This is a genomic window from uncultured Mailhella sp. (assembly GCF_944324995.1).
Lineage (GTDB): Bacteria > Desulfobacterota > Desulfovibrionia > Desulfovibrionales > Desulfovibrionaceae > Mailhella.
Window position 1 is genome coordinate 229463 of record NZ_CALUYL010000001.1, and the last position, 115057, is coordinate 344519.

The window sequence follows — 115057 nt, forward strand, 5'->3', positions numbered from 1 at the left end:
TGGACAAGGCCGCCCGCGACTGGCGCGGTCTCGGCATGATGAGCGGCGGCGACATGATCGTCATGCAGCCGGAATTCAAGGTGGAAGACCTGCTCGACGAAATGGTCTATTACTACGACGGCCTCTGCGATCAGCCGCTCGTGCGCAAGATTCTCGAACATTCCTACGACCGCTTCTGCGATCTCGAACGCTGGGGTCACATCTTCGCCCGCGACGAAAAGGGGAATCTGCGCGCCGTGGTACAGCGCGGCCTCAAGTACATGCGCTATTACCTGTATCACCCCTACGGCAAGGGCGGGCCCCACACCTGCAACACGCTGTACGATCAGCTCGCCCTGCGCGGCGTACGCCGCATCTCCAACATTCAGATAGTGAAGCTCATCAAGCGTTCCGGCCGCGTGGTCGGCGCGGCCGGATTCCACACCCGCAGCGGTCTGCCCTGCGTCATCAAGGCCGGAGCCGTCATTCTCTGCACCAACACGGGCGGCTTCAAGATGTCGTATCTCAGCAACACCTCCGCCGGCGAAGGCGCGCTGCTCGGCTATGAGGCCGGAGCCACGTTCCAGAACATGGAATTTCTCCAGAACTGGACCTGCCCCATGGCCTTCGCCTGGGAAGGACAGACCGGCATGCTGCCCTACGGCGCCCGCTTCGTGAACAGCAAGGGCGAAGACTTCATGAAGAAGTATTCCCCGCTGCGCGGCGCCAAGTCCGACCCGCACTACAACATTCGCGGCATGGTGCTCGAAACCCGCGCGGGCAACGGCCCCACCTACTTCGACACCAGCACCATGTCGGCGGAAGGCGTGGAAGTCATGACTCCCACCGGCGGCTGGATGCTGCTCAACGCCGAAAAGCTCAAGAAGCTCGGCATTGACTTCTTCCACCAGAAAACGGAATGGATGCCTCAGTTTCAGTACATCTTCGGCGGCATGAAGACCGACCTCGACTGCCGCACCGGCGTGCCCGGCCTGTTTGCCGCCGGACGCGCAAGCAGCCTGCACACGGGCGTGTACATGGGCGGCTGGGACACCTGCATGACCAGCACCACCGGCTGCTTTGCCGGCGAAGCTGCCGCCGCCGAAGCCATGAGTGTGGCGCACGACGACTTCGACGCCGCCGAAGCGCTGGAGGAAATCGCGCCCGTCACCTCGCTCGTCGGTCGTCCGGGCATTCCTCCCAAGGACGTGGTGCGCTCCATTCAGGAGCTCATGGTTCCCGCCGACGTGTCCGTGCTCAAGACCGGGCAGGGACTCAACCGCGCGCTGCATCAGCTGGCGCACATCCAGAACGACTACATTCCCGACATGACGGCCCAGGATCCCCATTACCTCATGAAGCTCATGGAAGCCCGCGGCATGGCGCTCGTGGCCGAAATGTACCTGCGCGCCTCGCTCGCCCGCAAGGAATCGCGCTGCGGCCACTTCCGCGAAGACTATCCGCTGCGCGCCGGAGCGCCGGAATGGATTCGTCTGAGCCGCGGAGAAAACGGCATGAACATTGAATTCGTTCCCGTGCCCTGCGGCAGGGAAGGCTATCCCGTAAAGCCCTACCGCTACTACATGGACGACTTCGACTACCCCGATCAGCCTCACAGCGCGGAACAAAACGCCGCGGAGGCCTAGGCGTCCGTTACGGAACCTGCCGGCGGGGCGGATGCCGACGCCGCCCCGCCGTCCACTTCATCCATCATTGCCACTCGGAGGTGCATGATGACGCTTCCTTCCTTCAGCGATCCCGTCTTCCGCCGTCAGGCGACCGGATGCCTCATTTCTCTGCTTGCGTACTGCGTGATTCTTCTGCTGCCCACGCCGGACGGCCTCAGTCCTGCGGGAAAGAAATCCCTGGCTCTCATGATTTCGGCCATCATCGTATGGGTGTTCGACGCCCTTCCGCTGGCCATGTCTTGTACTCTTTTTCTCTTTTTGCAGGCAGTGCTCGGCACGGTGTCGCTGGACGACGCGCTTCATCGCTTTGCCATTCCGCCGGTGTTCTTCTGCTTCGCCATGTTCTGCATCGTGGTGGCGTTTCAGAATTCCGGGCTCACCAGACGCATCGTGCTCTGGACGAGCATGAAGTCGAAGGGCAAGCCGGGACGGCTCCTTTTTCTGCTCATGATGATGAGCGGCATGCTCTCCACCATTCTGGCCGACGTGCCCGTGGTGGCCATGATGTTCCCCGTGGCGCTGTTCCTGCTCGAAAAGAACGAATGCGTGCCCGGAAAGAGTTCCTTCGGCAAGGCCGTCATGCTCGGCCTGCCCCTTGCCTGCCTCATCGGCGGCGTAGGCACCCCGGCCGGAAGCGGCACCAACATTCTTACCATGAACATGCTCGCCTCCACCGCCGGCGTGCAGATATCGTTCTTCGAATGGTCGGCCATCGGCATGCCCATGGCGCTTTTGCTCATTCCCGTGGCGTGGTGGGCCGTCATGAAGATTTATCCGCCGGAACTGACCTCCCTCGCGGGCATGGAACAGCTCTGCGAAGACTATGAATGCCTCGGCCCGCTCGGACGCAGGGAAAAGCTGTACATCGTGCTTCTGGCCTTCAACCTTCTGCTCTGGTGCACCACGGGCATTCACGGGCTCTCCCTGCCCGCAGCCGCCGTGCTCGGCAGCATGCTCTTCGCCCTGCCCGGCGTCTCCCTCATAAGCTGGGAGCAGGACAAGCACAAAATAGGCTGGGACATTCTCTTCCTCGTGGGCGCGGCGAACTCCCTCGGCGTAGCCCTGTGGCAGAACGGCGCGGCCACCTGGATTGCCGACACCTTCCTCAGCGGCATGAGCGCCCTGCCTCTCGTGGCGGTCATCGCCCTCGTGTCGCTGTTCACCATCCTCATTCATCTGGTCATTCCGGTGAACACCCCCATCGTGGGCGTCATTCTTCCGCCGGTGGCGGCCATTGCCGCAGCCATGGGCATCAACCCCGCCCTGCTGGCCCTGCCCCTCGGCTTCAGCGTTTCCGCAGCCGTGCTGCTGCCCCTCGACTCCGTCTCCCTCGTCACCTATCAGGCCGGATACTACAAGATGACCGACATGTTCAAACCGGGCATCATCATCTCGGCGGCCTGGGTTGTCATCACCGTGGCCGTCATGTACCTTATCGCCAGACCTCTCGGTCTGATGTAGCCCTTCGGCCGTTCCCGGCAGCGGGAACGGCCTTGCCATATTCCGGCATGTTCCCGTGCCGCGCATCGGAGAACTTATGCCTTCCGTTCCCGAATCCGCCATTCTCACCGCTACGATTCCGGGCATCAATCAAATGTGGGCGCAGCTGCTTTTTCTCGCCGCAAAGCAGGAACACGCCAGAGGAACCTATCTGTACCTGTACGACGACCCGGAACACAGCTTCTACTTTCTGGAAAAAGGCCGCGTCACCATACTGCACGGCGCAACCAACGGACAGGTGCAGAACATGCTCTACATGCAGCCGGGAACCCTGCTCAACGTGGCTCACGCGCTCGGCAGCTCCATGACCCGTTTTCTCGACTCCGGCTGTCAGTTCTTCTGCCTCACGGACGTCGTGCTCTGGAAGTTTCCGGGCTCTCTGCTGCACGATCAGGACTTCATCCGCAGCCATCCGGCCTTCATCGAGAACCTCATGTCCTCCATCGGCCTCAAGCTGCTGCTCATGCACAACACCCTCTCCAACTCCGGCACCGGAAACACACTCTCAAAGCTCTGCCGCTTCTGCCTCAACATGTCGCAGGCCAGCGGCAACGCCCGGGAACTTTCGCCCGGCATCTCCCAGACGGAACTGGCCAACCTGCTCGGCGTTCACCGCATTTCCCTGCTGCGCGTCATCCAGAAGCTCAAGCACGACGGCGTGCTTCAGGAACTCACCAGAGACCGGCTCATCATAAAAGATCCGGAGAAGCTGCGCGCTCTCGCCATGCAGTAGCTCCCGGACGCGGCAAAAGCGCACAAAAAAAGCGGGGATCGCTCCCCGCTTTTTTCATCCGTTTCAAACGCGGAACTACATGTCTATGCCCATCCAGGTTTTGGCGGCCCAGCCGATGAAGAAGGAAATGGCCGCCACGCCGAAGCTGATGGAAAGCATTTCCACGAACTGCGGACGGAAGGCTTCGCGACGCACCACCGCCACGAAGAAGGTGAACAGGCAGATGATGCAGCCTGCGTTGAACAGGCAGAACAGCAGCGCCAGGTACGGCGAGGAAAACACCCCGTACGGCAGAAGCAGCAGCGCCACGGTAATCATGTAGGCAATGCCGGTATAGACGGCAGCCTTGAGCGGATGCTTTTCCCCGGGCTCGGCCTTCTTGGAAAGGTATTCCGAGGCGGCCATGGACAGCGTGGCCGACACGCCGGTGATGAAGCCCGCAAGGCCCACCGTGTCGTTGCTGCCGAGAGCGAGCGTAAAGCCCGCCAGCGCGCCGGTCAGTTCCACCAGCGCGTCGTTGAGGCCGAGCACCATGCTGCCGATGTACTTGAGGCGCTCTTCATCCACCATTTCGGCCAGACGGCGTTCGTGAATCTCTTCCTCTTCCATGATGCCTTTGGCTTCCGGCACGTCCTCAATGAGTCCGGCATAGCGCTTTCCCGCGCCGTCTTCGCCCGACTCCAGCAAGTTGATGACGAAGGTCAATCCGAAAATCCAGCCCAGCACGCCGTAGAAAAACACCTTGAGACGTTTGGCTTCCGCCTTCTTGCCCGTGTAGCGGCTCCACACCTCGCAGTGACGCGCCTCGTCCGCGGCCATGCGGCGAAGCACTTCGCCGTTTTCTCCGCCCACGCGTCGCGCAAGTCTGGTGTAGATTTCACTGTCGGTCTTTTCATTGATCTGCATCTCTTCCAAAAGCTGAAGCGTACTTTCCCTCATGTGTCCCCCTTATGGCGTTTCGCCGTCATGTTGTGCCTCTCCGTGATACGCCAGGCCCGGCACGCTGGCAACCGACCCCGGCTCCCTGCGGCCGACCGCTCGCCCTTCCGCATGACTCCCGCCTCTGCGGAAGGAAAAAGCGCTTGTGATAAACGAGGGCACGCCGTATAAATACGGACGAACCCCCAACACAAGGAGAACGGACAATGGCTCTGGATCCCAAGCAGCACGCGGACTGGGAAATCGCCCAGGACGCGGAATCCCGCATGAAAGACATTTACCAGATCGGCAGAGAGCTGGGCCTTGAAGACAAGGAACTGCTCCCCTATGGCCACGTCATGGGCAAGGTGGACTATCAGTCCGTGCTCTCCCGCCTGGCCGACCGTCCCAACGGTAAGTATGTCGATGTGACGGCCATCACCCCGACTCCTTTCGGGGAAGGCAAGTCCACCACCACCATCGGCCTCGTGCAGGGCCTCGCCAAACGCGGCCGCAAGGTTTCCGCGGCCATCCGTCAGCCTTCCGGCGGCCCCACCATGGGCACCAAGGGCTCCGCGGCGGGCGGCGGTCTTTCGCAGTGCATTCCCCTCACCCAGTATTCCCTGGGCTTCACCGGCGACATCAACGCCGTCACCAACGCCCACAACCTGGCCATGGTGGCGCTCACTGCCCGCATGCAGCACGAACGCAACTACGACGACGAAAAGCTGCTCCGTCTGTCCGGTCAGCCCCGTCTGAACATCGATCCCACCAACGTGCGCATGAACTGGGTCATCGACTTCTGCTGTCAGGCCCTGCGCAACGTGGTCATCGGCATGGGCGGCAAGTCCGACGGCTTCATGATGTCCTCCCACTTCGACATTTCCGTGTCTTCCGAAGTCATGGCCATTCTTTCCGTGGCCCGCGACCTCAAGGACATGCGCGAACGCCTCGGCCGCATCATCGTGGCCTACGACCGGGCGGGCAAGCCCGTGACCACCGAAGATCTGCAGGTGGCGGGCGCCATGGCCGCCTGGATGATCGACGCCATCAAGCCCAACCTCATCCAGACCATCGAAGGCCAGCCCGTGTTCGTTCACGCGGGCCCCTTTGCCAACATCGCCCTCGGCCAGAGCTCCGTCATCGCCGACCGCCTGGGCCTCAAGCTCTCCGAATACCACGTCACGGAATCCGGCTTCGGCGCGGACATCGGCTACGAAAAGTTCTGGAACCTCAAGTGCCACTACAGCGGCCTCGCTCCGGACGCGGCCGTGCTCGTGGCCACCGTGCGCGCGCTCAAGAGCCACGGCGGCGCTCCCCTGCCCAGACCCGGACGCGCCCTTCCCGAAGAATATCGTCAGGAAAACGTGGGCTTCGTGGAAAAGGGCTGCTGCAACCTGCTGCATCATATCCGCACCATCAAGAAGTCCGGCACCTCTCCGGTGGTGTGCATCAACGCCTTCGTCACCGACACGCCCGCGGAAATCGCCCGCATCCGTGAAATCTGCGAAGCCGAAGGCGCGCGAGTGGCCGTTTCCACGCACTGGGAGCACGGCGGAGAAGGCGCGCTCGAACTTGCCGACGCCGTCATGGACGCCTGCAACGAAAAAACCGACTTCCGTCCGCTCTACGACTGGAACGCTCCCTTCAAGGAACGCATTGAAAAGATCGCCCGCGACGTGTACGGCGCCGACGGCGTGGACTACAGCCCCGAAGCCGAAAGCCGCCTCGCCGAAATGCAGGCCCGTTCCGACGCCGCAGAGCTCGGCGTGTGCATGGTGAAGACGCAGTACTCCCTCTCCGACAACCCCGACCTCAAGGGCGAACCTTCCGGCTGGCGTCTCAAGATCCGCGACGTGCTGCTCTACGGCGGCGCGGGCCTCGTGGTTCCCGTTTCCGGCAAGATTTCGCTCATGCCCGGCACCGGTTCCAATCCCGCCTTCCGCCGCGTGGACGTGGACACCGAAACCGGTCAGGTTCACGGCATCTTCTGATAATTTCCGCAGAGCGGGGGCGGGCGTTTCGCCGTCCCCGCGCAACGCAAAGGCGTCCGGATCAGGCATCCGGACGCCTTTGTCGTTAAAAGCAGGAGCAGCCTGTGGTCAGGCCTGAAAGGCGCGCACAAAAAGCATGACGGCGGAAACCGCAAGCATGGCCAGCACCAGACGGCGGAAAATGCCGGGATTGATGCGGCGGATCACGGGAATGCTCGCCAGCACGCCCGCCACGGTGCAGGGCACGGCCCACACGGCGTAGTGCATGATCTGCGGCGTGTAAAGACCGCTGCGCCACTGCACGAGCACAAGACACACCATGCTCAGGGCGGCCATGGAGTTCAGCACGGAAAGCGTGGTTTCCTTGCTCCAGCCGCGCATCACGGCGTACATGGCCAGCACGGGCCCGCCCATGCTGGTGGAGCTCAGCAGAATGCCGGAGACCACGCCTATCGGCACAATGCTCCACACCGGAATACGGAACGCGCCGCGCATGCGGCCGGACACGGCCTGCCAGAGAAGAAACAGCACCAGAATGACGCCGCAGGCCAGCAGAATGACCTTCACCGGAGCCACCCTGAGCACGGCCATGCCGATGGGAATGCCCGCAAGGCCGCTCACAAAGGCCAGCGCGAATTCCAGCTTCGGCAGATCGCGATGATAAAAAAGCGCGATGGTCACGGTGATGGCCGTGCCCACAAGACAACCGAACACGATGGCGTCCTTGGCATCCATGGCCAGGGTCATGAGCGGCACGGCGAAGAGATTGCCCCCGAACGAGGTCACGCCGTTGACGAATCCCGCCAGAAACCAGACGACATTGATATAGAGATCAGTAAGCATGAATCCGCCCCCTCGGACTGCGGTATTCTTCTGGTCTTAGAGCACAACGGCCTTTTCTGTAAAGGGAGGAAGCTCCGGGCCCGACTGCGGAGAAAAAAAACGACGCCCCCTCTCCCGGGACATCGGACGAGTCCCGGATCTTTTTTCTTTATTGACAAATTTGTTCATTTTCAGCGCTTCCCGACACACGCAGAAGAACGCGCAAATAGCCTTGCTGTGCAATAAATTGCAATATTTTTCACACAGTAGTCATTCTTCTATATTTTGCTTGCTATATTTGATTTCCCGATGATATCAACATAAATGTAAATCAGAGCATCGTCACGTTCACCATAACCCTTTTTGCGTCCGCAGCCGGCGTTCTGGTGCGGCCTTCCTTCAGGAGGAAAAGGTCAAGCATGCTCTAACAACCTGAAATGGCGAGGAGTTGTCACCATGGAAGAGTTCTCCCAATTCATCAAGGTTCTGGACGGCTACGTCTGGGGTCCGGTCATGATGGCCCTGATTCTCGGTACAGGCCTGTATCTCACCTTCGGGCTGCGTTTCCTGCCCTGGACGCGCCTCGGCGAAGGGTTCCGCCTCACCTGGAAAGGACGCGCCAAGAACAACGACGTACATGGAGAACTTTCCCCGTTTCAGGCTCTCATGACGGCCCTTGCCGCCACCGTGGGCGTGGGCAACATTGCCGGCGTGGCCACGGCCATCTTCACCGGCGGCCCGGGCGCCCTCTTCTGGATGTGGTGCACCGCCATGGTGGGCATGGCCACCAAGTACGCGGAAACCGTGCTCGCCCAGAAATACCGCGAAGTCACCCCCGCCGGACACGTCGTGGGCGGCCCCATGTACTACATTAAAAACGGCCTCGGCAAAAAATGGGCCTGGCTCGGCACGCTCTTTGCGCTGTTCGGCGGCATCTGCGGCTTCGGTATCGGCAACATGACGCAGTCCCACTCCATCGCCGACGCCCTGCACGCCTCCTTCGGCGTTCCGCCGGTCGTGTCCGCCGTGGTCATGTTCGTGCTCATCGCCATCGTCATCATCGGCGGCGTGTCCCGCATCGGTTCGGTGTCGAGCAAGCTCGTGCCGTTCATGTCCATCGTTTACATCATCTGCTCCCTTATCGTCATCGCCACAAACATCGACAAGGTCCCCGGCGTGTTCGCCATGATCTTCCACGACGCCTTCACCGGCACCGCGGCCGCCGGCGGCTTTGCCGGCTCCACCGTCATGCTGGCCCTGCAGATGGGCGTGGCGCGCGGCATCTTCTCCAATGAAGCCGGTCTCGGCTCCGCGGCCATGGCCCACGCCACCGCCACCACGGACGATCACGTGGCCATGGGCTACGTCGGCATGCTCGGCCCGTTCATCGACACCATCATCGTCTGCACCATGACCGGCCTCACCATTCTCTGCTCCGGTCTCTGGAACGTGGAAGGCGCGCTTTCCGGCGCTCCCCTCACGGCCGCGGCCTTCGAGTCCGCCCTGCCCGGCATCGGCTCCATCATGGTGTCCGTGTGCCTCGCCATGTTCGCCTTCTCCACCATCCTCGGCTGGTGCGTGTATTCCGAACGCTGCTGGATCTACCTGCTGGGCGACAAGGCCCTCAAACCCTTCCGCATCATCTTCGTCTGCGTGGTGCCCGTAGGCGCGCTCATGACCCTCGACCTCGTGTGGGACATCGCCGACGTGCTCAACGCCCTCATGGCCGTGCCCAACCTCATCGGTCTGCTGCTGCTCAGCCCCGTGCTGTTCAAGGTCTCCCGCGAATACGACCGCTGATGTCTTCCTGAACGCTGAAAAAAGCCCCGGAGAAATCATTCCCCGGGGCTTTTTTCAGCAGGGTCCGCACGGGCCGCCCCGCGCTATCCGGCAGGCCGGACTGTTCATCCGGCACTGCCGCGCACGCCCAAAATTTCCTCCGCGCCGCGGCGAGCCTATCCGCCATCTGGCGTCGTCCGCCGCTTCGCGCTACAACTGCGGCTGTCCCTTTCCCTGAACCCGACCCAAGGCCCGACCATGCCCCGAATTCTGCTTCACGTCTGCTGCGGCCCCTGTTCCCTCATGCCCATCGCGCATCTGCGCGAGGAAGGCTGGGAACCCACGGCCTTTTTCTTCAATCCGAACATCCACCCCGCAGACGAATGGAAAAAAAGGCGCGACGCCATGCGCACCGTCGCCGAACGCATGAACGTGCCACTTCTGGAAGAAGGAGAGCCCGTCAATCCCGGACTCTGGGTCAAAAAACTGGAAGGAACCATGCGGCAGGGCGAACGCTGCCGCCTCTGCTACCGCCCGCGCATGGAGAGAACCGCTCATCTCGCCCGCGAGCTCGGCTTCGACTCCTTTACCACCAGCCTGCTCTATTCCCGCTATCAACGCCACGAATGCATTGCCGAAGAAGCCGAACGCGCGGCCGCCGCGGCCGGTTCATCGTTCCTCTACCGGGATTTCCGCCCCAGGTGGTGGGACGGCATCAACCTGTCCAGAGAGCTCGGCATCTACCGGCAGAAATGGTGCGGCTGCATTCTGAGCATGAAGGAAGCGCTGGATGAGCAGAAAACAGCCGCCGCGCACAAGGCGGCGGAAAAGGCGGAACGCGCGGCAAGACTGGCGAAGGAAGCCGAAGAGCGACGCCTGAAAAAGGAAGCGCAGGCCGCGCACCCCAACAAAAGAGCCCGAAAGGCCATGGCCCGGGCCGCGGCCAGGCAGGCCTCGGACGACGCGGCTCTCCGTGAGCGCGAAGCGGCGTCCGCACGCGACGAAGAGGCAAAATAACGTTCGTCAGACACGCCATCCGCCGGCCGCAGGATAAGTGCAACCTTGTCCGTCGCGCGAGAAGGCGCTCTTCTGCCAGCGCCGTCCTTCCCGCTGACACCCGTTTCTCCCGCGCCTTTGAAGCGACGGATACGAAAAAGCCCCGATCCTGAGATCGGGGCCTGACATTCCTGGGACAAATCAAAACATCTGTTCAGTCGGCAATGTCTTTCGGGCCGAGCACGCGGAAACCGCGGCCTTCCAGCACGTTCACGGCTTCTTCCGTGCGGTCGAAGCGGAAAATGATGGTGGCTCGCGTGGATTCCCGCTGCGTGTAGGCGTACAGGTATTCCACATTGATGCCGTGCTCGGAAAGCACGCTCAGCACGCGACCGAGCCCGCCGGGCTCGTCGGCCACGTCCACGGCCACCACGGGCGTGGTGCCCACGGTAAATCCCGCTGCGGCCAGCGCGTCCCTGGCCTTTTCCGTATCGTCGGCCATGAGGCGCAGCACGCCGAAATCCGTCGTGTCCGAAAGGGACAGCGCCCGGATGTTGATCCCGGCCTTTTCCAGAACGCGGGTCACGTCGCCGAGCTGACCGGACCTGTTTTCCACAAACACAGAAATCTGTTCAACCGTCATGGTCATTCCCGGCAGGAACCTACGCCTTCTTGTCTTCGTCGTCGGTCTTGATCTTTTCCTTGTCCTTGGGGGTGATGTCTATTTCATCGGGTTCCGAGGCGGCCTGACGGAAGTTGCGGATGGCGCGGCCGAGGCCGCCGCCGATTTCCGGCAGACGCTTCGCGCCGAATATCACCAGCACGAGCACAAGGATGACGAGAAGTTCCTGCATTCCTATACCAAACATGGCAAACCTCCGGGGTCTTTCTCTCCAAGTTCGTTTATTTTCTATACGGGAGTGACCGGGGAAAGGTCAAGCATAAGACGCCCTTTCCGTGCCGGATTGATCCCTCTTTTCCCGATTGCCTGAACGCTCATCTCGATTTATAGTGGAAAAAGGAGCAAATATCATGGACACCCCTCTTTATCTTGCACTGCCCGGCCTTCACGCCGAGTTTCTTCCGCCTCTGGAGGGCTGCCGCAGCCTGTGGCCCGGCCTGCCCGGCAAACCCGACTCGGCCTGGTCGCCCGACCTGCCGTGGTCTCCCGCGACGGCGGCCGCCTGCCTTGCCGACTACGAGCGCGCCTGCCGCGACGGCGCAAGCGGCTCGCCCGTGCTGACTCTGGGCGCGGAACCCGCCCCGGCCGATCTTTCCGACGCGGAACGCCGGGCCCTGCGCGAAATGGCGGGGCTCCCGGTGGAAGAGCCGCAGGCTCCGCTGCGCCAGAACGCCCAGCAGGTGCTTCTGCTGGCGTGGCTTCAGGAAAAGCAGGCGCTCGAAATGGCCGCGCTGGAACAGAAAATAAGCGATTCCCGCCGCGCCCTCGCCGGACTCATTTCCGGCACAACCCGCGGCAGAAGCGCAACCGCAGCGCCCGCCGAGCGCGATCTGCCCGACTGGAAACGGACCCTCGCCGCCGCGCTGGCCTTTGCGCCCGACATGCCGGAAGGCACAACACTCGTCGTCGCCTCGTCCGCCATGGCCGACGCCGTTTCGGAACTGCACGCCCCGGACGTCCCGGACGCCCCCGCAGGCTATCGCGCCGTGCGCGCAAGCGTGGATCAGCTTGCCGCGCTCTGCGGCCGCGCCCCGCACGACAAGCTCGCGCGTTCTCTGAGCGCCGAGCAGCGTGAACGCAATCTCACCCTCTTTCTTCCGGAATCCTCCCGCTGACACGACATGTCCCATCTCTCCGCATCCGAACTCGCACACTGGTTTTCCGACGCCTTCCACGGGCTGCCTCTCGGCATCATTTTCGACTGCGACGGCGTGGTCATCGACTCGCGCGAAGCGAACATCACCTACTACAACTACCTGCGGGAATACCTCGGCCTGCCGAAACTCACCCGTGAACAGGAAGACTTTGCGCAGTCGGCCACGGTGTATCAGGCCATGGACGCCATCTTCCCCAAGCCGCTTCAGCCGCTTCTGCGCGACGCGTCCAGAAAAATATCCTACGTGCGCGACATCATGCCGCACATCGGCTGCTATCCCGGTCTGCACGACGTGCTCGACTTCTGCCGCCGCTCCGGCGTGCGCCTCGCCATGAACACCAACCGCACCGACGGCATGGACATGCTCCTGCACAACTGCCGTCTGGAAGGCTATTTCGATCCCATCGTGCTGGCGAGCGACGTTTCCCGCCCGAAACCGGCCCCCGAAGGCGCGCTGCGCATTCTCAAACAGTGGAATGTAAAACCCGCTCAGACGCTCTTCATCGGCGACAGCGCCTCTGACAAAGGGGCCGCGGAAGGGGCGTCCATTCCTTTTCTAAGCTTCCAGACAGACGGCCTCGCCCCCCGCAGCGTCTCCGATTTCGGCACGCTGCTCAGCGCCATGCAGGCGTGCAAACTGTAACATCTCCCCGCTTTACAACGGAAAGGTTATAGTTTACACAACGGGAATTCAATCGGCACGGCACAGCCTGCCAGGAGGAACCTTGACCCCTGAAGATCTGGAATACTTCCGCAATCTTCTTAACCAGATGCTCGTCGAGGCTCAGCGCAACGGCGATTCCACTCTGGAAGAAATGACGGACAACCATTCATCCTATGCCGATCCTTCCGACCGCGCCACCGCCGAGTCGGATCGCTCCTTCACTCTGCGCATCCGCGACCGCGAGCGCAAGCTCATCACCAAGATCCAGGACGCCCTCAAGCGCATGGACGACGGCGAATACGGCATCTGCGAAGAATGCGGCGAAGACATCAGCCTTGCCCGACTCAAGGCCCGTCCCGTGACCACGCTCTGCGTCTCCTGCAAGGCGCGTCAGGAAGAAGGCGAAAAGATTCAGGGCAGCTGACCCGGGCCCGCAACATGGACGCCCATCTTTTCCGCCGTTTCTGCGACGCGCTCGTTCCCCGCATCATGGGGGCGCGCATGGAAAAAATTCATGCGCCGGGCCCCGGCGTCACGGTGTTCTCCATGTACGGCGGCGACGGCCGGGACGGCAAACGACATCTCGTGCTCAAGGCCGACCGCAAGTCGCCCCTGCTCTTTTCCGCCGACCACCGCATACCGGTCAACGCGCAGCCGCCGGCCTTCGTCATGCGCCTGCGCAAACATGTTTCCGGCAAACGCATCACGCGGGCCGTCTGCCGCTGGACGGAGCGCCGACTCTGGCTCGGCCTCTCCGGCGACGTGCAGACCTGGCTCTGCCTCGATCTGCGCGAAGGCCCCTCCCTCTCTCTGGAAGCCCCCCTGCCGGAAGACGATCCCGCCTGGCCGGACGGCGACCTTTCCGCCCTGCCCCCCGAAAGCTGGAAGGAATGGCAGGTGCTCACGCCCGCCCTTCGCCGCACGCTCGCCTTTCTCGACCCTCTGGACGCCGGAGCGCTGCTCATGGATCTGCAATCCGGGGGCGGCGACGTGTTTCTCTACGAAAACGAGCGCGGCCGCTGCGAAATTTCGGCCTGGCCGCTGCCTGCAAAGCAGCTCAAGGTCATGGGCGGAACCTGGACGGAAACGGTGATGGAAGACCCCGTGGCCGCGCTGGCCAAGGCCGGGGAAACGCTGGTGTACGGCGAAGTGGCCGAACACGCCCGTCAGGCGGCGGCGCGCCCCTTTTCCGCCGAAGCATCAAGACTCGGCAAGCTGCTCTCCAAGCTCGACAACGAGGAAAAACGCCTTTCCGCCATGCGCGACCGGCAGAAGGACGCGCTCCTGCTGCAAAGTCAGCTCTATCTTTTCGGCCCCGCGGACAAGCTTGATTCCGTCACTCTGAACGGCCCGGAAGGCCCGGTCACGCTCAAGCTCGACAAGAAGCGCACCGTGCGCGAAAACATGGCCGACATGTTTCATCAGGCGGGCCGCGGCAGACGAGGGCTGGAACATCTGGCCCGGCGACGCGCCGAAGTGCAGGCGCAGAAGGAAGAAGCCGAAGCCGCAAGACTGCGCATGCTCGCCTCCGTTTCCGGCGCGGGAGCCGCGCCGAAAGCCGGAGAAAAGAAGACCGGCGGCAAAAACGCCGCCCTTCCGCAGGGCCTGCCCAAGCAGGTGCAGGCCTTCCGCAGCAGCGACGGCTTTCTCATGCTCCGCGGCCGCGACACCCGCGGCAACGCTCTCGCGCTCAAGCTGGCCGCCGCCCACGACTACTGGCTGCACACGGCCGACGGCCCCAGCGCCCACGTCATCGTCCGGCGCGATCACGCCGGGCAGGAAGTGCCGGAACGCACCCTCCACGAGGCAGGCGTGCTCGCCGCGCTCAAAAGCTGGCAGAAGGACGCGGAAACGGCGTCCATTCAATATTCCCTCGCAAAATACATCCATCCCATGAAGAACGCCGCTCCCGGCATGGTGCGCATCGACCGCAGCGAAGGCGCGTTCCGCGTCCGCATCGAACCCGATCTGGAAGAGCGGCTGGAGAAGAACTGACGGCCCCGCGGGCGAAGGAGCTTTTCATGTACGACAACAGGCAGCGTTTCGAGTCGCGGGCGTTTCTCCTTCTTCTCGCGGCTTCGTCCGTGCTGTTCGGATGGCTGCTTCTGCCCTTCTTCGACGTGCTGTTCTGGTCCGTGGTCATCGCCGTGCTGTTCACGCCCGTCAACGTCCGTCTGCGGGACAGGCTCGGCCTTTCCCCTAACCTCGCCTCGCTCCTCACCGTTCTTTTCTGCCTCGTCATCATCATTCTGCCGCTCTCGTGGCTGTTCTATTCCTGCCTCTCCGAAGGGCTGTCGCTCTACGAACGCTTATCGGCGGGCAGCACGTCCCTCACCGACGCCGTGGACAGGCTGCGCGAACATTTCCCCGAAGCGCAGAACTGGCTCGCAAGCTACGGCTACACCCCGGAGCAGATCAAGGAAACGCTCAGCAAGACCGCTCTTTCCCTGGGCAGCCTCATCGCCAGGAACACCGTGGCCATCGGCGGCGGCGCGGCGCATCTCGTCACCAATCTTGCGCTGGTGCTGTACATTTCCTTCTTCCTCGTGCGCGACGGAGGCCGCATCCGCGCCGTGATGATCCGCGCCCTGCCCTTCGGCGATCACCGGGAAGAGCGGCTGTTCCACAAATTTGCCGGCGTCATGCGCGCCACGGTGAAGGGCAGTCTTCTCGTGGCCATGGCGCAGGGCGCGCTCGGCGGCCTCATCTTCTGGATTCTCGACATCCGCGCCGCCGTGTTCTGGGGCGTGGTCATGACCGTGCTGTCCCTCATTCCCGTGGTGGGCTCGGCCCTCGTCTGGCTGCCCACGGCGCTGTACCTCATCGCCACCGGCCAGTACTGGCAGGGCGCGCTGCTCATGGCCTACGGCGCCTGCGTCATCGGCCTTGCGGACAACATTCTCCGCCCCGTGCTCGTGGGGCGCGACACCAAGCTTCCCGACTTTCTCGTGCTGCTCTCCACCCTCGGCGGCTTCATCATGTTCGGCATGGACGGCTTTGTGTCCGGCCCCATGCTGGCCGTGTTCTTCGTGACCGTGTGGCAGATCTTCACCGAAGAGTGCGAAGAGGGCTTCTGCCCGAGCTCGACGCCGGGCGACGACGAAAAGAACGCCGCCTCCCGCGACTGACGAAAGACGGCCTCTTCGGACGCGCCAAAGCGCCTGTGCAAAGCCCGTCACGCCCGACCCTTTCCCGGCAGACAACGCGTGCTTGAAAAGCGGAGATTCCGCGGCCCTTTCCCGCGCACAGGCGTGGCGCAGACATCGCCGCCACGGGAACCCTTGCGGCCCTGACTCTTGCCCGCGCAGAGACGAGCGCAGGGCGCGGCACGAAGCGCCGCGCATCATCGCAGCTCAAGCCGCGGATCCGAGCCGAAGTCCTCCGAGTCTCAGTTCCCCGATTCCTCAAGCCACGCGACAAGCCCCCGCACGGCCTCTCGTGCCGCCTGCACGCGCACGGCGTCGCGATCTCCTGCAAAATGGAACACCTTGGCCCGGCTCTCGCCGTTCAGGGCCCAGCCCATCCACACCGTGCCCACGGGCTTTTCCGCAGAACCGCCGCCGGGCCCGGCCACGCCGCTCGTGGACATGGCCGCCTGCGCACCCGTGGCCGCGCAGGCTCCGAGCGCCATGGAACGCACCACCGGCTCGCTCACCGCGCCCACGCGCTCCAGATCTTCCCGGCGCACGCCGAGCAGTCCCTGCTTCACCTCGTTGGCGTAGGAAATCACGCCGCCCACGTACCAGTCCGAAGAGCCGGGCACTGCGGTGAGCATGGCTCCCACCAGTCCGCCCGTGCAGGATTCCGCCGTGGCGCAGGTCAGACCTCTGTTCCGCAGCTCCCGGGCCAGCGCCTCAACCAGCGCATCGTGTTCATCAAACATCATCGTTCTCCCTTTGAAAAACGCGGTCGCCCGACCGCGACAAATCGGCGACAATGTACGATGAAAGAAGCCGCTCTTCAATCCGGGAACGCCGCGTCTCCAAGGCTCGCTCTGTCTCCCGCGCCGAGACTCCCGGACGCCCTTCCGAGCGTCTGCATGCCCCTCCGCGCAAAACGAGCGCCGCTCCCTTCTCACGAACGGCCGATGCCCATCTTCTCCGCAAAGGCCGCGCCCGCCCGCGCCGCGCCCCAGAGTCCCGCCTGCGGGTGCGCGTTCAGCCACACCGGCACGCCTTCCAGAAACGTCTTCTGACCGCCCCGGGCCCGAAGAAATTCTCCTGCAAACGCCTCATGGCGCACCAGCGCCGGTGTTTTTCCCGCCACGCCGCCGGTAAGCACCACGCACTCAGGCAGAAGAGCCAGCGCCGCCATGCGGCAAAAACGGCCGTAAAATCGGGCAAAGCACCGGCAGCACTCGGACGAGGCGAAACCGGGCGTTCGCGTGAACACGGCGGGCTTTTCGGGCGCGCCCCCGAGGTACTCATGCAGCAGCGCAAGGCCCGAGCCGGAAAGCACATGCTCCGCCGACACCTCCGCGCCCCCGCGCCGCGCGCTCATAAAGTCCGCAAAGTCCCGCTCCTGCTTTCCTTCAAAGGGAAAAGGCACGTGCCCCGCCTCGGAAGGCAGCACGAAGGGACGCCCCTCTCCCGGAATCAGCCACGCCGCCCCGAGCCCCGTGCCCGCGCCGATCACGGCCGCGGGAGCCCTGCCCCGCAGCAGCGCCGACACCCCGAAACTCCGCCCCGCCCGGCCTCCCGGCAGCAGGTTCTCCGCCTGTTCCATGACGGGCGTGCAGCAGGCCCATGCCTGCGCCTCGAAATCGTTCATCACCAGGCATTCCGCCCAGGGAAAACGCGCCTTCGCCACGGCCGCGTCCACCGCGAACGAGGCGTTGGTCATGACCACGCGCCCCTCCCGCACCGGCCCGGCCGCCGCAAAAATCAGCACGGACACGCCCTTCAACGTTTTTCCGCCGTCGGGCCACTTTGAGAAAAGTTCCTCAAGCAACGCGTCGAACGTAGACGCACGAGACGAGAGCACCATCCCTTCTTTTATAGATATCTCTCTGTCTTCACAAGAAAACCTGAAAAAACGACTTTGAGTTCCCCCGATATCGGCGGAAAGCATATCCATATGCAACCTCCCTGCACGTCCATGCCGATGGCACAGCAACACCAACGTTGCCATGCATGCATAAACGGGGTATCATTCTCACGGCGAAAGGGCTTTTCCCGGCCGTAAAACAGGAGTAAGCTCTTTTCTTCACCAGTTTATACACAAACGTTTGCCATCCCGGCGACCATCGTCCGAAACCCGGACATCATACCGTTCCCTGCGCCCCGCAGGAATGCAGGAGTTTCAAAGCTTCCCATGGAATATCATATTCGTCCAGACGCATCTTACCCCATCGGCGGCCTGCACAAGGAGTGGCTTCTCACCAACAGCCTGGGGGATTACGCCTCCGGCACCGTGTCGGGGTGCAACGCCCGCCGGTATCACGGTCTCCTGGCCGTGCAGACGGCTTCGGGAAAATTCATGCTTCTGTCCGCGATTGAAGATTCCGTTGCCGTTCAGGGGCAGGACATCCCGCTTTCCAGCCGCCTGCATCCCGGCGTCGTCCATCCCGAAGGATGGCGGCATCTGAAGGAAGTTTCCTGCTCCCACGACCGCGTGACCTTCGCCTTCCGCCTGAGCGGCGAGGGCGAAGAGGAAGTCGTGCTTCTGCGCTCGCTCGTGCTCGACCGCGCCTCCAGTCGTCTGCTCATCCGCTACGCCCTGGCCGACACCCCCGCCGCCCGCGAACTCGGCTCCGTGCGCCTGACTCTGCGCCCTCTCGTCAACGGACGCAACATCAATCATCTTTTCCACGCCGAGCCCTCCCGCGCGGCCTTCGTCCACGCTCTCGGCATTGAAAACGGAAGCTATCCGGGCTTTTCCTTCCAGCCGGACGAAAACATTCCGCCGCTTTTCATGCAGATTTCCCATGCGAAGCTGGAGCGCTCCTCCTTCGCCGCCGCGCCGGACTGGTATTTCAAGGTGCTCTATCCCGTGGAAAAGGAGAGGGGCTACGACTACGAAGAAGACCTGCTCATGCCGGGCGAATTCGTCACCAGCCTGAGCGCGGACTGCCCCATCTGGGTGACCGCGGGCGTCGAGCCGCTGTACGAAGCGCCGGAAACCCTCTGGGAACGCCACGCCGCCACCGCGCCGAAACCGGTGTTCAAGGAGGCGATTCTCGAACATCTGCGCCGCGAAAACGACCGCTTCCTCATCAGCGCGGGCGGCGAACCCGTAGTGCCCGCAGGCTATCACTGGTTCGGTCCGTGGGGACGCGACACCCTCATCGCCCTGCCCGGCCTCACCTTTGCATCCTGCAGACTCAAGGAAGGCAAAGCCGTGCTCCGTCAGATCAAGGGCACGGTGAAAAACGGTCTCGTGCCCAACCTCATCGGCGCGGGCAACGGCGAGGCGGCCTTCAACTCCGCCGACGCCTCCCTCTGGTACATGCTCGCCGTGCATCGCCTCGCTCTGGCCTGCCCCAGGGAAAAGCCCTTCATCAAACGCGTGTGCTGGCCCGTGATGAAAAACATCATCCGCCACTTCGCCGCCGGAACCATGCCCGACGAGAACGGCGACATGCTCGTGTACGCCGACGAGGAAGGACTGCTGCACACCGGCAGCGAAAAGACGCAGCTCACCTGGATGGACGCCTCCATAAACGGCGAGCCCGTCACTGCGCGCGACGGCTGCGCCGTGGAGCTCAACGCCCTGTGGTTCGACGCGCTCTCCTTTGCCGCGGAACTCGCCGCCGAATTCGGCGAAACGCCGCCTGCGGAAACCGCGCTTCTGCCGCGCCTCAAAAAGGCCTTCAACCGCGTGTTCCGGCCCTCCGACGAAGACGCCGCGCTCATGGGCGGCGGCCTCTACGACACCTGGCATCCGGTGAAGGGGCCGGGACGCAGCATCCGCCCCAATCAGATTTTCGCCGTGGCCGTGCCTTTTTCGCCGCTTCCGCAGAAAGTGCAGGCCTCCGTGGTCAGATGCGTGCGCGACAACCTGCTCACGCCCTTCGGACTGCGCACGCTGGCGCCTTCCGATCCCGACTACCGCCCCGTGTGTCAGGGCCCGCAGGACGCGCGCGACAGAGCCTATCATCAGGGCACGGTCTGGCCCTGGCCGGCCGGCGCGTACATGGACGCCGTGGTGAAGACGGCCCGTTCGGGCAAGGCCGTGCGCGAGGCGCTCGACGCGCTCACGCCGCTCTTCAGCGTCCACCTCGGACAGGCCGGACTGGGAAGCATTTCCGAAATTTTCGACGGGCAGGAGCCCCACGCGCCGGGAGGCTGCATAGCGCAGGCCTGGAGCTCGGCGGAAGCGCTCCGGCTGCTGCTGCTCGTCAGACAGTCAAACCCGGGAGAATGGAAACGCTGGCTGGACGCCTTCCAGAAAAACGGTCCCGAACTCCGTTGATTCAGTTTTTCCTTACCCGACAAAACGGGGGATAATCATATGCGCGTTCTGATGCTTGGATGGGAATTTCCGCCACATATCAGCGGCGGACTGGGAACGGCCTGCTACGGCATAACGCAGGGGCTCACGGAAAAGGGCGTGGACATCGCCTTCATTCTGCCCAGCATGCGGGCGGAAAAACAGACCTCGGGAACGTTCCTGCGCTCCGCTTCCGGCGTGCCCATTTCCCGCGCGCTGAAAAAGGCCGTGGAAAAAATACGCCGGCAGCAGGGCTCCGACGAATTCTCCCACCTTTTCATGCGTCCGATAAGCGCGAACCTCAATCCCTACGGCAACTGCGACTTCGGTCAGCTCGGCATCGACCCCGACGTGTTCAATGAAAACGAACAGTACGTCGAGGAAATAAGCCACTTCCGCGGCGGCTACCACGACGATCTCATGGATGAAGTGTACCGCTTCACCACCGCCGCCTCCGCCGTGGTGCTGGAAGAGCACATGAAGAAAAAGGCGGACGTCATCCACGCCCACGACTGGATGACCTATCCCGCCGCCATGACCGCCAGCCGTCTGAGCGGCCTGCCCTTCGTCGCCCACCTGCACGCCACGGAATTTGACCGCTGCGGCGATCACGGCTATGACAAGATCTACAACATCGAGCGCGACGGCCTCCATGCCGCCGACCACGTCATTGCGGTGAGCGAACGCACCAAGCAGGTGGCCGTGGAACGCTACGGCGTGCCCCCGGAAAAGATTTCCGTGGTGTACAACGGCGCGTTCCTGCACGAAAAAATCCCCACGTTCAGCGTGCCGGAACTTGTGCGCAACGAGAAGCGCGTGCTGTTCATGGGGCGCGTCACCTTCCAGAAGGGCCCGGAATACTTCGTGGAAGCCGCCCGTCTGGTGCTCAACGAAATGCCCGACGTGCGCTTCATCATGGCCGGCAACGGCGATCTGCTTCCGCGCATGATACGGCGCGTGGCCGAACTTCGCATGGGCAGCCGCTTCCACTTCCCCGGCTTCATGCGCGGCAAGGACGTGCAGCACATGTACTCGCTGGCCAGCCTGTACGTCATGCCCAGCGTGTCCGAACCCTTCGGCATCGCCCCGCTCGAAGCGCTGCAGTGCGGCGCGCCCATTCTGCTTTCCAAGCAGTCCGGCTGCGCCGAAGTGCTGCCCGGAGCCCTCACCGTGGACTTCTGGGACGTGCGCCAGATGGCCGACAGAATCCTCGACGTGCTGAACCATCCCGACATGGCCGCGGAAAGCCTGCGCCGCTGTCAGGAAGCACTGCAGAGCCTCACCTGGGAACGCGCCGCCGACGGCATCCTCGACGCCTACGCTCATGTCTGCCCCAATGCCCGGAGTTAAGCCATGCCTTCCGTATGCTTTTACTTTGAAGTTCATCAGCCCTACCGTCTCCGCCCCTACAGCTTTTTCGACATCGGCGCCAAAAACGACTATGAAGACGCCCGGCAGAACCGCGACGTCCTGCGCAAGGTGGCCGAAAAATGCTATCTGCCCATGAACTCCCTGCTGCTTGAACTCATCGAGCGTCATCAAGGCCGGTTCCGCGTGTCCTTCTCCCTCACCGGCATCGTGCTCGACCAGTTCATGGAATACGCGCCCGAAGTGCTCGACAGCTTCCGCGCGCTCGCCCGCACCGGCTGCGTCGAATTTCTCGACGAAACCGACAATCACAGCCTCGCCTGCCTCTTCTCCGAAGACGAATTCCGCTCGCAGATAAGCCGGCATCGGGAAAAGATGCAGGAACTCTTCGGGCAGAGCCCGCGCGCGTTCCGCAACACCGAACTCGTGTACAGCAACGACGTGGCGCGCATCGCCCGCGACATGGGCTACTCCGTCATTCTCGCCGAGGGCGTCGATCGCGTGCTCGGCTGGCGCAGCCCGAACTTCGTCTATCAGCCCGCAGGCTGCCCGGACATGAAGCTGCTGCTCAGAAACTATTCCCTTTCCGACGACATCGCCTTCCGCTTCTCCAACCGCGACTGGCCCGCCTACCCGCTCATGGCCGACACCTTTGCCGAGTGGCTGCACAGAATCAAGGGCAACGGCGACGTCGTCAACCTGTTCATGGACTACGAAACCTTCGGCGAACATCAGTGGGCCGACACCGGCATCTTCGAGTTCATGCGCGCCCTGCCCGACGCCGTGCTGCGCGATCCCGACTTCGACTTCCTCACCGTGTCCGAAGCGGCGGACCGCTACCCCGTCCGCGCCGAGCTCGACGTGCCGAACCACATCTCCTGGGCCGACGCCGAACGCGACCTCTCCGCCTGGCTCGGCAACGACATGCAGAAGGACGCCTTCCGCGCCCTGTACGAATGCCTCGGCCTCGTGAAGTACGTCAACGATCCGGAACTTGACGAAGCCTGGAGAAGATTGCAGAGTTCCGATCACCTCTACTACATGGGCACGCCCCGCTCCTCCGACGGCGACGTTCACAAGTACTTCTCCCCCTACCGCTCCGCCATGGAGGCCTACACCAACTTTATGAACATTCTGGCAGACTTCCGCATTCGCCTCTTTGCGAAGGCCAACCAGTAACATGACAAGAAACTGACAGAAAGACCCCGCTTTTCCCCGTTTTTCGGGGAAGCGAGGGTCTTCCTGTCAGAATTCATTTTAATGGAGATTTCATGAATCAACCTTCACGCACTCATCTTTTCGAGGTCAGCTGGGAAGTGTGCAACAAGGTCGGCGGCATCTATGAGGTCGTCGCCAGCAAGGCGCAGCAGGCCATGCGCGCCTTTGATGGTGAATACATCCTCCTGGGCCCCGACACCAAGCACAACACCGAGTTCACCGAGACGGACGAGCCTTTCTGGGACGCTCTGCGCTATCCCCTCAAGGACAAGGATCTGCACTGCCGCTTCGGCCGCTGGGAAATCCCCGGCCGTCCGCGCGTCATTCTTGTCGATTTCAACGGCCGGCACGACTCCAATCAGATTCTGCGCCAGCTCTGGGAGCGTTTCGGCGTCGATTCTCTGTCCGGCGGCTGGGACTATGTCGAGCCCGTGCTGTTCAGCTATACCTGCGGCGAAGTCATCGCCACCATTCATCAGGTGCTCTCCACCCGCAACAAGAGCCACGGCATAGCCCACTTCCATGAATGGATGTGCGGCGCGGGCATTCTCGCGCTCAAGCAGCTCGCCCCCTCCATGGGCACGGTGTTCACCACCCACGCCACCGTGCTCGGCCGCGCCATGGCCGGCAGCGGCGTGGACATCTACGCCCGCATGTCGGAAATCTCCCCCTCGCAGGAAGCCTACCGCTACAACGTGACCGCCAAGTGCTCCATGGAAACCGTGAGCGCCCGCGAAGCCGACGTGTTCACCACCGTGAGCGGCATCACCGCCGAGGAGGCCCGCGTGTTCCTCGGCCGCACGCCCGACGTCATTACCGACAACGGCCTCGACCTTTCCGCCATCCGCGACTACAGCGCCGACCGCGACGCCGCCCTCGCCAACCGCGCTCGTCTGCTCGAACCCGTGAGCCGCCTGCTGCGCAGAAAAATCACGCCCGACACCCGCATTCTGGTGATCTCCGGCCGCTACGAGTACCACAACAAGGGCGTGGATCTCTTCCTCGACGCGCTCGCCAAGGCCAAGCAGTCCATGCAGAACACCTCGAGCAAGGTGCTCGCCCTCATGCTCATGATGGGCGGTCACACCGGCGTGGACGAAAACGCCGTCAGCGGCGACCCCGCCGCCGTGGCCGATCCTTCCCTGCCCGGCGCGGGCTTTCTCACGAGCCATCAGGTCTATGACGCGCCCAACGATCCCATTCTCACCGCCTGCCGCCGCCTCGGCCTGAACAACACCGCCGACGACAACGTGCAGGTCGTGTTCGTGCCCGCCCTGCTCGACGGCCACGACGGCTTCCTCAACATGCCCTACTTCGACGTGCTCTCCGGCTGCGATCTCGGCGTGTTCCCGTCCTGGTACGAGCCCTGGGGCTACACGCCTCACGAAAGCGCCGCCTACAGCGTGCCCACCGTCACCACCGATCTTTCCGGCTTCGGCCTCTGGATCCGCCAGATGGAAAACAAGATCGGCACGCAGCCGGGCATCGGCGTCATCGCGCGCCGCAACAACGACTACGCCAAAACCGTGGACGCCCTCGCCGAGGTCATCGTCCACTACGCCACCTGCTCCGACGAAGAGCTCGACCAGCGCCGCCGCACCGTGCGCGCCGCCGCCTCCCACGCCGACTGGAGCGAGTTCTTCAAGCTCTACATGAGCGCCTACTCCATGGCCAACGAAAAGGCGCACTTCCGCCGCCACGCCTCCAATCACACTCAGTCTTCCACGTTCTCCAAGGAACTCGCCATGCGTCCTTCTTCCATTCCCTTCCTGCGCACGCTGAACGCCGTGTCGGAACTGCCCGAACAACTCAGCCGCCTGCACGACATCGCCTGCAACGTCTGGTGGAGCTGGCAGCCCGAGGCGCTGGCGCTGTTCCGCGGCATGTCGCCCGAACTGTGGGAGAAGTGCGACCACAACCCCATCTACATGGTGGAAAACACGCCGCCCGAACGTCTGCGCGACCTTGCCGCCGACATGACCTTCGTGACCCGTCTGAACAAGCTCGCCGAAAAGTTCGACGCCTACATGGCTCAGCCCGTCGTGTCCGAAACCATGGAAGACGGCACGCCCGTCATTTCCTCCGACCGCCCCGTGGCCTACTTCTCCACCGAATACGGCCTGCATGAAAGCCTCCAGCTCTATTCCGGCGGCCTCGGCGTGCTCTCCGGCGACCATCTCAAGTCCTCGAGCGACGAACGCCTGCCCCTCGTGGGCGTGGGCCTGTTCTACCTCAACGGCTACTTCCAGCAGACCGTGGACAAGAACGGCCATCAGAACCCGCAGTATCCCGAGAATCAGCCCGGCAGCCTGCCCCTCGAAGCCATGCTCGACGACAAGGGCGAACCGCTCATGATCTCCCTGCCGCTCGGTTCCCGCACCCTGTACGCCCGCATCTGGAAGCTGCAGGTCGGCCTCATCTCCCTGTACCTCATGGACACCAACGTGCCCCAGAACAACGACGACGATCGCCGCGTCACCGCCCGCCTCTACGAAGCCGACCGCGACGTGCGCATGCGTCAGGAAATTCTGCTCGGCATCGGCGGCGTGCGCATGCTGGCCGCCCTCGGCATCACGCCTTCCGTGTGGCACATGAACGAAGGGCATTCCGCCTTCCTCGTGCTGGAGCGCCTGCGTCAGCACATGAAGGGCGACGATCTCACCCTCGACGAAGCCAAGATTCTCGTGCGCAGCTCCTGCGTGTTCACCACCCACACCCCCGTGGACGCCGGCAACGAACGCTTCTCCGTGGATCTCATGGCGCGCTACTTCCAGCCCTACGCGGAAATGCTCGGCCTTGAATGGGCCGACTTCCTGAACCTCGGACGCCAGGACGGCGGCGATCCCAACAACTTCGACATGACCGTGCTCGCCCTGCGCATGTCCTCTCAGGCCAACGGCGTGAGCGCCATGCACGGCATGGTTTCCCGCCGCATGTGGCGCAACATCTGGAAGGGCTTCACCGAAGCGGAACTGCCCATCGGTCACGTGACCAACGGCGTGCACACCGCCTCCTACGTGGGCCCCGCCTTCCGCCTGCTGCTGAACCACTACCTCGGACCCAAATGGCTGGACATGAAGCCTGAAGACCCCGCGTGGAAAAAGGTGCAGTCCATTCCGGACGACGAATACTGGGCCGCCCGCCGCGCCCAGAAGCAGGCCCTCATCGATGCGCTGCGCGAACGCCTGCCGCACTGTGCCGCCTACTCCGACATTTCCGGAGAAGAGCGCACGAAGTGGCTTTCCGCCCTCACGCAGAACACGCTCATCATCGGCTTCGCCCGCCGCTTCGCGCCCTACAAGCGCGCCACCATGCTCTTTGCCGATCCCGACCGTCTGGCCCGTCTGCTCAACGATCCCGACCGTCCCACCGTGCTGGTCATGGCCGGCAAGGCCCATCCCGCGGACAGCAAGGGCATAGAGCTCATCGAGGAAGTAGTGCGCTGGTCGCGCGATCCGCGCTTCTACGGCAAGATCTTCTTCCTGGAAAACTACAACCTCGAAGTCTCCCGCCTGCTCTCCCGCGGCTGCGACGTGTGGCTCAACACGCCCCGCCGTCCGCATGAAGCCAGCGGCACCAGCGGCGAAAAAGTGCCGGTCAACGGCGGCATCAACCTCAGCATCTCCGACGGCTGGTGGGTCGAAGGCGACAACGGCAAAAACGGCTGGACCATCGGTCCCAAGGCCACCTATGCCACCCTCTCCGCCGAACAGAACGACTACGACGACGCCGAAAGCCTGTATCAGATTCTGGAAAACGACGTCGTGCCGCTGTTCTTCCAGCGCGATTCCGACGCTCTGCCCCACGGCTGGATTGCCGTGTCCAAGAACTCCCTGCAGAGCCTGACCGCCATGTACGGCTGCCGCCGCATGGTGCGCGACTACATGGAAAAGATCTATCTGCCCGCCGCCCGCCGCGGCGTGGCCATGGACGCCGACCGTCAGGCCAAGGCCCGCTCCGTCGCCGCGTGGCTGCAAAGCATTCCCGGCCGCTTCAACACCACGGCCATTCAGTCCATCGAACTCAACGGCCTCGACGGCGACACCGTGTACTGCGGCAAGCCCTTCACCGTGAAGCTCACCCTGGACCCCGGCGACATGAAGAAGGAAGAACTGCTCGCCCAGTTCGTCTTCGGCGTGACCGACGGCATGAACTTCATCGAAGAGCCGCAGATCGTGAACCTCTCCCTCACCGGAGAGGCGGACGGCAAGCTCGTGTATGAAGCCGCCTGCGAGGCGAAGAGCAACGGTCTGCACGCCTACGGCGTGCGCGTGGTGCCCTTCGTGGATCCGCTGGACAACGTCATGCTCTCCGGCCTCGTCCACTGGGCGTAGCGCCTGACGCCTGATCCGAAACACCGGCAACGCCCGGAATCGCAACGCGGTTCCGGGCGTTTTTGCGTCCGGCCGCCCGTGGTACAGGATTGGATCACGGGCGCCGCAGACCGGAAAACGCAAGGCCCCGCGGCCCTCCGCAGCTCTCTTTTGCCGGACGCTCAGACCGATGACGCGCCCGACGTTTCCCGCCCTGGCGCGGTTCGCTTTCCACATCCGAGCACACGCCCTTCTCCGGCGACACATGTGCCCGCTTCCGTGCTCCGCCGGAACCCCTCGTCGGACCGCTTTTTCATCGAAACAATTTGGTATCGTTCCGGGCGAAAATTTCAACCCTGCCATATTCTTTATCTTTTTTTCACATATCTTGCCGCGTCGAACGCCGGGGAAAAATTTTCTTCGATACAAAAAAATGCCTGAAAAATACGGTCACCATAGCGAAATTTTGATATCCATTTGAAATATCAACATTAAAAAATTCTGGCACGATTTCTGCACAAAGGAAGCCATCCAGGTACTCCCAGGAGGTTTTCCATGATTTACAGTACAGATTTCTCCCCTCGAACCACCCGCGTGCTGCGACTTTCCGCAGCGGCTCTGGCGCTCGGCGCTCTGCTCGCTCCCGATACGGCTCTGGCCGAAGACGCCCCTTCCTTTCTGAGTCAGCAGGACGGCAACATCATCTGGACCATGCTCGGCGCCATGCTCGTCATGTTCATGCAGCCGGGCTTCGCCCTCGTGGAATGCGGCCTCACCCGCGCCAAGAACGCCGGCAACATTCTCATGAAGAACTTTGTGGACTTCAGCGTGGGCACGCCCCTGTTCTTCCTGCTCGGCTTCGGACTCATGTTCGGCGCGTCCAACGGGTTCATCGGTTCGCCGTCCTTCGGCATGAACTTCATTGATCCCACCACCCCCGAGGGCGGCTGGGCCTGGACCTTCTTCTTCTTCCAGGCCATGTTCGCGGCCACTTCGGCCACCATCGTGTCCGGCTGCATCGCCGAACGCACCGACTTCAAGGCCTACATTCTGGTTTCCATTCTGGTTTCCGCCTTCATCTATCCCATCAGCGGCGGCTGGGCCTGGAACAGCCTCTTCGCCGATACCAAGGGCTGGCTTGAAAATCTCGGCTTCATCGACTTCGCCGGTTCCACGGTCGTGCATTCCGTGGGCGGCTGGATAGGCCTCGCCGGCGCCATCTGCGTGGGTCCGCGCATCGGCAAGTACTCCCCCGACGGCAAGTCCCTCGCCATTCCCGGCCACAACATTCCTCTGGTCGCGCTCGGCGTGTTCATCCTGTGGTTCGCGTGGTTCGGCTTCAACTGCGGCTCCACCACCACTCCCGACGGCACCGTGGGCTACATTGCCGTGAACACCTGCCTCTCCGCCTGCACCGGCTTTGCCGCCGCCATGGTCACCATCTGGATCATCACCGGCAAGCCCGACCCCTCCATGGCCATGAACGGCGTGCTCGCCGGCCTCGTGGGCGTGACCGCCGGCTGCTATGAAGTCTCCCCCGTCGGCTCCATCTTCATCGGCATCATCTGCGGCATCGTGGTTGTGTTCTCCATCCTGTTCGTCGATCAGAAGCTCCACATCGACGACCCCGTCGGCGCGGTTTCCGTCCACGGCGTGTGCGGCTTCCTCGGCACGGTTCTCGTCGGCCTGTTCGCCGCTCCCGGCTACGGCTCCAACGTCGGTCTGCTCTACGGCGGCGGCGTCCATCTGCTCCTCATCCAGCTGCTCGGCGCGGTCAGCGTGGGCGCGTGGGCCTTCATCACCGGCATGTGCGCCTTCAAGATCGCCGACAAGGTCGTCGGCCTGCGAGTGAGCCGCGAAGTCGAACTCAAAGGCCTCGACATCACCGAACACGGCGCCGACGTGTACAGCGGCTTCCAGATCTTCTCCAACGAATAAGCCGACCGATCAAACATAACAGGAGCTGAAAAATGAAGCTTGTAGTTGCCTATATCCGTCCGGAATGTCTCGGACCCGTCAAGCAGGAACTGTACGCCAAGGGACTCTACAGCATGTCCGTCACCAACATCCTCGGCTCGGGCCGCCAGAAGGGCTACGTGGAAATGTACCGCGGCGTAGCCACCGAAGTGACCCTGCTCAAGAAGGTCCGCATAGAACTCTGCCTGCACGACGAAGACGTGCAGACCGCCATGACCGCCATTTCCGAAGGCGCGTCCACCGGTCATGAAGGCGACGGCATCATCTACGTCGTGGACATCGTGGCCAGCCAGCGCATCCGCACCGGCGACAGTCTGTAAGCCCTATCTGCAACAAAGGGCGCTCCGTGCGCCCTCACCATTTTTTCTTTGAGGTTCCCATGAAGATTCTTCCCGCCATCGCCGGTCTCCTTCTGCTGGGACTGTGCGCCACAACCGCGCCCGTGCAGGCTCCCGCCGCGGGCATTCCCAAGGACACGCTGCTGTTCATACGCGAAAGCGGCGGCAACTCCTTCGACATTCAGGGCACCGGCACCAACCGCTCCGCCTACGGCCTTTCCTGGAACGTCTATGACCGCCTGGTGACCTACGGCATCAAGAAGCATCCTTCCGGCACGCTGATGTACGACTACACCAAGATCGAACCCGCCCTCGCCGAAAGCTGGGACATTTCCCCCGACGGCCGCGTGATCACCTTCCATCTGCGGAAGGACGCCGTGTTCCACGACGGCACGCCCGTCACCGCCGACGACGTGAAGTGGTCCTTCGACAGAGCGGTGTCCGTGGGCGGCTTCCCCACCTTCCAGATGAGCGCCGGCTCCATGACGAAGCCCGAGCAGTTCACGGTGGTGGACAAGTACACCTTCCGCGTGACCCTCGACAAGGCCGACAAGCTCGCGCTGCCCAACATCGGCACGCCCGTGCCCGCCATCTACAACTCCACGCTGGCCAAGAAGCACGCCACCGACAAGGATCCCTGGGCCATGGAATGGCTCAAGCTGCACGACGCCGGCAGCGGCGCCTACAAGGTGAAGAGCTTCAAGCCCGGCGTGCAGACCGTGTACGAACGCTTCGACGACTGGAAGTGCGGCCCCCTGCCCGCCATGAAGACCGTCATCGAACGCGTGGTTCCTTCCGCCTCCACCCGACGTGCCATGCTTGAAAAGGGCGACGTGGACCTCTCCCTCGACCTGCCTCCCAAGGACTTCGCCGAACTGCACGACGAGGGCAAGCTGAAGGTCGAAGGCATTCCGGTGGAAAACTGCATGTGGTTCGTAGACATGAACGTGACCATTCCTCCGTTCGACAATCCGCTGGTGCGCAAGGCCATAAGCTACGCCGTTCCCTATGAAGCCATCTACAAGGCTTCCACCTACGGCCGCGCCGCCCCGCTCTACGGCGCCGCGAGCGACACCCCGGCCACGGCCGAATGGCCTCAGCCCTTCCCCTATCATACCGACGTGGAGAAGGCCAAGAAGCTGCTCGCCGAAGCCGGCTACCCCAACGGCTTCAAGACCACCCTTTCCTACAGCCTCGGCAAGGCCTCGCTGGGTGAACCCGCCGCGCTTCTGCTGCAGAAGGCCCTCAAGGACATAGGCGTGGAAACCACCATGGAAAAGGTGCCCGGAGCCAACTGGCGCACGGCCATGACCCGCAAGGACATGCCCCTGCTCGTGGACGACATGGGCGGCTGGCTGAACTACGCCGACTACTTCTTCTACTGGAACTACCACAGCCAGAACGGCGTGTTCAACACCATGTCCTATCAGAACAAGGAAATGGACGGCTACATCGAAGCGGCCCGCTTCGCTCCCGACAAGGCCTCCTATGACGAAGCCATCAAGAAGTGCCTGAAGAAGGCCTTCGACGACGCGCCCCGCCTGCCCCTGTTCCAGCCCAACCTCGACGTGGCCATGCAGCCCTACGTTCACAACTACCAGTACTGGTTCCACCGTCAGCTCGACTTCCGAACCATTACCAAGGAATAAGCTCCCCCCCCCGCCGGGTCTCCCCCACGGGAGCCCGGCACCCTTTTCTCATCAGGGTTCAGGGCCTTCGGGCCCTGCCTTGTTACCGGATCCCCGCAGGCTCCGGAAAAACAGGATCCTCTATGCTTCGCTTCATCCTGCGCCGTATTCTCGCGGCCATACCCAACCTTGCGGGCGTGCTCATCATCACATTTCTGCTGGCCCGCGCGCTTCCCGGCGATCCGGCCACGTACCTGGCCGGGCCTTCGGCCAGTCTCGACGCCATCGAGCAGATCCGGCAGAATCTCGGTCTCGACAAGCCCCTCATCGAACAGTTCATTCTGTACGTTTCCGACATGTGCCGCGGAGACTGGGGCACGTCCTGGGCCACCGGCCTGCCCGTGACGGAAGAAATCTTCACCCGTCTGCCCGCCTCGCTGGAGCTCACCTTCGCCGGTCTGTTCTTCGCCGTGGCCGTGGCCCTGCCCATGGGCATTCTTTCCGCCACGCGCCCCGGCTCCATCATCGACCACATCTGCCGCATCATCAGCACGCTCGGCGTTTCGCTGCCCACCTTCTTCACCGGGCTTCTGCTCGTGTTCATCTTCTACTACCTGCTGGGATGGGCTCCGGCCCCCATGGGACGACTGCCGCTCACGGCCATCGAACCCGACGCCGTGACGGGATTCTTCCTCATCGACACCCTCCTCGCCGGAGACTTTGAAACCTTCCGCGCGGCCGTGATGCAGATCACCCTTCCGGCGCTCACCCTCGGCATTTTCGCCCTCGCGCCGCTCGCCCGCATGACCCGCGCCGCCATGCTCCAGGTGCTCTCCGCGGACTTCATCCGCACGGCCCGTGCCTCCAATCTGCCCCGCTGGAAAATCATCTTCGTGTACGCGCTGCGCAATGCGGCCAATCCGCTGTTCACCACGCTCGGCATGGTGTTCTCCTTCACGCTCGGCGCCAACGTGCTGGTGGAAAAGGTCTTTTCCTGGCCCGGCATCGGCTCCTTCGCCCTTGAGGCGCTGCTCACCTCCGACTACGCCGCCGTGCAGGGCTTCGTGCTGACCATGGGCATTCTCTACGTGTTCGTGAACCTGATCACCGACCTGCTCCAGGTGCTGAACGATCCCCGCATAAGGATGAACATATGAGCTCCTTCACCCGTCATGTCTTCTTCTGCCTGAGAAGCAACGTGTTCTCCTGCCTGGCCGTGGGCGGACTCATAGTGCTCGCGGCGCTCACGGTGGCCGGGCCTTCCCTCGCCCCCTACGACGCCTTCCAGTGCGTGGACGACGCCATCATGCTTCCGCCCTCCCTGGCGCATCTTTGCGGCACCGATCAGGTGGGACGCGACGTGTTCAGCCGCATTCTCACGGCCTGCCGTCTCGACATGTCCATAGCCCTGAGCGCCGTCGGTCTCTCCCTTGTGGCAGGCACGCTCATCGGCGCCTTCGCCGGCTACTACGGCAGGCTCTTCGACAGCCTCGTGAGCCGTCTCGTGGACACCATCATGGCCTTCCCGCTCTTCGTGCTGGCCATGGCCATCGTGGCCTCGCTGGGCAACTCCGTGGCCAACATCGTCTATGCCACGGCCATCATCAACCTGCCCTTCTACATCCGCGTGGCCAGAGCCGAAGTGAGCGTGCGCCGCAACAGCCAGTTCGTGGAAGCCGCCCTCATCAGCGGCAACAGCGGCCCGCGCATCATTTTCCGCCACCTGCTGCCCAACATCATTCCCACCATCATGGTGCAGGCCTCGCTGAACCTCGGCTGGGCCATCCTGAACGCCGCCGGTCTGTCCTTCATCGGCCTCGGCGTCCGTCCGCCGGACGCCGAATGGGGCATCATGGTCGCCGAAGGCGCGCAGTACATCGTGTCCGGCGAATGGTGGATCGCCCTCTTTCCCGGCATCGCCCTCATGCTCACCGTACTCTGCTTCAACTTTCTCGGCGACGCGCTCCGAGACATCTTCGATCCGAGGAGGCGTGCGTAATGACCACCTCATCTTCTCCGCTGCTTGAAGTGCAGCACCTCAGCGTAGGCTTCACCTCGGAAGGAAGCACGCTCACCGCCGTGCGCGACGTGACCCTCGAAGTCCGCCCCCACGAGTTCTTCTCCCTCGTGGGGGAATCGGGCTCCGGCAAGTCCGTGACCGTAATGACCGCCATGGGCCTGCTCGACGCCAACGGCTACGTGGAACAGGGCTGCATACGCTACGACGGTCAGCTGCTGCTCGACAACAAGACGCCGCGCCGCCGCTGGCGTCGCCCCGGCGACATGGCCATGATCTTCCAGTACCCCATCGTGTCCCTGAACCCCGTGCGCACCATCGGCCTGCAGCTTCGCGACGTGCTGGAAACGCTGCCCGAACGCCCCGCCTCCGCCAAGGAAGCCCGCGACGCCGCCCGGGAACTGCTGGAAAAGGTGCGCATCCGCGACCCGGAACGCTGCCTCGACGCCTATCCCTTCGAGCTTTCCGGCGGCATGTGTCAGCGCGTGCTCATCGCCATGTCACTGGCGCGGCGTCCGCGCCTGCTCTTTGCCGACGAGCCCACCACCGGCCTCGACGCCCTCACGCAGGACACCATTCTCAAGCTCCTGCGCGACATGATGGACGAAACCGGCATGTCCATACTGTTCATCACCCACGATCTCGGCCTGGCCGTGCAGTACAGCGACCGCATAGGCGTCATACGGCACGGCGAACTGCTGGAAACGGGACTGCCCGGCGATCTGCTGAGCCACCCCTCCCATCCCTACACGAAACGGCTCTTCGCCTCCACGCCGAGCCTCATGACCAGCCTCGACGACATCCGCCGTCTGGGCCCGGTCGAAGCCGATTCCTGAGGTGCGTCATGATTCCGCTTCTTCAAGTCAGTCATCTCTACAAGTCCTTCACGCCCGGCGTGTACGCCGTGCAGGACGTGTCCTTTGAACTGAAACGCAGCACCTGCCTCGGCATTGCCGGGGAATCGGGTTCCGGCAAGTCCACGCTCATCCGCATGCTCGCGCGCCTCATCGACGTCAGTCCCGGCCCGGGCGGCGGCGATGAAGGCTCCATCCGCCTGTTCCGGGACGACATCAGTCTGCTGCCGCCGCGCTTCTTTGCGCATCATCCCCTGCGCTCGCAGATTCAGATGGTGTTTCAGGATCCCACAAGCAGCCTGAATCCCTGCTGGACCGCCGCCCGCTGCATTGCCGACCCTCTGCGCGTTCTTCTCGGCATCCGCGACAGGGACGTTCTTGCCAAGCACGTGCGCCGTCTGGCGCAGCTCGTCCATCTGCCGGAAGAGCTGCTCGACAGGCTGCCGCATCAGCTTTCCGGCGGACAGAAGGCCCGCGTGGGCATCGCCCGCGCCCTCGGCCCCCGGCCGAGCATACTGCTGCTGGACGAACCCACCACCGCGCTCGACGTGTCCGTGCAGGGGCAGATTCTCTGCCTGCTCGACGACCTCAAGCGTCAGCTGGATCTCAGTCTCATTTTCGTGTCCCACGACCTCAACGTGCTGCGCCTGCTGTGCGACCGCCTCATCGTCATGCAGCAGGGCCGCGTGGTGGAACAGGGAACCACGGCGGAAGTGTTCGCGCATCCCACGCACGAGTACACCCGTTCGCTTCTCTCTTCCATGCCTGTTCTGAACAAAACGGCCTGACCGGTCGAAAAAAATACGGAGACATCATGACCCCCTTTCCTTCCAGCCCCACTCTTTCCGCCGTCCGCGCCTGGTACGCCCAGGGCGGCGACCCTGAACAGGGCCTCTGCGATCTGGCCCGACGCATCCGCCGCGACAGCGCAAACGGCGTATGGATCACCCTCATCGACGAAAACGAAGTGTGCGAACGCGTGCGCGAACTGAAGGCCGCCTGCGCAACGCTCTCAGAAGAAGAGCGCCGGAGCCGGTATCCGCTTCTCGGCATTCCCTTTGCCGTGAAGGACAACATGGACGTCGCGGGCAAGGAAACCACCGCCGCCTGCCCGGCCTACGCCTACACCGCCGAGTCCACGGCCTTTGTGGTGCAGCGCCTGCTCGACGCCGGAGCCGTGCTCATGGGCAAGACCAACATGGATCAGTTCGCCACCGGTCTCGTGGGCGTGCGTTCCCCCTACGGGGCCTGCCCCAACAGCTTTGATCCCGCATACATCAGCGGCGGCTCAAGCTCCGGTTCGGCGCACGTGGCGGCCAAGGGCTATGTGAGCTTCAGCCTCGGCACGGACACCGCCGGTTCCGGACGCGTGCCCGCGGCGCTGAACAACCTTGTGGGCCTCAAGCCCAGCCACGGCCTGCTTTCCACGTGCGGCGTGGTTCCGGCCTGCCCCTCGCTGGACTGCGTATCCATCTTCGCCCTCACCTGCGAGGACGCCGCCGAAGTGTTCGCCGCGGCGCAGGGGCCCGACGAGAAGGACGTGTGGAGCCGGGAAGCCGCCTCTTCTCCCGCGCCCCTCGGTCAGACCTTCACCTTCGGCGTGCCCGAAAATCCTGAATTCTGCGGAAACGACGTCTGGGCGCAGGCCTTCCGCGAGGCCATCGCCCGCCTGGAATCGCTGGGCGGCACGGCCGTGGCCCTCGACTACGCGCCCTACCGCGAAGCCGCCGACATGCTGTATTTCGGCCCGTACCTTGCGGAACGCATGGCCGTGGTGGGCGACTTCGTGGAAAAGAATCCCGAATGCTGCGACGCCACCGTTCACAAGATCATCTGCGGCGCGTCGCACTGGACGGCCGTGGACACCTTCCGCACCATCTACCGCACGCGGGAGCTTCGGCAGATCGTGGCGCAGGACTTCAAGCGCGTGGACGTGCTTCTGCTGCCCACCGCCCCCACCACCTACACCATCGATGCCGTGCGCCGCGATCCCGTGAGCACCAACGTGAACATGGGCACCTACACTAACTTCGTGAACATCCTCGACATGTGCGCCGTGGCCGTGCCCTCCTCGGTACCGCACATGCCCGGAACGGACGTGGCCATGCCCTTCGGCGTCACGCTCATGGGTCCGGCCTTTTCGGAAGCCCGTCTGCTCGATCTCGCCTCGCGCTTCCACGCCGCAGCCCTGAAGGAAGGCATCGGACTCGGCGCGACGGAAGTGAAGCCCGCCGCCGACAAGGGCTCGCTGCTGCTGGCCGTGGGCGGAGCGCACATGAGCGGCATGGCCCTGTGCCATGAGCTCGAAGCCACGGGCGCCGTGTTCGAGTGCGCCACTGCCACGGCTCCTCATTACCGCATGAAGCTTCTGCCCGGCGGCGCGCCCCTGCGTCCGGCCATCGTACGCGTGGAGGACGGCGGCGTTCCCGTTCAGGTGGAAGTCTGGTCCATACCCCGCAGCGCCGTGGGCGCGTTTCTGGAACGCATTCCCGCGCCGCTCGGCCTCGGTTCCGTGGAACTTGCCGACGGCTCGTGGGTAAGAGGCTTCATCTGCGGAGCCGACCTCTCCGAAAGCGCCAGAGACATCAGTGCCTTCGGCTCGTTCCGCACCTTCATGGAACAGGAGGGCAACGCCGCCTCGAAATAGCGGCCTTCCCCCTCAAGACCTTTCCCCTGCCGTTCGACGCGTCGCCGCCCTTCCCCTCCTTCATCAGGCCGCGTCGGACGACAGGGGACTTTTTTTGCCGTCAGTCGGCCTTTGCCGGATAGCCCACGGGCTGAATCATGTACACCTTCCAGCCCTCCGGCAGCGGCAGCTTTCCGTCCAGCCGGTTCGTCTCCTGCGCCTTCATCACGTTGGCGAGCCCCGCCGAGGCGCAGTAGAGCGCCACGTTCTCGTACATGGAGCCGACGTGAAACGGCGAGTAGCGGTCGCTCTCCTTGGCCGCATGCAGCAGCACCAGCGGCGCGCCGTTGGCGTAGAGCTTCAGGTAGTCGCCTGCAAGCACCTGCTCCAGCGCGTTCTTCGCGGCGTTGTAGCGGTACACGCCGTCGGGCAGAACGGCGTACACGGCAATGAGCTGACGGTTCATGGCCGTGGGCACGGTGAGTCTGCCGTCCTCGCGGTTCACGCCGCAGGCCGCCCAGAGAATGTTCGACACTTCCTGCATCGGCAGCGGACGACTGTCGAACTTCCGCTCCACATGCCTCTTTGCCAACGATTCCAGCAGGGAAAGCCCGCCCTGCTTCTGCGGCGCGGGCAGTTCCACCATCTGCGCAAGCGCAGGCGCAGGCGCTGCCAGAGCCGCGCAGCACAACGCGCCGAGCACAAGTTTCTTCATGTTCATCGCTCACTCCTTTGTCGCCGTCTTTCGCCCGGCCGCGAGAACCCGGCCGCGCACGGGACTGTTTCAAGACCTGCCGAAAGTCTAGCAGAAACGCCTGCGCCCGTCCCGCCCTTTTCCGCCCCGGGGCTTCCGGGCTCCGCCCGGCCTGCGCGACGGCCCCTTCCCTTCATTGACGGGCGACGGAAGGGAATGATACTCTGAAAAAAATTTCGCGTTTTCTCCTCATGCTCCGGGAAAACGCGCGGAGAGCATACATGCAGCATAAAGAACTTGTGGAATTCATCGCCAAGTCGCTGGTGGACAACCCCGATCAGGTGACCGTGCGCGAAACCGAAGGCGAACAGGCCTCCACGCTGGAACTTTCCGTGGCCAGAGACGACCTCGGCAAGATCATCGGCAAGCAGGGCCGCACGGCCCGCGCCATCCGCACCCTTCTGGGCGCGGTTTCCGCCAAAACCAAAAAGCGCGTCGTTTTGGAAATTCTCGAATAATGCCTGCTTCTTCTCTCGTAGTTCTGGGGCGACTCGCCAAGCCCCACGGCGTCAAGGGCGACATCCGCGTGGACTACTACGCCGATTCCGCGGACCTTCTGGACAAGCCTCTCATGCTGCGCGCCGGACGCTTCGCCCCGCGCCCCATCCGCGTGCGCGACTGGCATCTGTGGAAGGATCAGCTCATTCTCGGCATCGAGGGCTGCAACGACCGCTCCGCCGCCGAACAGCTGCGCGGTCAGGAACTGCTCATCGACGCCTCCTTCCTGCCGGAACCCGAAGAGGACGAGCCCTATCTGCGCGACCTCATCGGTCTTTCCGTGCGCCTTGAAGACGGCACGACTGTGGGCGAACTGGAAGACGTGGATTTCCCCGCCGGTCAGGAAATGTGGGGCATCCGCGCGCCGGAAGAGAGCGGCGGCTACGAAATACTCTTCCCCGCCGTGCCTGAATTCGTGCGCGACATCGATCTTTCCGCGGGCACGGCCACCATTGCCCCGCCGGAAGGCCTGCTCGACCTGTACCGCGAAGGCGCAGCCTCGCTTGCTCCCGACGACGGGCAGGACGAACAGGACGCGGAAGAAGGCTCCGCCCGCAAGGCATAATCCGTCATGCGCTACAATCTCGTCACTCTTTTTCCCGAGTGGTTCGACTCGCCCCTTTCCAGCGGTCTCATGGAAAAGGCGCGCGAGGCGGGCATTGTGGAATTTTCCTTTGCCAACCCGCGCGACAAGTCCACGGACCGGCATCACTCCGTGGACGACCGCCCCTACGGCGGCGGCCCGGGCATGGTGCTCATGCTCGATCCGCTGGTGCGCACGCTGCGCGAACTCGCTCCCTGCAACGGCAGAAAGGGAAGACTCATCGCCCTCACTCCGGCCGGACGCCCCTTCACGCAGGACTTTGCCCGCGAGCTCGCCAAAGAAGAGGAAATCACCCTCGTGTGCGGCCGCTACGAAGGCTTCGACGCCCGCCTCTTCGATCTTCTCCCCGTGGAGCCCGTGTGCGTGGGCGAAGCCGTGCTCAACGGCGGCGAAGCCGCGGCGCTCGCCGTCATCGAGGCCACGGCCAGACTCCAGCCCGGATTCATGGGCAAGGACGAGTCCGGCGACGAAGAGAGTTTCAGCAACGGCCTTCTGGAATATCCGCAGTACACGCGGCCGGACGAATTCGAGGGCCTTCGCGTGCCCGAAGTGCTTGAAGGCGGCAATCACGCGCTCATCGCCGCGTGGCGACGCGAACAGTCGGTGCTCGCCACGGCAAAACACCGTCCGGATCTGCTCGATCACGCCGTGCTCACCCATCACGACAGGGAGGTTCTGCGCGCCGCGCCCCGCTTCCGTCCGGGAAAAAACCTGCATGTGGCCCTGCTGCATCACCCCGTGCGATTAAAAGATCGGAAAACGGGCACAACCTCTTTGACAAACCTCGACATTCACGATATAGCACGAATTTCCCGCACCTATGGGATCAGTGGATTCTTCGTGGTCACGCCGCTGGAGGATCAGCGCAGACTCTTGGCAACACTGCTCTCTCATTGGACGGAAGGGCCGGGGCTGTCGTTCAATCCCGACAGAGCCGAAGCCCTTCGACTGGTCAGGCCCGAGGAATCTCTGGAAAGCGCGATTGCGACGTTGACAACCGATCGCGGCCTGCCGCCCTTTGTGGTCGGCACCAGTGCCCAGCCTGTCCTAGATAAAAAACACCGGGAACGCCGGCCCGCGACCACGTTCGACGACGTGCGGCGCAGGCTTGCGGACAGGCCCGTGCTCCTGCTTCTGGGAACCGGGCATGGCATTGCGCCTGAGGTGTTGGAGCAATGCGACGCCATCCTGCCGCCGCTGCGCTGGATGGACGAGTACAATCATCTCCCCGTGCGCGCCGCCGCCGCCATCCTTCTGGACAGGCTGCTCGGCGATCGGGGATAAACACCATTTTTCCTCAAGGAGAGTCCCCCTATGGATATCATCAAGCAGATTGAACGCGAACACATGCGTATGGACATTCCGTCCTTCAAGCCCGGCGACGCCGTCAAGGTGTACCTGCGCATCGTCGAAGGTGAAAAGGAACGCATCCAGATGTTCCAGGGCAACGTCATCCGTGTTCAGCGCGGCACCACCGGCGCCACCTTCACCGTCCGCAAGATTTCCGACGGCGTGGGCGTGGAACGCATTCTTCCCATGCACTCCCCCTTCATCGACCACATCGAAGTGGTGACCGAAGGCCGCGTGCGTCGTTCCCGTCTGTACTACCTGCGCGAACTGCGCGGCAAGGCTGCCCGCATCAAGCCCCGCAACCGCTACTAAGATTCCGGTCCGGCGCTGCCCGGGCCCTTCTTTCGAGCAGACAAATCCCCTTCCGGTTTTCCGGCAGGGGATTTTGTCTATCGGGCGACCGGCATTTCCCGGTCGATGAAAAAATGCGGCGCTTCTTCCCGGACGCCGTTCGATTTTCCGTGCATTCCCACTTTTGTTTTGCCGAAAAACTCCGTATCTTCGGCACACCGCCGCAGAAGCCCGTGTTCTGCGGTCCATTTTCTTTTTCAGGTGAATCATGGCCAGACCCCGCAAAAAAGCCGTTATTGAACAGGGCATGCTCTTCAGCGCCCCGGATACCCGGCAACTGCTCACCGCCGGAACCGACGAAGCCGGAAGAGGCTGTCTTGCCGGGCCCGTGGTGGCCGGCGCCGTCATTTTCGCCGACGGCTTCGACCTCATGGGACTGGACGATTCCAAAGTGCTCAAGGCCGAAGAGCGCGACCGCCTCGCCGAAGAAATCCGCAGTCTTGCCGTGGGCTGGGGCATAGGACTCGCCTGGATGAACGAAATTTCGCGCATCAACATTCTTCAGGCCTCGCTCATGGCCATGACCCGCGCCGTGGCCGCCATGCGCGTGCGCATGCACGCCAAAGGAGAAAACGTGCCCGCGCGCCTGCTCATCGACGGCACGCAGATCATTCCGCCGCTCTACTTCCGTCAGTTCGGCATCCCTCTGCCCGAGCAGGAAGCCGTGGTGGACGGCGACGCCAAGGTGCCTTCCATTTCCGCGGCGTCCGTGCTGGCCAAGACCTTCCGCGACGAGCTCATGACGAAATTCGACGCGCGCTGGCCGGAATACGGCTTTGCAAGACACAAGGGCTACGGTACCAGGGAGCACAAGGAAGCCCTGAAAAAATACGGCCCCTGCCCCCTGCATCGCCTCGATTTTCGGGGCGTGCTGCCGCCGAAAGTGCAGGAACAGGGCTGGCTGTGCTGAATCCCTTCCGCAGGGTACAGGGAGAACGCGCCCGCGCGCCGCATAGCAAGGCGGGCACAGGCGCGGTCGGCGAAGAGCGCGCCGCAACAATGCTTTGCGGCATGGGCTGGCGCATTCTGGCCCGCAACTGGCGCAGCGGACATCTGGAGCTCGACATTGTGGCGCAGGAAGGCGACACGCTCGTGTTCGTGGAAGTGAAAACGCGCGATGCATACGGCATGCAGCGCCCCTACGAAGCGCTTACCGCCGTCAAAAAGGAACGGCTGCTGCGCGCCGCGCAGGCGTGGCTTGCCGAACACGACGCCTGGAACAGGCCCTGCCGCTTCGACCTCGTGTGCGTGGCGGCCCGGTCGGGAACCTACCAAACGGAGCTGATACGAAATGTCATCGAATTCGCAGATATCGGAACCCGGCACGCTGTGGGTGGTGGGAACGCCTCTTGGCAACCCTGGTGATCTTTCTCCCCGGGCCCGGGCCTGCCTCGAAGCGGCGGACCTCGTGCTCGCCGAAGACACCAAGCGTGAAGGCCTCGCCTGCGCCCGCTGGGGCGTCAACGTGCGCCGCTTCATCAGCTATCACGACCACAACGAAAAGGAAAAGGCGGCCTCCGTGCTGGAACTTCTGCGCGAAGGGAAAAACATCGCGCTCATTTCCGACGCGGGCATGCCCGTCATGGCCGATCCCGGCTACGTGGTCATCCGCGCCTGCCGCGAAGCCGGACTTCCGGTTTCCGTCATTCCCGGGCCGTGCGCGCCGGTCACGGCGCTGGCCGGTTCCGGCATTCCGCCGCAGCCCTTCGTGTTTTTCGGCTTTCTGCCGCGCAAGCGCTCCGATCAGGAAAACACGCTCTCGCCCTACGCCACCATTCCGGCCACGCTGGTGTTCTTCGAGCGCAAGGACAGGCTTGAAGAAACCCTGAAAAACGCCCTGGCCCTGCTCGGCCCGCGCGAAGTGTGCGTAGCCCGCGAACTCACCAAGACGCACGAAGAGTATCTGCGCTTCCGCCTCGAAAATCTGCCCGATCTTTCGGGCATTCTCGGCGAAGTGACCGTGGTCGTCGGCCCGCCCGAAGGCAACGCCCGCAGCAGCCGGGAAGAAATTCTCGCGCTCATCCGCGAAGAGCTTCCGCTCGGCGGCGCGCCCCGCGCCGTGGCCCGCCGCGTGCAGTCCCGCGCCCGGGGCTGGACCACCGGCGAAATCTACGCGCTCATTTCCGGCATGAAAAACTGACGCTCCGAACGTTGAAGCGCGCCTTGCGGGATCTGCGCCGATGTGGCACTCTTGAAAAGCAAGCATCATGCCGCAATGTTTCCGCTTTTGCGTCGCGCCGTTGCCGGGCCCGCGGCAGAGCGCGGCGCAAAAAAACGCTGCCCACGACCGCGCAGCCGCCACGAGGAAAGGCGGACGCGGCCGAATCCGGGAGAAAGTCATGTCCAGCCATGCTTCCGCATCCAGTCTTCGCACCCGCATTCCCGCCCGGGCCTGGACGGACATGCTGCACCTTGCCGTGCGTCAGGTCTGCCCGGCCGGCTATCCGCTCATTCTCGAAGGCGACGCCCTCACCGACTTCTACTACATCGAAAAAGGACGACTTCTCATCTCCTACGCCTCCCAGAACGGACGCGAACGTTCCATCATCGGCCTTGAGGCGGGCAATCTCTTCAACGTGTCCACGGCGCTGACCGGCTTCGACAATCCGGATTCGCAGTACCTCTGCAAGGAGGAAACCGTGCTCTGGCGCTTTCCCGGCAGGCTGCTGCTCTCCCCGGACTTCGTGTGCAAATGCCCGGAGCTCATCATAGAAATCATGCAGTCGCTGGCGAGAAAGAATCTTCAAATGCACGAAACGCTCTCTTACACCGGGCCGGACGCCGCGCTCATCCAGATTGCCCGCTGGATGCTGCGCGCCGCCGAAAGCCGCGCGTCGGAAAGTTTCCGCCCCGGCGTCACGCAGCAGGAACTCGCCGACAGGCTCGGCATTCATCGGGCCACGCTGGTTCGCTGCATCCACACGCTCAAGGAGCGAGGCATCATCAGCCGCTTCACCCGAAACGCGCTCGTCGTCACGGACATGAACGCTCTGCGGGATCTGGCCGAACAGTAGCCGCCAGTCAGGAGCTCCGCCGCGCCCCGGGCACGACAAAAATTCGCACAAGCGGAAGAAGTATAAAAACAACAAATAAAATAAGCAGGATATTTTTTTCAATCCGTGTTTCTGCGCTGCCGAAAAAGCGCTTTTTCCATCCCGCAGCCTTAAAAAATTTCATTTTTCTCAAAAAAACTCATGCTCATGGCGCAGATGCGCCATTTTTTTTCCGCGTCATGTGAAAAATAACATTTAACAAATCAGTCAGGAAAAGCTTTTCCCTCCACGCGGCGCGACGTCTGCAGCGTCGGCCGCACCGCTCCCTGCCGAACCGGCAGGGCGGCGTTTGTTCCCGAGAGCTCCCCGTCTTCCGACGCAGAAGCCCGAAGAACTGTGTTGCGCGAGCGCCTGCAAAGGCCGGTTCGCGCTTTCAGACAGGAGGATTTTTCCTTGATACGACACATCGACTCCGAAAAATGCACCGGCTGCGGTCAGTGCTTCAAGTCGTGCAGTCTCGACGTGTTCCGGCTGGACACCCGGCAGACGGAACTCTCTCCCTGCATGGCCGCCTGCCCCGCAGGCACGGACATACGCACATACAATCATCTGCTTCAGCAGAACCGCCTTGAAGAGGCCCTGGAAGTGCTCAAAAAGGGCACGCCCTTCCCGGCGCTCACCGGCCGCGTGTGCTTCCATCCCTGCGAAAGCAAATGCACCCGCGCGTCCATGGACGAAAGCGTGAACATCAACGCGCTGGAACAGTTCCTCGGCGATCTCGACCTTCAGGAGCTGCCCTCCAGACCCGCCGTGCGTCACCTCTCCCGCGCGGCCGTGGTGGGCTCCGGCCCGGCCGGACTTGCCGCCGCCTGGTATCTGGCTCTTGAAGGCTGGCCCGTCACCGTGTTCGAGGCGCTGCCCAAGCCCGGCGGCATGCTGCGCTACGGCATTCCCGCCTATCGTCTGCCCGACAGCGTCATCGACGCCCACATCCGCAAGATCGAAGCCCTGGGCGTGGAATTCTGCTGCAATACGCGCATCGGCGAAGGCTGCAATCTCAATCTGGCCGATCTGCACGATCTCGGCTACCGCGCCGTGCTTCTCGCTCCGGGCCTCAGCGCCGGCAAGAAGCTTCCGCTTGAAGGCATGGAACTCGAAGGCGTGTTCACCGGCGTGGAATTCCTGCGCGATCTGCGCACGGGCAACGCGCCTGCCGCCGGACGCCGCGTGTGCGTGGTCGGCGGCGGCAACGTGGCCATCGACGCGGCCATCAGCGCCAAAATGCTCGGCGCCGAAGAAGTTCACATGTGCTGCCTCGAAGACCGCGAACACATGCCCGCCTTTGAACACAACATCAAGGACGCCCTCGAACGCGGCGTGACGCTGCATCCCACCCTCGGCCCGGCCCGCATCGAAGGCAAGATGGGCAAGGCCTGCGCTGTGGAATTTCATGTGTGCACGTCGCTGTTCAACGCCGAAGGCAAGTTCTCTCCCGTGCTCGATGAAACGCAGACCGTGCGCATCGAGGCCGATCAGGTCATCTTCGCCATCGGCCAGACCGGCGACTTTGCCGACATCGCCTCCGGCGTGGACATGCGCGGCCCGCGCATTCTCGTTTCCGGCTCTTCCATGCGCACCAGCCGCGAGGCCGTGTTCGCCGCGGGCGACGCCGTCACCGGCCCCGCCTCGGTCATTCAGGCCATCGTGGGCGGCCGCGACGCGGCCCACGCCATGAGCCGCGCTTTGAACGGCCTGCTGGTGGAGGACGAAACGCCCGCCTCCCGCCCCGTGGTGGAACACATGCCCATAGACAAACTGCCCCATCTGCCCCGCAACGAACGCAGGGCGAACATGAACGGAGGCCTGTTCGACGAAGCCGTTGCCGGCTTCGATCAGCTCGACGCCCAGGCCGAGGCCATGCGCTGCCTCACCTGCGGCAGCAAGGCTTCCATCCGTTACGGCGACGACTGCATGACCTGCTTCAGCTGCGAACTGCACTGCCCCGCCGACGCCATCGACGTCCACCCCTTCAAGGAACGTCTTCCCTACACGCTGTACGACGGTGAAGGAGGCCGGATATGAACAAGTACGACTGCACACTTCAGACCGATGTTCTGGTCATAGGCGGCGGCTTCTCGGGAACCTGGGCGGCCATCAAGGCCCGCGAACACGTGAACAACGTGCTCATGGTGGACAAGGGACCCCGCGACTGGGGCGGACTCGGCAGCATGTCCGGCGGCGACATGATCGTCAAGCAGCCCGAGTTTGAAGCTTCGGACCTCGTGGACGAGCTTACCTACTACTACGACGGCCTGTGCGAACAGGACGTGCTCAAGGAAATTCTGGAGCTCTCCTACGACCGCTTCATGGATCTGGAAAAAATGGGCCACCGCTTCTATCGCGAAGACGGCGTGCTCCAGTCCATTCCCCAGCGCGGTCTGGACAAGATGCGCTACTATTTCTACCACCCCTACGGCAAGGGCGGCAGCCACACCACCGAAGTGCTGAACAAGCGCCTTCAGGAGCTGAACGTCAAGCGTATGGGCCGCGTGGAAATCACCCGCCTCATCAAGGACGGCGACCGCGTGGTCGGCGCGGCCGGCTTCCACGGCCAGAGCGGCGCGTCCATTCTCATTCACGCGAAGGCCGTCATTCTGGCCGCGCATTCCGGCGGCTGGAAGGGCTCGTATCTGCTCAACACCTGCGCGGGCGAAGGCAGCCTGCTGGCCTACGAGGCCGGCGCCACCCTGCGCAACATGGAATTCATCGAAAACTGGAACGTGCCCAAGCTCTTCGCCTGGGAAGGTCAGACCGGTCTGCTGCCGCACGGCGCGCGCTTCCTGAACGGCAAGGGCGAAGACTTCATGCGCCGCTACTCTCCCAAGCTGGGCGCCAAGGCCGACCCCCACTACAACGTGCGCGGCATGGCCTTTGAAGTGCTGGCGGGCCGCGGCCCCATCTACTTCGACACCAGCACCCTCAGCGAAAAGGGCATTCGCGACATGACGCCCACCGGCGGCTGGATGAAGCTCAACGACACCAAGCTCAAGGCGCTCGGCATCGACTTCTTCCATCAGACCACGGAATGGATGTCGCAGGTGCTCACCTGCTTCGGCGGCGTGAAGGCCGACAAGCAGGGCTTTACCGGCGTGCCCGGACTCTACGTGGCCGGCAGAGCGCGCAGCGTGACCCCGGGCGTGTACATGGGCGGCTGGGACAGCTGCCTTACCGCCACCACGGGCTGGATTGCCGGTGAAAACGCAGGTCTTAGCGCCGCCTCTCAAAGCGAAACCTCCTTCGACGAATCCCTCGCCCTCGAAGCCCTGCACGAAGACACCGCGCCCCTCGGCAGAGAGGGTGTCTCGCCCAAGGACATCGTGCGCAAGATGCAGCGGCTCATGTCGCCCATCGACGTGTGCATCCTCAAGACGCAGGACGGTCTTGCCCGTTCGCTCTCCCGCTTGGAAGCCTTCCGCGACGAAGTCGTGCCTCAGGCCGGAGCCTCGGATCCCCACTATCTGGTCAAGCTCACCGAAGCGCGCGGCATGACCCTGATTACCGAAGCCTTCCTGCGCGCCTCCCTGCTGCGCAAGGAATCGCGCGCGGGCCACTACCGCGCCGACTTCCCCCACAGGGACGACACCCGCGGTCCGGCCTGGATCAACGTGCGCAAGGGCGAACACGGCATGGAAGCAAGCTTCGACGCCGTGCCTCTGGACCGCTACCCGGTCAAGCCCTACCGCTACTACATGGACAACTTCAACTTCCCGGTCTGCGCTTCCGCAACCGTCTCCGAAAAACAGAACTGACGCCGAGCTCCGGTCTGCCGCTTCTCTCCCCGAGCGGCAGGCCGGAGTTCGCGCATCTATCCGCCGCAACGAACACGAACCGGATTTCCGCCGCGACGCGCGTTCAGGCCGCCGGCCTCGCCGACGCGCATTTTTTCGGTTCCTTCACGTGAAATTTATCCTGAACTCTCAAGGAAAATGCCCATGTCCAGAAGCCTTGCTCTGAAATGGCTCTCCGTTCTGCTGGCCGCCTCGCTGTTCTACACTCTGGCTCCGAACGACACCTACGCCAATCTTCCCCTGTATCTCGCTCTGACCGCCGTGGCCGTGGTCATCTGGGTCTTCGATCTGCTGCCCGCCGTGTTCGTGTCCGCGGCGCTCACCTTCGCCTATCTGATCACCAATCTCGCCACGCCGGAAGTCGTGTTCAGTCCCTGGACCACCGTGCTCATCTGGACCACCTTCGGCGCCGCCATCTTCGGCGAGGCCATGGATCAGACCGGTCTGGCCAAGCGCGTGGCCCTGCGCTGCATGCTTCTCACGGGCGGCACCTTCCGGGGCATGCTCATAGGCTTCGGCGTGGGCGGCATCATTCTCGGTCTGCTGCTCGCTTCCGGCTTTGCCCGCACCGTCATTTTCTGCGCCATCGGCATGGGCATCATTCAGGCGCTGGAACTGGACACCAAGTCCCGCATGTCCTCGCTCATCATGCTGGGCTGCTTCTTCGCCTCCTCCGCCCCCACCATGCAGTTCCTGCACACGTCGGAATCCTTCATCTGGGCGTTCCAGATTCTGCTCAAGGCCATCGGCGAACATGTGGACTTCTGGGAATACCTCTCCCACATGGGTCTCAACAACCTGCTGTACATCGTGCTGTGCTTCGTGGCCCTGTACCTCACCCGCGGCTCCACCAGAATGCCCGATGAAACCACCCTCAAGCAGGTGCTCAAAAAGCGCATGGAAGAACTCGGACCCATGAGCACCGCGGAAAAGCGTCTTCTCGTTCTGGCGCTCATCAGCGTGCTCGGCTTCATGCTCGAACCCTTCACCGGACTCAACGCCGTCTGGATTCTCTGCCTCGCCGCCCTGCTCTGCTACATGCCCGGCATGGGCATTCTGAACGTGAACACCTTCAACAATCTGAACATCATGTTCCTGGTCTTCGTGGCGGGCTGCATGGCCATAGGCGCCGTGGCCGGCGTGGTCGGCGCCAACAAGTGGGCCGTGGCCTCCATCATGCCCTATCTGCAGGGCCTGCCGCCCACCATCAGCGTGGTGTGCTCCTACGTGGCCGGCACGGTGGCCAACTTCCTGCTCACGCCCTTTGCCGCCACCGTGGCCTTCACGCCCGCCTTCGGCGAACTCGGCGTGCAGATGGGCGTCAACCCGCTGCCCCTGTTCTACGCCTTCCAGCTCGGCCTCGACCAGTACTTCTTCCCCTACGAAGGCGTCATGTTCCTCTACCTGTTCACCACGGGCTGCGTCACGCTCCGGCACATTCTGCCCGCGCTCGGTCTGCGCACCCTGCTTGCCGGCGTGCTGCTCGTCGTGGTCTGGATTCCGTACTGGAACTATATAGGACTCATGTAAACCTGTGATCCCATCTCAGGCGATCAGGACACTCTCCCGCGTCTTCCCCATCGCCTGAGCTGCGGCATGCCGGACGAGCTCTTTCTCGACAATTCGTCCGCCGCGCCGCCCGAAGGCCGATCTTCTCCGCACGGCCTCCGGGCGGCGTTTTTCGTCCATCTTGCAGGAAAAAGGCTTGTATGGTACTTCCCCCTGTGAAATCCTTGGGAAAACCCGCCTCCTTTCCTGCTCTTCCTTTTCCTTGAGGCCGCCGTTTTCCGATCTTCTCTTCAGGAGCATCCCCATGGCCGACACGCCGCGCATCGATAACCGCAAAGCCCGTCAGTACTACGAATTTCTTGAATTTTTTGAAGCCGGTCTCGTTCTTACCGGGCCGGAGGTAAAAAGTATCCGGGCCGGGCAGGTCAGCTTCGGCGACAGTTTCGTCGAGTGCCGCGAGGGCGAAGCCTTTGTCGTAGGCCTGCGCATTGCGCCCTACGATCGCGGCGGCTACGTGCTTCAGGATCCCGACCGCGACAAAAAGCTCCTGCTTCATCACCGCGAAATTCATCTGCTCACCACGCGCATCGAGCAGAAGGGCCTCACCGTGGTTCCCACAAAAATCTACTTCAAGCAGGGCAAGGTCAAAATGGAAATCGCCCTCGCCCGGGGCCGCAAGCTGCACGATCAGCGCGAAGAGCTCAAACGCCGCGCCGAGTCCCGCGACATGGAACGCGAACTCGCGCGCCGCTAGGCATCGCACACAACTGCAAACGGGGGAAGAGGCAAAAGCCTCTTCCCCCGTTTTTTCAACATCGGCCGACGCCCGGCCGCGCTCAAGTCTCAAGCATGGCGTCCGTCAGCGCCGCGCAAACACGGCGGACTCGCCATCGTCCGCACACGAGGCGTCGGCGGAACGCGCCGCACGGACGCGCCTTCCGGCCGTTCTACATGGCCATATGGTAGATGTTTATCAGGTCGTCCACGTCCAGCGGACGAATCACGCCCACCGGGCCGCCTATGCCGCGATAACATTTTTCCGCCATGTCGCGGATCTGCTCTTCCGTGGGATGCACGCCGAGCTCCGAGAGCGACGTGGGCATGTGAATGGCCCGGAAAAAATTCTCCATGGCTTCAATGCCCTTTTCCGCCATTTCCTCATGAGTTCCGGCGCCGCTCACGCCCATGACCTTATGCGCAAAGCGGGCGAAACGCGCCGCGTCCGCAGGGTACGCATACCGGGCCCAGCTTCCCCACACGGCGGCCAGTCCCGCCCCGTGAGACACGTCGAACAGGCCGCTCACTTCATGCTCTATCTTGTGGGACGCCCAGTCGCCGCCGTCCGTTCCGCAGCCCGTCAGGCCGTTGTGCGAAAGACTGCCCGCCCACATGACCTCGGCGCGCGCGTCGTAGTTCGAGGGATCATCCCGAAGAATGAGCGCGTTCTTCATCACCGTCTTGAGCAGCGCTTCGGCAATGCCGTCGGTAATCTCCATGCCTCCGCTGCGATGAAAATACCGCTCCATGGTGTGCATGAGAATGTCAACGCAGCCCGAGGCCGTCTGCCAGGGCGAAAGCGTAAGCGTAAGCTCGGGATTCATCACGGCAAAGCGCGGACGGGAATATTCACTGGAATAGCCTCTCTTTATCCAGCCTTCCTCGCGGGTCACCACGCAGGAGGAACTCATTTCGCTGCCCGCGGCGGCGATGGTCAGCACCGCGCCGATGGGAGCGCAGGCGGTAGCCTTGCGCTTCTTGTCAAAGAAGTCCCAGACCTCGCCTTCGTTGGCCAGTCCGTAGCCTATGGCCTTGGCCGAATCAATGACGCTGCCGCCGCCCACGGCTAGGATGAAGTCCACGCCCTCGCGGCGACCGAGCGCAATCCCCTCATGAATCTTGGAAAGACGCGGATTCGGCACCACGCCGCCGAGCTCCACCCAGCTGACGCCCGCCTCCTTCAAAGAATCGCGAATGCGCCCCAGAAGCCCGGAACGCTCCGCGCTGCCGCCGCCGAAGTGAATCAGCACCCGGCTGCCGCCGTATTCGCGCACCAGCCCGCCGACTTCCTTTTCCACGCCTCTGCCGAAAACCACCCTGGTGGGGGTATTGAACACAAAATTATTCACCCTGTTCTCCTTGCCGCGCGGAAAAACTCCGGCGCGAGTCCTGCCCATTGTGACACTGCGCCGCGTGTTGAGCAAGCAGGCGCTCAAGCTCGCCCTGCCGAACCTTTCCGGCTCCAATCTTCCCGCTTTCCGGCCGGTCAGACATCCCAAAAAAAGCTCAAAAAACGGAGCACGGTCGCGGCCGAGCTCCGGCGAACGCCCGAAGATCCCGGGGCACGACTGGTTTCCGAGCTCCGGCAAACGCTCGAACATCCGGGGCACACGCGCCCTTCGGCAATCGGTCATTGCAAGCCCCTCCCAACGCCGTCGCCGTGCGCTCCGAGACGTGCGATCCGACTCAAAACGACGACTCCGCTTCCGCACGCCCGGCCGGCTTGCCCGAACATGATTTCTGCGCCTCCAGCGCCCGCCGCGCCATTCTTCCTTCCGCACTCCGGGAAACCCGCCGCACGCCTTTCAACAATGGCCCCGGGGCGAACACGCCGCACTCTTCCGAACGCCCCGTTCCGGCAGCGCCGTCCCCATCGTGCTCCGCGCCCAAGCCCAAACAGCCCCCCGCCGAAGCGTCTTCGCGCAAAAGGCTTTTCTTTTGGCCGAGAGCACAAAAAAAGGCCGTCCGCAAAGACGACCTTTTTTGAAAACACGTCGGCGTTCCGCAGCAGAGACGGAACGTTGTCCTGGCTCAGGCAAGATCCATGATCTTCTTGCGTTCGTCGCCGGGCAGGATGCCCCGCTTGCTTTCCCGCACGAAGTGGATGAAGCCCATGATCTCCGGCAGATGACCGTATTCGGCCTCCAGCTGCATGAGCGCGTCCGGACGGGGAATGCCGGAATACCACGTCATGCGGTAGGCCTGCTTGAACGCGGAGAGCAGTTCCATGGACGCCTTGGCGCGGCGCAGCCCCACGATGTTGGGCGACTGCACCGTGGCCCGGTTGCCCACGGCCAGCATCCACGGGGGAAGATCCTGCGCGAGGCCGGACATGCCGCCCACAAAGGCGTGCGTGCCCACGCGCACGAACTGATGCACCGCAGACAGGCCGCCGATGATGGCGTTGTCGTCCACGAAGCAGTGTCCGGCGAGGGTGGCGTTGTTGGACATGACCACGTTGTTCATCACCGTGCAGTCGTGCGCCACGTGAACGTAGGCCATGAGCAGGTTGTTGTCGCCCACGCGGGTGACGCCGCCGCCCGATTCCGTTCCGCGGTGAAGCGTGGTGAATTCGCGGATGTTGTTCCTGTTGCCGATGACAAGCTGGCTCTTTTCGCCGTGGAATTTCAGATCCTGGGGCTCTCCGCCCACGGCGGCATAGGAATAGACGTGGTTGTCTTCTCCCATGGTGGTATAGCGCTTGATGGAGGCAAAGGCGTCGATGCGGGTGCGCGCGCCGATGACGACGTCGTCTTCAATGACGGCGCACGGGCCGATGACGACGTCTTCGCCTATCTGGGCCGTAGGCGCGACAAACGCGGTCGGATGGATCTGAGGGGCTGCCATATCAGAACGACTCCCTGGGAAGAACGGATGCGGTAAGTCTGGCTTCGGCAACGATGTTGCCGTCCACATATGCCTTGGTATCCATTTTCCAGAGCTGCATTCTGTGCGTCAGGTTGGTGCATTCCATGACCAGCTTGTCGCCGGGGCGGACGGGCGAACGGAAACGCGCCTTCTCGATGCCGGTGAACAGATAAATCTGATCGGGATGCTCCTTGAACTCAGGGAAGCTGTGCGCCACAAGGAGAACCCCCGTCTGCGCCATGGCCTCGATGATGAGCACGCCGGGCATGACCGGAACGCCGGGGAAATGCCCCTGGAAGAACGGTTCGTTGAAAGTAAGGTTCTTATACGCGCGAATGTGATCGCCGGGCACCAGCTCGTCCACGCGATCCACCAGAAGGAAGGGATAGCGATGGGGCAGGATGCTCAGGATCTCCTTGATGCCGAGGGAAATGGACTCGCTCATGGTGTTGTTGCCTTTTAACGGTTTATAGTGACGGCGTTGCCGCATCCGCCTTTTTTCTTCGCGAGATACGGACGAAGAGGCGCGGAAACGACAACCGGCGGCGGGGGCAGCCCCGCCGCCGGGGCCGGATCAACGATGATGCATCATGGACATCCAGCGATTCCACATGGCCACCAGAGAGCGGTCCGTCTTGTCGCTGGCCATGGGTTTGTGGCCCATTTCCTTTTCGAGCCTGGCCACGCGCTTGAACAGCTCGGGGAGCTTGGGCATGAGCGTGGCGTTGCGCAGGTAGGTATTATAGTCCATGGTGGGGGAGCCGCCGACGACCTGCCCTTCGGAAATGTTCTTGGCAACGCCGGCCTGCGGCCCGATGGTTGAATTGCTGCCGATGTGCAGATGTCCGGAAATGCCGGCCTGCCCGGCCATGGTCACGTTGTCGCCCACGTGCGTGGAGCCCGAAATGCCCACCTGCGAAACGATGAGGCAATCCTTGCCGATATGCACGTTGTGGCCCACCATGACCAGATTGTCGATGCAGGTGCCGTTGTCGATGAGCGTGGCGCTGAGCGCGGCGCGGTCGATGGTGGTGTTGGCGCCCACTTCCACATGATCGCCGAGTTCCACGTGGCCTATCTGCGGCACCTTGCGGATGCCTTCAGCAGTTCGCACGAAGCCGAAGCCCTCGCCGCCTATCACGACGCCGGGCTGCAGCACGCACGCCTTGCCGAGCTTGGTTCCGGCCATAAGCACCGCACGGGGATACAGAATGCATCCCTCGCCCAGCTCGCAATCCTCTCCGATGTAGCAGCCGGGAAAGAGCACGCATCCCTTGCCTATTTTGGTGCGGGGGCCGATGTAACAGAACGGATAGACGGTGCAATCCTCGCCAAGCTCGGCCTCCGGATGAATGCAGGCCATGTGGCTCACGCCCGTGAAGCTGCCCTGCGGCTTGACGAACAGCGTCAGCGCCTGCGCAAACATGGGATAGGGATTATCCGTCACAAGAGCGCGGGCGACGTCGTTCTCATGTTCGGGCCGCACGATGACGGCCCCGGCCTTTGTGGTGGCCAGCTGTGAAACATACTTGGGGTTGGCCAGAAAGCTCAGCTCCGTGGGGCCGGCTTCTTCCAGCGTGTTGATCCCGGTAATGACGATGTCGTCGTCAGGCTCCTTGAGAGCCAGTCTCACACCGAGCTTTTCCGCAATATCGGAAAGCTTGAACGAAGGATTGGGCATTCATGGCTCCTTTGTTACTTCACGGAGCTGAGATTGAACTTGCCGCCCTTGGACTTCCAGACCTTGTTGACTTCCTCGATCAGGCCGCTCGTCACGTCGTTGGCCTGAACGTAGAACATGACCACGGAAGCGTCCACGATCATGTCGTAGCCGTTCTTCTTGGCGTAGTTTTCGCAGGCGGTGCGCATCACTTCATTCATCTGGGAATTGATGGCCTGCTGCACGCGGGAAAGGCGCTGGGTGTAGGCGGTTCCTTTGGTTTCCAGTTCCTGGGCCAGCTTCTGAATCTTCTGGGCGCGTTCGTTGCGGGCCTTTTCAGAAAGCGCGGCGGCCTGCTTGCGCAGATCTTCGGCCTGCTTGCTGAGGTCTTCATTCTGCTTTTCGAGCTGCTGACGTTCCTTGCCGAACATGGAGGTCAGCTGCTTTTCAGCTTCCTTGCCGGGATCGCTCTGAGCGGAAAGGCGCAGGGGATTGGCCACGCCTATCTTGCCGGCGGCTTCAGCCTGGAAAGGCAGCACGACGGCGGAGCAGAAAAAGGCCACAACCAGCGCAATAACAGTGCGACGAAGCATAGTCAGACTCCTTAAAAGGAAAAATTAGCATAATCAACGTGCCGAAACAAGCGGCACAGACAACGGGTAAGAGTACCCTTGAGGGCGTCACGGCGTCAAGAATGATTTAAGCGTACCAGCGCGCAATCTCTTCCAGGGCGCGGCGCGCGCTCTCTGCGGGAGAAACCCCGGCCGTGCTCACCACAAAGGAGGCGTAACGGCGATACAGGGCTTCGCGCTCAAGGAAGAGATCCTCCACGGTCTGCCCGGGAGCGATGGCCAGACCGCGATCGGGATTGCGGGCGATGCGCTCAAGAACCACGTTCATGGGCGCTTCAAGATAGATCACGGGCCCCAGGGAGGCCAGGTGTTCCATGGCGGAGGCGCGATACACCACGCTGCCCCCCGTGGCGATGACCGTGCGGCACAGCCGCAGACGTCCCACGATTTCGGCTTCGACGTTGATGAAGTCTTCCTTGCTCATGGCGTCGGCCACGGTCTGGAGAGACGCGGCGAACGCCGCTTCGATGACGTGGTCGCAGTCCACGAAGGCCCAGTCGAGCGAGCGCGCCACAAGGCGGCCCACCGTGGTTTTACCCGCGCCGGCCATGCCTATGAGCGTGATGCAGCCGTTTTCGGGAATGGAAGGCAGAGACGATGCGTTTTTCTGCTCGGACAAAGGTTCCGTCATAATGATGTTCCGGGCGAAAGCCTGTTTTTGCAGCGCAATATCGCGCTGTTTTTCACCTTGGCTATACGCCGCGCGCGCCAGGATTGCAAATGCGAATGCGCGCCGCCCGAAAAAGGCCGTGGAAAGCCGGAGGATTACGCCCGAAGCGGAAGGTCAGCTCTTCTTTTCCGTGGAGGAAATGACCACGCCGGACAGGGCGAGGGCCACGCAGAGCACCTGCGGAACGTTGAGTCTTTCGCCGAGAAGGACGTAGGCGAAAATCAGGGTGAACACGGGAATGAGATTGCCGAACAGCGACACGATGCCCGCTTCCAGATGCTTGAGCGAAAGGTTGAGCAGCAGATAGGCCAGAATGCCCACGCCGACGCCCATGTACAGCAGACCGCCGAGCGCGGGCAGCGTGACGTTCTGCGGCAGCGACGAGGTGAGCAGAAACGGCGAGAAGGCAATGGCGCCGCCGATGGCCTGAATGGCGGAAATGCTGAGGAAGGAATAGCGGCGGGCGATGAAGCGCGCGCACACCGCGTAGCCGGTGGAGGAAAGCACGGCGCCGAACATGAGCAGGTTGCCGAGCAGAGGATTGGAGGCCTTGGCGTCGCCTTCGGCAAAGTAGGAGGAGCCGGCCACGCCAAGCACGGCCAGAACAATGGCGAGCACGGTGCGCTTCGTGAGCTTTTCCTTGAGGAAGAGCCACGCCGCCACCGCCGTGCAGAGCGGGAAGCACGCCGCAATCACGCCGCCCTGCGAGGCCGTGGTGTATTTCATGGAAAACGTCTCGCACAGGAAGAACAGGCAAGGCTCGAACATGACCAGGAGCAGCAGATATTTCCAGTCGCCCTTTTCATAGGGCATGTGCCGCCACCTGGGAAAAAGCGCAAGATAGAACAGCGCGGCAAAGGCCACTCGGGCATAAACCACATGCAGAACGGTGAAGGACTCAAACGCGTACTTCATGGCGATCATGCCGCCGCCCCACAGCGCGTAGCAGACCACAAGCAGCAGCATGACCATTCTGGGCGAAAACACCATGACGAACCTCCTGATGGAACTTCTTCCACCATACGGCGTTCCCGGAATAATTCTGACGCATGTGCGGCATTTTTCGCACTTCGGGCCTGCGAGCCGTGAAAAGGGAGTCCGCGGACGCCCTGTCTTCGCGTCTGCCGGAATCTCCGCCATCCCCGCATCGAGTTTTTGCCGGGGGGAGATTTCGCCGGACGCCTTTTCCGGCGGACGCAACGCAAAAAAAAGAGCCCGCCGAAAAAACGACGGGCTCCCACATGGCGAGAATCGGAAGATTAACGCTTGGAGTACTGGTAACGGGCGCGGGCAGCAGCCAGACCGTACTTCTTACGTTCCTTCTTACGGGCATCGCGGGTCAGCAGGCCGGCATGCTTCAGGGTGCCGCGCAGGGCGGGATCGGCCTGGAGCAGAGCACGGGAAATGCCGAGGCGCACGGCTTCGGCCTGACCGGAAATGCCGCCGCCGCACACGTTGACCTTGATGTCGTACTGTTCGGCGAGCTTGGTGAGGGCAAGAGGCTGACGGACGATCATCTGCAGGGTCTTGCGGGGGAAATACTGATCCATGGGACGGCCGTTGATTTCAATCTGGCCGGAACCGGGATAAAGACGGGTACGGGCAATAGCGGTCTTGCGGCGGCCGGTGCCGTAATCAAAAGTGCTGGACATGGCTGGACTCCTACTTCTCAAAAGTCAGCGGCTTGGGGGCCTGAGCGGCGTGAGGATGTTCGGCGCCGGCGTAAATCTTCAGTTTCTTCAGCATGGCGCGGCCAAGACGGTTCTTGGGCAGCATGCCGCGAACGGCCTTGCGGAGCACTTCTTCAGGCTTGGAGGCAAGCAGCTTTTCGAGGCTGATTTCCTTGAGGCCGCCAACCCAGCCGGAGTGGCTGTAGTAGAGCTTGTCGTGCATCTTGGTGCCGGTCACGCGAATCTTTTCGCAGTTGATCACAACGATGAAATCGCCGTTGTCCATGTGAGGAGCGAATTCAGGCTTGTGCTTGCCGCGCAGACGATGAGCGATCTGAGCGGCGAGACGGCCAAGGATCTGATCTTCGGCGTCAACCAGATACCACTGACGGTCGATGTCGGCCGGGGTCGGGCTGAAAGTTTTCATGAAAATATCTCCTGTCCCGCGCAGAGCGGAACCGCATGAGTGTGCCGTTGAAGAGGCGTAGTCACAAAAAGGCTTCCCGCCAGAAAGCCGGAAGCACATTCCTCGTTACACTGTTCCTTTTTCAAGGGAAACCGGAGCCATTCCGCCCGCAACGGGGAGCCGGCGAAACGCGCCTTGGGAGCGGCTACCAGACCGCCGTTCCCTTGCCAGAACGTTTGAAACAAGGTATCTGCCATAAAATGAAAGTTTAAGCAAGTGAGGAATGGCCATGCGGAGCATCAGAAAAAGCCTTCTCCAGTTCATTTTCTCGGGAGCCAGCATGCGGCGGTGGAACGACAAGCTGCGTCCCGTGGAACTTTTCGAGCTGGACAAGCAGGCTCACAAGATGATCGTAGCCTTTCTTCTCTGGCAGCAGAACACCGCCGGCATGAGCGACGAAGAGCAGCGCCGCATCGGCATCGACATCATTGAAGGCGGCATTTTCGACTACTTATACAGGCTCATCATCACCGACATCAAGCCGCCGGTGTTCTACCGCATCAAGGCCAACAGCGAACATTACCGCGAACTCACCGCCTGGACGCTCAAAGAACTCGAGCCCCGCATCCGCCCGCTGGACGAAGACTTCTGGCAGCGCCTCACGGCCTATCACTCCCGCCCGGCGGAAGAGAGCAACGCCCTGAGCGACCGCATTCTCAGCGCGGCCCACATGTACGCCTCCCGCTGGGAATTCTGCCTCATCGAACCGCTGAACGGCTTCGACGAGGAAATCAAGGAAATAGGCCCGTCGTTCAACAAGCGTCTGCTCGCGCTCAAGGACGTGGACGGCGTCAACGAACTGCTCGCCGGTTCGGGAACCGCGCTCGCCCGCATGGCCAATCTCTGCGGGCAGCTCCGCTTTCAGATCCGCTGGGCCCAGACGCCGCGCGTGCCCGCCACCTCGGTGCTGGGGCACATGTTCATCGTGGCCGTGTATTCCTATCTGTTCAGCCTCTACCTCGACGGCTGCCCCCAGCGCCGCATCAACGACTTCTACTGCGGTCTGTTCCACGATCTCGCGGAGCTGCTCACCCGCGACATCATCACGCCGGTCAAGCGCTCCGTGGCCCAGCTGCCGGAAATCATCCATCAGTACGAAGACGAGGAACTGCACAGCAAGATTCTCGATCCGCTGGAACAGGAAGGCTACGGTCACATCCGGGAACGCCTCGACTACTATCTCGGCCTCACCACCAAGTCGGAATTCAACGACACCTTCCGCACCGATCAGGGCATTCAGAAGGCGGACGGCTTCGCCGATCTCCAGGCCCGCTGCAACGACGACCGCTTCGATCCCAAGGACGGCCAGCTCATCAAGGCCTGCGACAATCTGGCCGCCTTCATCGAGGCCTACAGCTCCATCCACAACGGCCTCGGCTCTCCGCATCTCTACGAGGCCATGGCCCGCATGCGCCGCGACATCAGCGCCATACGCCTCGGCTCCTTCAGTCTGGCTCCGCTGCTCGCCGACTTCGACTAGCCTCCGGCCTTTTGCCGCCTCTTCTCTCCGCCTTCGCCTGCCCGAAGGCGGCCTTCCGGCAATCGCCCTCCCGCCGGAGCCGCGCTGCGCCGCGTCACAGGCGTGTTCCGCGTCTTGCCCCACGATTCAGGACAAAAAAACACCCCGAAAGAGACTTCCGGGGTGCCAGGGGACTCCGTGCAGGAGGTTACGGAGTGATGTTTTCCACCGGCGGCAACGCGCCGGAGGGTTGATTCCGGAGGCGGAGTCCGAAGACTCCGCCCCTGAGTGGTCGAAGATTACGCGGCCTCGCTCTGTTCGCCCATGTCGTACTTGCGGTTCCAGCCGGTGACGGCGGAGACGATCAGCACGAGGAGCAGAGCCCAGGAATACGGGTTGTAAAGCGCGGCGCTGATGCCGGGCGCAGGAATGCCGTAGCCTTCGGCCGCGCTGTAGAGCGCGCCGTACCAGGCCGCCACGGCAATGTGCCAGGGCAACGTGAAGAAGATGCTGCACACGGCACAGTCCATGAGGTTGGCGCGACGGGCCGCCGCGAGCTTGAACTTTTCGCCGATGGGACGCACCAGCGTGGGGCCGACGAGCAGTTCGGCCGGGGCGTTGGCGGAAATCGGAATGGACGCCAGCACCGTGACGCCGACGATGAACAGTTCCGCCTGACGCACGGAGGAAACCAGCGTGCTGTGGGCGAAGTCGAGGATGCGGCGCATGATGCCGCTTTCCACGAGGATCTGCGTGACCGCCAGAATCAGAATGGCGAAAATGATGGCGCCGACCACGCTGTCCACGCCGTCCTGAATGAGGCCGGTGGACGCGCCGCTCTTGGCCGGAACGCTGAATATCGCGCCGAGAGGAATGTTGCCGATGAGCACGCCGATGACGGCCGCGGTCACGTTGCCGTAAATGAGCGATTCAATGATGTGGCGTCCCGCCAGGGCGGAAACGACCACCACGACCAGCGCCAGCAGCATGAATATGCCGGAAGGGTTCAGATTGGCGTGAATTTCAGGCAGGGAGCTCACCTGTCCGCCGCCGCCGAAGATCAGGAAGATCACGGCGCTCACGGCCGCGGCGGTCATGGACAGCGGGAAGCGGCTGCGCACCACGTCCTTCATTCTCGCGCCCTGCGTGTAGGCGGAAACGATGGTGGTGTCGGAAATGGGAGCCAGGTTGTCGCCGAAGGCCGCGCCGGAAAGAATGGCCAGGCCCAGCATGGCCGGATCGGAACCGAGGAAATAGCCCGCCGGATAAAGCACGGGAGCCAGCGCAATGCAGGTGCCGGTGCTCGTGCCCGTGCCGAGCGCGAAAAGCATGGCCGCAAAGAACACCAGCAGCGTGAAGATGGAGCCCTGCGCGCCCGTGGTCATGCCCATCCAGAGCAGACCGTTGACCAGACCGCCGGCGGCCATGAGCTTGCCGAACACGCCCGCAAACAGCCACGCCGTCACAATGACGATGCCCGTCTTGTCGCCGATGCCGCGCATGGCGGCCTTGCAGTATTCCTCTTTGTTTCTGGCAAAGAACAGGCCCACGCAGAGCGCGAGCCAGGCGCAGGCCCAGAACGGCTTGGTGCCGCCGCGTTCGGCCACGGACAGCCAGACAAGACCGGCCACCAGCACCAGCAGCGGAACAAGTCCGCCGAGAAGCCCGCCATACATGTCGAGTTTCTTTTCCTCCATGACGCTACTCCTTGTTATACGTTCCCCTCCCGGGGTGAAATCCAAAATTGAAACTATAAAAATTAAATAATTTTAATATGATCTATACTTTGTCGATTGTCGACAACAATATCCCGAGAAAAAGGCAAAAGCAAGGGGAAATCCTGACTTTTGCCTGAATTATGAAGAAAAAAATGAATATATGGCAATTTCGACGCGGAACTTCTGCTCAAATGTCCTGCGACGCAGCGTATCAGGGACAGGCGTTCCGGCGATGAGCGCGACCTGCGCGTTTTCCGGAACGCCGTCTCCTCGCCGCACGCTACGCAAGATAGCTCACTGCGCCGTCCTCATTCCAGAATTTGCCGAGCTTGCCCGCGCCGATCAGCGACTTGGGAATGGCTCCGTAAATGCCCTTCACGCCGTTGACCACCTGGGCCACCTTGAAGTCCACGCCCATGCTGCACAGCACCAGCGCCTCGTTGAAGCTCATGCCGTTTTTCTCCGCAATGAAGTGCGACGCTTCCATGATGGCCTGACGGGAAGCCAGAAGCAGCTCTTCGTTGAGGCCCATGACCAGATAATGCGTGGGCGTTTCGCCCATGGGCATGCCGAGATTCCAGTTCTTGTGCAGAATGAACTGCACTCTGCCGGTCATGGAGGTTTCTATGGCGGTAATGCTCACCTCGCCGTCGCCCTGCGCGGCATGAGCGTCGCCCGTGTAGTACAGCGCGCCGTCCACCTGCACGGGAAGATATACGGACGTGCCCTTGGTGAAGGCCTTGATGTCCATGTTGCCGCCGAACACGGAAGGCGGCGCGGTGGGAGCCAGCGCAGACGGAGAAACGCCCATGATGCCGAAGAAGGGATTGAGCGGAATATTGAGGTTCTTGTACTTGCCCACCTTTTTGGCCTTGTCGTACTCGATGCGGAAGGAGGTGGTTTCCTTCACCTCATACGGAACGCCGCCGGCTCCGGGACGGGCCATGACGTTGCCGAAATCCGTGGTCAGAAACGTATCAAGGATGCGCACTTCCAGCACGTCGCTGGGCCTGGCGCCGTTGATGCGGATGGGGCCCGTCAGAACATGTCCCGAACTGCAGGCCTTCTTCAATTTCTCCGAGGCCAGAATTTTATAGATGATGGGATCATCCGCCGACAGAGAATACTTTTTCATATAGTCGGAAAACGTTCCCGCTATGCCCAGCATGCTCACGGTCTCAATATCGACCACGGCGCCGGAATCCACGGAAAGCACCGGCTTCTTGTCGGGATCAAAGCCGCCCTTGATAAGATTCTTGGCATCGGCGGAAACAAAATAGTCGGCCTTGGGAGAAGACGCTGCGGCCGCGGCCCGGCGCACGTTCATGGTGGTATCGAACGCAGAGGCCAGAAGCATGCCCGAAGCTCCTATGCCTGCACAGCGGATGAATTCTCTTCTGTTCATGACAGTCTCCTTTTCTTGTCGACAATCATGAAGCAAGAAGCGTGCCAAACATAAGAATCGTTATTTTTCAATCAGTTATTATTTTTATGCGGTAATTGGTTGAAACACTTTTGTTGTTTGCCGCCATTGTGGGAACAATTTTAATCCGGCGCTCCCGCGGCGGTCGTTTTTCCCTGTGCCGGGCGCGAAAATCCGCCGCAGCGCCCCTTTACGAACGCAGATTTTATGCGTATTTAATACTTGTTCCGCCTGCGAAAGCGACGGAAACGTGGTCTTTCTGACCCGCGTCAGCAAAGGCACCATCCGCAAGGGGGCGCATTGGTTTCGACGGGGATGCTGGAAGCCATGGTTGCAGGTCGAGGCGCCGCTGGCCTCGTAAAAAGCGGCAACAAAGTAATTGCCAACAACGATTACGAATACGCCTACGCTGCGTAAGCAGCCGGGCACCCTGACGGCGCAAAGACCGTCACGCTGAAGCGGCCGACGTCCGATACGTCGCCGAAGCGCCAAGCTTATCGGGCTGGCGCGCGTCTGTTCCTTCCGGGGCGCGCGCGAGGAGTCACGGCGGGATAACTGACGGACGCCCGTCTGCGGGCAAATCCCGAGGCGAAAACTCTGTACGCAGACTAAACCTGTAGAGGCCTTGCGCGGACCTTTCTCGGACGGGAGTTCGACTCTCCCCGCCTCCACCAAAAAGTCGATAAAATCCAATACGATATTGGATCATAAAAAACTCCCGATGTTCAGCGTGAAAACGCCGTGCGTCGGGAGTTTTTTATATCTCGGTCACGACCGCAGCCGGCGGGCGGTTATTTCAGCGGTCTCGTGAATATGGACTTCTTGCTCTGTATGAATTCGGAAATATCCTCGTTCACGCGCTTCACCGTCATGCGCGTTTTTCCGCTGCCGCTGACGTTGACGTCGGGGCTGCTGAAAACAACGGTAAGGGTATCTCCCGACAGCGTTCCCGTCATCGTGCCTTTGGGATGGGAATCATTCCACGCACCATCCGAGACGTCGGCCACGCAGGTGGCAGAAAACGAAGTCGGCGTCCTTTCGGTCATCTTGAAGAGCAGGGCTCCCTCTCCGTCGCCGACATAATAGACCGTATGAATCCTGTCCTTATAGATGGTCAGATAGTAATCATCGCCATTGACCGTAGTCGTAAAGCCCTGCGGTTCCGCACAGCTTATGCCCGAAGACGCGGAAGATTGCGTCCCGTCCGCCGCGCCGAGTATTTTTTCCGCAGAATCCAGCATGCCGTCCAGCGCTTCGAGAGTTCCGGCAAACGCAGGCGTCGTCGCCAGCAGGCCGAGAAAGCACAACACCGTCATCCATCTCTTCATTTTCTATCCTCCCTGAATATTTTGTAAAAATATTTCTTGCAAGAACAACGGACTCCCGTTCTTCACGGCAGGCCAATCTAATGACTGCTCTCTGCCCTGTCCAGCAGCATCTCCAAAGCATAAAAGCGGCATTTCAACGCCCGGCCCTCTTCAAAAACGCACTTCTCATAATGCACGCATCGGCGACTTGCCGAAGGTTACGTACAAAAACAACATGTTATAAAAACAACTGTTTAAAAATGACGTCTCCGACAGTCTTTTCCGCCCCCGTTTTCTCCCTCACACGGTCGATTCCGAGGCATTTCTCTGCCTGCTTCCCGTGCTGCTTCCGTCCGAGACCTGCTTGCGCCCAGTCCTTCCAGCAGGCACAAGCGGCAGCAACAGGAATTATTTTTTTCTCTGACGGCGGCGCGCATGCGGCATGTTCTTTTTCCTTGCAGCGCAAGGCCGCCACGCCCTCTGCCGCCGAAAGGCCCTTCTCCTTTTCTGCCCCATCCTTGTACTTTTTAAACGACTGACAATCCCGAGAGCAAAAAAACTGTTTCATTCCCGCATGATAGCACGTTATGCTTCCCGACTGCGAAGCGGCGGCTTTTCCCGCTTCAAAACCGGCAACCTTGCCGAAACGTCAGGAGGTATTCCATGCACGGCGCAAACAAGGCCCGTCTGTCCCGACATTCCGTTCCCAGGCATCCCCGTCCCCCGTGCGTCGTTTTCCGCCCGCCGGACGCTCCGGTCGAACGACGCCGAAGGCCGTTCTCCAGAGCTTCCACGCCCGACGGGCAGCACGGCCCCGGCTCCACTGCCGGATCTGCCGCCGGCAGCACAAACGCCCGCGAAACAACGCACCTCTATCTCAGGAGTTCCGCCCCCATGGGAAAAACATACGGATACATCCGCGTATCCAGCACGGATCAGAACGAAAGCCGCCAGTACCTGGCCATGCAGAAACGGGACATCCCCAAAAAGCACATCTTCATCGACAAGGTGTCGGGCAAGGACTTTCAGCGGCCGCAGTACCTCGCCATGCTCCGACGCCTGAAGCCCGGCGATCAGATATGCATCACCAGCATCGACCGGCTGGGGCGCAACTACAAGGAAATCCAGCAGCAGTGGCACGTGCTCACCAAGGAAATGAAGGTGGACATTCTCGTGTTCGACATGCCGCTGCTCGACACCCGCAGAGACAAGGATCTGCTCGGCACCTTCATTGCCGATCTCGTGCTTCAGGTGCTGTCGTTCGTGGCGCAGAACGAGAGGGAAAACATACGCCGTCGCCAGGCGGAAGGCATTGCCGCGGCGAAAATCAGCGGCACGCGCTTCGGCCGGGAGCCGAGTCCGCTGCCTTCCGGCTTTCCGCGGGTGTTCGCCCAGTGGAAAAACGGTGAAATCAACACGTCCGAAGCGGCGAGGCGCTGCGGCATGGCCCGCTCCAGCTTCCGCTACCGGGCCAGAACGTACATGAAAAACACCTCGTAGCAGAACGGCATGGCGTGCCTTCCGGCGGCAACGCAGAACGTACGCCATGCCTCAACGCGCAGACGCCGATGAAAACGCTCTTTGGGTGCGGCGTCTGCGCGTCGAGCCGAAGAAAACGAGCTTGTACCGCACATTTTGCCGGGCGCACCCCGGCCCGACTATGGTCATGCGGACGGCTCCATGCTAAAAGAGGCAAGACTGCAGGAGTGAAGCCATGAAATTCTTTACCAAGAGCCGCTATGCCCTCCGTGTGATGATAGAACTTGCCCGGCGTCCGCACAACGACAACACGCCGCTCAAGTCCATCGCGCAGTCGCAGCACATCAGTCTCAAATATCTTGAACAGGTCATTGCGCCCCTGAGCCGGGCCGGACTGGTCAAGAGCGAACGCGGCAGTCAGGGCGGATACCGGCTGGCCATGCCGCCCGAAAACTGCACGGCGGGCGACATTCTGCGCGCCGTGGAAGGCAGTCTCGCGCCCGTGGACTGCCTCGATCCGGAAGCCGAAGCCTGCAACTTTCAGAAAAGATGCGCCTCGCTGCGCTTCTGGAGCGGCCTTGGCGACTGCATCGAGCGCTACGCCGACAGCGTCACGCTGCGCGATCTCGCCGCTCTGCCCGGCGAATGCTGTCCTCCCGGTCTCTGACACATTCCTGCCCGTTCAACCTTCTGCCTTCGAGGTTTTCCATGCCATTCAACGGACTCGCTCTTTCCCGACTTTTCTTTGAAGCCTCCCTGCCCCTGCTCAGGGAACGCATTCCCGACATCATGACGCGCTCCGCCGCCGGCCTTGTCGGCGAAGGCTCGGAATGCCTCGGCCTGGACGACGACATTTCCCGCGATCACGACTGGGGCCCCGCCTTCTGCCTGTGGGTGCCGGACGATCTGCTCCGCGCGGAACTTTCTCGCGTGGAGGAGGCCATAGCGTCGCTCCCCGCCTCATTCCAGGGCTTTCCCACGCGCATGGCCAGAGAGAGACGCATGGGCAGAACCGGACCGCTGCCGCTCAAGGGCTTCTACCGCCGCTTTCTGGGCATGGATCGCGCGCCCGAGACCTGGCGCGAATGGATGGCCGTTCCCGAATATCACCTCTGTTCCTGCACCAACGGCGACGTGTTCATGGACGAAGGCGGAGAATTTTCCGCCGTGCGCGAGGCGCTGCTCAAATACTATCCCGACGACGTGCGCCGCAAGAAAATAGCCGCCCGCTGCATGATCATGGCGCAGGCCGGTCAGTACAATCTGCCCCGCAGCCTCCAGCGCGGCAATTCCATGGCCGCCATGCTCGCCGCCGCACGCTTTGCCGAGGCTGCGCTGTCCATGGCCTTTCTGCTCAACCGCCGCTACATGCCCTTCTACAAATGGGCCGGACGCCTGGCCGAAACCCTGCCCGTGCTCGGTCAGCAGACGGCGTCCACGGTCAAGGTTCTGGCGCGCACGCCCTGGGATTCCCAAAACCTCGGAGCCGAGGCCTCGGAAGCCGTCGAAAAGCTGTGCGATCTCGTGGCTGCGGAACTTCGCCGTCAGGGGCTGTGCGACATTCAGGGCAACTGGCTGTGGCAGGCCGGGCCTCTCGTGCAGCGCGGCGTCAAGGATCCCGAACTGCGCGCCCGCAACGTCATGGAGGACTGATGGAAGACTTTCGCTCCGCACTCAATGCGGCCAGAACACTCCCGGACGCGCAGGCCGAAGAGGCGCTGCGCGATCTTCTGAAACAATACCCCCACCTCTCGCCGGCAGACGAAGGGAATCTTCGCTACACGCTGGGCGTGGCTCTTTTTCATCAGGGCAAGGCCGATGAAGCGGCACACGAAACCGAACAGGCCTGCCGCCTGCTGGAACACGCTCCCGGAGCCGCAAGAGCCCTGGCACTGACGGCGCTTGCCCGCATGAAGCTCGCCTGCCGCGACACGGCCGGAAGCGTGAGCGTCGGCAGAACCGCTCTGTCGCTTCTACGCCAGAGCCTCGGGCCGGACGATCCGCGCCTGGCGCCTTCGCTGTTCGCCCTCTCCTTCGGCGAATATGAAAGCAGGAACTTTGCCGAAGCCGAAGCCCTCTGCCTTGAAGCCAGGGCCCTCTGGGAAAAGCAGAAGGGGCCGGAAAGTCTGGAAGTGTCCACCTGCCTGAACAATCTCGGCCGCATCTGTGAGGAAACGGGGAGGCCGGACGAAGGCATTGCGCTTCACCGCGCGGCGCTCGACATACGCCGCAAGGTGCTGGGCGATCACCCGGAAACCGCCTTTTCCATGGGCAACCTCGGCACGGCGCTCGCTTCGGCGGGCAGGTGGCGCGAGGCCGCCGACATGCTGGAACAGGCCATTGCCTGCTATGCCCGCTGCGGGCACACGGACGGCAACGACATTAAGGGCTACCGCCGCAATCTGGAAGTATGCAGAAGCGCGCTGGCCCGGGAAAATGACTGAGGCTCCCTGACCGCCTGCGACGCCAAGCTCGCCGCCAGGAGCTGAACATTGCAGCGATTGCCCGAGTGACGGAACTTTTGCGCCCGGCCCGACAGGGCGGCGCTTGTCTGCCGGGCCGACAGAACACGGAAAGCCTGCGCCGGTCGCATTGCCGGCGCAGGCTTTCCGTGTTCTGAACGCGTGTGAAGGCGAGGACGCTTTCCGGCGGCGGATCAGTCGAGATTCAGCGCCGCGACGGCGGCCTTCAGAAGTTCTTCCGGGCTACGGCGCGCATCGAGCACGCAGAAGCGTTCGGGCCAGCGGGCGGCGCGGGCGAGAAAGCCCTGCCGGATGCGCTGATGAAACGCCAGCTCCTCCGCTTCAAAACGGCCTTCGCTGGTGCTGAGTCCCTCGCGGCCGTTGCGGGCCCGCGCCCGTTTCAAGCCTTCTTCCACGGGCAGATCGAGCAGCAGCGTGCGCTCCGGCCAGAGGCCGCCCGTGGCGTGATCGTTGAGTTCCTGGAGCCTGTCCGCGTCCATGCCCCGGCCGTAGCCCTGATAGGCGATGGTGGAGTCGGCATAGCGGTCGCACAGCACCCATTCGCCGCGCTCCAGCGCCGGACGGATGATCTCGGCCACGTGCTGCGCGCGGTCGGCAAGAAAGAGAAAGAGTTCGGCCCGGCTGTCCAGCGAACTCGACACGTCGAGCAGCAGCGGACGCAGTCTGGCGCCGAGTCCGCATCCGCCGGGCTCGCGCGTGCGCACGAACGGCAGACCGCGCTTTTCCAGCTCCTGCACGAGCAGATTCATGAGCGTGCTCTTTCCCGCGCCCTCTATGCCCTCTAAAGTAACGAACACTGTCTTTCCTCCTGACGGGATTCCTTCTTGTCCTGCCGCGACGCCTTTGTTTCCGCAGAGGATGCCGGCGTGCGCACGGGACGGCAGACGCTGCGCCCGAGAAGCGACTGATAAGGACTCCACGCCATGCCTTCCCCCTCGCCGGGGGCCGGAAGAATGCCGCGGCACTGCGCGAGCTTGGCGTCGATGTTGTCGGCGTAGTGCAGCACGAAGGCCTCGGGCGTGGACGGCTCGCGCGCCGCGCCGAACTCGGGCTCGCCGTGATGGCTTGCAATAAGATGCTTGAAGTGCATGACAAGTTCCGGCTCAAGCCCCGATTTGCGCAGATACGGCTCAAGCATGACGATGCCCTGCACGATGTGCCCGAGCAGACGCCCCTCGTCGGTGTATTCGGTCACCAGCACGCCGCTCATTTCATCGATCTTGCCTATGTCGTGCAGAAGCGCCGCGGCAAGCAGCGTCTGCCGGTCGAGCTCCGGATAGTGATCGGCCATGAGCATGCACAGCTCGGCCACGGAGAGCATGTGCTCAAGAAGACCGCCCATGTAGGCATGATGCACGGACTTGGCCGCCGGAGCCTTCATGAGCAGCGGACGAATGCGCTTGTCGGAAAGCACGGAGCGCATGAACTTCTTCCAGGGCTTGTGCGTGAGCACGACGTCGCAGAGGCGTTCCACGTCCGCCATCATGTCCGCCGCGGGCCTGCTGCTGGAAACAAGATAATCCTCCATGGGCAGCGCGGCGCACTCCTCTTCACTGAGAACGCGCAGCGCCTCCACCGTGAGCTGAAGCTGTTCCCGGTACAGGGAAACATGACCTTCCACACTCACCATCTGCCCCGCCGTCAGCGAGGGCAGGGAAAGGCTGAGCGGACTCCATATCTTGGCTTCCAGCGCGCCGCTGGCGTCCTTGAGTTCAAGCCTCCAGTACGGCCCGTTGCGGGACTGCTGAAGAGATGCCAGCGACACGAGATACGCGGACGCTATCTCGTCGCCGGCCGACATGGCGCTTATCTTCTGATGCTCGGTCATGTTCGCCTCGGAAAAATTTGACTTTTGGTTCCCGTTCTATACAAAAAACATGGGAAGAGGCGAAAGCGCCCCTCCCATGACATGTTCCTTTCTTTCCAGTATATGGCGCGGCAAGGCTTGTCAAAGGTTTCGGCCGCGCCGCGGAGATGTTCCCCATGCGCGTACTCATCAGCAACGACGACGGCATCTACAGCCGCAACCTGCACCTTCTCTACGCCGCCCTGCGCCGCGCAGGCCACGACGTGAGGGCCGTGGCCCCCTCCGAACAGCATTCCGGCGCGGGCTGCTGCCTCACGGTGCATGATCCCATCCTCACGAGGCAGGTCCGCCTCACCCTCGAAGGCGGCGAACGCTTTGAAGGCACGGCCGTTTCCGGCACCCCGGCCGACTGCGTCATTCTCGCGCTGCGCGGTCTCATGCCCGATTTTCGGCCCGACATCGTGATTTCCGGCATCAATTTCGGCCCCAACGCCGGACAGGACGTCTTTTTCTCCGGCACGGTGGGCGCGGCCATTCAGGCGGCCATGTACGGACTGCCCTCGCTGGCGGTTTCCCACTGCTCGCACGACGGCGCCTCCGAAGCGCACGCCGATCTCGCCGTGCGCCTCGCCGCGGCCCTCGACTGGGAACATCTGCCCCGTCACCGCGTGTACAATCTCAACCTGCCCGACTGCCCGGCGGAAGAAATACGCGGACTCAAGGTGTGCAGACACAGCACCGACTGGGCCTGCCTCGATTCCTACGAGCGCCGTTTCTCCCCCGCAGGCAGGGAATATTTCTGGATGAAGGATCCCTTCCAGCACTTCCTGCTGGAAGACGAAGGCACGGACAAAAGCTGGCTGCACCAGGGCTGGGCCACGCTCTCGCCCCTGAACATCGATCTCAACGACGAAGCCGCCGCAAAAAAGCTCAACGAAAACAGTCTGTGGGAAGCCGTGCGTCCGTAAAAGCAGGGAAGAGTCGTTCTTTCCGGCGTTATCCCTTGCGAAAAATCCTCACTGCGGATACAAAAGAAACAAAGAAAGCGGAGAGGATTCCTTTATTGTTCACGCCTCTCCAAGATACTGACGCTCCCCGGAGGGAAGCCATGCCTATCACCACTCCCAAAGAGATGTTTGCCCGCGCCTACAAGGAAGGGTATGCCATCGGCGCTTTCAACGTCAACAACATGGAAATCATTCAGGGCATCATGCAGGCCGGCGCGGAAGAGCGCTCGCCGCTGATCCTTCAGGTTTCCGCCGGCGCCCGCAAGTATGCCGGTCAGGTGTACATCATGAAACTGGTGGAAGCCGCCCTTGCCGAGTCCGATCTCCCGGTGGTGGTGCATCTCGATCACGGCCCCGACTTTGAACTGTGCAAGGCCTGCATCGACGGCGGTTTCAGCTCCGTCATGATCGACGGCTCGCACCTGCCCTTCGAGGAAAACATCGCCGTCACGAAGCAGGTGGTGGACTACGCCCACGACCGCGGCGTGTGGGTGGAAGCCGAACTCGGTCAGCTCGCCGGCGTGGAAGAACACGTCAACGCCGAGAAGAGCATCTACACCGATCCCGATCAGGCCGTGGAATTCGTCCAGCGCTCCGGCTGCGACTCCCTGGCCATCGCCATCGGCACGAGTCACGGCGCGTACAAGTTCAAGGGCGAAGCCAAGCTCGACTTCGAACGCCTCGACAAGATTTCTTCCATGATGCCCGGCTATCCGCTGGTGCTGCACGGCGCTTCCAGCGTGCCGCAGGAATTCGTGGAAATGGCCAACCAGTACGGCGGCAAGCTCGGCGACGCCAAGGGCGTGCCCGAAGACATGCTGCGCAAGGCCGCCAAGTCCGGCGTGTGCAAGATCAACATCGATTCCGACATCCGCCTCGCCATGACCGCCAACATCCGCAAGTACATGGCCGAACATCCCGAAGCCTTCGATCCGCGCGCCTACCTCAAGCCCGCCCGTGAAGCCGTCAAGAACATGGTGCAGCGCAAGATCCGCAACGTGCTCGGCAGCTCCAACAAAATCTGATTCTCCGGCCGCTCCTCCGGGCAGCCAATTCCGAAGGCGCAGCCTTCCTCCACGGCAGACCGTGTTTCGCGGTCTGCCTGTTTTTTCCTCTGTTTCAGATTCAGGCGTCGCCCCCTGACGCAGACGGAAGAACGCGTCCCGTCCGGCGCGCCCTTTCTCCCCTCCCCCCCCCAAAAAAACGCAAAGCCGCGAAATGCGCCCCGACGGCCTGCACCGCTTCACGTGCTCTTTCCCGCGCTTCCCCGAGACGCACGAGCTCTCCAGCCCCACTCTTCCGCGCGCAGGCGCTCATCCGGAGCCCCCAGCACAGGCCCTGCATCAAAGCCGCCCTCTTCCGCGCGCAGGCGCCCGCTCCCGGCCCGCCCTTTCGCTTCGCGCTCCTCTTTTTGCAGCAAAGCCGCCCGGATACCGATTCGCGCCCGCGGTCTTTCCCGCGCCGATCCGTCCGTTCCGCGCCTTCGCTTCGCAGCCTCAGCATAAAACCTGCTGATAACCAGCCATTGAAAATTAATATTTTTCTTTTTTTTCCTGCTCTCCTATTTTCTGGAATAGACGTTCAGAAAAGTTGACGGCCCGTAGCAAGCGGATTTCCCCGCCGTCCAGCGCGCAAAAATCACGTATCGCCAAAGGAGAGCGTATGAAGCCCATCTACAAAGAAAAATATCCCCATCTGTTTGAACCGCTCTATGTCGGCAAAAACAAAGTGCGCTTCAACAACCGCTTCAACGTCGCGCCCATCGGCTCCGGCGCCACGGGCGGCGGCGAAGACAGCGACGGCCGCATCAACACCTTCGGCATCGATTACTGGATGCGCTACATTCAGGGCGGATTCTCCCGCGTGACCCTGCCCATGGAAGTGCCCATCGACGGCAGCCACGAACACATGTTCAACCTGAATCCCAAGACCTGCAACCAGATGAACTTCCAGCGCCTGCAGCGCGCCGTTCACGCCTTCAACGGCAAGACCTTTGCGGAATTCCTGCACGGCGGCCCCTACATGCGCGCGGGCTTCAAGAAAATTTCCGCCGACGACGAACCCCATCTCGGCTCCCAGGCCGCCACGGTGGCCGACATGGAAGAAGTGGCCGCCCTCTTCGGCGAATACGCCCACTGGGCCCAGATAGCCAATTTCGACGGTCTGCTGCTGCACTACGGTCACGGCTGGCTGTTCAACTACTTCCTCTCCCCGCTCACCAACCACCGCACCGACGAGTTCGGCGGCTCCATTGAAAACCGCTGCCGCTTCCCGCTCATGGTCATCAAGGAAATCCGCCGCGTGGTGGGCGACAGCCTGCTCATCGAACTGCGCCTCAACGGCACCGACGGCGTGGAAGGCGGCATCACCCCCGAAGAATGCGCCGAGCAGGTCAAAATCTTCCAGGACTACGTGGACATGGTTCACATCACCTGCGGCCACCGCATCGACGCCTTCACGCGTCCCAAGATGCACCCCACCGGCTTCGATCCCATGGCCCACAACGCCTGGGCCAGCGAAATCGTGAAGAAGTCCGGCGTGTCCATTCCCATCGGTCTCGTGGGCGGCGTGTATGATCCCGCCGTGGCCGAGGAAGTGCTCGCCAAGGGTCAGGCCGACTACGTGCTCATGGCCCGCTCCGCCATGGCCGACCCCGAACTCGTCAAGAAGGCCAAGGAAGGCAGAGAAGACGACATCCGTCCCTGCCTGCGCTGCAACTACTGCATGGATCACGGCCGCCGCGTGGCCATTTCCAAGGATCTGCACCTGCTCACCTATCCCAGCTACGACCGTCAGTGCATGACCAATCCCATGCAGTTCCAGAGCGCCCAGAAGCTGCGCATTCCCCCGGCGGACCGTCAGAAGAAGGTGGCCGTCATCGGCGGCGGCGTGGCCGGCATGGAAGCGGCCCTGAGCTGCGCCATGAGAGGCCACACCGTGGTGCTCTACGAAAAGACCGACCGCCTCGGCGGACAGGCCCTGCTTTCCGATCCCATGTGGTTCAAGAAGGAAATGAAGCTGTTCCACGAGTATCTGGTACGCCAGATCAAAAAGCGCCCGGCCATCACCGTGGTGTACAACACCGAAGCCACCCGCGAAATCATTGAAGAAAACGACTTCGACGCCGTCATCGTAGCCGTGGGCGCGGAACAGGTCGTGCCCCGCATTCCCGGCGTGGAAAAGGCCGTCATGTCCTTCGACGTGTTCGGTCATGAAGACAAGGTGGGCAAGAAGGTGGCCATCATCGGCGGCGGCGCCATCGGCGTGGAGCTCGGCATTCATCTGAGCGGCCTCGGCCACGAATGCACCATCGTGGAAATGGCCGAATATCTCGCCTCCAAGGCACAGCTCACCGAACGCACCGCCTACCTCATCAATCTGGAAAAGAACCACGTGAACAGCATGGTGAACACCACCTGCCAGGAAATCACCGACAAGGGCGTGTGGGTGGAAAACGCCGACGGCAGACAGTTCATCGAAGCCGACACCGTGATCATCGCCGTGGGCACCAAACCGCTCGTCAAGGAACGCGAAAAGTTCAAGGACGTGGCCTTCGACGTGATCTGCGTGGGCGACTGCGTGGAAGCTTCCAGCATCGTGCATGCCGTGCATACCGGCTTCGACGCCGGCCTCACCCTGTAAATACCGCAATCTTGCGTCGTCCGCACGGGGCGCCCGCAAAAAGCGGGCGCTCCACAACCTCGGGAGTTCGCCATGAAACCGATATACAAAGAAAAATATCCTCATCTTTTTGAACCCATGTACGTGGGCAAGAACAAGGTCATGTTCAACAACAGGGTGCGCGTGGCCCCCATCGGCACCGGCGCCACGGGCGGCGGCGAAGACAGCGACGGCCGCATCAACACCTTCGGCATCGACTTCTGGATGCGCTTCATCCGCGGCGGATTCTCCTCCGTGGCCCTTCCCATGGAAGTGCCCATCGACGGCAGCCACGAACACTGCTTCAATCTGAATCCCAAGACCTGCAACCAGATGAACTTCCAGCGCTTCCAGCGCGCCGTCCACGCCTACAACGGCAGAAGCTTTGCGGAATTCATCCACGGCGGCCCCTACATGCGCGCGGGCTTCAAGAAAATCGCCGCCGACGACGAACCCCATCTCGGCGCCAAGGCCGCCACGGTGGCGGAAATGGAAGAAATCGCCGCCCTGTTCGGCGAATACGCCCACTGGGCTCAGATAGCCAACTTCGACGGCCTCATGCTGCACTTCGCGCACGGCTGGCTCATCAACTACTTCCTCTCCCCGCTCACCAACCACCGCACCGACGAATTCGGCGGCTCCATTGAAAACCGCTGCCGCTTCCCCGTGATGATCCTCAAGGAAATCCGCCGCGTGGTGGGCGACAGCCTGCTCATCGAACTGCGCCTCAACGGCACCGACGGCGTGGAAGGCGGCATCATGCCCGAAGAAACCGCCGAACAGGTCAAAATCTTCCAGGACTACGTGGACATGGTCCACATCACCTGCGGCCACCGCATCGACGCCCTCACCCGTCCCAAGATGCATCCTACCGGCTTCGATCCCGTGGCCCACAACGCCTGGGCCAGCGAAATCGTGAAGAAGTCCGGCGTGTCCATTCCCGTCGGCGTGGTGGGCGGCATCTACAGCCCCGAAATCGCCGAAGAAGTGCTCGCCAAGGGTCAGGCCGACTACGTGCTCATGGGCCGCTCCGCCATGGCCGATCCCGAAATCATCAAGAAGGCCAAGGAAGGAAGAGAAGACGACATCCGTCCCTGCCTGCGCTGCGACTACTGCCTCGACCACGGTCGCCGCGTGGCCATTTCCAAGGATCTGCATCTGCTCACCTATCCCAGCTACGACCGCACCTGCATGGTCAATCCCCTGCAGTTCCAGAGCGCTCAGAAGCTGCGCATTCCGCCGTCCGACCGTCATAAGAAGGTGGCCGTCATCGGCGGCGGCGTGGCCGGCATGAACGCGGCCCTGAGCTGCGCCGACCGCGGTCACTCCGTGGTGCTCTACGAAAAGACCGACCGCCTCGGCGGACAGGCCCTGCTCTCCGATCCCATGTGGTTCAAGAAGGAAATGAAGCTGTTCCACGAATATCTGGAACGCCAGGTCAAGAAGCGTCCGGCCATCACCGTGGTGTACAACACCGAAGCCACCAGCGAAATCATTGAAGAAAATGATTTCGACGCCGTCATCGTGGCCGTGGGCGCGGAACAGATCGTGCCCCGCATTCCCGGCGTGGAAAAGGCCGTCATGTCCTTCGACGTGTTCGGTCATGAAGACAAGGTGGGCAAGAAGGTGGCCATCATCGGCGGCGGCGCCATCGGCGTGGAGCTCGGCATCCATCTGAACGGCCTCGGCCATGAATGCACCATCGTGGAAATGGCCGAACACCTTGCCTCCAAGACGGAACTCACCGAACGCACAGCCTACATGATTCACCTGGAAAAGAACCACGTCAAAACCATGGTGAACACCACCTGCCAGGAAATCACCGACAAGGGCGTGTGGGTGGAAAACGCCGACGGCAGACAGTTCATTGAAGCCGATACCGTCATCATCTCCGTGGGCACCAAGCCGCTCGTCAAGGAACGCGATCAGTTCAAGGACGTGGCCTTCGACGTGATCTGCGTGGGCGACTGCGTCAAGGCTTCCAGCATCGTGCATGCCGTGCATACCGGCTTCGACGCAGGTCTCACCCTGTAAAAAAACGACAATCCCCTTCCCCGGCTGCGGGGGCGGAAGAAGAGCCCCCTTCTTCCGCCCCCGCACGTCTTAACTCTCTGCGCAGGTTGCAGAAAACACTCCGGCAATGTATCATGCCCGGGCATTTTTGCCGCACCGGAGCCGCACGGTCCCGAGCCCGGAAAAGGAGAGCGCCATGCGTCTGGAGCAACTGAGTCACCTTATTGAAATCACCCGCCTGCAATCCATCAGCAAGGCGGCGGAAACGCTGCACATCTCTCAACCGGCCCTTTCCGCTTCCGTCAAGAGCCTGGAAACGGAACTCGGCGTCGCCCTGTTCAAGCGCACCAACAGAGGCATTTTTCTTACCTCCGAAGGAGAAAAAATTCACGACGACGCCGTCGGCATTCTCAACGTCATCAACGGATGGTACACGCAATACCACGATCAGGAGCCGGAAGGCGAAATACACCTCGCCTGCACGCCCATCATAAGCTGCTACATCACGCCCAACATCATCGTTCCGTTCCAGAAGCGCTATCCCAAGATCACCATTTTCGTCCACAGCGCCCAGCACTACGACATCATAGGCAAGCTCACGAGCACCAGCGCCGACATCGCGCTCACCACGCTTTCCGGCAACGCCCGCCTCATCGAACAGATACGCGACATGAACTGGGACGAGCAGCATCTGTTTACCGACGAGAGGCGGCTGTTCCTCGGAGCCCGACATCCTCTGGCCGCCAAGGACGAGCTCTCCCGCGAAGACCTCAAGAGCCTGAACCTGGCCTACTACTCCGACGTGCGGGATCAGATTTCCCGATTCTACGTGCCCTTCTTCGGCACGACCTACCGCCTTGCGAACAAGGAAGACATTCTCGATCTCGTCATCAAGAACGAAGCCGTGTTCATCCAGCCCTGCCACCTTTTCCGCCACGACTACCGCGTCATGGAAAAGCTTCTTGTGGAAAAGCGCATTCCCCTCACCGAAGTGGACAGCAGAGCCGACGTCTTTGCCCTGCACGCCCCGGAACTTTCGCCCATCGAACAGCTGTTCTGGGATTATCTCATCGAAAATTTTTCCTGCAATCTCTGACGAGCGACGAAAAAGTCAAAGCTTCGGCGCGCCTGAACGCCGGAGAGGCATCTGTCGAACAACGGACGGGGAAGAAGCGCGGACTTCTTCCCCGTTTTGCATGAAACGCGCATCTTCCAGGAGCGCCGCCGCTGTGACGCCCCTCCCCGCAGCCGAAAATCCTGCCATGCGACCGCCTTGCCCTTTCGCTGGCGAGACCTCCGCGCACCTGCCTGCCTCAAACTCTTTTCCTCGCCATGCTGCCGAGGACGGCAACACCCGCGTCCTTGCCCGCCGACGTCACCGTCATTCCTTCCGTCGCAACGCATCCCGGGTCTGCGCGACCGACGCGCGTTCGGAACGGCAATCCGCAGAGCAAAGCCCGTCGCCGGATTCCGCGCCCTGGAGGCGCTGACGCACGTCAAAACACGGCAAACGCCTCGGCCTTCATTCCCGAAAAACACGGGCAAATCACCGCGTCGCCGGACGGCCAGGCCGTCGGCCCGGAGCGCGTTCCCATCTTCCGACAATAAAAATCCGGGCGCACCGCCTCATGACGCAGCGATGGCCCGGAAAACACAAAGGCGTTCCGGCAGCACCGGAACGCCTTTTCAGGGGGAGAGCCTTTAGAAGGCGACGGTCATCAGCGGATAACCGACGAAGGAGAGAAGCAGGATATTGAATATCCAGAAGAAGCTTGCGTACTTGATGACGGTTCTCTGATGGACCCATTCCGTGTCGCCGTAGAGAATGGCGGACGTGGTGGCCGCGGCGGGAGTGGCGATGCCGAGGGTGCAGGAGAGAATGACGCAGGAGAGCAGGGCCTGAGGATCGACGTTGCCGTTGGCCACGGCCAGGGTGTAGGCGATGGGGGCGAAGGTGGCGGCGCAGGCGTTGTTGTTGGTGAGCTGGGTGCACAGGGTGGTGGTGCACACGACGATGAACACCAGCAGGTTGCCGCTGAAGCCGGCCAGCATGGGCTCGCAGGTGTCGGCGATGAACTTGGTCACGCCGGTGGCTTCAAACGCGCCGGTGATTCTGAGCACGGCCGCGACGAGGAAGAGGGCGGGCCAGGCCACGGACTTGTGCATGATCTCCTTCAGGCCGATGCCTTCCTTGAAGTTCAGCATGAGATAGACGCCGATGTAGGCCAGCAGAATGCCGTTGTTGCCCATGGCCTTGAGGAACTTGGAAAGCGCCCAGCTTCCGGGCAGAATGTTGGGCAGAAGCAGCAGAACGATGAGGCCGAGGAACGACCACAGAATGGTCTTCTGGTAGGGAGAGAGCTGTTCGTCGAAGTGCATGCATTCGCGGTTTTCCAGAATGGGAGTCACGTCCGCCTTGAGCACGTACTTGCAGATGAAGATGACGAAGAAGATGGAGAGCAGAAGAAGCAGACCGGTGACGCCCACGTACGCGGCGAGATTGATTTCCTGACCGCCGCTCATCTGGCCGTAAATGCCGAACACGATGGCGGGGAGACTCTTGAAGGGCAGCATCATGTACGCGATGTCGGCCACGTACAGCATGGCGAGCAGCAGAATCATGGGGAAGGATTCGCCGGGCTTGTAGCCGTACTGCCTGCACACTTCCTTGATGAGCGGGAACGCGACGAGCACGGCGGCGGTCATGGTCAGCATGGTGGCCAGAGCGCACATGGCGATGCAGAGCATGAACACGAGCACCCACGGCCTTCCGACCACCACGGGAACGCAGATGATGCGCCGGGCCACATATTCGGCAATGCCGGCCGCGTTGATGATGCTCGCCACCATGCAGAAAAAGAGCAGAAGCAGATAGGTGTTGTTGCCGAACGCGCCTCCGAGCACGGCATCCATGGGTTGCGGCAGCGTCATGCCGAGCACGACAAGGCCCATGAAGGAAGGCCAGATCATGTCGATGAAGAGCCATCCGTAAAGGACTCCGAAAAAGACGCCGACAACCGCAAGACCGTCTGCAGTCATTCCCGCAGGAGGCGTAATAAACCGAAATCCCACCATGATGAGAATCATAATCGCAAGATTGACATAGAATTTCGGTTCATTCTTTGTCAGTGCAAAACTCATGTCCTACCTCCATCCCATTAACATTCCGCCAAAACGACGTCTCCCTGTCGTTTTATGCGAAAAAAATTTTATTCACATGGGTAGTTGTAAAAAAACAGCAGCAAATCAAAAGGATAGTTAAACTGCTGTAAAGGCCGTAAATGCACGTCTAAGAACAGCGCTCTCTTATTGATTAAGATTAATAAAGAAAACTGGAGAAAAGAAAAATATTAATTATCAATGGCTGGATATCAGTTTGAATTATGGGAGAAAGAACCTTGCCTGACGGGGAAAAGGAGGGCTAAGATAATAACGGGAGTCGGCGTGGCGCCTGCCCTGAAGGCGGATCTGAACACGGCACGCGTCAAGACAAGGGAGGGGAGAAATGCGACTGGAACAGCTGGAGTATTTTGTGGCCGCCGCCAACGCCGGGGCCATCAGCGCGGCCGCGCAGCGACTGGGCATTTCCCAGCCTGCGGTTTCGGCGGCGGTGAGAAGTCTGGAAAACGAACTGGGCAGTCCTCTTCTCAAGCGCGGCAACAGCGGCGTGAGCCTCACTCCGCTCGGCCGCCTCACCTATCGCGACGCGCGCGCCATTCTGGAACTCGCGCAGAACATTCAGGCCAGAGGCAAGGATGTGGAGGCCGGCGGCTCGCTGGCCGTGTGCGCGCAGCCGCTGCTCTCCTTTCATCTGACGAGCGGCATCGTGCTGCCCTTCAAGAAGCTGCATCCGAAAATCAACGTCTTCGTGCGCAACGTGCCCAATGTGGACATCATTGCCGACCTCAGGAGCGGGCGCTCCAACATTGCGGTCACGCTGGTCTGCATGGGGCTCAAGATCCGCGAACAGGCGCGCGGCATGGGCTGCGAAATCGTCCCCCTCTATGCCGACGAACGAAAGATGTTCATAGGCGCCGGGCATCCGCTGGCCGCCAAGGCCGAACTGACGCCCGAAGACCTGAAAAGCCTGCGCATCGCCTACTACTCGCACAGCTCGGATCACGTGTCTTCGCGCTATGCGCCGTATTTCGGCGGAGAGTACCGCCTGGCCAACAGGGACGACATTCTCGATCTCGTCATCCGCAACGAGGCCGTGTTCATTCAGGCCGCCGCCATGTTCCAGCACGACTACCGCGTGCGGAAGGGCATGATGGTGGCCAGAAGCATTCCCCTGAAGGAAGTCAACCACAGCGCCCCCATCGTGGCCATCCGCACGCCGGAAATCTCGCTGGTGGAAAGGCTGTTCTGGGAATACCTCATAGAAAACTTTTCCAAGGGCCTGCCCGAACGGCCTTCGCTCCCCGTTTGATTGCCTTCCCCGCGCGTCCGATCGCGATTTTTATTGATCCTGTTTTCACATGACGTCATGTCTGAAACGCGCCTGTCCTCGGCAATCAATGCAGACGGCGCAGAACGCCCGGAGTCCGGCATATCCGATGAGCTCCGGTGCCCATGAAGACGCTCCCGTTCGTACCCTTGGTTGCGTAAAAGCAGCAAAGAGCAACGGAGGAACGTCGCCCGCTGTACGCCTTCACGCGCCCCGCTTTTCTGAGTCGGGCGGACCTGCTGGAAACAGTATTGAAATACACGCCTTCGCAAGCCCGCGCTTCTGAGGCTCCGGGCCTACAGCCCGGTCACGCCGATCCCGCGCGCAATGCCCTGCGCATCTTCCCCTTTTGCCCTCAAAAAACACCGGGCACGAAACGATGCCCTCGCCCCGACGGCCTGTGCCCCGCCGCTGCGCCTTCCGCGGTTCTTCCACGCGCGTCACCTGAAAAATCTAAAGAATGGATGAGCTCTCCATCTGAGCAAACTGCTTTTTCACCAGCGCCACAATCTCCTCTTCCAGGGCGTTCAGCTTTCTGTTTGAGGGAATGACCAGACAAAACACCAGCGGAATGGACACGTCGTCTATTTCCCGCGCGGTTATGATTTTCTGCCTGATGAGCAGATTGTCGAAGGCATCGAGCCGCAGGGACACCGTGTAGATGTTCTGCGATTTGGCAATGGCGTCGAAAAGCGTCTGTCTGTCCGGAAAGACTACGCTTTTCTTTATGGAAGCCTTCTGCATGAATATGTTATTGTAGTCGTAAATTCTTCTGAGCGCTCTGCCTGACGTGGCAAACGAAAGCCCGTGCAGATCGCTCAGAAGCACATGTTTCTTTTTCGACAGCGGAAGCCTGGAATTGACGAACAGAGAAATGCTTCCCGACGCAAGAGAAAGGATTCTTTTTCCTTTTTCTTCCGCCTTGCGCACAATGAGCGAAAGCATCTCCTTCGGATAGAACCGCAGGCACAGACGGCTGTCGTTTCCGTCGCATTCCGCATCGAGAATCTTGTCCTCCACGGCTCCCGAATGAATGATGAGCTTCGATGTTTTGACATACTCGATGAGCTCGGGCGACAGAAATATCTTGCTCAGACTCCTCTGCGCCAGAATAATCACAGGATCGCACGTCTCTTCGCCGGAATTTTTCAGAGCAAGCAGCTTTCTGTATTCCTCTATAATGACTTCGATATGCTCAAGCGCCTTTTTTCCGACGTCGGTCATCAGTATGCCGTTGTTGGTTCTGCGAAAAAGCTGCACGCCCAGTTCCTCTTCAAGTGAACGAATGGACGCGCTCAGCGACTGCTGCGAAAGATGAAGATACTTTGACGATTCGTTCAACGACTTTCTGCGCGACGTTTCATAAAAATATAGGAGATGATCTATCTTCATAAGCCGCACCGCACCTCGGAAGATATTTTAAAATTTCCTGCTATTAACTATGATTGCAAAATATTTTTCTGTCAACGCGGGTCCTGCTCCGGGGATTTCCCTGTGCAGCGCCAAAAAAATGACGGAGGCATTACGTTCTTTTCAGCACAAATAGCGTTCCGCCGATTCCGCCTCCTGTTTTTTTTTGAACGCCTCCAAAAAAAATCGATTATGCAAAAAATCACAATTCTCCTATATCCATTAACAAGTCCCCGATCCTTAAAACTTTTCAGGAGGAGCCCATGAAACCTCTGTACAAGGAAAAATATCCTCTTCTTTTCACCCCGCTCATCGTCGGCAAGAACAAGGTCGAGTACAAGAACAGAATTTTCCAGGCTCCCATGGGCATGGCGCTCGGCACGGACGCCAACGGCCTCATCAACATCATAGGCGAAGAATACTACAGCAGTTTTGCCCGCGGCGGCTTTGCGCAGATATGCCTGCCCATCGAAGTGCCCAAGGACGGCGGTCATCCCCGCACCTATTCCATCGACGAGCAGTACCACGCCTTCATGAACATGCATAAGCTTCAGCGCGTGGTGCATGCCTACGGCGCGCGCAGCTCCTGCGAAATCTATCACGCCGGCTGCTGCATGACTCCCGGCCCCGGCCGCACCATCATGAGCGCAAGCGCCTTCGTGTACAACGGCCGTCAGGTCAAGGAAATGGACGACAAGGATATGGAGGACGTGGCGCAAATGTACGCGCACGCCGCGTTCATGGTCAAAAGAGCCGGCTTCGACGCCATTACGCTGCACTACGGTCACGGCTGGCTCATGAACAACTTCCTCTCGCCGCTCACCAATCACCGCACCGACGAATTCGGCGGAAGCGTGGAGAACCGCTGCCGGTATCCGCTCATGATCATGAAGCGCATCCGTCAGGAAGTGGGCAACGATCTGGTCATCGAAGTGCGCATGAACGGCTCCGACATGATGGAAGGCGGCATCACCCCGGAAGACGCCGCGGAACAGGCCCTCATCCTTTCCGAAGAAGCGGATATGCTTCACATGACCTGCGGCACCCGCCTCGATGCCTCCAGCCGTCCGAAGATGCATCCCACGCACTTCCTTGAAAGAGCGCACAACGCCAGAGCCAGCGAACTCGCCAAAAAGGCCGGCGTCAAGATTCCCGTGGGCGTGGTGGGCAGCATTCACGATCCCGATCTCGCCGAACGGCTGCTCGAAGAAGGAAAGGCCGACTACGTGCTCACGGCGCGTCAGGCCCTCACCGACAGCGATTTCGTCAACAAGATCCGCGAAGGACGCCTTGAGGACATCCGCCCCTGCCTGCGCTGCGACTTCTGCCTCGACGGCTCCAAGCGCGGCGCCCTCACCACGGAAGTGAACATCCGCAAGGACTCCACCTACGACAGACAGTGCGCCGTCAATCCGCTCTGGTATCAGGGCATCACCAAGAAGCACCTCATTCCCATGCCTTCCAGAAAGCGCAAGGTCGTCGTTGTCGGCGGCGGCATTGCCGGCATGCAGGCCGCCTTCACCGCGGCCGAACGCGGCCACGACGTCACGCTCTACGAAAAGAGCGGCAGGCTCGGCGGTCAGGCGCTGTTCTCCGACGGCATGTGGTTCAAGCAGGAAATGAAGGCCTTCCGCGAATATCTCATCCGGCAGGTTCACAAGTCCGGCGTGCATGTTCTGATGAACACCGAAGCCACCCCGAAGCTGATTTCCGAAATCGACCCCGACGTGGCCATCATCGCCGTGGGCGCGGAACAGGTGGTTCCTCCCATTCCCGGCATCGACGGCAAAAACGTGTTCATGTCCTGGGACGTGTTCGGGCACTACGAGCTGCTCGGCAAGCGCGTGGCCATCGTGGGCGGCGGCCTTGTGGGCTGCGAACTTTCCATTGATCTCGCAGGCCAGGGGCACGACGTCACCGTGGTGGAACTCGGACACTATCTCGCCGCCACGGCGCAGATCAGCGAACGCATGCACATCATGGAATTCATGAAGAAGAACAACGTCACCGCCCTGGTGGACGCCACGGTGGAGAGCATTGAACCGGACCACCTCAACGTGCGCACGACCGAAGGCTCGCAGACCATTGAAGCCGACAGCTTCATCATCTGCACGGGCACACGCTCTCTGGCCGACCTGCGGGATTCCTTCCGCGACACGGCCTTTGACGTCATCAACATAGGCGACTGCGTGCGCGCCTCCGATATCGTCAACGCCGTCCGCACCGGCTGGGACGCCGGCGCCACCGTCTGACCTCAGCGGGATGCCGCAAGCGCCCGCCGTTTACGGCATCCCGTCAGAAAGCTCCCTCCCGCACACCGCCTTCCTCACTGCAAGGAGTGCCTCTATGTCCTCCCTACGCTTATCCAATCTGACGCCTTCCAAATGGTTGTGTTTCGCCATCGTTCTGTTCTGCATGTTCGGCGCTCCCGAGCTGGTGTCCGGCACCGGAGCCATGACCGATCTCGGAGCAAGGATCATATGCATCTACATAGGCATGGCCTTCGGCTGGCTGACGCTCGACCTTGCCTGGCCCAGCGTTCTCGGCATTCTCGCCGTGGGACTCTCGGGCTACGCCAGCGTGAACAACGTGCTCAAGATGTGTTTCGGCAACAGCAGCGCCCTGCTCGTGTTCTTCGTGTTCATCATTACGGGCGTCATCGACAAGGCGGGCGTCTCCCGCTGGATAGCCCTTCACATCTGCAGTCTTCCCATCGGCCGCGGACGCCCCTGGGTCATGACCTTCTGCATTCTCGCCGCCATCATGACGCTCACTCTCTTCATCGGCGTGTCCCCGGGCGTGCTGGTCGTATGGGCCATTTTCTACAGCATCTGCGAAGTGTACGGCATCAAGCCCGGCGAACACTGGGCAACCATGGTCATGGTGGCCATTCCGTTCTTCGGCAGCGTCACCGCCTCCATCTTCCCCTTCAAGTCGCTTCCCGTGGTGGCCCTCGGCGCGTATTCCCAGCTCAGCGGCGGCGACGTCATCGACTTCCCCCAGTATTTTGCCTGGTCCCTCATTGTGGACTCCATGATCGTCGTGCTGACGCTGGCCTTCATGCGCTTCGTGCTCAGGCCGGACGTGAGCAAGATCTATAACGCCAAGGTGTACTTCAATCCCGAAGAGCTGCGTCTCACCACCTATCAGAAGATCGTGCTTCTCTGGTTCTTCCTGTTCATCGTCATGATGATGATCCCCTCCCTGCTGCCCTCGCACTGGGAACTCACCAAGTTCTTCAAGAAGCTCGGCAACACCGGCTGCGCCGCCCTCATGTGCGCCATCTTCTTCGCCTTCGACTTCGTGCAGAACGAATCCATGCGCAAGACCATCGCTTCCAGCGTTCGCTACGACGCCCTGCTCGTGAACTTCTCCGCCATCGGCATTGCCGGCGTCATGTCCAACGACGCCAGCGGCATCTGTCAGTGGTTTGTGGATCTGGTCACGCCGCTGACCTCCGGTCAGAGCACAGTGGTCATTCTCATGCTTCTGGTGGCCATGGCCAGTCTGATGTCCCAGTTCCTGAACAACCTCGGCTGCACGGCCATCTACATTCCCATCGCCTACAGCGTGGCCGTGGCGGCAAACATCAATCCGGCGCTTGTGTGCATGTGCTGCATCGCCGCCCTGAACATCGGCATTCTTACGCCTTCCGGCAGCAACCCCGCGGCCATGCTCTACTCCAACGCCGTGTGGGCTCCGGGACTGCGGCCTTATGCCTATGCCGCATGCTTCCTGGCCATCAACTTCGCCGTGCTCATGCTCGTAGGCGTGCCCATTGCCGAATTCTTCTTCCCCAGCATTCTTCCCAATTCCGTGCTGTAACGACCTTTTCCCCCTGCAGTGAAAAATCGACGGCGTGTCCTCCAGCGTCGCCGATTTTTCACATTCCGCCCGGGCGTTCTCCCGGAACGCGGCGCTTCCGCCGAAAGGAAACGCGTACAGCGCCCGAAATTCGGAACGTCGCCCGCTGCACGTCTTCGCGCGCCCCGCTTTTCTAAGTCGGCGGGCCCACTGACAGCATGGTTGAAATACACGCCTTCGCAAACCCGCTCTTCTGAGGCGTCCGGCCCCACAGCCCGGTCACGCCGATCCCGCGCAAGCGCCGCCCCCGCGCACAATGCCCTGCGCATCTCTCCCTCCCCACCAAAAAAGCCACAAAAAAAGGGCGGCAGCCTGAGCCGTCGCCCTTTTTTCAGCAATGTTTCCGCGCTACGGAACCAGCGGCGCGAAGTTCAGTCCCGTGTTCACGGGAATGCCGAACATGAGGTTCGCGTTGGCCACGGCCTGACCGGACGCGCCGCGGCAGAGGTTGTCGATGGCCGAGGTAATGATGAGTCGTCCGGTGCGTTCGTCCACGGTCACGGCGATGTCGCAGAACATGGTGCCGCGCACGTTGCGCGTTTCCGGCAGCTTGCCTGCGGGCATCACGCGCACCCAGGGACTGTTCTTCCAGAAATCCTCGTAGAGGGCCTGCACGTCGGCCTGCGAGAGCGGCGTGGACAGCTTCGTGTAGATGGTGGCCAGAATGCCGCGGCTGATGGGCAGAAGATGCGGATTGAACGACACCGTCACGGGCGTGCCCGCCGCCACGGAGAGTTCCTGTTCGATTTCCGGGGTATGACGATGCTTGCCGCCGATGTTGTAGGGGCGGAAGGAATCGGCCACTTCGCAGTACAGGGAACTGACCACGGCCTTGCGGCCTGCGCCGGTGGTGCCGGACTTGGCGTCGATGATGATGTCGTCGGTGCGGACGAGGCCGTTTTTCAGGGCCGCGTACAGGCCGAGTATGGACGCCGTGGGATAGCAGCCGGGATTGGCCACCAGCCTGGCTTCGCGCACCTTGTCGCCGTAGATTTCCGGCAGTCCGTACACCGCGCGGGCCAGATATTCCTTGCGGGTGTGCGGCTTGTACCAGGCTTCATACACGTCTGCGTCGCGCAGGCGAAAGTCTGCGGACAGATCCACGACCTTCACGCCTGCGTCGTAGAGATCCGCGCCTATTTCCATGGCCACGCCGTGGGGCACGGCGAGAAAGACCACGTCGCACTGTTCGGCGAGAGCCTTCACTTCCGGCTCCATGAGCACGACGTCGCCGCCGGGAAGCCCCTGAAGGAAGGGATACACGGTATCGAGCCGCTTGCCCGCGTCCTGCCGGGACGTGGCGGCGGTCAGTCTGATGGAAGGATGGGAGGCCAGAATACGGGACAGTTCCATCCCGGTGTACCCGGTTACGCCGACCAGTCCGGCACGCAGCATGGCAATACTCCAAAAAAAGGGCCGGAATATCCGGCCCGCTGATGGTGAGGGGGAAGTCAGGAACGGGCCACGAACTTCATGCGCAGTTCATAAAGCACGTCGCGCATGAGCTTGCTTTCCTCGGGCGTGAGACCGTTGCGCGTTTTGTCGTCGAGCATGGTGAGCACGTCGATGGCGTTGCGGGCCAGGGCCTCGTTGCGGGCGGTGCTTCCGGTTTCCGGGTTGGGCACCTCGCCGAGATGCACCAGCGCGGAAGAGGCCAGAGACAGCACAAAGGTGGAAAACGTCACTTCCGGCAATATGGGCGAGTCGTTCCTGTCAGACATGATACCCCCGAATAACCTGAAGAAATTATTCCTGATAGTTGGGCTTCGCGTTGACCTTGGTCGTATCCAGCGGATACAGGTACACGGCGCAGCGCGTCTTGATGCCCGTGGTAAGACCGGCGTAGGAGTTCACGGCCACTATCAGGTCGAGCTTGCCGTTGTTGTTCGCGTCCATCACGGCCACGTCGCACACCGTGCCCTTGATGCGGCGGGTCTTCCACAGAAGTTCCATGCCCATGCCGTTCCAGAGCATGGCGTGAATTTCGCCCTGCGGATAGGTGCGGTAGTTGGAGAACAGCTTGCCGGCCGTGGTGACGGGCTTGTTGGCAATGAGTTCGTAACGGCCGTCGTGGTCGAGATCCACCACGGGCATGCGCATGGGCACGTAGTAGAGCACGGCGTCGGAGCTTTCGCCGCTCGAGGAGAGCGCGCCGATGCCGCGGTCGCCTTCCACGTACACGGAGCTGCCGCTGTAGGTGTCTTCCGTGCCGGCCACGCGGTTGCCGCGCGCATCGTAGGTGACGAGCGTTTCGTTTTCGGCAATGAGCGCCAGATGGTCGCCGCGCTTGCCCTTGTCGGCGGGAATCCAGGCGAAGTTGAACACCGTGGCCTGCTTGGGCAGATTGGAGAGCTTGCCGCCGCGAACCACGTCGTCGCCGGAAATACGGCCTTCGTACACCGCGCCGCTGACCACCTTGCTGCGGTCGCTGTCCTGCATGATGAGCGTGGACGCGTAGAGCGGAGGAATCTTGACCACGTTCAGATAACGGCGCACGTTGCGCGCCACCACGTTGAACTTGCCGTTCGCAAACTGCAGCACCTGAGAATAGGCCGCGGTGTCGCTCTTGCTGTAGCCGCTGAGAATGATGTAGTTTTTCTTGTCCTGAACAAAGGAGCGCACCAGCACGGGCTTCATGGAGGAAGGCAGGCGGTATTCGCCGATTTCCACAAGCTTGTTGCCGTTCTGCCACACGTAGGCGTTCAGGGAGTTGTCGTTGAGCAGCAGAATTTCGTTCTTGCCGTCGCCGTTGATGTCGCCAACTTCCATGCCGAGGCATTCAAAGCCGAGCATCTGGCTGCGGATCTGGGCTCTGTCGTCTTCGGTGCCCTGGTAGCGCAGCGAAGGATTGAGATACGCGCCGTCCTGCACGCGGCCGCGGCTTTCGTTCATGAGAAAGGCGCTGCTGGGGGAACCGGCGGCCCCTCCGGCGCGGACCACGTCGGTGCGGCCGAACACTTCGATGTTGATGCTGTCGGCCACGTTCTGCAGGCCGCCGATGAGCGCGTTCACCGGGCTCGTGGCGGCTTCCTTCCACACCTTGCCGTCGGGCGAAAGGGCGCTCACATCGAGACTGGCCTGATCGCCCATGACGGTGATGCTGCCCCAGATGACGTAATCGGCCCCGAACTTGCGGGCCATGGCGGAGGCGGCGTCCCTGGAAGCGGGAGCCTTTTCCTTCAGCGCCGCATCCTGACGGCTGGACGGTTCAAACTGCCCCTGAAGGTAGAGGCGCGAAGTCAGCATGGAGGGAACGGCCTGCCCCAGATAGGAATAGCCCTGCGCGCCGGACACCGAAAACGGCGCCACCACATAGGTGGCCGCCATCGCGGGCACTTGCATCATCAGGAACAGAAGGGTAAATGCCCATATGGCGGGCAGAAAACGTCTGGACATAAAAGACTCCTTAAAGGATTTGCAAGGGACTCTACACTTTCTCGCCCCAAACGGCAACAGCACGACGCCGGCCTTTTTGTAACAACCACACCATCAACAGCAGTTTCACAGACATGACCACCACCCCACGCCGCTCCTTCCGCTTTGCCTGCTCCACGGACGACATTCCCGTTGTCGAGGACATGCTCCGTCTGCAGGGTTTCCGCTTCGAGCCCGACGCCTTCTTCCCGCCCGCGCGGCGTCTTGTGGAGGGGCCCGGGCCTCTGGGCAACAGTCTCGCCGGATTCTTCGGCCTCATCTACATTCAGGACAGAGCCTCCATGCTGCCGCCCATTGCGCTCAATCCGCCGAAGGGCGCGTCGGTGCTGGACATGTGTTCAAGCCCCGGCAGCAAGACCAGTCAGCTTGCGTGGCTGGTGGGGCCGCACGGCCTCGTGCTCGGCAACGAACCTTCCCCGGTGCGACTTGCCAATCTGCGCCGCAATCTGCACGTCATGGGACTCATCCAGACCGCGACCTGCTGCCAGAGCGGCGAGCATCTGCCCCTGCCCGACGCCTCGTGGGACTACATTCAGCTCGATCCTCCCTGTTCCGGCTGGGGCACCGTGGAAAAGAATCCCCGAGTCATGGACATCTGGAAGGACGACAAGGTCGCCCCGCTCATCCGTCTGCAGAAGGATCTGCTGCGCGAAGCGGAAAGGCTGCTGCGTCCCGGCGGCGTGGTGGTGTATTCCACCTGCACCACCGACGTGGAGGAAAACGAAAAGCAGGTGCTCTTCGCCCGGGAAGAACTCGGCCTCGAACTCGAACCACTCGGCGACGTGCCGGGCTTCGACCTCCAGCCGCCGCAGGGCTGTGAAGGCGTGTGGTGCCTTTCCCCGAAACTGGGCGACACGCAGGGCTTTTTCGTGGCCCGGCTCCGCAAGCCCGGTCAGAGCTCCGGGCCGCTGCCCTATACGGACAATCCCGTGCAGGCCGAGGTGCTCAGCGAGCAGCAGCTGCGCGAACAGGGGCTCGACCCGCGCTTCGTTCACGCCGAAATAGGACTTTTCGGCGGAAGCCTGCACGCGCTTCCCGTCCCGGCGCTCGCCGCCCTTCCCGATTCGCTGCACTGGCAGGGCCTGTACATGGGCAAGGCGGGCAAGAACGGCGATGTGCGCCTCTCCCCGCGCGTGCGCATCGAAGGCCCATGCGCCCACGTGGATCTCGAAGGCGCGGAAGGGCTGCGCGTCATTTCAGGCCTGCTGCAGGGGCAGAGCCTGCCCGCGCCGTCCTCGGTTTCCGCGAAGGATCGCGTGGCGCTGCTGCGCTGGAACGGACTGCCCCTCGGACGCCTGAACGTGAAGAACAAGCGTCTGCTCTGGTCGGAACGCTGAACTATAACCGAAATAAACGGAAAACATACCGTTTCCGAAAAATTATCATGCGCCGCGTCCTCCCTGCCGAAGGACGCGGCCTTTTTTCTGCTCAAGGAGCCGCGGCATGGTCGGAGCAGCGCCGAGGAAGGCGGGCGCAAAAACATTCCGTCCGGAAGCAGCGCCGCAGAGCTGCCGCAGCCTGCGCGTTTCCGGCAGCGCTTGCCGCACTACAGCTCAAGCCTGTCCACGCGAAGGGCCGCCCTGCCGTTCTTTCGCGCCTCAAGCAGCACAAAGACGGCCGGAGCGTCGCGCCGCGTGAACACGAAGCGCAGCCTCTCCGGGTGCAGGCGCGAAGGCAAGGCCGCCAGCATGTCCGCCGTGCGCTCCGCGCCGCTCACGGCGGCAAGGCGTCCGCCGTTTTTCAAAAGCGCGTCCGCCGCGCCGAAAAAGGAAGGAAACGTTTCCGCCGTGCCGAAAAGCGCGGTGCGGCGCATGTCCGAAGGCGGGAGACGTCCCGCGCCCTCGCGCCGCCACGGAGGATTGCAGATGACGGCGTCAAAAAGCGGCAGAACGCCGTTCGGCGCGCCGGTCTCCCCGGTCAGCGCAAGCCGCGCCGCCCGAAGATCGGAAGAAGACGCCACGTCGCCCAAAAGCGCGCAAAAGCGCTCCTCAAGCCCGAGGCGGGAGGCGTTGCGCCCGGCCGCGGCCGCAAGGGCCGGCTGAATGTCCAGCCCCACGCCCTTCCACGACGCCGCCTTCCGCAGCACGGCAAGCGCCGCCACGCCGCACCCCGTGCCGAGATCGGCAAAGCACGCGCCTTCCGGCAGCGGAAGTTCCAGAGCAAAATCGGCCAGCAGCAGCGCGTCGCCGCTGAAGCGGAAACTTCCCTCCGGCTGTTCCAGTCCGGCGGGAAACGCCGCATTCATGGTTCGTATTTCTTCCGCGCTCATGCCGCATTCCCCCCTTTCCCGTCATTGCGCAACGTGCCCGTTCCCGCTATAACAGGTCAACTGTCCGACTGCCGACAGCGTTCTTCCTACCTTCTTCCGCCGCGAGTCATCCATGTTCCGAGCCGACCTGCATATCCATTCCCGTTTTTCCCGAGCCACAAGTTCGCGTCTCACTCTTCCCCATCTGGCGGCATGGGCCGGAGTCAAGGGCATCGACGTGCTGGCCACGGGCGACTTCACGCATCCCGTCTGGCGGCAGGAACTGCGCGACGCCCTCGAACTCGACGACGAAAGCGGCCTCTTCCGCCTGAAAACGCCCCTTTCCCGCGAAGATCTGGCCCGCGAAATTCCCCACCTCGCCGGCATGGAACCGCGGGAACCCCGCTTCATGCTGGAGGCGGAAATCAGTTCTATCTACAAGAAGAACGGAGCGGTGCGCAAGATACACAGCCTGGTCTATGTGCCGGATTTCGAGTCCGCCGACAGGCTCTGCGAAAAGCTGGAAGCCATCGGCAATCTGAAATCCGACGGGCGTCCCATTCTCGGTCTGGACGTCAAGGATCTGCTTTCCATGGTGCTGGACATTCCCCGCGCCTACATGATTCCCGCCCACATCTGGACGCCGTGGTTCGCGCTCTTCGGCTCCAAGTCCGGCTTCGACAGTCTGGATGAATGCTTTGAAGACCTCGCTCCCCATATTTTTGCGGCGGAAACCGGCCTTTCCTCCGACCCGGACATGAACCGCTGCTGGAGCCATCTCGACAGGCTCCTCATGGTGTCGAGTTCCGACGCGCATTCCGGCGAGAACCTCGCGCGCGAGGCCACGCTCTTTGACGGCGCGATTTCCTACGACGGCATCTTCGGCGCGCTGCATCAGAAGAGCGGCGACACGACCTACGCCGGAACGCTGGAATTCTTCCCCGAGGAAGGCAAGTACCATCTCGACGGCCATCGCGCCTGCGGCGTGGTGCTCGAACCTGCGGAATGCATGAAGCTGAACAACATCTGCCCCGTGTGCGGCAAGCCTCTCACCGTGGGCGTGCTGCACCGCGTGCTGGAGCTTTCCGACCGCACCGAACCGCCCTGCCCGGGCAAGGATTTTCAGTCGCTCATTCCGCTGCCGGAAGTGCTCGGCGAAATATTGCACTGCGGCTCGAAGACCCGGAAGGTGCAGGAAAAATACGCCGACCTGCTGGAACGTTTCGGTTCGGAAATGACCATTCTGCAGGACACGCCGGAACACGATCTGCGTCACGCCTGGCCGGAGCTCGGCGAAGCCGTGTCCCGCATGAGGGCGGGCAAGGTCATCCGCCACGCAGGCTACGACGGCGAATACGGCACCATCCGCCTGTTTGAGGATGAGGAAAACGCCCCCTCCCTGCTGGAACGCGTGCCCGCCGCCCGTCGCGCTCCCCTGAAAAAAAGCAGGGCTCAAAAAAAAAATCTGAACGCCGACACGCCGCCGACTGACGGCAAAAGCTGCAAACAAAGCGCCGAAAATCATCCCGACTTTTCCCCGGAATCCTTCAGCCCCATGCAGCGCGAAGCGCTGGAGGCCGGCCCCGGCCCCGTGCTGGTGCTGGCTGGCCCGGGCGCGGGCAAGACAAGAACGCTCGTGGGCAGGCTCGTGCGGCTGCTTCGCTCCGGCACTCCGGCTTCGGACATCGTGGCCATCACCTTCACGCGCCGCGCGGCCGAAGAAATGCGTTCGCGCCTTGCCGCCGCCATGGGCGGCGAAGAAAACGCCCCGCTGCCGGAAGCCGACACCCTGCACGCGCTGGCCCTCAGGCACTGGCCCGGCGAGGCTCCGGTGGTGCTCTCCGAAGAGGGCGCGCGCAAGGCCTTTGCCTCGGCCAATCCCACGCTCGACAAGAAGGATGCCTCGCGTCTCTACGACCAGCTGGAGCTCGGCCGCGAAACGCTGAACATTCCAAGGGAACTTGCGCCCCTGGCCGAACGCTACCGGCAATGGAAAAAAGAAAGGAATCTTGCCGACTACACCGATCTGCCGGAAACGTGGCTTGCCGAACTCAGAAGCCGGAACTACGGCGCGGCCAAGCCCTGGAAGCACATTCTCGTGGACGAAGTGCAGGACCTCTCGCCGCTGCAGAAGGCGCTCGTGGAAGCGCTGACCCCGGCGGACGGCTCGGGATTCTTCGGCATCGGCGACCCGGATCAGTCCATCTACGGTTTCCGCGGCGCGGATGCAGGCATTGAAGAAGCGCTCCGCACCCGCTGGCCGCAGCTGTGCGTGCTGGGCCTCACCGAAAGTCACCGCTCCGCGGCCGCCATTCTCGCGGCCGGACACGACGCTCTGGCCGGGCACGGCGCCTGCGGGGAACTCTCCTCCGTTACCGGAACCTCGGCCACGCTCCAGTGGATGGGCGCGCCGACCGCCGAACGGGAAGCCACCTGGATTGCCGACCGCATTGCCTACCTCATCGGCGGCACGTCCCATCAGCAGGCCGACCTGCACGAAACGCTCGCGGGCTGCCATCTCGATTCCGGTTCCTGCAGTCCGGGAGAAATCGCCGTGCTCTGCCGCATCAAGGCGCTCATTCCTCCCATCCGCGCGGCGCTGGAACGCCGGGGCATTCCCTGCTCCGCGCCCGAAGCCGACGCCTTCTGGACCGACGAGAGCGCCGACGCCCTGCTTCAGGCCGCGGCACGCTTCCACCAACAGGAGGAACACTCCCGCAAGGAAGCCGCCTTTCTCGACGCCGACCGCTTTCCCCTGCTGGCGGCCATGGCTTCCGCCGCGCCGACCGATGAAGTTCGCAAGGAAGACGCGCTCGACGAGGTGCCCGCCGAAACGTGGGCCGAGGGCCCGGACGCCGTGGTGGCCCTCTGCCCCGAACGCTTTGCGCCGCTGTTCAGCGAATCTGCGGCGTTCAAGCGCCTCCGCCAGGCATGGAAGGAACACGGCGGCTGGCCGGGGCTTCTGGACTTCGTGTCGTTCCGCCGGGAAATCGACATGGTGAAAGGGCAGGCGGAATACGTGCAGCTCATGACCATGCACGCCTCCAAGGGCCTGGAATTCAAAGTGGTGTTCATTCCCGGCGCGGAAGACGGCCTGCTGCCCTTCCGCGGCGTGGGCGCGCTGCTCGGCAAAAGCGACGACTTCACGCCGCCCCCCGTGGAAGAAGAGGAAAGGCTGCTCTACGTGGGCATCACCCGAGCCTCGGAAGCAGTGTTTCTGTCCTCCGCGGCAAGCCGCACCCTCTACGGGCACAAACTTGCGCTTCCGCCCTCGCCGCTGCTGCCGCTCTCGCACTTCCACGCCGTCAGGCTGACGCGCCACACCAAAACCACGGCAAGTCAGCTGAGCCTGTTCTGAAAAACGCGCTCCGCGCGTCCGTGCAGACCGTCAGGCCCGCGCCGTCGGTCGCGTCAACGGCAGTGCTCCGCGCCCGCCAAGGCAGGGCCGTGACATCGCTCTTGTCTGCAAGGCTCTCCCGCGCTCCGCGCCCGGCAATCTTCCGGCGTCATCCATTAACAAAGGCCGTTTTCCCCGAGGAAAACGGCCTTTGTTCTTTTTCCGAAATCCGCGTCAGGACGCCTGTCCCGACGGCTCCCGCTTCTTGAACACGATGAGCGGGCAGTTCTGGCAGATGTCCGCTCCGGGGAAGGGGTGGCCCGAACGCGTGATGGACACGCCGCCCGTTTTTTCCACGCGGTCGGCCATGCGTTCCACCACGGCGCGGATGTGAGAGCCGGGAATCATCACGTTGACTTCCCCGCGCTCCATCTTGCCGGAATTGTAGCTGCCCGCGCAGGCCAGGGTCAGATTGGCCTGACCGTGAATGTAGCTGAACGCCGTGCCGCCGCACACCGCGGAATTGATGCACAGGGACGGGCGGAAGGGATGCACGCCGGTAACGGCCATCCAGTCGCCCACAAGATGATACGCCTGCATGTTGTCGCAGCAGAAATGCACGACGTCCGGCATGTCCTTCTGCTCGCGCAAAGGCCGCATGACCACGGCGAGCGGCGCTTTTTCCATGCGGGGCTTGCTCTCCACAAAGCCGCGCACCTGCGCTTCATCCGTGCCGAAGCGCAGAAGATCGCGCACCACGGCGTCGCTCACTTCGTCCACGCCGAAACAGCAGCGGGCGTCGAGGCACCAGAGCTTCTTCATGTCCAGAAGCACGGTGCGCCCCTCCATGCGGGCCCCGAGCTCCGCCTGACAAAACGTCAGCGGCCGCACCGGCTCGCAATATTCGTTCTCCGCCCTAAACTGCTCCACGCTCTTTTCGTCGAACAGAAACGTGATGCCCACAGGCTCGTGCATGAGGCGAAGAAAACGCATGAGACACTCATGCATGCGCGCATAGTCCATATCCATCTTCTCTCCTCCCGCGGCGTGCCGGATTCCCGAAGGCTTTCGTCACGCCCTTGCCGTCGTCCGGCCCGTTCACGGCAGAACCCGCCTTCCGGTTTTGCCGGAAAGCGGGCCTGGCTTCGCCGCATGCGTCTGCAACGCACTTCGCGGCGCTCTTCAACAGGAACAGTTCCGCATCAGTTGTCGGAATCCAGCGCCTTGACCTCAACCTGCTTTTCTTCGTTGAGTCCAAGGGAGAACTTGCGGCCGTACCTCAGCAGAAAATCGCTGTCGGCAATGAAGGTCACGTCTTCCACGGTCACGCTTTCATCCTCGTCCTCGTCCTTTTCCTCCAGAGCGAGCCCCAGAATGATGCGGGAACGGCAGCCGCCTCCCAGCGTGTATTCGCGCAGGCGCACACAGGTTCCTTCATCCTCGTCTTCCAGCATGGAACGGAGTTTCGCCAGCATTTCTTCATTGACAGTCACTGTGAACATGGTCTTCTCCCGTGTTGCGCAGGCACTTCTGCCGACGGTTCCGCCCCGTATCCTGCTTCCGGGCCTCCCGGAAAACGGATCCTGTCCCGACGCCTTTCCTAAGCGTTCAGAGCCGTCAGCACGACCTGCTTGTCTTCATTGAAGCTCAGCTCGTAAGCCTTGCCGTACTTTGTCAGAAAATCATTGTCTGCGATGAAGGGGACGTCTTCGATGAGAATCTTTTCATCCTCGTCTTCGTCCATTTCGTCCATGCCCAGACCGAGCACGATCTTGCAATGTCATCCGCCGCCCACTTTGTATTCGCGCAGACGCACGCAGATTTCCTCATCTTCATCTTCCAGCATGGCGCGAAGCTTTTCCAGCATTTCGTCGCCTATGGTCACGGTAAACATAGCTGCTCCTGTTGATTTTGCGCTGTCACACGACAACGGTGGAAAGGCCGTGTCTTCTGAAGCGTTCCCTAACTTCCCTGAGGGCTTCCGGCGTGTACTGTTCCACCGGCGGCAACGGCTTTCCGAGGGCCTGATACTTGCTTTTTCCAAAGGCATGGCACGGCATGATCTCTATTTCGGAACGGCCGTACCTGCCGAAAAACTGCGCCATGGCTTCAAGATTCTCGTCCGAATCGTTGAGGCCCGGCATGAGCGGCATGCGGATGCGCACTTCCTTGCCCGACTCCAGCGCCGCGCCCATGTTGCGGAGTATGAGGGCGTTGTCCTGCCCGGTAAGCTCCCGGTGTCTTGCAGGATCCATGTGCTTGCAGTCGAAAAGGAAAAGATCCGCCAGCTTGAGGGCCTTGTCGAAGCGTTCTTCCGGGCAGAAGCCGCAGGTGTCCACGGTCACGTGCCAGCCCTCATAGAGAGAGGCTTCCGCAAGATCGAGAAAAAACTCTCCCGCCGCCGTGGGCTCTCCGCCCCCGAAGGTCACGCCGCCCCCGGAATTTTCGTAGAAAAGCGCGTCCTTGCGAACTACGGCGATCACTTCGTCCACGCTCATGACCCTGCCGCTCATTTCTCTGGCCTTGGCCGGACACTCCTGGGCGCAGGCTCCGCAGGAAAGGCACTTTTCCCGATCGAGCAGGGACACGCCGTTTTCCATGCGCACGGCGCCCGCGGGGCAGACCTTTTCGCAGGCTCCGCAGCCCGTGCACAGATCCTGAAAGAACAGAAGCTGAGGGGCAAAGCTCTGGGATTCGGGATTGCTGCACCAGAGGCAGCGGAGCGGGCAGCCTTTCAGAAACACGGTGGTTCTGATGCCGGGGCCGTCCTTGGTGGACATGCGCTGAATGTTGTAAACCGTTCCCTTGCTCATGGTCCCCTCCCCGCGGGCGGCCCGTGCCGTTCGGCGGCCTCCTGCGGCCTCCGTTTTCCGAAGCGCGGATGCGCCCGGTGTTCCGCTCTTATGCAAGGCGGCGGAGATTCCTCCGCCGCCGTTCGTTTTACTGGGCGTACTCGGTACGCTTGATTATTTCATTCTGCACGCCGCGGTCGAGGCGGGTGAAGTAGGCGCTGAATCCGGCCACGCGGACCACGAGATCCTTGTAGTCCTGCGGATGATCCTGCGCGTCCTGCAGCGTGGCGGAGCTTACGCAGTTGAACTGAATGTGCGAACCGCCGTAGTCGCAGTAGGTCTTGATGAGCGAAATGAGGTTGCGCGCTCCCTGCGGACCTTCCAGCGCGGAGGGCAGGAACTTCACGTTGAAGTGGTTCGCGCCGTAGCGCACGGTGTCGATGGCTTCCGCGCCGGACTTGATGAGGGCGGTGACGCCTTCATGGTCGGTGCCGGGCATGGCGGACACGCTGCCGTCGGTAAGGGCCACGCCTGCCTTGCGGCCCGTGGGCAGAGCGCCCATGAGCGAGCCGAAGTAGTTGTGGTAGGAGAGCGAGTAGGCGTCCAGAGGCGTTCTGTGGCCGAAGCAGTCCGGGCCGACGGAGCTGTGGATTTCATCCACGTCGCGGTAGAAGCGCTGCACGAATTCTTCCACTTCGGGATAGTCGTTGCCGTGCTTGGGAGCCTCGAAGCACATCTTGCGGATGTCTTCATAGCCTTCAAAGTTGGCGTTGAGGGCTTCCAGCAGCTGATCCATGGTGAGCTTCTTGGTGTCGAACACCAGATGCTTGATGGCGAGCAGCGAGTTGGCTGCGTCTATGCCCGCGGTCATGATGGGGTTCACCTGCGGATACTTGGTGCCGCCGGCTTCTTCGCACATGCCCTTTTCCACGCAGCCCTGGTACATGACCGAGCGGAAAATGCTCGGCACCACCTGCAGACGGGCCATCTGGCTGAGATCGGAGTGATGGCGGGAAATGGTGAACAGGTGCTTGAGCTGCGCCTTGCAGGCGTCGTACACTTCTTCAAAGGTCTTGAACTCGCGGGGATCGCCGGTTTCCGCGCCCACCACCTTCTTGGTGGAGGGATCCTTGCCGTTGTGGAGCAGAAGTTCCACGACCTTGGCGAGGCAGGGCTGGTCTTCCTGCGTGATGAAGCTGCCCATGCCGCAGATGCCCGTGGACACGCAGCCGTAATTGCCGCAGTTGCGGGCGTCTTCGAGCGTGATGCCGCCTTCGTACTGAGAGAAGCGGGCGAGGTTGCGTTCGATGACCACGGTGTTGTTGAGAATCTGAGGCTGGCCGGAGCCGCCGCGGATGCAGTCCACCACCTTGTTCATGTAGGAAGTCTTGAGCTTCGGATGATAGAGCAGGGTCAGCGTGGGCTGAATGCCGCGCATTCTGATCTGGGTTTCCAGCAGCAGTTCTTCCAGTTCGGTGCTGGCGTCGCGGCCGTAGGCGTCCACGCCGCCGATGGTGATGGTCTGGCCGGTGTGACCGGAAAGCGTCTTGGCGTAGGAGCCGCCCTGGTATTCGCCGAGTTCCATGTGCTTGATCCACTGGAACTTCAGCAGGGTGATGACCTGCTCCTTGGTCAGCTTGCCTTCGTCGATGTCCTTCTTGTAGAAGGGATACATGTACTGACCATAACGGCCGGGGGAGGTGGCGCAGGCCATCTGTTCCACTTCGATGGCGAGGTGAATGAACCAGAAGGACTGGATGGCTTCACGGAAGTTGCGGGCGGGATATTCGGGCACGCGACGGCAGATTTCCGCGATTTCCAGAAGTTCGGCCTTGTTCTTGGGATCGGTTTCGGCTTCGGCCGTCTTTTCCGCAAGGTCGGCATAGCGGTGGGAATGGGCAATGACGGCTTCCGTGGCCACGATCATGGCGCGGTAGAGGTCATGCTTTTCCTTGTTTTCCAGCGTGGTGGGGCAGTCGAGGAGGCGCTTTTTCAGATCGTCCACCACCCAGCGCAGGCCCTTGTTGAGCGCCTTGGGATAGTCGGCGATGCCGGAACCGGAAGCCACGCTCACGTTGTCGTAGTACATGCCCGCCTTGGAGTACTGCGCGGGATTCACACCGTACTTGTCCTTGTACATCTTGTTGTTCAGGGCAATGCAGGTGCGGTTCTTCCACTTCTTGTACACCTTTTCGAGCAGATCCTGGGTCTCCTGCGGAATCTTCATTTCGCCGAGAGAGGTCATCTTGGCGAGCTGCATTTCGTCCTTGATCCAGGACACGTTCCATTCAGGATACGGATTCACGCCGCAGCGGATGCCCGTAAGCGTGCCCACGATGGGGTTGCCGTCCAGAAAAATCTTCTTGGTCAAGAGCACGCGTTCAAACAGTTTCGCCCGGATGTAGAGCGTGGATTCGCCGGCGAATTCATCATACACGTCCAGAAGGCAGCGGAGGCGTTCCGGATCCATGACCTGAGGCGCGGTCATCAGGAAGTCCTTCAGCTCCTGAACGCGCTGTTCGGCGGTATCCCAGTTGATGCCGTAGCCCTGCCCTTCCACCGGGGCAGGCGAGGTGAACTGCATGACAGACATGAGGGGTCTCCTGTAGGAATGTTTTATGGGGGACAGGAAAAAATTGCTTGCTTGTTGCCGAACACTATGCACAAAGCGTGCCAACTTTTTCTCAAAGTAAATAATTTGTTGAAATATTTAATTTTTATAAAACATGCCGCGCGCAAAACCTGGAATAATCTTTTTTCGGACCTAAAAAAAACTTTCTTTTTAGAAAGAAATTTTCTATACATGAGAAAAATTTATCAGAAGCCTCCGGCAAAGGATTCCGCATGCTCATAGACAGCAAGAACTTCAGCGACGTCAGCATGAACGACGTGATGACGCCGGCCATGCGGGCCATATGGGATCATATGAGCATAGGCGTGGCCATCGTGGACGGCAAAGGCATCTGCGTGTACATGAACGAGATTCAGGCGCGCGTGGACGGCTTCACCACGTCCGGCGTGGTGGGTAAGCACATCACGGAACTGTACGTGCCCAACGGCATGGCCCGCATTCCCACCATGGAATGCCTGTACCGGGGCGAGCCGCTTCTGCGCAAGGCCTACTGGTACAAGACCATCAACAATTCCCTCTTCTCCTCCGTCACGGACTTCTATCCGCTGTTCGATCACGGCATGAAGGACGGCGTGCTGGCCTTCACCATCTGGGTGGACAGCGCCCTGCTCACCGGCGAGGCCAAAATGAACACCCGCGCGCCGGCCTCGGCCAGCGACAGCACAAGATACACCTTCGAGAGCATCATCGGGCACGATCCGGCCCTGCGCGGAGCCGTCAGCGACGCCAGAGTGGCCGCCAAGAGCCCGGTTCCGGTCATGATCTGGGGAGAGAACGGCACGGGCAAGGAACTGTTTGCCCAGGCGATTCATGCGGCAAGTCCGCGAAAGAATCATCCGTTCATTGCGGTCAACTGCGCGGCCATTCCGGAAAATCTGCTGGAAGGCATACTGTTCGGCACCTCGAAGGGCGCCTACACCGACGCCGCGGACAAGCCCGGACTTTTTGAAAAGGCCGACGGCGGAACCCTGCTGCTCGACGAGCTCAATTCCATGCCGCTGGGCCTTCAGGCCAAGCTGCTGCGCGTGCTTCAGGAAAAAAGAATACGCCGCCTCGGCGCGAGCTCGGAAAAGGACGTCGACGTCCGGGTCATCAGCATTCTGAACGAGCCCCCGCTCACGGCCGTGAGCCGCGGCATTCTGCGCAACGACCTTTATTACCGCCTCGCCGTGGTGGGCATTGCCGTGCCGCCGCTTCGGGAACGGCTGGAAGACATTCCGCTGCTCATCGCTTCGTTTCTTCAGCGCGCCGAAGACGCTCCCGCCGGCGTGCGCGTTTCCGACTCCGTCATGAAGCTGTTCTGGGGGTATTCCTGGCCGGGCAACATCCGCGAGCTTCTGCACGTCATCGAGGGCAGTCTGGCGCTGCTCGGAAGCCGCAACGTCATTACCGAAGACAGTCTGCCCCGGCAGTTCCGCGAATCCTGCCTCAGCAGACGCGCCGCCGAAGCCGCGCCTGCGGCCGTGCGGGAAGAGGACGTTCCCCTGCTGGACGACTACCGCAACGTGCGCCGCAACAGCGTGGTTCCTCTTAAAGAAAAGATCAACGCCTTTGAATCCCGCTGCATCCGCAACGTGCTGCGCGTGACCGGCGGCAACGTGTCCAAGGCCGCAAAAATCATGGAACTCACCGGCCCCGGACTGCGCTACAAAATGAAGCAGCTCGGCATCACCGAAGAGGATTATTGACGAAACATACCGATATCACACAAAATCCAATCGTTTTTCCGACAATTCCGAAAGGCCGCGCTCCGCAAAAAGTCCGCGGCCTTTTTGCCGCTCCTGCCGCTGCGTTCAGGCATGACGCCGCTCTTCGTTGCGAAGCTCCCCTTCCGCGCCCTTGCCGCACAAAAGAACAGGGCCGGGGCGCAGCTTCCCGCCGCCGCGCCCCGGCTGAGCAGAAAAAACGGAGCCGCATCGTCCGACGGGCGGCCTGTCCGATTCCTGCGTCGGACGATGCGCCGCTCAAAAGGCCCCGCATGTCTTTGCCCGCCGGAATGGCAGGAATTTTCATCCGCAGCGTCAGCATTGCGCCAACGCTCCGCAGGCGTGGAATTCCGCAGGCGTGCGCCCGGCTGCGCGCCGAAAACGTCGTTTCGCTCGTCAGACCAGCTCCGCGTCGGCTGGATTCCGTCTTTCATTATGATATTTTTTGCACAAATTCAGCCGACTTTTCCACTTCCATCCTCGCCTTTTATCGCTTTTATTAATTATGATAGCTCTATTTTTCACATATTTCTTTCAAAAAAGAAAAAATTTTTTATTTTTTTGATTATTTTCTTTTTTAAGATAATGATTTTTATTATCGGTTAAAAAAATTATCTTTTATTTTCGTGATATTATCTGTATAGTCTCTTTCATTATCGGTTTTGGCATGGTTCTTGCTTCACGTGACCCATCTCACATTATCTCATTCAAACCCCTTCCCCAAAAGTTGTTTGCTTGTTGTCGGTCCGCAGTGCCCGAACCTCCCTTTTCGGAGATTCCCCGGGCGAACCTCGCCTGCTTCCGCAGGTTTCCCCTCTTCATTCAGCAGGAACTCACCATGTCAGAAGCCAAACTTACGAAATCCTTGTCTCCCATGCAGGTTTGCGCGCTCGCGCTAGGTTCCATTGTCGGTTGGGGCTGCTTTGTTCTTCCCGGCGACATGTTTCTTCCTTCCGCAGGGCCTCTCGGCACCCTGCTCGGCTTCCTTGCCGGCGCCATCCTCATTTCCTTTGTGGGTGTGTGCTACAGCTACATGGTCAAATACGCCCCCGTGGCCGGCGGCGCATTCACGTATGCCTACATAGGCTTCGGCCCCACCGCCTCGTTCATCTGCGGCTGGGCGCTCGTCATCGGCTACATCGCCATCGTCATGATCGACATAGCCGCACTCTCGCTCATCTTCCGCTTCCTCTTCCCCGGCGTGTTCGAGTTCGGCGAACTCTACACCATCGCGGGATGGAAGGTGTATGTCGGCGAAGTGCTGCTCATGACCGCCGGCACCATCGTCTTCGGCTGGCTCAACTACCGCAGCGTGGGCATGGCCGGCAAGCTCCAGCTCATCCTCGCCTTCATGCTCACCTTCGGCATCGTGGCCTTCTTCTTCGGCTCCGCCTCCCTGGATTCCGCCGGCATCAGCAACCTCGTGCCCCTCTTCGCGGAAAACAAGTCCCAGGCCGCCTGCATCATGAGCATCTTCGCCCTCTCGCCCTTCCTCTTCGTCGGCTTCGACACCGTGCCCCAGGCCTCGGAAGAGTTCGCCTTCGAGCCCAGCCGCTGCCGCAACATCATGGTCGTTTCCATCTTCGTGGGCATGATCCTCTACGCCATGGTCATGCTGGGCGTGGCCATCGCCATCCCCTACCCTGAACTCCTCGCCAAGATGGAAGAAATGAGAGCCTCCGGCGGTCATGCCTGGGCAACCGGCTACGTGGCCACCCTCGCCTTCGGCAAGCTCGGCTCCATCATTCTGGCCTGTGCCGTGTTCGGCGCCGTCTGCACCGGCATCAACGGCTTCTTCGTGGCCGCCAGCCGCCTGCTCCTCGCCATGTCCAGAGGCCGCATCCTCCCCGAATGGTTCGGACGCATCCATCCCACCTACCACACCCCCTACAACGCCATTCTCTTCACCGCCGTCCTCGCGCTGCTCACCCCCTTCGCCGGCCGCTCCGCCGTCGGCTGGACCGTGGACATGAGCTCCGTCGGCACCGGCATCGGCTACCTGTTCACCTGCCTCGTCGCCCGTCGCGCCATCCTCAACAGCGGCGAAACCCGCGGCAGAAGCATCGGCCTGTTCTGCTGCGTCATGGGCACCATCTGCTCCATCCTGACCCTCGTCCTGCTCCTCACTCCCGGCTCCCCCGCCTACATCTCCTTCGCGCCGCGCTGCGTGCTCGCCGTGTGGGTCATCATGGGATTCGTGTTCTACTTCTCCAACAAGAAGGTCTGGAGCAATCTCTCCACTGAGGAAATCTCCAGGAACATTCTCGGCGGCACCGACATTCCCATCCTGTTCAACAAGAAGACCGGCCCCTGCACCATCGAACGCGAAAACGCCTGAAAACCGCGCTCATAACTGAAGGAACGGGCCACCGGCAAAACCGTCGGCGGCCCGTTTCTCTCCCTCCTGCGCGCCGGAGGCGTCCCCCCCCTGCCGCCTCCGGCGTCGCCCTGTTTTCTTCGCCGCAGCAAGACGCGCCGACCCCGGGCAGCGCGCCTCGCCCCAAAAGGCCGACGCCCTTCCAGGCCGGCCCCAGCGCTCCTCCCCGCCCCGACACGTCCCCGCTCTGCGGACTCTCTTCTTCCCTTTCTGCGGCGCAGCTCTGCGCCATTCGTCCCAAAACGCTCCGAAGCGCTCCATTTCTCCCACCTCGTATCGTCATCAGAGGCTCGTTCCATGGACACCACTTCGCTCATCGTTTTTCTCTGCTGGTTCGCGGGAGGCTTCGTCTCCGGCCTCACGGGCATAGGCGGAGCCATGGTCGCGGTTCCCGCGGCCGCCCTCGTTCTCCCCATGCACGTGGTCATTCCCCTCAGCTGCATCCTCAACGCGGCCATGGACGGCAGTCTCGCCTGCATGCACTTCCGCCACTGCCGCGTCAAAGCCCTCTGGCCGCTGCTGCTCGGCGCGCTGCCCGGATCGTTCGCGGGACTCTACATTCTTCAAATGGTGTCCGACGCCGTGCTTCAGGGCGCGGTGGGCGTGCTGCTCGTGGTCTATGTGCTCTGGCAGCGCGTGGCCAGGGCCGGAAGCAGGAAGGAAGATTCCTGGATTCTCGGCGGCACGGCTGGCTTCGGCGCGGGACTTCTCGGCACGGCCATCTCCTTCGACGGCCCGCCCGCCGGAGCCTACGCGCTCTACCGCGGATGGTCGCCGCGCGAAGTGCTGGGCACGCTCGGCGTCTTCTTTCTCGTGCGCAGTCTGTTTACCTGCCTTCTTCAGGCGCAGGCCGGATTCTACACGCCGCAGGTGCTCGGCTACGCCATGTACGGCATACCCGCCTGCATGCTCGGCGCCGTGTGCGCCTTTCCGGTGGTGAAGCGCATCCGCGTGGAACTGTTCCGCCGCGCGCTCATGGCCGTGATCGCTGTTGCCGGCCTCGTCTGTCTGTGGCAGGCCCTGCGCTGACCGCTACTTTGCGGCGGCGTCGAGCAGCAGCCCGGCAGCGAGCAGCAGACTGAAAATAAGAATGTTGCGCGAGGTGAGCCCGAGGCAGCGGTTGAGCGCCCGGCCTTCGTAAATGGAAACAATGCGGCTCCACACCCGATAGTGCGGAACAAGGAAGAGCAGCGGCAAAAGCCCCGCCCAGAACAGCCCATGCGGAATGAGACACAGCGCAAACGCGCAGGCGAATCCCCCCTGCGCCAGATAATACCGCAGGCCGAACTCCGCCCCGAAGCGCGCAATGAGCGTCTTCTTGCCGGAAACCTTGTCCTGATCGCGGTCGCGGAAGTTGTTGATGGTGAGCAGCAGATTGATGCACACGCCCACGGCAAGCCCGGCCAGCGTGGCCTGCGGAGACCAGGCTCCGGCCTGCACGTAGTAGGTGAAGCCCACGGCCACCAGGCCGAAGAACACCACCACGAGCACGTCGCCCCAGCCGTGCGCCGCAAGCGGATACGGCCCGGCGGAATACATGTAGGCGCACGCCAGGCACACCAGCGCCACGGCGGCCATGCTCCAGCCGCCGTACCAGACGAGCGGAAGTCCGGCGCAGAGCGCCAGCGCAAGGTCAACGACAATGCCGATCTTCATGCTGCGGGGCGATATCCAGCCCTGGGCGCAGGCGCGGCGCGGTCCGAGGCGGTCGTCCCTGTCGTTGCCCTGCTCGAAGTCGCACACGTCGTTGATGAAGTTCGACGCAATCTGCATGAGCACGGCGAAAAGCACGCAAAGAAGCGCCGGAACCGGACGAAAACAGCCCGCCCACACGGCGAGGGAACAGCCCACGACCACCGGGGCGAGCGCCGCCGCCAGCGTTTTCGGCCGACAGGCCAGTACCCACGCGTACAGAGAATCCTTGCGAACTTCAGTTTCCATTCCTTATGCTCCTGCGGCTTTGCCGCCAATGTCCGGCTTGACGCCCCTTCCCGGGCGAGGGCAGAATAGCGCATCTTACAGGCAAAGAAAAGAACACCCGCGCCGTGCGCGAACACGGCGTCTTTCCCCTGCACGCGCAGGCAACCTTCCGTTCCAGGGAGATCCTTCCATGACGGCGACATCCAGCACTCCGGCAGCGCGCGGCAAGGGCCGCCCCCGCAATTTCGACAGGAACACGGCCCTTCTCAAGGCCCTCGAAGTCTTCTGGCAGCGCGGCTACGGCCCGGCCTCCGTTTCCGAGCTGTGCTCGGCCATGGGCATCAACGCCCCCAGTCTCTACGCCGCGTTCGGAAACAAGTCCGCCCTGTTTCTGGAAGCCGTAACCTATTACGAACAGCGGTACTGGGCCGCACCTTCCCGCAGATTCATGGAGGAAAAGGACTTCTACCGGGCCGTGAACAACTTCTTCATCGAGGCCGCCGGCATTCTGCGCTCCCCCGACACCCCCTGCGGCTGCATGGTCGTGCTTGCGGCTGTCAACATTTCCGAAAGCGAGCAGAACGTCATACGCACGCTGCGTCAGATGCGCCTCGACACCAAAAACATGTTCGCCGAAAAAATCCGGCAGGCCGTGCTCGAAGGCCAGCTTCCCGAAGACACGCATGTCGAAGCGCTGGCCGGAGCCTTCAACACCTTTCTTGAAGGCATGTCCCTCCAGGCCAGGGACGGCCTGAACGCGGAAGAACTCAGGGACGCCGCCTCCTACGCCGTGCGCATGCTGCCCAAGTGGCATAAGCGGCTGAAACCCGCACCCACGCTCGAACAACTGTCTTCTCATTGTTAAAATAATAGATTACAAGCAGTTATATATTTATATAGCACTCGATAAAATATATTGACTATTTTTATATCGTTCGATACATATTTAGACACACCAACGCATGAGGAGATCTCGCATGAGCAAGAACATTGTTATTCTCAACGGCAGTCCCAGAAAGCACGGCAACACCGCAACCCTTTGCGACGCCTTCGTCGAGGGCGCCGAGGCCGCGGGAAACCATGTGACGAGATTTGACCTTCAGACCATGAACATACACGGCTGTCTCGGCTGCATGAAGGGCGGCAAGGATCCGCAGAGCCCCTGCGTGCAGAAGGACGACATGGCCCTCATCTACCCCGCCTACAGGGAAGCCGACGTCGTGGTGCTGGCCTCCCCCATGTACTACTGGGGCTTTTCCTCTCAGCTCAAGGCCGCCTTTGACCGCCTCTTCGCCGTGGCGGAACTCGACAGCGAATACCGCAACCCCATCAAGAACTGCGTGCTGCTCATGGCGGCCGAAGGCAACACGCCCGAAAACGGCAAGCCCGTGCTCGACTACTATCACACCCTTTTTGAGCAGCTCGGCTGGCACGACCTCGGCGCCATTCTGGCCGGCGGCGTGCTCCAGATCGGCGACATTCTCAAGAACGGCGGTCATGAAGCTCTGAAGCATGCCAGGGAACTCGGCGCTTCGCTGTCCTGATGCTCCGCTTCGGCAAAGCCGCAGCGCCCCTTCCTCCCCGCTGCGGCCGAGCGCCCTTTTCGCCGTCGCGAATGTTCTTCGCGGCGGCTTTTTTGCTCATTTTCCCCGCTCCGGCGGACTCCGACGCGCCTTCCGGACCTGTCTCGCACCGCACTGCGCTTTTTCCGGGCCCATGCGCCTCCACGAAAACGCCCCTCCCCCCCCTTCCGGCAGGACGCCTCCCGCTTCGTCAATTGACCTTCCCCCGCGACAAAGGTATTCTTTTCAGCCGTCAGTCATTCAGGATATGCGCCCCGCCGCTCGGCAAGGGCGCATCGCTCCACCGCTGTTTCGCGCGCCCTGAACGCGCAGCAGCCAAACGACATGAGGCCTCCATGAGCCAGAACACCCCCGCCCCTGAAGCGGAACGTCCCCAGGGCGTCGATTTTCTCCGCGCCCGCATCAATCAGGATAATCTTACCGGCCGTTTCGGCGGACGCGTACACACCCGCTTTCCTCCCGAACCCAACGGCTATCTGCATATCGGCCACGCCAAGTCCATCTGCATCAACTTCGGACTGGCCAAGGAATACGGCGGCCTGTGCAACCTGCGCTTCGACGACACCAACCCCGTGAAGGAAGATACCGAATACGTCGATTCCATCCAGAAGGACGTGCAGTGGCTCGGATTCCAGTGGGCGGGCGACGTCCACTACGCCTCGGACTACTTTGATCAGCTCTACGAATACGCCGAAAAGCTCATCATGATGGGCAAGGCCTACGTGGACGAACTTTCCGCCGACGAAATCCGCGAATACCGCGGCACCCTCACCAGGCCCGGCACCCCCAGCCCGTGGCGCGACCGCCCCGCCGAGGAAAGCCTCGACCTGTTCCGCCGCATGAAGGCCGGCGAATTTGAAGACGGCAGATACGTGCTCCGCGCCAAGATCGACATGGCGTCTCCCAACGTCATCATGCGCGATCCCACCATCTACCGCATCCGCCACGCCACCCATCACCGCACCGGCGACAAGTGGTGCATCTACCCGATGTACGACTTCACCCACTGCCTTTCCGACTCCATCGAGGGCATCACCCACTCCATCTGCACCCTGGAATTCGACAACAACCGCGAACTCTACGACTGGGTGCTCGACACGCTGGGCGTCTATCATTCCCAGCAGATCGAATTCGCCCGTCTCCAGCTCACCTACACCGTGCTTTCCAAGCGCAAGCTCATCCAGCTCGTGAAGGAACACTACGTGCGCGGCTGGGACGATCCCCGCATGCCCACCATCTCCGGTCTGCGCCGCCGCGGCTACACGCCCGAAGCCATCCGCGACTTCTGCTCGCGCATCGGCATCGCCCGCAGCGCCGATTCCGTGGTTCACTACAGCCTGCTCGAATTCTGCTGCCGCGAACATCTGAACGCCGTGGCTCCGCGCTGCATGGCCGTGCTCAATCCGCTCAAGGTGGTCATCACCGACTACCCCGAAGATCAGGTGGAGGAATTCGATCAGCCGCTGCATCCCGAAGACGCGTCCTTCGGCAGCCGCAAGGTGCCCTTCTGCCGCGAAATCTACATCGACCGCGACGACTTCCGCGAAGATCCGCCCAAGAAGTACTTCCGTCTCGCTCCCGGCGCGGAAGTGCGCCTGCGCTACGCCTACTACATCACCTGTCAGGAAGTGGTGAAGGACGCCGACGGCAACATCGTGGAACTGCACTGCACCCACGATCCTTCCTCCCGAGGCGGCTCCAGCCCCGACGGCCGCAAGGTCAAGGGCACGCTGCACTGGGTGAGCGCCCGTCACGCCGTTCCCACGGAAGTGCGCCTCTACGAGCAGATGTTCACCACCGAAAGCGACAGCGACATCGAAGAAGGCAAGACCTTCCTCGACTACTTCAACCCCGATTCCGAAAAGATCGTCACGGCCATGGCGGAACCCTATCTCGCCACGATGCCCGCAGGCAGCCACGTGCAGTTCGAGCGCGTGGGCTATTTCTGCGCCGATCCCGACGGCACGCCCGAACACCCCGTGTTCAACCGCACCGTGACGCTCAAGGACTCCTGGGCGAAGATAGAAAAGAAGCAGTAATCGACGGGCCTTCTCCCGCGCCTTCCGGCTCCGCGCTCTGCGGAGCGGAACGCCCGGAGAAGGGCCCGGTTGCGCCCGCCCCGGGATCGCAGAACGCGTCCGGCCCGGGCCCGTCACACCGCATACCTTCGCGCGAACGCGCGACAACGGGCGGGAGCTTCCCGCCCATGAAGACCGGACTCCTCAGAAGGAGGCAGCATGTCCATTTTTGAGAAGAACCAGGCGCTGGCGACCCTCTTTGAACAGCACAAGGCCCGCCTGTGCGAAGAAGAAGGACTGACGGAAGAAGAAATCCGTTCCGCCATCGAAGCAGGCACCATGGTGCTGCTGGGCAATCCCAATCACAAGGACGTTCGTCCCATTCTGGTAGGTCAGCCCTCCAGAGTGAAGGTCAACGCCAACATCGGCACCTCTCCCTTCCACTGCAGCGTGAAGGGCGAAATGCGCAAGCTCAAGATAGCCCTGGACGCCGGAGCCGACACCGTCATGGATCTGTCCATTGCGGGCGATCTCGACGACATCCGCCGTCAGATGCTGGAAGCCTGCCCCGCGCCTCTCGGCACGGTTCCCATGTACGGCGTGGCCCAGATCTACATCGACCGCGGCGAAGACCCGGCCACCATTGACCCCGAAGTCATCTTCGCCGACGTGGAAAAGCAGGCCGAACAGGGCGTGGACTTCATGACCCTGCACTGCGGCCTCACCCGTCAGGGCGCGGAATGGGGCGCCAAGGGCGGCCGCGTTCTGGGTATCGTGTCCCGCGGCGGCAGCATTCTCTCCCGCTGGATGCTGCGCAACGACAAGGAAAATCCCCTGCTCACCGACTTCGACCGTCTGCTCGACATCGCGCTGCGCTACAACGTCACGCTGTCGCTCGGCGACGGCCTGCGCCCCGGCGCGAACAGCGATTCCGGCGACGCCGCCCAGTGGATGGAAGTCATCATGCTCGGCCAGCTGGCCAGGCGCGGTCTGGAAAAGGGCGTGCAGTGCATGATCGAAGGCCCCGGCCACGTGAGCCTGAACGAAGTGGAAGCGCAGATTCTCAGCATCAAGAAGCTCACCCACGGCGCGCCTCTCTACGTGCTCGGACCGCTCGTGACCGACACCACGCCCGGCTACGATCACATTGCCGGAGCCATCGGCGGCGCGCTTGCCGTGAAGGCCGGCGTGGACTTCCTCTGCTACCTCACGCCCGCCGAGCACCTCACCCTGCCCGACGAAGACGACGTGAAGCAGGGCGTGATGGCCTCCCGCGTGGCGGCGCAGGCCGGTGAAAACGCGCTCGGCACGCCCCGCGCCAGAGCCCGCGAAGCCAAGATGTCCAAGGCCCGCATGGAACTCGACTGGGACGCCATGCGCGAAGCCGCCATTGATCCGGAACTCATGGACAAGCGCCGCGAACCGCACAAGAATGAAGAAGCCTGCGCCATGTGCGGCAACTTCTGCGCCGTGCGCATGATGCGCGAAGGCAATCCCGCGGCTCAGGTGCCCAGCCACTGCCAGCACCATCGCAAGTAATCTCATCACTGCGCGGGCGTCTCAGGCGTCCGCGCCGCTCTTTTTCCGGAAAGGCCGCATCCTGCGATGCGGCCTTTCTGCCTGCGGACTGAAACCATGCGCACGACGGCTGTTCTTCTCACGATACTGCTGATGCTGCCTTCCCTTGCTCTCGGTGCGGCTCCGCGCCACGCCGCGCCGCTGAGCGCGCGCCAGGCATTTGCCCTCATTCCCACCGAAATATTTGAAAATACGTGCGCGCCTCTGACCGAAGACGAAAGGGAGCTGCTGGCCGATCAGGGCGTGAACGCCCACTGGAGCATTGCCGAAGACAGCCCGGACGCCCTGCGCTTCTCCTCCGCGGACGGCTTTCCCGACGTGTGCCTGCGCCTGTTCCGCTCCGAACGCGGAGCCGTGGCGGCCTTCCGCACCGAAGACGACGACGGCGTGTGCATTTCCGAACTGTGGTACATCAGCGCCAAAGGCCACGCCGCGCCCCTGCCGCTGCCCCCGGAGCCTCCCGTCGATGACTTTTTCCGGCCCGAGCGCGACCTGCCGGGGCGTCTTTCCTCAAGCTGCACCTACTGCGTGTTCGACAGGGGCCTCGAAGTGCTGCCCTCCTTCGCCTCCGACGGCGTGCCCTGCACGCTCAACCCGGACAACGCCGTGTATTACCTCTGGAACGGCCGAACCTTCGTCAAGAAAGTAAAGAAAATAAACAAACAGCAGTGACGTCCGGGCGCGCCTCTGCCGGAATTTCCCGGAAGGCACGCACAAAAAAAAGGGCGGCCGAAGCCGCCCCGTCCTTTTTGCTGACGCCCCTGCTACTTCACGATTTCGGTGCCGATGCCCTGATCGGTGAGCAGTTCCAGAAGCAGACAGTTTTCCACGCGGCCGTCCACGATGGTCACCTTGTCCACGCCCTTGGCCAGCGCGTCGAGACAGCAGTTGATCTTGGGAATCATGCCGCCGCTCAGGGTGCCGTCTTCCAGCAGACGATGCGCGTCGGCCGTGTCAATGTGCTCGATGAGCTTTCCTTCCTTGTCCAGAATGCCGGCCACGTCGGTGAGCATGAGCAGGCGGCGGGCCTTGAGCGCGCCGGCCACGGCTCCGGCCACGGAATCCGCGTTGATGTTGTAGGTGTTGCCCTCGGCATCCACGCCCACGGGCGCGATGACGGGCACGAAATCGTCCTTGATGAGCGAGCGCAGAAGCTGCACGTTGACGGCCGTCACTTCGCCCACGTTGCCGAGATCGATGATTTCCGGCGGCTGCTGTTCGCCGTGGCTGATGGTCATGGCGAGCTTGCGGGCCTCAAGCAGCATGCCGTCCTTGCCGGAAAGGCCCACGGCCCTTGCGCCCGTCTTGTTGATGAGGTTCACCACGCTCTTGTTCACGGAGCCGACCAGCACCATTTCCACCACGTCCATGGTGGCCTTGTCGGTCACGCGGTGCCCCTGCCGAAATTCCGACTTGATCTCCAGCTTGCTCAGCATTTCATTGATCTGCGGACCGCCGCCGTGAACCACCACGGGATGAATGCCCACCAGCTTGAGCAGACTTATGTTGCGGGCGAAGGCCAGCTTGAGACTCTCTTCGGTCATGGCGTGGCCGCCGTATTTGATGACCACGGTTTCTCCATGATATTCGCGCAGATACGGAAGGCTCTCAATGAGCACCTTCGACTGCAGGCGGGCCTGTTCCACGGGATCGGCAAAAACGGCCATATGTGCTCCTTGCGCCGGGAATCGCCCGGACTTCGTGTTTTTCCCGCATAGTCCCCGCATTCGGGGCGAATGTCCAGCCCTTTCCCCGCGCGGCGCAACGAAAAAGTATGCCCGCCGCAGACGGCATCCGCCGCTTAAACCATTGCGTAAAAAGGCGCAACAGGTTAAGAAGGTGTGGTCAATGACGCGGACATCCTTCCGCAAAATCAATTCTGGAGAATCTATGTTCACTTCCATTGCCTACGCCGCCGGCAACGCGGGCGGCGCCGCTCAGAGCGGCCCCATGGGAGCCGTCGCCTCTTTCGTTCCCCTCATCCTCATGTTCGCCGTGTTCTACTTCCTGCTGATCCGTCCTCAGCAGAAGCGCAACAAGGAACACAAGGCCATGCTTGAATCCCTGGGCAAGGGCTCCTACGTCATCACCTCCGGCGGCCTGCTCGGACGCATCGTCGATCTGGAAGGCGACATCCTCGTCATCGATCTCGGCGAAACCAAGGTCCGCATGCCCCGCGGCTTCGTGAGCGGCACCTACGATCCCAAGGCCATGAACAAGACCGCCGAAGCGGCCGCTCCCGCCGAAAACAAGTAAGGCCCGTTCCTTCGAGTCTTCCGACTCCACGCCCCTCCTTCCGGGGAGGCGTGGAGCTTTGTGCTATTCATTCACTAAGGTCTTCCGACCTTGTCATCGTGTTTCAAGGATACAACCATGAAAGCTCTGCGTTTGCGCCTGGCCGTCTCCCTCATCGTGCTGCTCGTGGTGCTTGCGTACGCCCTGCCCAACATTCCCGCCATCGGCAACTCCCCTCTGGGCGCGTTCATGCAGGACCGCATCAGTCTCGGCCTGGACCTCAAGGGCGGCATGAATCTCACCCTGGGCGTGGATGTGGAAAAGGCCGTGCAGAATACGCTGTCCGTCAACGGACAGGACATCCGCGACCGCGCCGAACAGGAAAAAATCACCGTCATGAAGCCCAGGCTCAACGCCGACGGCCTTCTCGAAGTCACGCTGCCCCGCGCCGATCAGGCCGGAGCCTTCGAGTCCATGATGGGCAAGTGGTTCCCCAATCTGCAGCAGGTCAGCTCCGACACTTCCGCCGCCGGCCGCGTCTATGTCTTTGAACTCTCTCCCGCCGCCCGCAAGCAGACGGAAGACATGACCATGGAACAGGTCGTGCGCACCATACGCAACCGCATCGACCAGTTCGGCGTGGCCGAACCCGACATCCGCAAGCAGTCGGACAATCAGGTGCAGGTGCAGCTGCCCGGCATGACCGACGCCGAACGCGCCATCCAGATCATCGGACAGACCGCCCATCTGGAATTCCACATCGTGCGCGACGACGTGGATCCCACGTCCATCATGCTGCCCGCCGGCACGGCCCGCTATCCGCTCATCGTGAAGGGCCAGTACGGCACGCAGACCGAGAGCACCATCATCCTCGACACCGAAGCCCTCATGGGCGGCGAGGACATCACCAACGCCCGCCCCGCCTTCAACGAATTCGGCCAGTCCTACGTGGCCCTGGAATTCAACAACCGCGGCGCCAGCAACTTTGAACGCATCACCGGCGAACACATCAAGAAGCGCATGGCCATCGTGCTCGACGGCAAGGTCTATTCCGCGCCCGTCATTCAGGACCGCATCGCCGGCGGCAAGGCCTCCATCACCGGCAACTTCACCACCGAAGAGGCGCAGGATCTCGCCATCGTGCTGCGCGCAGGCTCCCTGCCCACCCCCGTGTCCGTGCTCGAAGAGCGCACCGTGGGCCCCTCCCTCGGCAAGGAATCCATCAACAGCGGCATCAAGGCCTCCCTCGTGGGCGCGGCCGCCGTGGTACTCGTCATGCCCCTCTACTACGGGCTCTCCGGCCTCATCGCCGACGTCATGCTCTGCTTCACCATCACCATTCTGCTCGCCGGCATGACCCTCTTCGGCGCCACCCTCACCCTGCCCGGCATTGCGGGCATCGTGCTCACCATCGGCATGTCGGTGGACGCCAACGTGCTCATCTTCGAGCGCATCAGAGAAGAGCTCAAGGCGGGCATGTCCGCCATGGAAGCCGTCAGGGCCGGTTTCAGCCGGGCCAGCATCTCCATCATCGACTCCAACCTGACAACGCTCATCACCGCGGCCATTCTGTACCAGTTCGGCACGGGCCCCGTCCGCGGCTTCGCCGTCACGCTGTCGCTGGGCATTCTGGCCTCCATGTTCACGGCCGTGTTCGTTTCCCGCGCCGTGTTTGAATCGTGGGTCGCCCGCTCCGCCAGTCAGAAAATCAGCATTTAGGACAAAGAGGTCCGTTCCATGGCATTCGCACTTCTTTCCCGTCAGACCAACATCGACTTTGTCGGCTTC

The 115057-nt window shown here is 61.9% G+C and carries 98 protein-coding genes and 1 other RNA gene (2 of these 99 cut by a window edge); 63 read left to right on the forward strand and 36 right to left on the reverse strand.

Features of this window, described 5'->3' with window-relative positions:
- The 3 genes from Q0K02_RS00960 to Q0K02_RS00970 all read left to right on the forward strand — a co-directional run.
- Positions 1–1625, forward strand: the 3' portion of a protein-coding gene (locus Q0K02_RS00960) for an FAD-binding protein (RefSeq protein ID WP_294484101.1). The gene continues 109 nt to the left of window position 1, outside the view; only the last 1625 of its 1734 coding nucleotides appear in the window; its start codon lies off the left edge, out of view; the stop codon is at positions 1623–1625.
- 84 nt (positions 1626–1709) lie between these two features.
- A complete protein-coding gene (locus tag Q0K02_RS00965; RefSeq protein ID WP_294484104.1) occupies positions 1710–3128 on the forward strand; it encodes a DASS family sodium-coupled anion symporter in 1419 nt (472 codons plus the stop codon).
- A gap of 76 nt (positions 3129–3204) precedes the next feature.
- Complete coding sequence (locus tag Q0K02_RS00970; protein WP_294484106.1) at positions 3205–3900, forward strand: Crp/Fnr family transcriptional regulator; 696 nt, start codon at positions 3205–3207, stop codon at positions 3898–3900.
- Between the two features lie 75 nt (positions 3901–3975).
- On the opposite strand, the gene Q0K02_RS00975 is transcribed toward Q0K02_RS00970, so the two are convergent.
- Positions 3976–4839, reverse strand: a complete 864-nt coding sequence (locus Q0K02_RS00975; protein ID WP_294484107.1) for a VIT1/CCC1 transporter family protein — start codon at positions 4837–4839, stop codon at positions 3976–3978.
- A 206-nt stretch (positions 4840–5045) separates the two neighbouring features.
- Between Q0K02_RS00975 and Q0K02_RS00980 the strand changes: the two genes are divergently transcribed.
- The gene (locus tag Q0K02_RS00980) at positions 5046–6812 is read left to right on the forward strand and encodes a formate--tetrahydrofolate ligase (protein ID WP_294484109.1); all 1767 of its coding nucleotides are present in this window, start codon (positions 5046–5048) and stop codon (positions 6810–6812) included.
- A 108-nt stretch (positions 6813–6920) separates the two neighbouring features.
- On the opposite strand, the gene Q0K02_RS00985 is transcribed toward Q0K02_RS00980, so the two are convergent.
- Entirely contained in the window at positions 6921–7655 is a 735-nt protein-coding gene (locus tag Q0K02_RS00985; protein WP_294484112.1) for a sulfite exporter TauE/SafE family protein, read from the reverse strand.
- Positions 7656–8090: 435 nt separating this feature from the next.
- On the opposite strand from Q0K02_RS00985, the gene Q0K02_RS00990 reads away from it, so the two are divergent.
- Together Q0K02_RS00990 and Q0K02_RS00995 are read left to right on the forward strand one after the other, a co-directional pair.
- A complete protein-coding gene (locus tag Q0K02_RS00990; RefSeq protein WP_294484114.1) occupies positions 8091–9434 on the forward strand; it encodes a sodium:alanine symporter family protein in 1344 nt (447 codons plus the stop codon).
- Positions 9435–9671: 237 nt separating this feature from the next.
- The gene (locus Q0K02_RS00995; protein ID WP_294484115.1) at positions 9672–10430 is read left to right on the forward strand and encodes an epoxyqueuosine reductase QueH; all 759 of its coding nucleotides are present in this window, start codon (positions 9672–9674) and stop codon (positions 10428–10430) included.
- Positions 10431–10623: 193 nt separating this feature from the next.
- Here Q0K02_RS00995 and Q0K02_RS01000 read toward each other — a convergent pair whose 3' ends face one another.
- Entirely contained in the window at positions 10624–11052 is a 429-nt protein-coding gene (locus tag Q0K02_RS01000) for an ACT domain-containing protein (RefSeq protein WP_294484117.1), read from the reverse strand.
- A gap of 19 nt (positions 11053–11071) precedes the next feature.
- Positions 11072–11278, reverse strand: coding sequence for a twin-arginine translocase TatA/TatE family subunit (locus Q0K02_RS01005; RefSeq protein ID WP_294484119.1), 207 nt, complete (start codon positions 11276–11278; stop codon positions 11072–11074).
- A gap of 163 nt (positions 11279–11441) precedes the next feature.
- Between Q0K02_RS01005 and Q0K02_RS01010 the strand changes: the two genes are divergently transcribed.
- The 5 genes from Q0K02_RS01010 (at position 11442) to Q0K02_RS01030 (ending at position 16039) form a co-directional block, all read left to right on the forward strand.
- On the forward strand, positions 11442–12206 hold the full coding sequence (locus tag Q0K02_RS01010; protein WP_294484121.1) for a hypothetical protein: 765 nt from the start codon (positions 11442–11444) through the stop codon (positions 12204–12206).
- Between the two features lie 6 nt (positions 12207–12212).
- Positions 12213–12890 carry an HAD-IA family hydrolase gene (locus Q0K02_RS01015; RefSeq protein WP_294484122.1) on the forward strand — a complete coding sequence of 226 codons (678 nt, stop codon included), beginning with the start codon at positions 12213–12215 and terminating at the stop codon, positions 12888–12890.
- Positions 12891–12972: 82 nt separating this feature from the next.
- Positions 12973–13335 (forward strand): RNA polymerase-binding protein DksA, encoded by a 363-nt coding sequence (gene dksA / locus Q0K02_RS01020; RefSeq protein ID WP_294445564.1) that lies wholly within the window; start codon positions 12973–12975, stop codon positions 13333–13335.
- Between the two features lie 14 nt (positions 13336–13349).
- Complete coding sequence (locus Q0K02_RS01025) at positions 13350–14906, forward strand: NFACT RNA binding domain-containing protein (RefSeq protein ID WP_294484124.1); 1557 nt, start codon at positions 13350–13352, stop codon at positions 14904–14906.
- A gap of 26 nt (positions 14907–14932) precedes the next feature.
- Entirely contained in the window at positions 14933–16039 is a 1107-nt protein-coding gene (locus Q0K02_RS01030) for an AI-2E family transporter (protein ID WP_294484126.1), read from the forward strand.
- 260 nt (positions 16040–16299) lie between these two features.
- On the opposite strand, the gene Q0K02_RS01035 is transcribed toward Q0K02_RS01030, so the two are convergent.
- On the reverse strand, positions 16300–16797 hold the full coding sequence (locus tag Q0K02_RS01035; RefSeq protein ID WP_294484127.1) for a CinA family protein: 498 nt from the start codon (positions 16795–16797) through the stop codon (positions 16300–16302).
- 188 nt (positions 16798–16985) lie between these two features.
- Positions 16986–18041, reverse strand: a complete 1056-nt coding sequence (locus tag Q0K02_RS01040) for a glucokinase (protein WP_363315648.1) — start codon at positions 18039–18041, stop codon at positions 16986–16988.
- Between the two features lie 183 nt (positions 18042–18224).
- On the opposite strand from Q0K02_RS01040, the gene Q0K02_RS01045 reads away from it, so the two are divergent.
- The 12 genes from Q0K02_RS01045 to atzF all read left to right on the forward strand — a co-directional run bounded on the left by Q0K02_RS01045 (position 18225) and on the right by atzF (position 36702).
- Positions 18225–20324, forward strand: coding sequence for an amylo-alpha-1,6-glucosidase (locus Q0K02_RS01045; protein ID WP_294484128.1), 2100 nt, complete (start codon positions 18225–18227; stop codon positions 20322–20324).
- 39 nt (positions 20325–20363) lie between these two features.
- On the forward strand, positions 20364–21692 hold the full coding sequence (locus tag Q0K02_RS01050; RefSeq protein ID WP_294484129.1) for a glycosyltransferase family 4 protein: 1329 nt from the start codon (positions 20364–20366) through the stop codon (positions 21690–21692).
- A 3-nt stretch (positions 21693–21695) separates the two neighbouring features.
- Complete coding sequence (locus Q0K02_RS01055; protein WP_294484130.1) at positions 21696–22889, forward strand: glycoside hydrolase family 57 protein; 1194 nt, start codon at positions 21696–21698, stop codon at positions 22887–22889.
- A gap of 92 nt (positions 22890–22981) precedes the next feature.
- Positions 22982–27262, forward strand: coding sequence for an alpha-glucan family phosphorylase (gene glgP / locus Q0K02_RS01060; protein WP_294484132.1), 4281 nt, complete (start codon positions 22982–22984; stop codon positions 27260–27262).
- A 534-nt stretch (positions 27263–27796) separates the two neighbouring features.
- A complete protein-coding gene (locus tag Q0K02_RS01065; RefSeq protein WP_294484134.1) occupies positions 27797–29179 on the forward strand; it encodes an ammonium transporter in 1383 nt (460 codons plus the stop codon).
- A gap of 32 nt (positions 29180–29211) precedes the next feature.
- Complete coding sequence (locus Q0K02_RS01070; RefSeq protein WP_294484136.1) at positions 29212–29538, forward strand: P-II family nitrogen regulator; 327 nt, start codon at positions 29212–29214, stop codon at positions 29536–29538.
- A gap of 59 nt (positions 29539–29597) precedes the next feature.
- Positions 29598–31205: an ABC transporter substrate-binding protein gene (locus Q0K02_RS01075; RefSeq protein WP_294484137.1), complete on the forward strand. Its 1608-nt coding sequence runs from the start codon at positions 29598–29600 to the stop codon at positions 31203–31205.
- A 122-nt stretch (positions 31206–31327) separates the two neighbouring features.
- Positions 31328–32341: an ABC transporter permease gene (locus Q0K02_RS01080; protein WP_294484138.1), complete on the forward strand. Its 1014-nt coding sequence runs from the start codon at positions 31328–31330 to the stop codon at positions 32339–32341.
- On the forward strand, positions 32338–33183 hold the full coding sequence (locus Q0K02_RS01085) for an ABC transporter permease (protein WP_294484140.1): 846 nt from the start codon (positions 32338–32340) through the stop codon (positions 33181–33183). The genes Q0K02_RS01080 and Q0K02_RS01085 overlap by 4 nt, the downstream gene beginning before the upstream one ends.
- Positions 33183–34037 (forward strand): ABC transporter ATP-binding protein, encoded by an 855-nt coding sequence (locus Q0K02_RS01090; RefSeq protein ID WP_294484142.1) that lies wholly within the window; start codon positions 33183–33185, stop codon positions 34035–34037. The genes Q0K02_RS01085 and Q0K02_RS01090 overlap by 1 nt, the downstream gene beginning before the upstream one ends.
- An 8-nt stretch (positions 34038–34045) precedes the next feature.
- The gene (locus Q0K02_RS01095; RefSeq protein WP_294484143.1) at positions 34046–34843 is read left to right on the forward strand and encodes an ABC transporter ATP-binding protein; all 798 of its coding nucleotides are present in this window, start codon (positions 34046–34048) and stop codon (positions 34841–34843) included.
- 26 nt (positions 34844–34869) lie between these two features.
- Entirely contained in the window at positions 34870–36702 is a 1833-nt protein-coding gene (gene atzF / locus Q0K02_RS01100; RefSeq protein ID WP_294484145.1) for an allophanate hydrolase, read from the forward strand.
- A 100-nt stretch (positions 36703–36802) separates the two neighbouring features.
- Here atzF and Q0K02_RS01105 read toward each other — a convergent pair whose 3' ends face one another.
- A complete protein-coding gene (locus tag Q0K02_RS01105; protein ID WP_294484146.1) occupies positions 36803–37402 on the reverse strand; it encodes a nitroreductase family protein in 600 nt (199 codons plus the stop codon).
- 254 nt (positions 37403–37656) lie between these two features.
- Here Q0K02_RS01105 and Q0K02_RS01110 point away from each other — a divergent pair, with 254 nt between their 5' ends.
- The 11 genes from Q0K02_RS01110 to Q0K02_RS01160 all read left to right on the forward strand — a co-directional run bounded on the left by Q0K02_RS01110 (position 37657) and on the right by Q0K02_RS01160 (position 48609).
- Positions 37657–37893 (forward strand): KH domain-containing protein, encoded by a 237-nt coding sequence (locus tag Q0K02_RS01110; RefSeq protein ID WP_294484148.1) that lies wholly within the window; start codon positions 37657–37659, stop codon positions 37891–37893.
- On the forward strand, positions 37893–38498 hold the full coding sequence (rimM, locus tag Q0K02_RS01115) for a ribosome maturation factor RimM (RefSeq protein ID WP_294484152.1): 606 nt from the start codon (positions 37893–37895) through the stop codon (positions 38496–38498). The genes Q0K02_RS01110 and rimM overlap by 1 nt, the downstream gene beginning before the upstream one ends.
- A 6-nt stretch (positions 38499–38504) precedes the next feature.
- A complete protein-coding gene (trmD, locus tag Q0K02_RS01120; protein ID WP_294484153.1) occupies positions 38505–39821 on the forward strand; it encodes a tRNA (guanosine(37)-N1)-methyltransferase TrmD in 1317 nt (438 codons plus the stop codon).
- A gap of 30 nt (positions 39822–39851) precedes the next feature.
- Complete coding sequence (gene rplS / locus Q0K02_RS01125; RefSeq protein ID WP_294484157.1) at positions 39852–40199, forward strand: 50S ribosomal protein L19; 348 nt, start codon at positions 39852–39854, stop codon at positions 40197–40199.
- 286 nt (positions 40200–40485) lie between these two features.
- Positions 40486–41148: a ribonuclease HII gene (locus tag Q0K02_RS01130; protein ID WP_294484509.1), complete on the forward strand. Its 663-nt coding sequence runs from the start codon at positions 40486–40488 to the stop codon at positions 41146–41148.
- Positions 41145–41603 (forward strand): YraN family protein, encoded by a 459-nt coding sequence (locus tag Q0K02_RS01135; protein WP_363315655.1) that lies wholly within the window; start codon positions 41145–41147, stop codon positions 41601–41603. The genes Q0K02_RS01130 and Q0K02_RS01135 overlap by 4 nt, the downstream gene beginning before the upstream one ends.
- A complete protein-coding gene (gene rsmI, locus Q0K02_RS01140) occupies positions 41530–42378 on the forward strand; it encodes a 16S rRNA (cytidine(1402)-2'-O)-methyltransferase (protein WP_294484158.1) in 849 nt (282 codons plus the stop codon). Before Q0K02_RS01135 ends, rsmI begins: the two co-directional genes overlap by 74 nt.
- Before the next feature lie 199 nt (positions 42379–42577).
- Positions 42578–43252, forward strand: a complete 675-nt coding sequence (locus Q0K02_RS01145) for a Crp/Fnr family transcriptional regulator (protein ID WP_294484159.1) — start codon at positions 42578–42580, stop codon at positions 43250–43252.
- Between the two features lie 432 nt (positions 43253–43684).
- Positions 43685–45313 carry an FAD-dependent oxidoreductase gene (locus Q0K02_RS01150; protein WP_294484161.1) on the forward strand — a complete coding sequence of 543 codons (1629 nt, stop codon included), beginning with the start codon at positions 43685–43687 and terminating at the stop codon, positions 45311–45313.
- Positions 45310–47040 (forward strand): FAD-binding protein, encoded by a 1731-nt coding sequence (locus Q0K02_RS01155; RefSeq protein WP_294484164.1) that lies wholly within the window; start codon positions 45310–45312, stop codon positions 47038–47040. Before Q0K02_RS01150 ends, Q0K02_RS01155 begins: the two co-directional genes overlap by 4 nt.
- Before the next feature lie 183 nt (positions 47041–47223).
- The gene (locus Q0K02_RS01160; RefSeq protein ID WP_294484165.1) at positions 47224–48609 is read left to right on the forward strand and encodes an SLC13 family permease; all 1386 of its coding nucleotides are present in this window, start codon (positions 47224–47226) and stop codon (positions 48607–48609) included.
- A gap of 15 nt (positions 48610–48624) precedes the next feature.
- Here the strand turns inward: Q0K02_RS01160 and Q0K02_RS01165 are convergent, their stop codons facing one another.
- Positions 48625–48894, reverse strand: coding sequence for a hypothetical protein (locus tag Q0K02_RS01165; protein ID WP_294484168.1), 270 nt, complete (start codon positions 48892–48894; stop codon positions 48625–48627).
- Here Q0K02_RS01165 and smpB point away from each other — a divergent pair.
- A complete protein-coding gene (gene smpB / locus Q0K02_RS01170) occupies positions 48893–49342 on the forward strand; it encodes an SsrA-binding protein SmpB (RefSeq protein WP_294484171.1) in 450 nt (149 codons plus the stop codon). The two genes, Q0K02_RS01165 and smpB, sit on opposite strands and share 2 nt — an antisense overlap.
- Before the next feature lie 193 nt (positions 49343–49535).
- Here smpB and Q0K02_RS01175 read toward each other — a convergent pair whose 3' ends face one another.
- The 9 genes from Q0K02_RS01175 to rplM all read right to left on the reverse strand — a co-directional run bounded on the left by Q0K02_RS01175 (position 49536) and on the right by rplM (position 57292).
- Positions 49536–50714, reverse strand: coding sequence for an iron-containing alcohol dehydrogenase (locus Q0K02_RS01175; protein WP_294484173.1), 1179 nt, complete (start codon positions 50712–50714; stop codon positions 49536–49538).
- Between the two features lie 682 nt (positions 50715–51396).
- Complete coding sequence (lpxA, locus tag Q0K02_RS01180) at positions 51397–52212, reverse strand: acyl-ACP--UDP-N-acetylglucosamine O-acyltransferase (RefSeq protein ID WP_294484175.1); 816 nt, start codon at positions 52210–52212, stop codon at positions 51397–51399.
- A gap of 1 nt (position 52213) precedes the next feature.
- On the reverse strand, positions 52214–52678 hold the full coding sequence (fabZ, locus tag Q0K02_RS01185; protein WP_294484177.1) for a 3-hydroxyacyl-ACP dehydratase FabZ: 465 nt from the start codon (positions 52676–52678) through the stop codon (positions 52214–52216).
- 129 nt (positions 52679–52807) lie between these two features.
- Positions 52808–53914, reverse strand: coding sequence for a UDP-3-O-(3-hydroxymyristoyl)glucosamine N-acyltransferase (gene lpxD, locus Q0K02_RS01190; RefSeq protein ID WP_294484178.1), 1107 nt, complete (start codon positions 53912–53914; stop codon positions 52808–52810).
- Between the two features lie 14 nt (positions 53915–53928).
- Complete coding sequence (locus tag Q0K02_RS01195; RefSeq protein ID WP_294484179.1) at positions 53929–54486, reverse strand: OmpH family outer membrane protein; 558 nt, start codon at positions 54484–54486, stop codon at positions 53929–53931.
- 106 nt (positions 54487–54592) lie between these two features.
- Complete coding sequence (gene thrB, locus Q0K02_RS01200; protein ID WP_294484181.1) at positions 54593–55156, reverse strand: homoserine kinase; 564 nt, start codon at positions 55154–55156, stop codon at positions 54593–54595.
- 153 nt (positions 55157–55309) lie between these two features.
- On the reverse strand, positions 55310–56185 hold the full coding sequence (locus tag Q0K02_RS01205) for a DMT family transporter (protein ID WP_294484182.1): 876 nt from the start codon (positions 56183–56185) through the stop codon (positions 55310–55312).
- A gap of 269 nt (positions 56186–56454) precedes the next feature.
- Positions 56455–56847, reverse strand: coding sequence for a 30S ribosomal protein S9 (gene rpsI, locus Q0K02_RS01210; RefSeq protein WP_294484183.1), 393 nt, complete (start codon positions 56845–56847; stop codon positions 56455–56457).
- A 10-nt stretch (positions 56848–56857) separates the two neighbouring features.
- Positions 56858–57292, reverse strand: a complete 435-nt coding sequence (gene rplM, locus Q0K02_RS01215; protein ID WP_294484185.1) for a 50S ribosomal protein L13 — start codon at positions 57290–57292, stop codon at positions 56858–56860.
- 268 nt (positions 57293–57560) lie between these two features.
- Between rplM and Q0K02_RS01220 the strand changes: the two genes are divergently transcribed.
- Entirely contained in the window at positions 57561–58811 is a 1251-nt protein-coding gene (locus Q0K02_RS01220) for an HD domain-containing protein (protein ID WP_294484187.1), read from the forward strand.
- 278 nt (positions 58812–59089) lie between these two features.
- Here the strand turns inward: Q0K02_RS01220 and Q0K02_RS01225 are convergent, their stop codons facing one another.
- Both Q0K02_RS01225 and Q0K02_RS01230 read right to left on the reverse strand, forming a co-directional pair.
- Positions 59090–60487, reverse strand: coding sequence for a Na+/H+ antiporter NhaC family protein (locus tag Q0K02_RS01225; protein ID WP_294484188.1), 1398 nt, complete (start codon positions 60485–60487; stop codon positions 59090–59092).
- A 301-nt stretch (positions 60488–60788) separates the two neighbouring features.
- On the reverse strand, positions 60789–61913 hold the full coding sequence (locus tag Q0K02_RS01230; protein ID WP_294484190.1) for an acetamidase/formamidase family protein: 1125 nt from the start codon (positions 61911–61913) through the stop codon (positions 60789–60791).
- Between the two features lie 309 nt (positions 61914–62222).
- On the opposite strand from Q0K02_RS01230, the gene ssrA reads away from it, so the two are divergent.
- Positions 62223–62605, forward strand: a transfer-messenger RNA (tmRNA) gene (gene ssrA / locus Q0K02_RS01235).
- A 117-nt stretch (positions 62606–62722) separates the two neighbouring features.
- On the opposite strand, the gene Q0K02_RS01240 is transcribed toward ssrA, so the two are convergent.
- Both Q0K02_RS01240 and Q0K02_RS01245 read right to left on the reverse strand, forming a co-directional pair.
- The gene (locus Q0K02_RS01240; RefSeq protein WP_294484193.1) at positions 62723–63259 is read right to left on the reverse strand and encodes a hypothetical protein; all 537 of its coding nucleotides are present in this window, start codon (positions 63257–63259) and stop codon (positions 62723–62725) included.
- Positions 63260–63476: 217 nt separating this feature from the next.
- Complete coding sequence (locus tag Q0K02_RS01245) at positions 63477–63806, reverse strand: hypothetical protein (protein WP_294484195.1); 330 nt, start codon at positions 63804–63806, stop codon at positions 63477–63479.
- A gap of 326 nt (positions 63807–64132) precedes the next feature.
- Between Q0K02_RS01245 and Q0K02_RS01250 the strand changes: the two genes are divergently transcribed.
- From Q0K02_RS01250 to Q0K02_RS01265, 4 genes are all read left to right on the forward strand, one after another.
- Positions 64133–64738, forward strand: a complete 606-nt coding sequence (locus Q0K02_RS01250; protein WP_294484196.1) for a recombinase family protein — start codon at positions 64133–64135, stop codon at positions 64736–64738.
- A gap of 214 nt (positions 64739–64952) precedes the next feature.
- Positions 64953–65384, forward strand: coding sequence for an Rrf2 family transcriptional regulator (locus tag Q0K02_RS01255; RefSeq protein WP_294484199.1), 432 nt, complete (start codon positions 64953–64955; stop codon positions 65382–65384).
- Between the two features lie 41 nt (positions 65385–65425).
- Positions 65426–66370 carry a DUF4037 domain-containing protein gene (locus Q0K02_RS01260; protein WP_294484201.1) on the forward strand — a complete coding sequence of 315 codons (945 nt, stop codon included), beginning with the start codon at positions 65426–65428 and terminating at the stop codon, positions 66368–66370.
- Positions 66370–67161, forward strand: a complete 792-nt coding sequence (locus Q0K02_RS01265) for a tetratricopeptide repeat protein (RefSeq protein ID WP_294484202.1) — start codon at positions 66370–66372, stop codon at positions 67159–67161. The genes Q0K02_RS01260 and Q0K02_RS01265 overlap by 1 nt, the downstream gene beginning before the upstream one ends.
- A gap of 212 nt (positions 67162–67373) precedes the next feature.
- Here the strand turns inward: Q0K02_RS01265 and tmk are convergent, their stop codons facing one another.
- Both tmk and Q0K02_RS01275 read right to left on the reverse strand, forming a co-directional pair.
- Positions 67374–67997 (reverse strand): dTMP kinase, encoded by a 624-nt coding sequence (gene tmk / locus Q0K02_RS01270; RefSeq protein WP_294484203.1) that lies wholly within the window; start codon positions 67995–67997, stop codon positions 67374–67376.
- Positions 67982–69028: an HD domain-containing protein gene (locus tag Q0K02_RS01275; RefSeq protein ID WP_294484205.1), complete on the reverse strand. Its 1047-nt coding sequence runs from the start codon at positions 69026–69028 to the stop codon at positions 67982–67984. Before Q0K02_RS01275 ends, tmk begins: the two co-directional genes overlap by 16 nt.
- 155 nt (positions 69029–69183) lie before the next feature.
- On the opposite strand from Q0K02_RS01275, the gene surE reads away from it, so the two are divergent.
- The 5 genes from surE to Q0K02_RS01300 all read left to right on the forward strand — a co-directional run bounded on the left by surE (position 69184) and on the right by Q0K02_RS01300 (position 76783).
- Positions 69184–69975 carry a 5'/3'-nucleotidase SurE gene (surE, locus tag Q0K02_RS01280; RefSeq protein WP_294484207.1) on the forward strand — a complete coding sequence of 264 codons (792 nt, stop codon included), beginning with the start codon at positions 69184–69186 and terminating at the stop codon, positions 69973–69975.
- A gap of 140 nt (positions 69976–70115) precedes the next feature.
- Entirely contained in the window at positions 70116–71039 is a 924-nt protein-coding gene (gene fba, locus Q0K02_RS01285; RefSeq protein WP_294484210.1) for a class II fructose-1,6-bisphosphate aldolase, read from the forward strand.
- A 637-nt stretch (positions 71040–71676) separates the two neighbouring features.
- Entirely contained in the window at positions 71677–73656 is a 1980-nt protein-coding gene (locus Q0K02_RS01290) for an FAD-dependent oxidoreductase (protein ID WP_294484212.1), read from the forward strand.
- 72 nt (positions 73657–73728) lie between these two features.
- Entirely contained in the window at positions 73729–75708 is a 1980-nt protein-coding gene (locus tag Q0K02_RS01295; protein ID WP_294484214.1) for an NAD(P)/FAD-dependent oxidoreductase, read from the forward strand.
- 175 nt (positions 75709–75883) lie between these two features.
- Positions 75884–76783: a LysR family transcriptional regulator gene (locus tag Q0K02_RS01300; RefSeq protein WP_294484216.1), complete on the forward strand. Its 900-nt coding sequence runs from the start codon at positions 75884–75886 to the stop codon at positions 76781–76783.
- Between the two features lie 605 nt (positions 76784–77388).
- Here Q0K02_RS01300 and Q0K02_RS01305 read toward each other — a convergent pair.
- Positions 77389–78828: an SLC13 family permease gene (locus tag Q0K02_RS01305; RefSeq protein WP_294484218.1), complete on the reverse strand. Its 1440-nt coding sequence runs from the start codon at positions 78826–78828 to the stop codon at positions 77389–77391.
- Positions 78829–79192: 364 nt separating this feature from the next.
- Here Q0K02_RS01305 and Q0K02_RS01310 point away from each other — a divergent pair, with 364 nt between their 5' ends.
- Positions 79193–80116 carry a LysR family transcriptional regulator gene (locus Q0K02_RS01310; RefSeq protein ID WP_294484219.1) on the forward strand — a complete coding sequence of 308 codons (924 nt, stop codon included), beginning with the start codon at positions 79193–79195 and terminating at the stop codon, positions 80114–80116.
- A 471-nt stretch (positions 80117–80587) separates the two neighbouring features.
- On the opposite strand, the gene Q0K02_RS01315 is transcribed toward Q0K02_RS01310, so the two are convergent.
- A complete protein-coding gene (locus tag Q0K02_RS01315) occupies positions 80588–81526 on the reverse strand; it encodes a LysR family transcriptional regulator (protein ID WP_294484221.1) in 939 nt (312 codons plus the stop codon).
- A gap of 281 nt (positions 81527–81807) precedes the next feature.
- Here Q0K02_RS01315 and Q0K02_RS01320 point away from each other — a divergent pair, with 281 nt between their 5' ends.
- Both Q0K02_RS01320 and Q0K02_RS01325 read left to right on the forward strand, forming a co-directional pair.
- Complete coding sequence (locus Q0K02_RS01320) at positions 81808–83796, forward strand: NAD(P)/FAD-dependent oxidoreductase (RefSeq protein ID WP_294484223.1); 1989 nt, start codon at positions 81808–81810, stop codon at positions 83794–83796.
- A gap of 94 nt (positions 83797–83890) precedes the next feature.
- Positions 83891–85369, forward strand: coding sequence for an SLC13 family permease (locus Q0K02_RS01325; protein WP_294484225.1), 1479 nt, complete (start codon positions 83891–83893; stop codon positions 85367–85369).
- A gap of 387 nt (positions 85370–85756) precedes the next feature.
- Here the strand turns inward: Q0K02_RS01325 and argC are convergent, their stop codons facing one another.
- Genes argC through Q0K02_RS01340 form a run of 3 tightly spaced genes read right to left on the reverse strand, consistent with a single transcriptional unit; the run spans position 85757 to position 88804 of the window.
- Complete coding sequence (gene argC / locus Q0K02_RS01330) at positions 85757–86803, reverse strand: N-acetyl-gamma-glutamyl-phosphate reductase (RefSeq protein WP_294484228.1); 1047 nt, start codon at positions 86801–86803, stop codon at positions 85757–85759.
- Positions 86804–86859: 56 nt separating this feature from the next.
- The gene (locus tag Q0K02_RS01335) at positions 86860–87129 is read right to left on the reverse strand and encodes a DUF1844 domain-containing protein (RefSeq protein ID WP_294484229.1); all 270 of its coding nucleotides are present in this window, start codon (positions 87127–87129) and stop codon (positions 86860–86862) included.
- A 25-nt stretch (positions 87130–87154) separates the two neighbouring features.
- Positions 87155–88804: a VCBS repeat-containing protein gene (locus Q0K02_RS01340; RefSeq protein ID WP_294484232.1), complete on the reverse strand. Its 1650-nt coding sequence runs from the start codon at positions 88802–88804 to the stop codon at positions 87155–87157.
- Positions 88805–88917: 113 nt separating this feature from the next.
- On the opposite strand from Q0K02_RS01340, the gene Q0K02_RS01345 reads away from it, so the two are divergent.
- On the forward strand, positions 88918–90180 hold the full coding sequence (locus Q0K02_RS01345) for an RsmB/NOP family class I SAM-dependent RNA methyltransferase (protein ID WP_294484233.1): 1263 nt from the start codon (positions 88918–88920) through the stop codon (positions 90178–90180).
- Positions 90181–90389: 209 nt separating this feature from the next.
- Here Q0K02_RS01345 and Q0K02_RS01350 read toward each other — a convergent pair whose 3' ends face one another.
- Positions 90390–91112 (reverse strand): methyltransferase, encoded by a 723-nt coding sequence (locus Q0K02_RS01350; protein WP_294484235.1) that lies wholly within the window; start codon positions 91110–91112, stop codon positions 90390–90392.
- A gap of 112 nt (positions 91113–91224) precedes the next feature.
- On the opposite strand from Q0K02_RS01350, the gene Q0K02_RS01355 reads away from it, so the two are divergent.
- A complete protein-coding gene (locus Q0K02_RS01355) occupies positions 91225–94449 on the forward strand; it encodes a UvrD-helicase domain-containing protein (RefSeq protein ID WP_294484237.1) in 3225 nt (1074 codons plus the stop codon).
- A gap of 213 nt (positions 94450–94662) precedes the next feature.
- Here the strand turns inward: Q0K02_RS01355 and Q0K02_RS01360 are convergent, their stop codons facing one another.
- The 5 genes from Q0K02_RS01360 to Q0K02_RS01380 form a co-directional block, all read right to left on the reverse strand.
- Complete coding sequence (locus Q0K02_RS01360; RefSeq protein WP_294484239.1) at positions 94663–95457, reverse strand: DUF169 domain-containing protein; 795 nt, start codon at positions 95455–95457, stop codon at positions 94663–94665.
- 173 nt (positions 95458–95630) lie between these two features.
- Positions 95631–95930, reverse strand: a complete 300-nt coding sequence (locus Q0K02_RS01365) for an ErpA-related iron-sulfur cluster insertion protein (RefSeq protein WP_294484241.1) — start codon at positions 95928–95930, stop codon at positions 95631–95633.
- Between the two features lie 98 nt (positions 95931–96028).
- Positions 96029–96322, reverse strand: coding sequence for an ErpA-related iron-sulfur cluster insertion protein (locus Q0K02_RS12345; RefSeq protein ID WP_363315653.1), 294 nt, complete (start codon positions 96320–96322; stop codon positions 96029–96031).
- 25 nt (positions 96323–96347) lie between these two features.
- Positions 96348–97241 carry a glycyl-radical enzyme activating protein gene (locus tag Q0K02_RS01375; RefSeq protein WP_294484246.1) on the reverse strand — a complete coding sequence of 298 codons (894 nt, stop codon included), beginning with the start codon at positions 97239–97241 and terminating at the stop codon, positions 96348–96350.
- 127 nt (positions 97242–97368) lie between these two features.
- Positions 97369–99813, reverse strand: coding sequence for a glycyl radical protein (locus Q0K02_RS01380; RefSeq protein ID WP_294484248.1), 2445 nt, complete (start codon positions 99811–99813; stop codon positions 97369–97371).
- A gap of 251 nt (positions 99814–100064) precedes the next feature.
- Between Q0K02_RS01380 and Q0K02_RS01385 the strand changes: the two genes are divergently transcribed.
- From Q0K02_RS01385 to Q0K02_RS01400, 4 genes are all read left to right on the forward strand, one after another.
- Positions 100065–101540, forward strand: a complete 1476-nt coding sequence (locus Q0K02_RS01385) for a sigma 54-interacting transcriptional regulator (protein WP_294484251.1) — start codon at positions 100065–100067, stop codon at positions 101538–101540.
- A 111-nt stretch (positions 101541–101651) separates the two neighbouring features.
- On the forward strand, positions 101652–102164 hold the full coding sequence (locus Q0K02_RS01390) for a hypothetical protein (RefSeq protein ID WP_294484252.1): 513 nt from the start codon (positions 101652–101654) through the stop codon (positions 102162–102164).
- Between the two features lie 232 nt (positions 102165–102396).
- Positions 102397–103896 carry an APC family permease gene (locus tag Q0K02_RS01395; protein WP_294484253.1) on the forward strand — a complete coding sequence of 500 codons (1500 nt, stop codon included), beginning with the start codon at positions 102397–102399 and terminating at the stop codon, positions 103894–103896.
- A 336-nt stretch (positions 103897–104232) separates the two neighbouring features.
- Entirely contained in the window at positions 104233–104964 is a 732-nt protein-coding gene (locus Q0K02_RS01400) for a sulfite exporter TauE/SafE family protein (protein WP_294484254.1), read from the forward strand.
- Positions 104965–104967: 3 nt separating this feature from the next.
- On the opposite strand, the gene menA is transcribed toward Q0K02_RS01400, so the two are convergent.
- Positions 104968–105876 (reverse strand): 1,4-dihydroxy-2-naphthoate octaprenyltransferase, encoded by a 909-nt coding sequence (menA, locus tag Q0K02_RS01405; RefSeq protein WP_294484257.1) that lies wholly within the window; start codon positions 105874–105876, stop codon positions 104968–104970.
- A 169-nt stretch (positions 105877–106045) separates the two neighbouring features.
- On the opposite strand from menA, the gene Q0K02_RS01410 reads away from it, so the two are divergent.
- The 5 genes from Q0K02_RS01410 (at position 106046) to Q0K02_RS01430 (ending at position 111706) form a co-directional block, all read left to right on the forward strand.
- Positions 106046–106720 carry a TetR/AcrR family transcriptional regulator gene (locus Q0K02_RS01410; RefSeq protein WP_294484259.1) on the forward strand — a complete coding sequence of 225 codons (675 nt, stop codon included), beginning with the start codon at positions 106046–106048 and terminating at the stop codon, positions 106718–106720.
- 112 nt (positions 106721–106832) lie between these two features.
- A complete protein-coding gene (locus tag Q0K02_RS01415) occupies positions 106833–107399 on the forward strand; it encodes a flavodoxin family protein (protein WP_294484260.1) in 567 nt (188 codons plus the stop codon).
- A 374-nt stretch (positions 107400–107773) separates the two neighbouring features.
- Positions 107774–109477 (forward strand): glutamine--tRNA ligase/YqeY domain fusion protein, encoded by a 1704-nt coding sequence (locus Q0K02_RS01420; protein ID WP_294484261.1) that lies wholly within the window; start codon positions 107774–107776, stop codon positions 109475–109477.
- A 198-nt stretch (positions 109478–109675) separates the two neighbouring features.
- Positions 109676–110995 carry a phosphomethylpyrimidine synthase ThiC gene (gene thiC / locus Q0K02_RS01425; protein WP_294484263.1) on the forward strand — a complete coding sequence of 440 codons (1320 nt, stop codon included), beginning with the start codon at positions 109676–109678 and terminating at the stop codon, positions 110993–110995.
- A 96-nt stretch (positions 110996–111091) separates the two neighbouring features.
- Positions 111092–111706, forward strand: coding sequence for a hypothetical protein (locus Q0K02_RS01430; protein ID WP_294484265.1), 615 nt, complete (start codon positions 111092–111094; stop codon positions 111704–111706).
- Between the two features lie 92 nt (positions 111707–111798).
- Here Q0K02_RS01430 and argB read toward each other — a convergent pair whose 3' ends face one another.
- Positions 111799–112701, reverse strand: coding sequence for an acetylglutamate kinase (gene argB, locus Q0K02_RS01435; protein WP_294484266.1), 903 nt, complete (start codon positions 112699–112701; stop codon positions 111799–111801).
- 223 nt (positions 112702–112924) lie between these two features.
- On the opposite strand from argB, the gene yajC reads away from it, so the two are divergent.
- The 3 genes from yajC to secF all read left to right on the forward strand — a co-directional run.
- Positions 112925–113290 carry a preprotein translocase subunit YajC gene (gene yajC, locus Q0K02_RS01440; RefSeq protein ID WP_294484268.1) on the forward strand — a complete coding sequence of 122 codons (366 nt, stop codon included), beginning with the start codon at positions 112925–112927 and terminating at the stop codon, positions 113288–113290.
- A 117-nt stretch (positions 113291–113407) separates the two neighbouring features.
- Positions 113408–114988 carry a protein translocase subunit SecD gene (secD, locus tag Q0K02_RS01445; protein WP_294484270.1) on the forward strand — a complete coding sequence of 527 codons (1581 nt, stop codon included), beginning with the start codon at positions 113408–113410 and terminating at the stop codon, positions 114986–114988.
- A gap of 18 nt (positions 114989–115006) precedes the next feature.
- On the forward strand, positions 115007–115057 hold the 5' end (the start) of the coding sequence (secF, locus tag Q0K02_RS01450) for a protein translocase subunit SecF (protein WP_294484271.1). Its footprint extends 1065 nt past the window's final position; 51 of the gene's 1116 nt are visible here — the first part of the coding sequence; the start codon lies at positions 115007–115009; the stop codon falls past the right edge of the window.

Excerpts from the sequence above, each read along its gene's own strand:
- Q0K02_RS00965 (WP_294484104.1), top strand. The coding sequence starts at position 1,710 with ATGATGACGCTTCCTTCCTTCAGCGATCCCGTCTTCCGCCGTCAGGCG.
- Q0K02_RS00970 (WP_294484106.1), top strand. The coding sequence starts at position 3,205 with ATGCCTTCCGTTCCCGAATCCGCCATTCTCACCGCTACGATTCCGGGC.
- Q0K02_RS00975 (WP_294484107.1), bottom strand. The coding sequence starts at position 4,839 with ATGAGGGAAAGTACGCTTCAGCTTTTGGAAGAGATGCAGATCAATGAA.
- Q0K02_RS00980 (WP_294484109.1), top strand. The coding sequence starts at position 5,046 with ATGGCTCTGGATCCCAAGCAGCACGCGGACTGGGAAATCGCCCAGGAC.
- Q0K02_RS00985 (WP_294484112.1), bottom strand. The coding sequence starts at position 7,655 with ATGCTTACTGATCTCTATATCAATGTCGTCTGGTTTCTGGCGGGATTC.
- Q0K02_RS00990 (WP_294484114.1), top strand. The coding sequence starts at position 8,091 with ATGGAAGAGTTCTCCCAATTCATCAAGGTTCTGGACGGCTACGTCTGG.
- Q0K02_RS00995 (WP_294484115.1), top strand. The coding sequence starts at position 9,672 with ATGCCCCGAATTCTGCTTCACGTCTGCTGCGGCCCCTGTTCCCTCATG.
- Q0K02_RS01000 (WP_294484117.1), bottom strand. The coding sequence starts at position 11,052 with ATGACGGTTGAACAGATTTCTGTGTTTGTGGAAAACAGGTCCGGTCAG.
- Q0K02_RS01005 (WP_294484119.1), bottom strand. The coding sequence starts at position 11,278 with ATGTTTGGTATAGGAATGCAGGAACTTCTCGTCATCCTTGTGCTCGTG.
- Q0K02_RS01010 (WP_294484121.1), top strand. The coding sequence starts at position 11,442 with ATGGACACCCCTCTTTATCTTGCACTGCCCGGCCTTCACGCCGAGTTT.
- Q0K02_RS01015 (WP_294484122.1), top strand. The coding sequence starts at position 12,213 with ATGTCCCATCTCTCCGCATCCGAACTCGCACACTGGTTTTCCGACGCC.
- Q0K02_RS01025 (WP_294484124.1), top strand. The coding sequence starts at position 13,350 with ATGGACGCCCATCTTTTCCGCCGTTTCTGCGACGCGCTCGTTCCCCGC.
- Q0K02_RS01030 (WP_294484126.1), top strand. The coding sequence starts at position 14,933 with ATGTACGACAACAGGCAGCGTTTCGAGTCGCGGGCGTTTCTCCTTCTT.
- Q0K02_RS01035 (WP_294484127.1), bottom strand. The coding sequence starts at position 16,797 with ATGATGTTTGATGAACACGATGCGCTGGTTGAGGCGCTGGCCCGGGAG.
- Q0K02_RS01040 (WP_363315648.1), bottom strand. The coding sequence starts at position 18,041 with ATGGCAACGTTGGTGTTGCTGTGCCATCGGCATGGACGTGCAGGGAGG.
- Q0K02_RS01045 (WP_294484128.1), top strand. The coding sequence starts at position 18,225 with ATGGAATATCATATTCGTCCAGACGCATCTTACCCCATCGGCGGCCTG.
- Q0K02_RS01050 (WP_294484129.1), top strand. The coding sequence starts at position 20,364 with ATGCGCGTTCTGATGCTTGGATGGGAATTTCCGCCACATATCAGCGGC.
- Q0K02_RS01055 (WP_294484130.1), top strand. The coding sequence starts at position 21,696 with ATGCCTTCCGTATGCTTTTACTTTGAAGTTCATCAGCCCTACCGTCTC.
- glgP (WP_294484132.1), top strand. The coding sequence starts at position 22,982 with ATGAATCAACCTTCACGCACTCATCTTTTCGAGGTCAGCTGGGAAGTG.
- Q0K02_RS01065 (WP_294484134.1), top strand. The coding sequence starts at position 27,797 with ATGATTTACAGTACAGATTTCTCCCCTCGAACCACCCGCGTGCTGCGA.
- Q0K02_RS01070 (WP_294484136.1), top strand. The coding sequence starts at position 29,212 with ATGAAGCTTGTAGTTGCCTATATCCGTCCGGAATGTCTCGGACCCGTC.
- Q0K02_RS01075 (WP_294484137.1), top strand. The coding sequence starts at position 29,598 with ATGAAGATTCTTCCCGCCATCGCCGGTCTCCTTCTGCTGGGACTGTGC.
- Q0K02_RS01080 (WP_294484138.1), top strand. The coding sequence starts at position 31,328 with ATGCTTCGCTTCATCCTGCGCCGTATTCTCGCGGCCATACCCAACCTT.
- Q0K02_RS01085 (WP_294484140.1), top strand. The coding sequence starts at position 32,338 with ATGAGCTCCTTCACCCGTCATGTCTTCTTCTGCCTGAGAAGCAACGTG.
- Q0K02_RS01090 (WP_294484142.1), top strand. The coding sequence starts at position 33,183 with ATGACCACCTCATCTTCTCCGCTGCTTGAAGTGCAGCACCTCAGCGTA.
- Q0K02_RS01095 (WP_294484143.1), top strand. The coding sequence starts at position 34,046 with ATGATTCCGCTTCTTCAAGTCAGTCATCTCTACAAGTCCTTCACGCCC.
- atzF (WP_294484145.1), top strand. The coding sequence starts at position 34,870 with ATGACCCCCTTTCCTTCCAGCCCCACTCTTTCCGCCGTCCGCGCCTGG.
- Q0K02_RS01105 (WP_294484146.1), bottom strand. The coding sequence starts at position 37,402 with ATGAACATGAAGAAACTTGTGCTCGGCGCGTTGTGCTGCGCGGCTCTG.
- Q0K02_RS01110 (WP_294484148.1), top strand. The coding sequence starts at position 37,657 with ATGCAGCATAAAGAACTTGTGGAATTCATCGCCAAGTCGCTGGTGGAC.
- rimM (WP_294484152.1), top strand. The coding sequence starts at position 37,893 with ATGCCTGCTTCTTCTCTCGTAGTTCTGGGGCGACTCGCCAAGCCCCAC.
- trmD (WP_294484153.1), top strand. The coding sequence starts at position 38,505 with ATGCGCTACAATCTCGTCACTCTTTTTCCCGAGTGGTTCGACTCGCCC.
- rplS (WP_294484157.1), top strand. The coding sequence starts at position 39,852 with ATGGATATCATCAAGCAGATTGAACGCGAACACATGCGTATGGACATT.
- Q0K02_RS01130 (WP_294484509.1), top strand. The coding sequence starts at position 40,486 with ATGCTCTTCAGCGCCCCGGATACCCGGCAACTGCTCACCGCCGGAACC.
- rsmI (WP_294484158.1), top strand. The coding sequence starts at position 41,530 with ATGTCATCGAATTCGCAGATATCGGAACCCGGCACGCTGTGGGTGGTG.
- Q0K02_RS01145 (WP_294484159.1), top strand. The coding sequence starts at position 42,578 with ATGTCCAGCCATGCTTCCGCATCCAGTCTTCGCACCCGCATTCCCGCC.
- Q0K02_RS01155 (WP_294484164.1), top strand. The coding sequence starts at position 45,310 with ATGAACAAGTACGACTGCACACTTCAGACCGATGTTCTGGTCATAGGC.
- Q0K02_RS01160 (WP_294484165.1), top strand. The coding sequence starts at position 47,224 with ATGTCCAGAAGCCTTGCTCTGAAATGGCTCTCCGTTCTGCTGGCCGCC.
- smpB (WP_294484171.1), top strand. The coding sequence starts at position 48,893 with ATGGCCGACACGCCGCGCATCGATAACCGCAAAGCCCGTCAGTACTAC.
- Q0K02_RS01165 (WP_294484168.1), bottom strand. The coding sequence starts at position 48,894 with ATGGGGATGCTCCTGAAGAGAAGATCGGAAAACGGCGGCCTCAAGGAA.
- lpxA (WP_294484175.1), bottom strand. The coding sequence starts at position 52,212 with ATGGCAGCCCCTCAGATCCATCCGACCGCGTTTGTCGCGCCTACGGCC.
- fabZ (WP_294484177.1), bottom strand. The coding sequence starts at position 52,678 with ATGAGCGAGTCCATTTCCCTCGGCATCAAGGAGATCCTGAGCATCCTG.
- lpxD (WP_294484178.1), bottom strand. The coding sequence starts at position 53,914 with ATGCCCAATCCTTCGTTCAAGCTTTCCGATATTGCGGAAAAGCTCGGT.
- Q0K02_RS01195 (WP_294484179.1), bottom strand. The coding sequence starts at position 54,486 with ATGCTTCGTCGCACTGTTATTGCGCTGGTTGTGGCCTTTTTCTGCTCC.
- thrB (WP_294484181.1), bottom strand. The coding sequence starts at position 55,156 with ATGACGGAACCTTTGTCCGAGCAGAAAAACGCATCGTCTCTGCCTTCC.
- Q0K02_RS01205 (WP_294484182.1), bottom strand. The coding sequence starts at position 56,185 with ATGGTGTTTTCGCCCAGAATGGTCATGCTGCTGCTTGTGGTCTGCTAC.
- rpsI (WP_294484183.1), bottom strand. The coding sequence starts at position 56,847 with ATGTCCAGCACTTTTGATTACGGCACCGGCCGCCGCAAGACCGCTATT.
- rplM (WP_294484185.1), bottom strand. The coding sequence starts at position 57,292 with ATGAAAACTTTCAGCCCGACCCCGGCCGACATCGACCGTCAGTGGTAT.
- Q0K02_RS01220 (WP_294484187.1), top strand. The coding sequence starts at position 57,561 with ATGCGGAGCATCAGAAAAAGCCTTCTCCAGTTCATTTTCTCGGGAGCC.
- Q0K02_RS01225 (WP_294484188.1), bottom strand. The coding sequence starts at position 60,487 with ATGGAGGAAAAGAAACTCGACATGTATGGCGGGCTTCTCGGCGGACTT.
- Q0K02_RS01230 (WP_294484190.1), bottom strand. The coding sequence starts at position 61,913 with ATGAACAGAAGAGAATTCATCCGCTGTGCAGGCATAGGAGCTTCGGGC.
- Q0K02_RS01240 (WP_294484193.1), bottom strand. The coding sequence starts at position 63,259 with ATGAAGAGATGGATGACGGTGTTGTGCTTTCTCGGCCTGCTGGCGACG.
- Q0K02_RS01245 (WP_294484195.1), bottom strand. The coding sequence starts at position 63,806 with ATGAAACAGTTTTTTTGCTCTCGGGATTGTCAGTCGTTTAAAAAGTAC.
- Q0K02_RS01250 (WP_294484196.1), top strand. The coding sequence starts at position 64,133 with ATGGGAAAAACATACGGATACATCCGCGTATCCAGCACGGATCAGAAC.
- Q0K02_RS01255 (WP_294484199.1), top strand. The coding sequence starts at position 64,953 with ATGAAATTCTTTACCAAGAGCCGCTATGCCCTCCGTGTGATGATAGAA.
- Q0K02_RS01260 (WP_294484201.1), top strand. The coding sequence starts at position 65,426 with ATGCCATTCAACGGACTCGCTCTTTCCCGACTTTTCTTTGAAGCCTCC.
- Q0K02_RS01265 (WP_294484202.1), top strand. The coding sequence starts at position 66,370 with ATGGAAGACTTTCGCTCCGCACTCAATGCGGCCAGAACACTCCCGGAC.
- Q0K02_RS01275 (WP_294484205.1), bottom strand. The coding sequence starts at position 69,028 with ATGACCGAGCATCAGAAGATAAGCGCCATGTCGGCCGGCGACGAGATA.
- surE (WP_294484207.1), top strand. The coding sequence starts at position 69,184 with ATGCGCGTACTCATCAGCAACGACGACGGCATCTACAGCCGCAACCTG.
- fba (WP_294484210.1), top strand. The coding sequence starts at position 70,116 with ATGCCTATCACCACTCCCAAAGAGATGTTTGCCCGCGCCTACAAGGAA.
- Q0K02_RS01290 (WP_294484212.1), top strand. The coding sequence starts at position 71,677 with ATGAAGCCCATCTACAAAGAAAAATATCCCCATCTGTTTGAACCGCTC.
- Q0K02_RS01295 (WP_294484214.1), top strand. The coding sequence starts at position 73,729 with ATGAAACCGATATACAAAGAAAAATATCCTCATCTTTTTGAACCCATG.
- Q0K02_RS01300 (WP_294484216.1), top strand. The coding sequence starts at position 75,884 with ATGCGTCTGGAGCAACTGAGTCACCTTATTGAAATCACCCGCCTGCAA.
- Q0K02_RS01305 (WP_294484218.1), bottom strand. The coding sequence starts at position 78,828 with ATGAGTTTTGCACTGACAAAGAATGAACCGAAATTCTATGTCAATCTT.
- Q0K02_RS01310 (WP_294484219.1), top strand. The coding sequence starts at position 79,193 with ATGCGACTGGAACAGCTGGAGTATTTTGTGGCCGCCGCCAACGCCGGG.
- Q0K02_RS01315 (WP_294484221.1), bottom strand. The coding sequence starts at position 81,526 with ATGAAGATAGATCATCTCCTATATTTTTATGAAACGTCGCGCAGAAAG.
- Q0K02_RS01320 (WP_294484223.1), top strand. The coding sequence starts at position 81,808 with ATGAAACCTCTGTACAAGGAAAAATATCCTCTTCTTTTCACCCCGCTC.
- Q0K02_RS01325 (WP_294484225.1), top strand. The coding sequence starts at position 83,891 with ATGTCCTCCCTACGCTTATCCAATCTGACGCCTTCCAAATGGTTGTGT.
- argC (WP_294484228.1), bottom strand. The coding sequence starts at position 86,803 with ATGCTGCGTGCCGGACTGGTCGGCGTAACCGGGTACACCGGGATGGAA.
- Q0K02_RS01335 (WP_294484229.1), bottom strand. The coding sequence starts at position 87,129 with ATGTCTGACAGGAACGACTCGCCCATATTGCCGGAAGTGACGTTTTCC.
- Q0K02_RS01340 (WP_294484232.1), bottom strand. The coding sequence starts at position 88,804 with ATGTCCAGACGTTTTCTGCCCGCCATATGGGCATTTACCCTTCTGTTC.
- Q0K02_RS01345 (WP_294484233.1), top strand. The coding sequence starts at position 88,918 with ATGACCACCACCCCACGCCGCTCCTTCCGCTTTGCCTGCTCCACGGAC.
- Q0K02_RS01350 (WP_294484235.1), bottom strand. The coding sequence starts at position 91,112 with ATGAGCGCGGAAGAAATACGAACCATGAATGCGGCGTTTCCCGCCGGA.
- Q0K02_RS01355 (WP_294484237.1), top strand. The coding sequence starts at position 91,225 with ATGTTCCGAGCCGACCTGCATATCCATTCCCGTTTTTCCCGAGCCACA.
- Q0K02_RS01360 (WP_294484239.1), bottom strand. The coding sequence starts at position 95,457 with ATGGATATGGACTATGCGCGCATGCATGAGTGTCTCATGCGTTTTCTT.
- Q0K02_RS01365 (WP_294484241.1), bottom strand. The coding sequence starts at position 95,930 with ATGTTCACAGTGACTGTCAATGAAGAAATGCTGGCGAAACTCCGTTCC.
- Q0K02_RS01375 (WP_294484246.1), bottom strand. The coding sequence starts at position 97,241 with ATGAGCAAGGGAACGGTTTACAACATTCAGCGCATGTCCACCAAGGAC.
- Q0K02_RS01380 (WP_294484248.1), bottom strand. The coding sequence starts at position 99,813 with ATGTCTGTCATGCAGTTCACCTCGCCTGCCCCGGTGGAAGGGCAGGGC.
- Q0K02_RS01385 (WP_294484251.1), top strand. The coding sequence starts at position 100,065 with ATGCTCATAGACAGCAAGAACTTCAGCGACGTCAGCATGAACGACGTG.
- Q0K02_RS01390 (WP_294484252.1), top strand. The coding sequence starts at position 101,652 with ATGACGCCGCTCTTCGTTGCGAAGCTCCCCTTCCGCGCCCTTGCCGCA.
- Q0K02_RS01395 (WP_294484253.1), top strand. The coding sequence starts at position 102,397 with ATGTCAGAAGCCAAACTTACGAAATCCTTGTCTCCCATGCAGGTTTGC.
- Q0K02_RS01400 (WP_294484254.1), top strand. The coding sequence starts at position 104,233 with ATGGACACCACTTCGCTCATCGTTTTTCTCTGCTGGTTCGCGGGAGGC.
- menA (WP_294484257.1), bottom strand. The coding sequence starts at position 105,876 with ATGGAAACTGAAGTTCGCAAGGATTCTCTGTACGCGTGGGTACTGGCC.
- Q0K02_RS01410 (WP_294484259.1), top strand. The coding sequence starts at position 106,046 with ATGACGGCGACATCCAGCACTCCGGCAGCGCGCGGCAAGGGCCGCCCC.
- Q0K02_RS01415 (WP_294484260.1), top strand. The coding sequence starts at position 106,833 with ATGAGCAAGAACATTGTTATTCTCAACGGCAGTCCCAGAAAGCACGGC.
- Q0K02_RS01420 (WP_294484261.1), top strand. The coding sequence starts at position 107,774 with ATGAGCCAGAACACCCCCGCCCCTGAAGCGGAACGTCCCCAGGGCGTC.
- thiC (WP_294484263.1), top strand. The coding sequence starts at position 109,676 with ATGTCCATTTTTGAGAAGAACCAGGCGCTGGCGACCCTCTTTGAACAG.
- Q0K02_RS01430 (WP_294484265.1), top strand. The coding sequence starts at position 111,092 with ATGCGCACGACGGCTGTTCTTCTCACGATACTGCTGATGCTGCCTTCC.
- argB (WP_294484266.1), bottom strand. The coding sequence starts at position 112,701 with ATGGCCGTTTTTGCCGATCCCGTGGAACAGGCCCGCCTGCAGTCGAAG.
- yajC (WP_294484268.1), top strand. The coding sequence starts at position 112,925 with ATGTTCACTTCCATTGCCTACGCCGCCGGCAACGCGGGCGGCGCCGCT.
- secD (WP_294484270.1), top strand. The coding sequence starts at position 113,408 with ATGAAAGCTCTGCGTTTGCGCCTGGCCGTCTCCCTCATCGTGCTGCTC.